The sequence below is a fragment of the Chryseobacterium sp. MYb264 genome, from assembly GCF_035974275.1.
Classification (GTDB): domain Bacteria; phylum Bacteroidota; class Bacteroidia; order Flavobacteriales; family Weeksellaceae; genus Chryseobacterium.
Genome location: NZ_CP142422.1, coordinates 4,610,327 through 4,725,669 on the forward strand (window position 1 = coordinate 4,610,327; position 115,343 = coordinate 4,725,669).

General features: G+C 35.7%; 105 protein-coding genes, 5 tRNA genes and 2 pseudogenes (2 of these 112 running past the window's edge). 54 read left to right on the forward strand and 58 right to left on the reverse strand.

All coding sequences use genetic code 11. From position 1 onward, the window contains the following. The 3 genes in view from VUJ46_RS20160 to tsaD are tightly spaced (at most 50 nt apart) and all read right to left on the reverse strand, a layout consistent with a single transcriptional unit that may run on beyond the window. Positions 1-48 carry the start of an RsmE family RNA methyltransferase gene (locus tag VUJ46_RS20160; protein ID WP_326982467.1) on the reverse strand. 648 nt of this gene lie to the left of the window's left edge, so 48 of the gene's 696 nt are visible here — the first part of the coding sequence; its start codon is at positions 46-48; the stop codon falls past the left edge of the window. Positions 49-98: 50 nt separating this feature from the next. Further along, complete coding sequence (locus VUJ46_RS20165; RefSeq protein WP_326982468.1) at positions 99-506, reverse strand: hypothetical protein; 408 nt, start codon at positions 504-506, stop codon at positions 99-101. Beyond that, complete coding sequence (tsaD, locus tag VUJ46_RS20170) at positions 503-1,519, reverse strand: tRNA (adenosine(37)-N6)-threonylcarbamoyltransferase complex transferase subunit TsaD (RefSeq protein WP_326982469.1); 1,017 nt, start codon at positions 1,517-1,519, stop codon at positions 503-505. Before tsaD ends, VUJ46_RS20165 begins: the two co-directional genes overlap by 4 nt. Before the next feature lie 4 nt (positions 1,520-1,523). Here tsaD and VUJ46_RS20175 point away from each other — a divergent pair, with 4 nt between their 5' ends. From VUJ46_RS20175 to VUJ46_RS20190, 4 genes are all read left to right on the forward strand, one after another. Then, positions 1,524-6,317: a translocation/assembly module TamB gene (locus VUJ46_RS20175; protein ID WP_326982470.1), complete on the forward strand. Its 4,794-nt coding sequence runs from the start codon at positions 1,524-1,526 to the stop codon at positions 6,315-6,317. 134 nt (positions 6,318-6,451) lie between these two features. Continuing rightward, the gene (locus tag VUJ46_RS20180; protein WP_042723244.1) at positions 6,452-6,922 is read left to right on the forward strand and encodes an Lrp/AsnC family transcriptional regulator; all 471 of its coding nucleotides are present in this window, start codon (positions 6,452-6,454) and stop codon (positions 6,920-6,922) included. 68 nt (positions 6,923-6,990) lie between these two features. Next, positions 6,991-7,368 (forward strand): hypothetical protein, encoded by a 378-nt coding sequence (locus tag VUJ46_RS20185; RefSeq protein WP_326982471.1) that lies wholly within the window; start codon positions 6,991-6,993, stop codon positions 7,366-7,368. A 378-nt stretch (positions 7,369-7,746) separates the two neighbouring features. After that, positions 7,747-9,474 (forward strand): CocE/NonD family hydrolase, encoded by a 1,728-nt coding sequence (locus VUJ46_RS20190; protein WP_326982472.1) that lies wholly within the window; start codon positions 7,747-7,749, stop codon positions 9,472-9,474. A gap of 89 nt (positions 9,475-9,563) precedes the next feature. Here the strand turns inward: VUJ46_RS20190 and VUJ46_RS20195 are convergent, their stop codons facing one another. The 11 genes from VUJ46_RS20195 to VUJ46_RS20245 form a co-directional block, all read right to left on the reverse strand. After that, positions 9,564-10,511, reverse strand: coding sequence for a transketolase family protein (locus VUJ46_RS20195; protein WP_326982473.1), 948 nt, complete (start codon positions 10,509-10,511; stop codon positions 9,564-9,566). Between the two features lie 61 nt (positions 10,512-10,572). After that, entirely contained in the window at positions 10,573-11,424 is an 852-nt protein-coding gene (locus VUJ46_RS20200) for a transketolase (RefSeq protein WP_326982474.1), read from the reverse strand. Positions 11,425-11,518: 94 nt separating this feature from the next. Continuing rightward, positions 11,519-12,043 (reverse strand): hypothetical protein, encoded by a 525-nt coding sequence (locus VUJ46_RS20205; RefSeq protein WP_326982475.1) that lies wholly within the window; start codon positions 12,041-12,043, stop codon positions 11,519-11,521. Positions 12,044-12,081: 38 nt separating this feature from the next. After that, the gene (locus VUJ46_RS20210; RefSeq protein WP_326982476.1) at positions 12,082-13,521 is read right to left on the reverse strand and encodes a sodium:solute symporter; all 1,440 of its coding nucleotides are present in this window, start codon (positions 13,519-13,521) and stop codon (positions 12,082-12,084) included. Positions 13,522-13,807: 286 nt separating this feature from the next. Continuing rightward, entirely contained in the window at positions 13,808-14,110 is a 303-nt protein-coding gene (locus VUJ46_RS20215) for a GNAT family N-acetyltransferase (RefSeq protein WP_326982477.1), read from the reverse strand. A 1-nt stretch (position 14,111) separates the two neighbouring features. Continuing rightward, entirely contained in the window at positions 14,112-14,510 is a 399-nt protein-coding gene (locus tag VUJ46_RS20220) for an OsmC family protein (protein WP_326982478.1), read from the reverse strand. A gap of 48 nt (positions 14,511-14,558) precedes the next feature. Then, the gene (locus VUJ46_RS20225; RefSeq protein WP_326982479.1) at positions 14,559-15,092 is read right to left on the reverse strand and encodes an NADPH-dependent FMN reductase; all 534 of its coding nucleotides are present in this window, start codon (positions 15,090-15,092) and stop codon (positions 14,559-14,561) included. A gap of 19 nt (positions 15,093-15,111) precedes the next feature. Next, the gene (locus VUJ46_RS20230; protein WP_326982480.1) at positions 15,112-16,014 is read right to left on the reverse strand and encodes a pirin family protein; all 903 of its coding nucleotides are present in this window, start codon (positions 16,012-16,014) and stop codon (positions 15,112-15,114) included. A 78-nt stretch (positions 16,015-16,092) separates the two neighbouring features. Continuing rightward, positions 16,093-16,404: a GNAT family N-acetyltransferase gene (locus VUJ46_RS20235; RefSeq protein ID WP_326982481.1), complete on the reverse strand. Its 312-nt coding sequence runs from the start codon at positions 16,402-16,404 to the stop codon at positions 16,093-16,095. A gap of 246 nt (positions 16,405-16,650) precedes the next feature. Next, positions 16,651-17,526 (reverse strand): pirin family protein, encoded by an 876-nt coding sequence (locus tag VUJ46_RS20240; RefSeq protein WP_326982482.1) that lies wholly within the window; start codon positions 17,524-17,526, stop codon positions 16,651-16,653. A 365-nt stretch (positions 17,527-17,891) separates the two neighbouring features. Further along, a complete protein-coding gene (locus tag VUJ46_RS20245; RefSeq protein WP_326982483.1) occupies positions 17,892-18,236 on the reverse strand; it encodes a zinc ribbon domain-containing protein YjdM in 345 nt (114 codons plus the stop codon). A 169-nt stretch (positions 18,237-18,405) separates the two neighbouring features. Between VUJ46_RS20245 and VUJ46_RS20250 the strand changes: the two genes are divergently transcribed. The 5 genes from VUJ46_RS20250 (at position 18,406) to VUJ46_RS20270 (ending at position 26,263) form a co-directional block, all read left to right on the forward strand. After that, complete coding sequence (locus tag VUJ46_RS20250) at positions 18,406-19,611, forward strand: RsmB/NOP family class I SAM-dependent RNA methyltransferase (RefSeq protein ID WP_326982484.1); 1,206 nt, start codon at positions 18,406-18,408, stop codon at positions 19,609-19,611. A gap of 375 nt (positions 19,612-19,986) precedes the next feature. Continuing rightward, positions 19,987-21,651: a GLPGLI family protein gene (locus VUJ46_RS20255; RefSeq protein WP_326982485.1), complete on the forward strand. Its 1,665-nt coding sequence runs from the start codon at positions 19,987-19,989 to the stop codon at positions 21,649-21,651. Between the two features lie 320 nt (positions 21,652-21,971). Next, complete coding sequence (gene asnB / locus VUJ46_RS20260) at positions 21,972-23,645, forward strand: asparagine synthase B (protein ID WP_326982486.1); 1,674 nt, start codon at positions 21,972-21,974, stop codon at positions 23,643-23,645. A gap of 224 nt (positions 23,646-23,869) precedes the next feature. Continuing rightward, the gene (locus VUJ46_RS20265) at positions 23,870-24,712 is read left to right on the forward strand and encodes a hypothetical protein (protein WP_326982487.1); all 843 of its coding nucleotides are present in this window, start codon (positions 23,870-23,872) and stop codon (positions 24,710-24,712) included. A gap of 141 nt (positions 24,713-24,853) precedes the next feature. Beyond that, the gene (locus tag VUJ46_RS20270; protein ID WP_326982488.1) at positions 24,854-26,263 is read left to right on the forward strand and encodes an MFS transporter; all 1,410 of its coding nucleotides are present in this window, start codon (positions 24,854-24,856) and stop codon (positions 26,261-26,263) included. 76 nt (positions 26,264-26,339) lie between these two features. Here VUJ46_RS20270 and VUJ46_RS20275 read toward each other — a convergent pair whose 3' ends face one another. Then, the gene (locus VUJ46_RS20275; RefSeq protein WP_326982489.1) at positions 26,340-27,278 is read right to left on the reverse strand and encodes a sulfate/molybdate ABC transporter ATP-binding protein; all 939 of its coding nucleotides are present in this window, start codon (positions 27,276-27,278) and stop codon (positions 26,340-26,342) included. Between the two features lie 85 nt (positions 27,279-27,363). Between VUJ46_RS20275 and VUJ46_RS20280 the strand changes: the two genes are divergently transcribed. The 5 genes from VUJ46_RS20280 to VUJ46_RS20300 all read left to right on the forward strand — a co-directional run bounded on the left by VUJ46_RS20280 (position 27,364) and on the right by VUJ46_RS20300 (position 32,155). Next, positions 27,364-28,023, forward strand: coding sequence for a YceI family protein (locus VUJ46_RS20280; RefSeq protein WP_326982490.1), 660 nt, complete (start codon positions 27,364-27,366; stop codon positions 28,021-28,023). A 128-nt stretch (positions 28,024-28,151) separates the two neighbouring features. Next, on the forward strand, positions 28,152-29,162 hold the full coding sequence (gene pheS / locus VUJ46_RS20285) for a phenylalanine--tRNA ligase subunit alpha (protein ID WP_326982491.1): 1,011 nt from the start codon (positions 28,152-28,154) through the stop codon (positions 29,160-29,162). Between the two features lie 91 nt (positions 29,163-29,253). Further along, positions 29,254-30,969 (forward strand): sensor histidine kinase, encoded by a 1,716-nt coding sequence (locus VUJ46_RS20290; RefSeq protein ID WP_326982492.1) that lies wholly within the window; start codon positions 29,254-29,256, stop codon positions 30,967-30,969. Next, positions 30,966-31,610 (forward strand): response regulator transcription factor, encoded by a 645-nt coding sequence (locus tag VUJ46_RS20295; protein WP_326982493.1) that lies wholly within the window; start codon positions 30,966-30,968, stop codon positions 31,608-31,610. The genes VUJ46_RS20290 and VUJ46_RS20295 overlap by 4 nt, the downstream gene beginning before the upstream one ends. Positions 31,611-31,999: 389 nt before the next feature. After that, entirely contained in the window at positions 32,000-32,155 is a 156-nt protein-coding gene (locus tag VUJ46_RS20300; protein ID WP_326982494.1) for a hypothetical protein, read from the forward strand. Positions 32,156-33,402: 1,247 nt separating this feature from the next. Here the strand turns inward: VUJ46_RS20300 and VUJ46_RS20305 are convergent. Continuing rightward, positions 33,403-34,173 carry a DUF3108 domain-containing protein gene (locus VUJ46_RS20305; RefSeq protein ID WP_326982495.1) on the reverse strand — a complete coding sequence of 257 codons (771 nt, stop codon included), beginning with the start codon at positions 34,171-34,173 and terminating at the stop codon, positions 33,403-33,405. 147 nt (positions 34,174-34,320) lie between these two features. Between VUJ46_RS20305 and VUJ46_RS20310 the strand changes: the two genes are divergently transcribed. Further along, positions 34,321-35,376, forward strand: coding sequence for an NAD(P)/FAD-dependent oxidoreductase (locus tag VUJ46_RS20310; protein WP_326982496.1), 1,056 nt, complete (start codon positions 34,321-34,323; stop codon positions 35,374-35,376). A 76-nt stretch (positions 35,377-35,452) separates the two neighbouring features. Then, positions 35,453-35,782, forward strand: a complete 330-nt coding sequence (locus tag VUJ46_RS20315; RefSeq protein ID WP_326982497.1) for a ferredoxin — start codon at positions 35,453-35,455, stop codon at positions 35,780-35,782. 74 nt (positions 35,783-35,856) lie between these two features. Here VUJ46_RS20315 and VUJ46_RS20320 read toward each other — a convergent pair whose 3' ends face one another. The 7 genes from VUJ46_RS20320 to VUJ46_RS20350 all read right to left on the reverse strand — a co-directional run bounded on the left by VUJ46_RS20320 (position 35,857) and on the right by VUJ46_RS20350 (position 40,519). Beyond that, the gene (locus VUJ46_RS20320) at positions 35,857-36,579 is read right to left on the reverse strand and encodes a hypothetical protein (RefSeq protein ID WP_326982498.1); all 723 of its coding nucleotides are present in this window, start codon (positions 36,577-36,579) and stop codon (positions 35,857-35,859) included. A 65-nt stretch (positions 36,580-36,644) separates the two neighbouring features. Further along, positions 36,645-37,226: a TIGR00730 family Rossman fold protein gene (locus tag VUJ46_RS20325; RefSeq protein WP_326982499.1), complete on the reverse strand. Its 582-nt coding sequence runs from the start codon at positions 37,224-37,226 to the stop codon at positions 36,645-36,647. Between the two features lie 13 nt (positions 37,227-37,239). Further along, positions 37,240-37,539: a type II toxin-antitoxin system RelE/ParE family toxin gene (locus tag VUJ46_RS20330; protein WP_326982500.1), complete on the reverse strand. Its 300-nt coding sequence runs from the start codon at positions 37,537-37,539 to the stop codon at positions 37,240-37,242. Then, entirely contained in the window at positions 37,523-37,756 is a 234-nt protein-coding gene (locus tag VUJ46_RS20335; RefSeq protein ID WP_326982501.1) for a hypothetical protein, read from the reverse strand. Before VUJ46_RS20335 ends, VUJ46_RS20330 begins: the two co-directional genes overlap by 17 nt. A gap of 116 nt (positions 37,757-37,872) precedes the next feature. After that, on the reverse strand, positions 37,873-39,318 hold the full coding sequence (locus VUJ46_RS20340) for an aminoacyl-histidine dipeptidase (protein ID WP_326982502.1): 1,446 nt from the start codon (positions 39,316-39,318) through the stop codon (positions 37,873-37,875). 85 nt (positions 39,319-39,403) lie between these two features. Beyond that, on the reverse strand, positions 39,404-39,895 hold the full coding sequence (locus VUJ46_RS20345; RefSeq protein ID WP_326982503.1) for a hypothetical protein: 492 nt from the start codon (positions 39,893-39,895) through the stop codon (positions 39,404-39,406). Between the two features lie 18 nt (positions 39,896-39,913). Further along, positions 39,914-40,519, reverse strand: a complete 606-nt coding sequence (locus tag VUJ46_RS20350) for a hypothetical protein (RefSeq protein WP_312389840.1) — start codon at positions 40,517-40,519, stop codon at positions 39,914-39,916. Positions 40,520-40,695: 176 nt separating this feature from the next. Here VUJ46_RS20350 and recR point away from each other — a divergent pair, with 176 nt between their 5' ends. Genes recR through VUJ46_RS20370 form a run of 4 tightly spaced genes read left to right on the forward strand, consistent with a single transcriptional unit; the run spans position 40,696 to position 44,158 of the window. After that, positions 40,696-41,310 (forward strand): recombination mediator RecR, encoded by a 615-nt coding sequence (gene recR / locus VUJ46_RS20355; RefSeq protein ID WP_326982504.1) that lies wholly within the window; start codon positions 40,696-40,698, stop codon positions 41,308-41,310. Positions 41,311-41,343: 33 nt separating this feature from the next. Next, complete coding sequence (locus VUJ46_RS20360; protein WP_326982505.1) at positions 41,344-42,501, forward strand: hypothetical protein; 1,158 nt, start codon at positions 41,344-41,346, stop codon at positions 42,499-42,501. Continuing rightward, on the forward strand, positions 42,501-43,310 hold the full coding sequence (locus VUJ46_RS20365; RefSeq protein ID WP_326982506.1) for a glycosyltransferase family 2 protein: 810 nt from the start codon (positions 42,501-42,503) through the stop codon (positions 43,308-43,310). Before VUJ46_RS20360 ends, VUJ46_RS20365 begins: the two co-directional genes overlap by 1 nt. A gap of 14 nt (positions 43,311-43,324) precedes the next feature. Continuing rightward, complete coding sequence (locus tag VUJ46_RS20370) at positions 43,325-44,158, forward strand: glycosyltransferase family 2 protein (protein WP_326982507.1); 834 nt, start codon at positions 43,325-43,327, stop codon at positions 44,156-44,158. A 50-nt stretch (positions 44,159-44,208) separates the two neighbouring features. On the opposite strand, the gene secG is transcribed toward VUJ46_RS20370, so the two are convergent. From secG to VUJ46_RS20385, 3 genes are all read right to left on the reverse strand, one after another. Continuing rightward, positions 44,209-44,559, reverse strand: a complete 351-nt coding sequence (gene secG, locus VUJ46_RS20375) for a preprotein translocase subunit SecG (protein WP_326982508.1) — start codon at positions 44,557-44,559, stop codon at positions 44,209-44,211. Positions 44,560-44,682: 123 nt separating this feature from the next. Beyond that, positions 44,683-46,716 (reverse strand): M16 family metallopeptidase, encoded by a 2,034-nt coding sequence (locus tag VUJ46_RS20380; protein ID WP_326982509.1) that lies wholly within the window; start codon positions 46,714-46,716, stop codon positions 44,683-44,685. A 53-nt stretch (positions 46,717-46,769) separates the two neighbouring features. Continuing rightward, entirely contained in the window at positions 46,770-48,083 is a 1,314-nt protein-coding gene (locus VUJ46_RS20385) for a M16 family metallopeptidase (protein WP_326982510.1), read from the reverse strand. Positions 48,084-48,262: 179 nt separating this feature from the next. Here VUJ46_RS20385 and VUJ46_RS20390 point away from each other — a divergent pair, with 179 nt between their 5' ends. From VUJ46_RS20390 to VUJ46_RS20410, 5 genes are all read left to right on the forward strand, one after another. After that, positions 48,263-50,116: a PAS domain-containing protein gene (locus tag VUJ46_RS20390; RefSeq protein WP_326982511.1), complete on the forward strand. Its 1,854-nt coding sequence runs from the start codon at positions 48,263-48,265 to the stop codon at positions 50,114-50,116. Between the two features lie 2 nt (positions 50,117-50,118). Beyond that, a complete protein-coding gene (locus VUJ46_RS20395) occupies positions 50,119-50,487 on the forward strand; it encodes a response regulator transcription factor (protein ID WP_326982512.1) in 369 nt (122 codons plus the stop codon). 108 nt (positions 50,488-50,595) lie between these two features. Beyond that, entirely contained in the window at positions 50,596-52,929 is a 2,334-nt protein-coding gene (locus tag VUJ46_RS20400; RefSeq protein WP_326982513.1) for an ATP-dependent helicase, read from the forward strand. Positions 52,930-53,014: 85 nt separating this feature from the next. Then, positions 53,015-53,845, forward strand: a complete 831-nt coding sequence (locus VUJ46_RS20405; RefSeq protein ID WP_326985081.1) for an IS5 family transposase — start codon at positions 53,015-53,017, stop codon at positions 53,843-53,845. A gap of 141 nt (positions 53,846-53,986) precedes the next feature. Beyond that, a complete protein-coding gene (locus VUJ46_RS20410) occupies positions 53,987-56,722 on the forward strand; it encodes a TonB-dependent receptor plug domain-containing protein (protein ID WP_326982514.1) in 2,736 nt (911 codons plus the stop codon). Positions 56,723-56,844: 122 nt separating this feature from the next. Here VUJ46_RS20410 and nagB read toward each other — a convergent pair whose 3' ends face one another. Then, positions 56,845-58,764 (reverse strand): glucosamine-6-phosphate deaminase, encoded by a 1,920-nt coding sequence (gene nagB, locus VUJ46_RS20415; RefSeq protein ID WP_326982515.1) that lies wholly within the window; start codon positions 58,762-58,764, stop codon positions 56,845-56,847. A gap of 213 nt (positions 58,765-58,977) precedes the next feature. Between nagB and VUJ46_RS20420 the strand changes: the two genes are divergently transcribed. Further along, entirely contained in the window at positions 58,978-59,796 is an 819-nt protein-coding gene (locus VUJ46_RS20420) for an alpha/beta hydrolase (RefSeq protein ID WP_326982516.1), read from the forward strand. Positions 59,797-59,960: 164 nt separating this feature from the next. Then, positions 59,961-60,728, forward strand: coding sequence for a phospholipase D family protein (locus VUJ46_RS20425; protein ID WP_326982517.1), 768 nt, complete (start codon positions 59,961-59,963; stop codon positions 60,726-60,728). A 260-nt stretch (positions 60,729-60,988) separates the two neighbouring features. Here VUJ46_RS20425 and VUJ46_RS23015 read toward each other — a convergent pair. The 4 genes and pseudogenes from VUJ46_RS23015 to VUJ46_RS20450 form a co-directional block, all read right to left on the reverse strand. After that, positions 60,989-62,830 (reverse strand): annotated as a pseudogene (locus tag VUJ46_RS23015) (carbon starvation CstA family protein). A gap of 173 nt (positions 62,831-63,003) precedes the next feature. Then, entirely contained in the window at positions 63,004-64,023 is a 1,020-nt protein-coding gene (locus tag VUJ46_RS20440; protein ID WP_326982518.1) for an alpha/beta hydrolase, read from the reverse strand. A 21-nt stretch (positions 64,024-64,044) separates the two neighbouring features. Beyond that, positions 64,045-64,428 carry a DUF3037 domain-containing protein gene (locus tag VUJ46_RS20445; protein ID WP_267404929.1) on the reverse strand — a complete coding sequence of 128 codons (384 nt, stop codon included), beginning with the start codon at positions 64,426-64,428 and terminating at the stop codon, positions 64,045-64,047. Continuing rightward, positions 64,415-65,188 (reverse strand): HipA family kinase, encoded by a 774-nt coding sequence (locus tag VUJ46_RS20450; protein WP_326982519.1) that lies wholly within the window; start codon positions 65,186-65,188, stop codon positions 64,415-64,417. The genes VUJ46_RS20445 and VUJ46_RS20450 overlap by 14 nt, the downstream gene beginning before the upstream one ends. Positions 65,189-65,379: 191 nt before the next feature. Between VUJ46_RS20450 and VUJ46_RS20455 the strand changes: the two genes are divergently transcribed. Continuing rightward, a complete protein-coding gene (locus tag VUJ46_RS20455) occupies positions 65,380-66,228 on the forward strand; it encodes an alpha/beta hydrolase family protein (protein ID WP_326982520.1) in 849 nt (282 codons plus the stop codon). Positions 66,229-66,330: 102 nt separating this feature from the next. On the opposite strand, the gene VUJ46_RS20460 is transcribed toward VUJ46_RS20455, so the two are convergent. The 8 genes from VUJ46_RS20460 to VUJ46_RS20495 form a co-directional block, all read right to left on the reverse strand. After that, positions 66,331-67,152, reverse strand: coding sequence for a flavin reductase family protein (locus VUJ46_RS20460; protein ID WP_326982521.1), 822 nt, complete (start codon positions 67,150-67,152; stop codon positions 66,331-66,333). 165 nt (positions 67,153-67,317) lie between these two features. Beyond that, entirely contained in the window at positions 67,318-68,565 is a 1,248-nt protein-coding gene (gene fahA, locus VUJ46_RS20465) for a fumarylacetoacetase (RefSeq protein WP_326982522.1), read from the reverse strand. A 60-nt stretch (positions 68,566-68,625) separates the two neighbouring features. Next, positions 68,626-69,093, reverse strand: a complete 468-nt coding sequence (locus VUJ46_RS20470) for a hypothetical protein (protein ID WP_326982523.1) — start codon at positions 69,091-69,093, stop codon at positions 68,626-68,628. A 70-nt stretch (positions 69,094-69,163) separates the two neighbouring features. Then, complete coding sequence (gene hppD, locus VUJ46_RS20475; protein ID WP_326982524.1) at positions 69,164-70,294, reverse strand: 4-hydroxyphenylpyruvate dioxygenase; 1,131 nt, start codon at positions 70,292-70,294, stop codon at positions 69,164-69,166. Positions 70,295-70,538: 244 nt separating this feature from the next. Further along, positions 70,539-71,315 (reverse strand): hypothetical protein, encoded by a 777-nt coding sequence (locus VUJ46_RS20480; RefSeq protein ID WP_326982525.1) that lies wholly within the window; start codon positions 71,313-71,315, stop codon positions 70,539-70,541. Between the two features lie 87 nt (positions 71,316-71,402). After that, complete coding sequence (locus VUJ46_RS20485; protein ID WP_326982526.1) at positions 71,403-72,677, reverse strand: acetyl-CoA hydrolase/transferase family protein; 1,275 nt, start codon at positions 72,675-72,677, stop codon at positions 71,403-71,405. 346 nt (positions 72,678-73,023) lie between these two features. Then, positions 73,024-74,532: a succinate CoA transferase gene (locus VUJ46_RS20490; RefSeq protein WP_326982527.1), complete on the reverse strand. Its 1,509-nt coding sequence runs from the start codon at positions 74,530-74,532 to the stop codon at positions 73,024-73,026. 179 nt (positions 74,533-74,711) lie between these two features. Beyond that, on the reverse strand, positions 74,712-75,866 hold the full coding sequence (locus tag VUJ46_RS20495) for a homogentisate 1,2-dioxygenase (protein WP_326982528.1): 1,155 nt from the start codon (positions 75,864-75,866) through the stop codon (positions 74,712-74,714). Positions 75,867-75,989: 123 nt separating this feature from the next. Between VUJ46_RS20495 and VUJ46_RS20500 the strand changes: the two genes are divergently transcribed. Further along, positions 75,990-78,062, forward strand: coding sequence for a TonB-dependent receptor plug domain-containing protein (locus tag VUJ46_RS20500; RefSeq protein WP_326982529.1), 2,073 nt, complete (start codon positions 75,990-75,992; stop codon positions 78,060-78,062). An 89-nt stretch (positions 78,063-78,151) separates the two neighbouring features. Beyond that, a complete protein-coding gene (locus VUJ46_RS20505; protein ID WP_326982530.1) occupies positions 78,152-78,619 on the forward strand; it encodes a thioredoxin family protein in 468 nt (155 codons plus the stop codon). A gap of 74 nt (positions 78,620-78,693) precedes the next feature. Here the strand turns inward: VUJ46_RS20505 and VUJ46_RS20510 are convergent, their stop codons facing one another. Beyond that, positions 78,694-79,164: a cupin domain-containing protein gene (locus VUJ46_RS20510; RefSeq protein WP_326982531.1), complete on the reverse strand. Its 471-nt coding sequence runs from the start codon at positions 79,162-79,164 to the stop codon at positions 78,694-78,696. Between the two features lie 92 nt (positions 79,165-79,256). On the opposite strand from VUJ46_RS20510, the gene VUJ46_RS20515 reads away from it, so the two are divergent. Beyond that, complete coding sequence (locus VUJ46_RS20515) at positions 79,257-79,637, forward strand: winged helix-turn-helix transcriptional regulator (protein WP_326982532.1); 381 nt, start codon at positions 79,257-79,259, stop codon at positions 79,635-79,637. A gap of 128 nt (positions 79,638-79,765) precedes the next feature. Here the strand turns inward: VUJ46_RS20515 and VUJ46_RS20520 are convergent, their stop codons facing one another. The 4 genes from VUJ46_RS20520 to VUJ46_RS20535 all read right to left on the reverse strand — a co-directional run bounded on the left by VUJ46_RS20520 (position 79,766) and on the right by VUJ46_RS20535 (position 83,571). After that, on the reverse strand, positions 79,766-80,620 hold the full coding sequence (locus VUJ46_RS20520; protein WP_326982533.1) for a glycine betaine ABC transporter substrate-binding protein: 855 nt from the start codon (positions 80,618-80,620) through the stop codon (positions 79,766-79,768). 1 nt (position 80,621) lies between these two features. After that, on the reverse strand, positions 80,622-81,449 hold the full coding sequence (locus tag VUJ46_RS20525) for an ABC transporter permease (protein WP_326982534.1): 828 nt from the start codon (positions 81,447-81,449) through the stop codon (positions 80,622-80,624). A 1-nt stretch (position 81,450) separates the two neighbouring features. After that, positions 81,451-82,701, reverse strand: a complete 1,251-nt coding sequence (locus VUJ46_RS20530; protein WP_267404956.1) for a quaternary amine ABC transporter ATP-binding protein — start codon at positions 82,699-82,701, stop codon at positions 81,451-81,453. Positions 82,702-83,205: 504 nt separating this feature from the next. Further along, on the reverse strand, positions 83,206-83,571 hold the full coding sequence (locus VUJ46_RS20535; RefSeq protein WP_326982535.1) for a DUF1304 domain-containing protein: 366 nt from the start codon (positions 83,569-83,571) through the stop codon (positions 83,206-83,208). A 69-nt stretch (positions 83,572-83,640) separates the two neighbouring features. On the opposite strand from VUJ46_RS20535, the gene VUJ46_RS20540 reads away from it, so the two are divergent. From VUJ46_RS20540 to VUJ46_RS20550, 3 genes are all read left to right on the forward strand, one after another. Then, on the forward strand, positions 83,641-84,213 hold the full coding sequence (locus VUJ46_RS20540) for a Crp/Fnr family transcriptional regulator (protein WP_326982536.1): 573 nt from the start codon (positions 83,641-83,643) through the stop codon (positions 84,211-84,213). A gap of 63 nt (positions 84,214-84,276) precedes the next feature. Continuing rightward, complete coding sequence (locus VUJ46_RS20545; RefSeq protein ID WP_326982537.1) at positions 84,277-84,699, forward strand: DoxX family protein; 423 nt, start codon at positions 84,277-84,279, stop codon at positions 84,697-84,699. 48 nt (positions 84,700-84,747) lie between these two features. Beyond that, entirely contained in the window at positions 84,748-85,191 is a 444-nt protein-coding gene (locus VUJ46_RS20550) for a carboxymuconolactone decarboxylase family protein (protein ID WP_326982538.1), read from the forward strand. Positions 85,192-85,294: 103 nt separating this feature from the next. Here the strand turns inward: VUJ46_RS20550 and VUJ46_RS20555 are convergent, their stop codons facing one another. From VUJ46_RS20555 to VUJ46_RS20570, 4 genes are all read right to left on the reverse strand, one after another. Next, positions 85,295-86,278 carry an aldo/keto reductase gene (locus VUJ46_RS20555; RefSeq protein ID WP_326982539.1) on the reverse strand — a complete coding sequence of 328 codons (984 nt, stop codon included), beginning with the start codon at positions 86,276-86,278 and terminating at the stop codon, positions 85,295-85,297. A gap of 95 nt (positions 86,279-86,373) precedes the next feature. After that, positions 86,374-87,126, reverse strand: coding sequence for a type 1 glutamine amidotransferase domain-containing protein (locus tag VUJ46_RS20560; RefSeq protein ID WP_326982540.1), 753 nt, complete (start codon positions 87,124-87,126; stop codon positions 86,374-86,376). Positions 87,127-87,275: 149 nt separating this feature from the next. After that, positions 87,276-87,563 carry a putative quinol monooxygenase gene (locus tag VUJ46_RS20565; protein ID WP_326982541.1) on the reverse strand — a complete coding sequence of 96 codons (288 nt, stop codon included), beginning with the start codon at positions 87,561-87,563 and terminating at the stop codon, positions 87,276-87,278. After that, complete coding sequence (locus VUJ46_RS20570; RefSeq protein WP_326982542.1) at positions 87,563-88,177, reverse strand: NAD(P)H-dependent oxidoreductase; 615 nt, start codon at positions 88,175-88,177, stop codon at positions 87,563-87,565. The genes VUJ46_RS20565 and VUJ46_RS20570 overlap by 1 nt, the downstream gene beginning before the upstream one ends. Before the next feature lie 154 nt (positions 88,178-88,331). On the opposite strand from VUJ46_RS20570, the gene VUJ46_RS20575 reads away from it, so the two are divergent. The 5 genes and pseudogenes from VUJ46_RS20575 to VUJ46_RS23020 form a co-directional block, all read left to right on the forward strand. After that, on the forward strand, positions 88,332-89,261 hold the full coding sequence (locus VUJ46_RS20575) for a bifunctional helix-turn-helix transcriptional regulator/GNAT family N-acetyltransferase (protein ID WP_326982543.1): 930 nt from the start codon (positions 88,332-88,334) through the stop codon (positions 89,259-89,261). 97 nt (positions 89,262-89,358) lie between these two features. Then, positions 89,359-90,102, forward strand: a complete 744-nt coding sequence (locus tag VUJ46_RS20580; protein ID WP_326982544.1) for a metallophosphoesterase family protein — start codon at positions 89,359-89,361, stop codon at positions 90,100-90,102. 131 nt (positions 90,103-90,233) lie between these two features. Continuing rightward, entirely contained in the window at positions 90,234-91,157 is a 924-nt protein-coding gene (locus tag VUJ46_RS20585) for a LysR family transcriptional regulator (protein ID WP_326982545.1), read from the forward strand. 23 nt (positions 91,158-91,180) lie between these two features. Next, positions 91,181-91,360, forward strand: coding sequence for a hypothetical protein (locus VUJ46_RS20590; protein WP_326982546.1), 180 nt, complete (start codon positions 91,181-91,183; stop codon positions 91,358-91,360). A 24-nt stretch (positions 91,361-91,384) separates the two neighbouring features. Then, positions 91,385-91,549, forward strand: a pseudogene (locus VUJ46_RS23020) (GNAT family N-acetyltransferase); the annotation flags it as partial. Here VUJ46_RS23020 and VUJ46_RS20595 read toward each other — a convergent pair. Next, a complete protein-coding gene (locus tag VUJ46_RS20595) occupies positions 91,534-91,965 on the reverse strand; it encodes a GNAT family N-acetyltransferase (RefSeq protein WP_326982547.1) in 432 nt (143 codons plus the stop codon). The pseudogene VUJ46_RS23020 and the gene VUJ46_RS20595 overlap by 16 nt on opposite strands. A gap of 286 nt (positions 91,966-92,251) precedes the next feature. Here VUJ46_RS20595 and VUJ46_RS20600 point away from each other — a divergent pair, with 286 nt between their 5' ends. From VUJ46_RS20600 to VUJ46_RS20625, 6 genes are all read left to right on the forward strand, one after another. Continuing rightward, positions 92,252-93,160, forward strand: a complete 909-nt coding sequence (locus VUJ46_RS20600; protein ID WP_326982548.1) for a 1-aminocyclopropane-1-carboxylate deaminase/D-cysteine desulfhydrase — start codon at positions 92,252-92,254, stop codon at positions 93,158-93,160. Between the two features lie 67 nt (positions 93,161-93,227). Continuing rightward, on the forward strand, positions 93,228-94,286 hold the full coding sequence (locus VUJ46_RS20605; RefSeq protein WP_326982549.1) for a glucosaminidase domain-containing protein: 1,059 nt from the start codon (positions 93,228-93,230) through the stop codon (positions 94,284-94,286). Positions 94,287-94,357: 71 nt separating this feature from the next. Continuing rightward, positions 94,358-95,641: a glutamate-1-semialdehyde 2,1-aminomutase gene (gene hemL, locus VUJ46_RS20610; RefSeq protein ID WP_326982550.1), complete on the forward strand. Its 1,284-nt coding sequence runs from the start codon at positions 94,358-94,360 to the stop codon at positions 95,639-95,641. Between the two features lie 386 nt (positions 95,642-96,027). Further along, on the forward strand, positions 96,028-97,275 hold the full coding sequence (locus tag VUJ46_RS20615) for an amidohydrolase (RefSeq protein WP_442784960.1): 1,248 nt from the start codon (positions 96,028-96,030) through the stop codon (positions 97,273-97,275). Between the two features lie 250 nt (positions 97,276-97,525). Then, positions 97,526-98,371 carry a helix-turn-helix domain-containing protein gene (locus VUJ46_RS20620; protein ID WP_326982552.1) on the forward strand — a complete coding sequence of 282 codons (846 nt, stop codon included), beginning with the start codon at positions 97,526-97,528 and terminating at the stop codon, positions 98,369-98,371. Between the two features lie 78 nt (positions 98,372-98,449). Next, on the forward strand, positions 98,450-99,688 hold the full coding sequence (locus VUJ46_RS20625) for an amidohydrolase (RefSeq protein ID WP_326982553.1): 1,239 nt from the start codon (positions 98,450-98,452) through the stop codon (positions 99,686-99,688). 100 nt (positions 99,689-99,788) lie between these two features. On the opposite strand, the gene VUJ46_RS20630 is transcribed toward VUJ46_RS20625, so the two are convergent. Then, a complete protein-coding gene (locus VUJ46_RS20630) occupies positions 99,789-101,012 on the reverse strand; it encodes a hypothetical protein (RefSeq protein WP_326982554.1) in 1,224 nt (407 codons plus the stop codon). A 31-nt stretch (positions 101,013-101,043) separates the two neighbouring features. After that, positions 101,044-103,683: a TonB-dependent receptor plug domain-containing protein gene (locus tag VUJ46_RS20635; RefSeq protein ID WP_326982555.1), complete on the reverse strand. Its 2,640-nt coding sequence runs from the start codon at positions 103,681-103,683 to the stop codon at positions 101,044-101,046. A 195-nt stretch (positions 103,684-103,878) separates the two neighbouring features. Here VUJ46_RS20635 and VUJ46_RS20640 point away from each other — a divergent pair, with 195 nt between their 5' ends. From VUJ46_RS20640 to VUJ46_RS20660, 5 genes are all read left to right on the forward strand, one after another. After that, positions 103,879-104,556, forward strand: coding sequence for a response regulator transcription factor (locus VUJ46_RS20640; RefSeq protein ID WP_047397759.1), 678 nt, complete (start codon positions 103,879-103,881; stop codon positions 104,554-104,556). Between the two features lie 48 nt (positions 104,557-104,604). Beyond that, a complete protein-coding gene (locus VUJ46_RS20645) occupies positions 104,605-105,636 on the forward strand; it encodes a sensor histidine kinase (RefSeq protein ID WP_326982556.1) in 1,032 nt (343 codons plus the stop codon). Positions 105,637-105,769: 133 nt separating this feature from the next. Beyond that, positions 105,770-106,363, forward strand: a complete 594-nt coding sequence (locus VUJ46_RS20650; RefSeq protein WP_326982557.1) for an IS1096 element passenger TnpR family protein — start codon at positions 105,770-105,772, stop codon at positions 106,361-106,363. Between the two features lie 322 nt (positions 106,364-106,685). Then, on the forward strand, positions 106,686-107,513 hold the full coding sequence (gene prmA, locus VUJ46_RS20655; RefSeq protein WP_326982558.1) for a 50S ribosomal protein L11 methyltransferase: 828 nt from the start codon (positions 106,686-106,688) through the stop codon (positions 107,511-107,513). A 20-nt stretch (positions 107,514-107,533) separates the two neighbouring features. Further along, a complete protein-coding gene (locus VUJ46_RS20660) occupies positions 107,534-108,379 on the forward strand; it encodes an SH3 domain-containing protein (RefSeq protein ID WP_326982559.1) in 846 nt (281 codons plus the stop codon). Between the two features lie 923 nt (positions 108,380-109,302). On the opposite strand, the gene VUJ46_RS20665 is transcribed toward VUJ46_RS20660, so the two are convergent. Both VUJ46_RS20665 and VUJ46_RS20670 read right to left on the reverse strand, forming a co-directional pair. Then, positions 109,303-109,376 (reverse strand) — tRNA-Arg (locus VUJ46_RS20665). 6 nt (positions 109,377-109,382) lie between these two features. Further along, positions 109,383-109,460: transfer RNA gene (locus tag VUJ46_RS20670), tRNA-Pro, on the reverse strand. Positions 109,461-110,176: 716 nt separating this feature from the next. On the opposite strand from VUJ46_RS20670, the gene VUJ46_RS20675 reads away from it, so the two are divergent. Continuing rightward, entirely contained in the window at positions 110,177-110,686 is a 510-nt protein-coding gene (locus VUJ46_RS20675; protein WP_326982560.1) for a thermonuclease family protein, read from the forward strand. A 385-nt stretch (positions 110,687-111,071) separates the two neighbouring features. Here VUJ46_RS20675 and VUJ46_RS20680 read toward each other — a convergent pair whose 3' ends face one another. From VUJ46_RS20680 to VUJ46_RS20700, 5 genes are all read right to left on the reverse strand, one after another. Continuing rightward, positions 111,072-111,764 carry a hypothetical protein gene (locus VUJ46_RS20680; RefSeq protein WP_326982561.1) on the reverse strand — a complete coding sequence of 231 codons (693 nt, stop codon included), beginning with the start codon at positions 111,762-111,764 and terminating at the stop codon, positions 111,072-111,074. A 268-nt stretch (positions 111,765-112,032) separates the two neighbouring features. Then, positions 112,033-112,167 (reverse strand): hypothetical protein, encoded by a 135-nt coding sequence (locus tag VUJ46_RS20685; RefSeq protein WP_326981114.1) that lies wholly within the window; start codon positions 112,165-112,167, stop codon positions 112,033-112,035. A 127-nt stretch (positions 112,168-112,294) separates the two neighbouring features. Further along, a tRNA-Arg gene (locus tag VUJ46_RS20690) sits at positions 112,295-112,368 on the reverse strand. A 51-nt stretch (positions 112,369-112,419) separates the two neighbouring features. After that, positions 112,420-112,494: transfer RNA gene (locus tag VUJ46_RS20695), tRNA-Pro, on the reverse strand. A gap of 25 nt (positions 112,495-112,519) precedes the next feature. After that, a tRNA-Ser gene (locus VUJ46_RS20700) sits at positions 112,520-112,604 on the reverse strand. A gap of 136 nt (positions 112,605-112,740) precedes the next feature. Here VUJ46_RS20700 and VUJ46_RS20705 point away from each other — a divergent pair. The 3 genes from VUJ46_RS20705 to VUJ46_RS20715 all read left to right on the forward strand — a co-directional run. After that, positions 112,741-113,769, forward strand: coding sequence for an N-acetylmuramoyl-L-alanine amidase (locus tag VUJ46_RS20705; RefSeq protein WP_326982562.1), 1,029 nt, complete (start codon positions 112,741-112,743; stop codon positions 113,767-113,769). Between the two features lie 72 nt (positions 113,770-113,841). Beyond that, the gene (aspA, locus tag VUJ46_RS20710; RefSeq protein WP_326982563.1) at positions 113,842-115,242 is read left to right on the forward strand and encodes an aspartate ammonia-lyase; all 1,401 of its coding nucleotides are present in this window, start codon (positions 113,842-113,844) and stop codon (positions 115,240-115,242) included. Between the two features lie 6 nt (positions 115,243-115,248). Further along, a protein-coding gene (locus VUJ46_RS20715) for a class I SAM-dependent methyltransferase (RefSeq protein ID WP_326982564.1) crosses the window boundary here: on the forward strand, positions 115,249-115,343 show its 5' end (the start). It continues 700 nt past the right edge of the window; 95 of the gene's 795 nt are visible here — the first part of the coding sequence; it begins with the start codon at positions 115,249-115,251; its stop codon lies off the right edge, out of view.

Genomic DNA, 115,343 nt, shown 5'->3' on the forward strand with positions numbered 1-115,343 from the left:
GTTAATGATTGCTTTTCCGTTATTTATTTCTCCAAAAAAAAGTTTCATAGGTAAAATATTTAGAATCTGCCTGGATTTTATTGATAAGTGATTGATTCTTAAAAATAAATTTCATTCTCGCTTAAAAATGCGACTCCGGTTTTTATTGTGGTGTAAATATCACCCTCGCAATCACGGTAGGTACACGCATAAATTTCTTCAACCCAAAGATTATTCAGGAAAATAAGATTCAGATATTCTTTTTTTCTTAAATTATTTTTAATTGACAGATAATCGCCTTCTTTTGGTTCATATTCAAAACTAAAAACGTTCTCTGAGTTTATTTTCTCAATAATTTCTTCCTTGATATTCTGAATAAATCCTGTTTCTGAGCCGATCATTTCAAAACTTTCGTCAAACTCGTCAGTAACTTCATTTTTCCCGGTTATCGTTTCTAAAACCCAGTAATATTTTGAATTTTTTTTAGAATGCTTTTCGAGTATTTTTTCTTCTAACAGTATTCTCATAAATCATATTTTGAAGTGGCAGAGGTTCTCAAATCGGTAAATTCTCCTCTTTCAAATTTCAATTGCGCCACCATGGCAATCATTGCAGCATTATCGGTTGTATATTCAAACTTAGGAATATAGATGTTCCAGCCTAGTTTTTCATGATTGTTCTGCATTACTTTTCGCAATTCAGAATTAGCAGAAACGCCGCCGGCAATGGCAACTTCTTTTACATTTAAATCTTTTGCCGCTTTTTCCAGTTTAGCCATTAAAATTTCAATAATGGTTTTTTGTACAGAAGCACAAAGATCAATTAAATTATTTTTAATAAAATCAGGGTCTTTTTTAACTTCTTTTTGTATAAAATATAATACAGAAGTCTTGATTCCACTGAAAGAATAATCGTAATTCTCTAATTTTGGTTTATTAAATTTAAAAGCATCCGGGTTTCCCTCTTTGGCCAGTCTGTCAATAATGGACCCTGCCGGATAATCTAAATCGAAGATTTTTCCGATTTTATCGAATGCTTCTCCTGCTGCATCATCAATGGTTTTACCAATGATTTCCATGTCGAAATAATCTTTCACCAAAACAATCATCGTATGCCCTCCGCTTACCGTAAGACATAAAAAAGGAAATTTGGGCGGCATAGGATTTGCATCCTCAATGAAATGCGCTAAAATATGCGCCTGGAGGTGGTTTACTTCAATTAACGGGACATCTAAACTCATAGCCAATGACTTAGCAAATGAGGTGCCCACAAGAAGTGAACCTAAAAGTCCGGGACCACGTGTAAATCCTATAGCAGAAATTGCATTTTGTTGTATATTTGCTTTGGTTAAAGATTTTTCAACAACGGGGATGATATTCTGCTGATGCGCGCGCGATGCCAGTTCAGGAACTACACCGCCATATTCTTTATGGATGGCCTGAGTCGCAGCGATATTCGAAAGAATAGAATTTCCCTTGATGATAGCTGCTGATGTATCGTCGCAGGACGATTCAATACCTAAAATTATAGAGTCGCTCATAATAATGGCAAAGTTAGAGAATAATAACGAGAATGAGAACAAAAAATCAGTAGCTGGTAACTTAGGGGATCAGGTACATAAGGCTGTGGAAAATGCTGAAGGGGTTGTAAAAGAGACTGTTAAAGGTGCGTCTGAGCTGGCATCAGATGCCATTCATCATCCCGTGGAAACAGCTGAAGAGTTTGGTAAACAGGCGATAAAAGATGTTACCAGCTATTCCTGGTGGGCTAAATTATTACTCATTCTTTTTTGGCTGGGATTTGGTCTTATCACAGCAATTATCATTATTATCAATCTTCCGATCACCAAACAATGGGCTGCCGATCAGGCTTTGCAATTGGTTAATCGAGATTTTAAGGCACAAATGTCTACCGAAAGTGTTGAGGTTAATTTTTTCGGGAATGTAAAGATCAAAGGGTTGAAAATAAAAGATAATAAAGGGCTTGATTTTATTACGGCTAAAGAATTTATTGCCAATTCAGATTGGTTTTCATTAGCAAAGAATGTTGGCAAAAACAACTCTTTAAGTTTTAATTCTTTAACCTTAAAAAATGCAGACGTAAAAGTAATCACTTATAAAGGTGACAGTATTTCCAACTTTATCCGTTTTACCCAGTTATTCGACAGTGGGAAAAAGCATGATCCGAATAAGCCTCCTTTTCAGTTAAATTCACGATTACAGATTCTTGATTCTAAGGTTTCTATTGTTAATTTAAACTCTCCCGGAGATAAAGGAGAATGGCTGACGGCAACAAATTTTAACCTGAAAGCGCCTAACGTAAAAGTAAACGGCGCCAATATCTCTGCCATCATCAATAATATGTCTTTCACCACAAAAAGGTGGGGTAAATCTCATTTGGTGGATACTTTTTCCACGGAATTATCCATGACGCCGGATTTTCTTTTTCTTAAAGATTTAACATTAAATACCGATCACTCGCTGTTGCAGGGAGATATTAAATTTAATCTTCATAAAGGTTCTTGGGCGGACTTTGCAGACCGTGTCCGTTGGGATATGAATCTTGAACAGGGAAGCCAATTGAGCGGGTATGACATCAGTTATTTTGTGACGAATTGGGATAATTTTATTCCTTTCAATGTGTCCGGAAAAATGACAGGCCCATTAAATAAATTTTCTCTCGAAAACTTCCATATCAGTAATCCAACGGTGAATATTGCCACCAAAACCATGAAGGTGAATAATTTACTGAAAGGTAATTTTTTGATTGAAACCAATAACCTGTCTGCGGATTTTACCTACAAAGATCTAAAAGCAATGATGCCGGCATTTATTTCTATCAAAATGAAAAATTTTGCGGATGATTTCGGTAAATTAAAATATAACGGTACGGCAAAAGTGAACCCTGAACAGGTGTATGTGGAAAACGGAAATTTGATGACGGGAATTGGTCAGGCGAAAATTACAAAATTCTCCCTGACAGATTACAGCACCGCTATTCCTAAATTTACGGGTCTCGCAGAAGTAAAAGATTTGAATACTTCGGTTATTACTAAAAATAAAACGGTAGGTCTTATTTCAGGAAGGTTTGACATCAACGGACAAAGTTTTGATGTCAACACCATGAAACTAACCACAAAATCTCAGATCACAAGCATCGAAATCATGGATAAAGAAATTAATAATCTTTATCTGGATGGTGTACTCGATCATAAAAAATACAACGGACTCATTACGATTAATGATGAACAGGCAAAAGCTGCGATTAAAGGTTTAATTGATTTCAGTACCTCACGAGTGGCAATGAATGTTGATGCGGATGTGAGTTATTTAAATATGAATTATTTTACCAATAAGCCGGGAAACCAAATCGTGAGCGGAAAAGTGGTTGGTAAAATGTCGATGTCTTCTATTAATGATTTAACGCTTGATGTGGAAGCCAATAGTTTAAATTTTGTAACGGCTACTCAAAAATATAATATTCCGAGTGCAAAGCTGAAGACTTTTGTGGAAGGAGGAAACCGAGTGATTGATGTGGATGCGCCGGGAGCTGCTAACGGGAAAATTTCAGGACGTTATAATCTTGCTGATTTAGCAGGAATGGTGGAAAATGGTTTAGGAAAAATTTTGGTAGGTCCACCGCCGAGAAAGCTCTACAGAGGGCAAAACTTTACGATGGGCTTTGATGTGGAGCAAGGTTTGGTTAATTATTTCTTACCAGATCTTCGAATTCCTAAAGGTGCAAAAGTAGAAGGTGAATACGACGGTAATTCAAATAATCTGATTCTTAATCTTGATGCTGCTGCGTTGAAATATATGATGACCAAAACTGAGGAAATCACCGAAGCAGATAAAGCGCTGGCTGCTGCCAATCCTGATTATAAGTTAAATGACAGGGAGAACATCAGCAAAGACAGTGCAATGGTAGACAGTGTTGTGGTTAGAATTAATACAGCAAATCTCAGTGAGCAGTTGTATGCTCGTGTAAGTAGGCTTCAGTACAATAAAAATATTATCAAAGATCTTGTGTTAAGCGGTAAGAATGAAGATAATTCCACGTTGCATTTATCGACAACATTTAAACACGGAAGTCCTGAAGATGAGCTTGAAGATAATCTTAAAGTGTATGCCATAAATGTAGATCAGTCCACCAATGAAATTGGAGATTACGTTTTCAGGTTTGAACCTACCGAGGTGAAATTGAATAATGTAACCTGGGCAATAGATACCAGTCCCACGCTTAATCATTCTATTACGTATCGTAAAAAAACTTCGGATTTTGATATTCACAATCTCCGGATCTATTCTGATAACAGTGCTCTGCTTATTAAAGATGCTCAGTTTAAATCGATCAAGGATTTCTATGTAGAGGCTGATATCGACAATTTTGCAATCGAGAAACTCATGGAAATGCAGTCTGGAGGAAATTCGATGAATATTAAAGGATTAGCCAACGGAACTGTGAAGATCCGAATGGATAAAAGTACGTTGCAGCCTTTGGTGGATATGACAATTGATGATATCATGATGAACGGAAATGATATGGGTGATATTACGATTTCTGCAACCAACGGTTTCTCTCTGAATGTATATGATATTGATGTAAAAGTAAGTTCTGCGGGTGTTTTAGGCAATAACAGCTTAAACTTAACAGGAACTGTAAATAACAATACAGCGACACCAACCATTGATCTTACGGCTGAAATGCGTGATTTCGATCTGGCGTTCACGCAGCAATTTGTACAGTCTATTTTCGGAAATTTACGAGGTAAGGCAACAGGAGATCTTAAAATTGCCGGAAAATTCAATGATCTTGATTATAGTGGAGATATTGGATTGAAAGGTTTTGGATTGAAACTGTTGTTTACTGGTGTGGATTATTCATTTGATGATACTGTCGTTCCTTTATCAAAAGGCCTGGCGATTCTTAATAATATTGAAGTTCACGACGGAAGATCCAATTCAAAAGGAAATATTTCTGGAGCTATTCAGTTTGAAACCCTTTCGTCGATGGGGGTCAATCTCGTGATGAGAGCAGATAATTTATTAATGTTGAATACCACGCAGAAAGATTCTGATCTGTTTTGGGGAAGAGTATATGGGCAGGGAGATCTTTACGTAGACGGCCCGGTTTCCGGATTGAATATTTCAACACCGAATATGAAGGCCCTGAACGGAAGTACATTTACCTTTAATTCAGGTTCAACGTCGAATGTTGAAGAATTTAAAATGCTGAGATTCCTTAAGGAAGGAAAAGACGGTTTGGTCACATTGGAAGAAAAGAAAAAGACAGGAGCTAATATGAATATCGATTTTAATCTGGATGTTGATAAAGGTACTACTGTAAATGTTTTAATCGGTGATGATGTAGGAAATATTACGGTGAAAGGGGTTGCTGATGATTTACGTTTCGTAATGAGCCGTCAGGGAAATATAGGAATGGGAGGAACGTATAAAGTGGAAAACGGAACTTTCGTTTCTAAAGCAATTCTTAATAAAACCTTCCAGATTGATAAAGGAAGCAGCATCCGTTGGGATGGCGATGCCATGAAACCCGCGCTTGACATCAAAGCTAATTATATAAGAATGGTTTCCAATGCAGGCCAGTATCTGAATATGGGAAGCCTGCAGCCTATTAGTATTCTTTTACAGGCTAATATCACCCAGTCTTTAATTGATCCTAAAGTTGACCTCAACGTCACTGCAATGGATGTGTCCAGTCAGATAAAAGAAACTTTGGCCGCCAAAATGAGTCAGGAAGGTGAAAAAGTACTTCAGTTTGGTTCTATTTTATTGTTAAACAGTTTTAATGTGTCTAATACAGGGGGCGTAGATATCGATGTGGCGGGTGTAGCAGAATCTTCGGGATATAATATCCTTTTAAAACAATTGGGATCTGTATTGAATACCATGAGTAACGAATTCCAAATCGATCTTAACTATGTAAAGGGGGATCAGTATTCCAATACAGGGGACAGAGCCAATGCAGGGATCAGCGTTGCGGTATCTCCGAGGATTAATGTGAAAACAGGTCTTGGAATCCCTTTAACGAAGACAGAAGCCACCGAAACCAATTATTTATCTGGAGAAGGGTCTATCGAATATGATGTTTCAAAAAAGAATGACGGAAGTTTAGTATTGCGGGGCTACTCAAAGCCAAGTAATATTGGAATGGGTATCACAGGAGCGGGAACAAACGGTTCTGCTAATCAAGCGTATGGCGGGGGTATTGTGTGGACGAAGAGCTTTAATTCTTTATTTAAGAAGAAGAAAGACAAAAAAAAGCCGGAATCTAAAAGTGAAATAAAAACAGATTCTACAAAATCAGGGGGTAAATAATCAGAATATTTTAATGATTTTTATCATCTGTGTTAATTATTGTTAATATTTGAGATATCTTTTTTAGTTAAATATTTTTTTATAAATTTGCAAAAAATACTTATATTTTTTAAGAAAATTGTAATTTAACTAATATGAACTATCAACTGGACGAAATAGACAAGAAGATTCTTGATTTCTTAGTAGAAAACACAAGAATGCCTTTTACTGAGATTGCTAAACAGATGGACGTATCTGCCGGAACAATCCACGTAAGAGTGAAGAAAATGGAGGATGCAGGTATTATTTTGGGATCATCTCTTAATATCGATTATGGTAAATTAGATTACCATTTTACAGCTTTCATAGGAATTCTTTTAACAAAATCAAACCGTACACAGGAGGTTTTAAAAGAGCTTACAAGTATTCCTAACGTAATTGAGGCGAGCGTAATTTCAGGGAAATACAATATTTTCTGTAAAGTAAGAGCTAAAAATACGGAAGATGCTAAAAGAATTATCTATCAGATAGATGATATTCAGGATGTCATGAGAACGGAAAGTATGATTTCTATGGAAGAATACTTAAGCGACAAAAACAGACTGATTAACGCTATTTCTATTTAATTCAAATTTTAAACGAATTATATAAAAGAACTTATGAAATCTCTCATAAGTTCTTTATTTTTGTAGTTATGGAAGAGTACAGTTATTTTGATGAAAATCCTAAGAAAGGATGGGGATTTATAGGCGCTTTTGCTGCGCTGATGCTGTTTACAATCATGGGATTGGGGATTGATGTGGATGAATATCTTCAGCACGACTTTTTAAACATCCCAAGAGGGTATTTTTACATTATTTTCTCTATTGATGCATTGATGATGCTTAGCCTGGTATTAATGCTTTTTTACAGAAAGATCGGGATCTTCACTTTCCCTGCTCTTTTGATATTGCATTTCTTTATGCACAGTTATTACTTATCTACATTCTTGTATACAGATGTTACCAACCTTTTCCTTTTTACAGGATTCGGAATGTTGGCGATTATCCCGAAGTGGAAGTTTTTTAAGTAGAAAATCGCTTTCACAAAGAGAGCGGTTAATCTATGGAAGAATATTTTTAAATACGGGTCATTTTCATATGAACCGGACACAGAAATCGGCGGGTAGACTGGAAATAGGGACAGATGCCGGAAGTTTAATGTACAATGTATAATGTAGTCGTGGTGAGCTTGTAGAAGTGTTATCCGTTATTTTTTAAGTTTAACTTTCTCCACCGGCCTATTTTTACATTTGCCTTTTTCTCTATTAAAAGCACTATCTTTAAATCTTGATGATCACAATTGATTTAAAATGAAAAAAAAGAGTGCCGTTTATTGCATTTTTTGTATGCTAATCCTGTTTTGCTCCCAATTCAGCGCGAAAAAGATGGATGGGGGGAAGATGGTCTTGATGAAGAGAAAGGCATATTTTTCAAGCAGAAAAACGGATACCATAAATCCCCGAAGTGATGAATACCGTTACCGGATTGATCATGAATTTAAAATTTACGACAGTATAACCATAGAGACAAAAGATCATGGAATATTGACGCTCAGCGTGATCCTCGACAAAAAAATACCTGCTCCTCAAAGTACGATTTTAATGAATACCATTTATGCTGATGTTAATAATATCAACGTCGGAAAGGAATGGGCGAAAAGAGGCTACGCTTCCGTAATTCTCAATACACGGGGCAAATACCTAAGCCCCGATACGGTACAGCCTTTTGAACATGAAGAAGAAGATATTAATGAGGCTATTGAGTGGATCATTCGCCAGCAATGGAGTGATGGAAAAGTAGGTATGATGGGGGGAAGTTATTCAGCTTTCAGCCAATGGGCAGCTGCAAAAAAGCTTCATGCCTCCCTGAAAACAATAGTCCCCCAGGCTGCGGTAGGTATCGGGACTATGGATTTTCCTATGCGAAATCATATCTTTTTTGCATATACCCTGCAATGGCTGAATCAGGTAATGAATAACAAAATGACGGATTACCGTGATTTTAATGATACCCGAAAATGGAATTCCGTTTACAAAAACTGGTATATAAGCGGCACATCGTTCCGGAAATTAGACTCCGTCAGCGGAAAACCGAATCCTGTTTTTCAAAAATGGCTCAATCATCCCGAGGAAGATGAATATTGGCAAAAAATGATTCCTTCCAGGACCGATTTTCGTACTGTAGATATTCCCATACTATCGATTACGGGATATTTCGACGCCAATAAATTAGGAGCCTTATATTATTTTAACCAACATTATCAATATCATGAAGATGCGGAACATTATTTAGTGATAGGTCCTTATGATCATCTTGGAGCACAAGGCATTATCAAAAAAGAGGTGAGGGGGTATAGGATAGATCCGGTGGCTCACGTAGATATTAACAAGCTCACGGTAGAATGGTTTGATTATATTTTAAAAGGAAAACCAAAACCCTCTTTTCTAAAAGATAAGGTGAATTATCAGGTAATGGGAACCAATGTTTGGAAACATATACATACCCTTGATGAGTTGGGAAAAAATAAACTCAAGCTTTACTTGGATCCTGAGCATGGTAGCCTTACAGCGTCTGCTTCAAAAAATGAACATGAAGAATTTTCCCCTTTTTCGGTGGATTACGGCAACAGATCAGATGTTGATGAGTTAATGGGGTTTAAGTATTTAATTGTTGATGACTCCCTGTATCGCCGCGATAATCTTATTTTTTCAACATCACCTTTTGAAAAAGCATTTGATTTTTCTGGGAATGCATCACTAACATTGGCTTTGAGCATGAATAAAAAAGATGCAGACCTGTACATCAATATCAACGAACTGATGCCTGACGGGAAATATTTTCAACTCTCAACCAATGTATGGCGAGCAAGCTATAAAAGCGGAAGTGAAAAAAGAGATTTTTTTACTCCTGATAAGAAAGAGATGATTACCGTAGAACTTAATGACTTCATCAGCAAAAAAATAGAAAAGGGAAGTCAGCTGCTTGTATCTATTGGCGCGGTAAAAAGTCCTTTCTGGCAAATCAATTATGGTTCGGGTAAGCCAGTGAATGATGAGTCTATCGAGGATGCGGGGGAACCTTTAAAAATAAAAGTATATACGGGAAGTTACCTTGAAATTCCCTATCATTTAGATTGAAAAATTTTTACGGATATCTTACGTCATTGCTATCTTTCAATAAAAAAAGCATCCAATTCGGATGCTTTCAATGTATATTTCAAAAGAAATTATTTATCTAAAATTCTTTTTACCGCTTCTTTTACCGCTTCAGAATCAATTTTATATTTCTTCATCAATTCAGCCGGAGTAGCAGATTCTCCGAAAGTATCGTTTACCGCAACGAATTCCTGTCTTGTTGGTCTTTTTCTTGCCAACATTCCAGCGATAGATTCACCTAAACCTCCAAGGTAGTTATGCTCTTCCGCAGAAACAATCTTACCAGTTTTTTCAACTGATTTTAAGATGATTTCTTCGTCCAAAGGTTTAATTGTGTGGATATTGATCACTTCACAAGAAATACCTTCTTTTTCAAGCTCATCAGCTGCTACAAGAGATTCCCAGACAAGGTGACCTGTTGCAACGATGGTTACGTCAGTACCTTCCTGAAGTAGAATTCCTTTTCCGATCTCGAAAGGCATATCTTCCGGAATGAAAACGGGAACAACCGGTCTTCCGAATCTTAAATATACCGGACCTTCGTGCTCAGCAATAGCTAAAGTTGCCGCTTTTGTTTGGTTATAATCACAAGTATTGATTACCGTCATTCCTGGAAGCATTTTCATCATTCCGATGTCTTCCAAAACCTGGTGAGTTGCCCCATCTTCACCCAAAGTAAGACCTGCGTGAGAAGCACATATTTTTACATTTTTATTAGAATACGCTACCGACTGACGAATCTGGTCGTACACTCTTGAAGTAGAGAAGTTAGCAAAAGTTCCTGTAAAAGGAATTTTTCCCGTAATGCTAAGACCTGCAGCCAAACCAATCATATTGGCTTCTGCAATACCCACCTGGAAGAATCTTTCCGGTGCTTTTTCAATGAATTTTTCCATTTTTAAAGAACCGATAAGGTCTGCGCAAAGTGCTACAACATTAGGATTTTTGTCAGCAAGTTCAGCTAATCCCGCTCCGAATCCTGAACGTGTATCCTTTTTTTCTGTATATGTATATTTCATTATTTTAATTATTAATTAAAGATTAAAAGATTACTTATTACCAATTATTGATTGCTTATAATTAATAATCCGCAGGAGCTTCTAAGTATAATTGTTTGAATGCGGTCTCCAGTTGCTCGTCATTCGGAGCTTTTCCGTGCCAGGCGTGAGATCCCATCATATAGTCTACACCATAACCCATTTCGGTATGAAGAAGAATAACGACAGGTTTTCCTTTTCCTGTTTCTGTTTTTGCTTTTTCTAAAATAGCAATTACGGCTTCTAGATCGTTTCCGTTTTTCTCTTCTAAAACAGTCCATCCGAACGCTTCAAGCTTAGCATGAAGATTTCCTAATGAAAGTACGTGTTCTGTGCTTCCGTCAATCTGCTGTCCGTTATAGTCGATCGTGGAAATGATGTTGTCTACCTTTTTTGCAGAAGCATACATAAATGCCTCCCAGTTTTGTCCTTCCTGCAATTCTCCGTCTCCATGTAAAGTATATACTAAAGAGTTGTCTCCGTCTAATTTTTTACCTTCAGCAGCACCTAATGCTACAGAAAGCCCTTGTCCTAAAGATCCTGAAGCGACTCTGATACCTGGTAAACCTTCGTGCGTTGTCGGGTGACCTTGTAATCTTGAATCTAATTTTCTGAAAGTGCTCAATTCCTCAACAGGGAAAAAGCCAAATCTAGCCAAAGTAGAATAAAAAACCGGAGAAATATGCCCGTTTGAAAGATAGAAATGGTCTTGGTTTTTACCTTCCATTGTGAAAGGAAGATCATACTTCAACACCTTTCCATAAAGGGCTGTGAAGAATTCTGTACAACCTAAACTTCCTCCCGGGTGTCCTGAATTTACAGCGTGAACCATTCTCAAAATGTCTCTTCTGATTTGCGTAGTAAGAGATTTTAACTCTTCGATACTTTTACTCATTGTATAGGATTTATATATACACAAATCTACAATTTTTTAGTGGCTTACGGAAATAGAAAAGGGGCAGGATAGCTTGAAAAAAACTTTAATTTAATTAAAAATGATTGAGTTTGTAGGAGATCCAAATGCTTAATAAGACATAAGATATTATGTTGGCTATGATAACTCCTTTTAAAATTTTAGGCTTTTTGAGGTTATTGAAGATTTTATTTCTTTTTATTGAATGATATTCCATAAAAATTGAAATAGTTAATGCAATTACAAGACTTATAATTAAATCAAAAATAATTTCGCTTGTAATTTTTGAATTTACTGGATATGAAACATTTCCGCAAATAATATTAAGAAGAGGATATTTGGAATAATTTTTAAAATGAGTAAATAATGATATTCCTACAATTACCCTTATTAAACCTTGAAGAAAGAAACCGCCAAGAGTTGAAACGATATTCATTATCAAAACTTCGTGCAAAATCGATTTAAATTTAATCTGAAAAAATTTTGAAAAAATGAATGTTTCAACAATTACAACAAATACAAGTGCAAGTAAAATATACCACCATTCGAAAAAGAATAAAGGTAATGCAGCATTGAAAAGCCTATTGTTAAATTTTTTCATTTGCTGGGTAAACAATGTTATTTTAAATCGATCGAAATTTATTTCTTTCTAATCAACCAAAGCCCAATAAAAGTAAGCAATCCATTAATAATCAATAATTCCAACCCGATTTTAAATTCTCCGAACAAAGTTTCCTGATATTTATCGATAAAATAAGAGGTCACTGGCGCAGCAATACAAACGAATGGAACCAGATTGTCTTTCACTTTAAATTTAGTAAAAATTCCAAAGGCGAAAAGTCCTAAAAGCGGCCCATACGTGAAGCCTGCCAATTTAAGAATTAAACCAATCATCGAATTATCATTGATGACTTTAAAGATAATCACCATAATTAAGAAAGATAATGCCACGATCAGGTGAACATTTTTTCTGAATCTTTCCTTCTTTTTATCATCCCATTCCTTTTTCTCCTTCATTCCGAAAATATCGATGCATAAAGAGGAGGTTAAAGCCGTCATCGCCCCGTCTGCACTTGGAAATAAGGCTGAAATCAACGCAATAATAAAGATGATGGAGATAAATGGAGGCATGTGATTCAAAGCAATATCGGGGAATAACTGATCTCCCGCACTTGCCACATTTTCCTGAGCGCCATAAAGATGTAAAAGCCCGCCCATATAAAGGAATAATGAAATAACACCCAATAAAATAAAGCCTAATGTCACCATATTTTTCTGAGAATCTTTCAGTTTGGTAACCGATAAACTTTTCTGCATCATTTCCTGATCAATTCCGGTCATGGTGATGGTGATAAATGCGCCGGCTAAGACTTGTTTAATGAAGAAACTTTTCTGGTTAGGATCAAAATCAAAGATTTTTGTATAGCCTTTTTCGTTCATCGCGGTAAAACTTTCACCTAAGCTTAATCCTAAATGGTTCAGCATATAAACAGTACAGATAATTAATCCTAAAAGCATACATGAAGTCTGTAAAGTATCGGTCCAGACAATGGTTTTCACTCCGCCTTCATAGGTGTAAAGAATGATCATTGCGAGAATAATCAATGTTGTAACAATAAAAGGAACGCCCAAACTGTTCAGAATGGCAACCTGTAAAATATTCACCACAAGATATAATCTCGCAGTGGCACCCACCAATCTCGAAACAATAAAGATCCATGCTCCCGATTTATAGGAAAGATGACCCATTCTTTGCTGAAGATAGCCGTAAATAGAGGTTAATTTTAATCGATAATATAAAGGGAGAAGAACGTAGGCGATGATCACATAACCTATCAAATATCCCACAGTAATCTGTAAATAAGCAAATTTGTCATTTCCAACAGCTCCCGGAACGCTCACAAAAGTAACTCCCGAAAGTGAAGTTCCGATCATTCCAAACGCCACAAGCATCCAATTACTTTTACGGTTTCCGATGAAGAAACTCTCATTATCACTTCCTTTTCCGGTGCGGTAGGCTACCCAAAGCAGCAATGCAAAATACACGATAATGATGGCAAGTAATATAAATGGAGACATAATTTTATTCGATTAAAATTTTACAAATATAGTTTTTTTATGGTCTGCCGGAAAAGAAAAAACCTTCCGGATGTTACTCTGGAAGGTTTCTCTATTTTAGCATGAACTCGGCAGTATTGGATGAATGCTTGATGATTTTTACATTATCTCACCTTTTCAGGCTTTATCAATCATCTGCCTTGTTTTGTAATTCCTGACTCTTAAAGATAAAATCAAAGGTTAAATGGGAATCTCTTAAAATAATGACTTCACCCACCTGTTTCTTTTTACCTTTACCCTTTTACTTCTATTGAACCGGAGTCTGATTAACTAAAATATCCTGAAGCTCTTCATGTTTCTGGAAAGTAGCTTTTGCAAAAGGGCAAAGCGGAATAATGGTTTTTCCGTTTTTTCTTGCAAAATCTACCGCAGCCACAAGCATTTCTTTGCCAACACCTTGTCCGTTGTATGCTTCTTCCACTTCAGTATGGTCGATGATAAATCTCTCTTCACCAGCCCAGGTGTATGTCATCAAACCTGCGCGGTTTCCTTCTATGAATGCCTCAAAATTTCCGTGCTTTTCGTCGTTGTTTTGTTTTACTTCAATCATATTATGAGAATTTGGTTAATATTTCTATTTCGTTTGTTAATATTTTATGTATCGGGCACGCGTCCGCAATCGTGTGAAGTCTCTTCAATTGTTCTTCATCAAGATTTGTGCCTTCAAAGCTGATATCTCTTTTAAAGATCGCTCTTTTGGTCAATGGAAAGTTTTCAAGTTCTACTTCTACGTTAATGTTTTCAACGTCCCATTCTTTTCGATCGATATACATTCTCAGGGTTGCTGCCGTACAGCTTGCCAAAGAAGTTGCCAGGATTTCAAAAGGGTTAAAACCTTTATTCTGTCCGCCTTTATCTACAGGTTCATCGGTGATCAAAGTATTTTCACCAGCGACAACCTGTGTGTAATATTTTTCTTTTCCTAAACTTGCTTTTACCGTTACCGCCATTGTTTTTTATGTTGGGTTCTAATTTAAATATAAAAATCAATTAAATTTTTAGTTTTTAATCTGATTTTTAAAATTTTCAATTTTGTCTTTGAGCTCTTTCAGCATTTCAGGGTTGATAACGCCACTTTCCAAATCAAAATTTTCATAAAACTTCGGAAGTGAAAAAGTATCTTTAATATCTGCTGCAAATTGCGGAAAAAATGTTTTTGCTGTATTCATCACATTTCCACCGCCGTAACCTCCGGGAGAAGTCGACATCAGAAACATGGGTTTATCCTGAAAAACTTTTACATTAATTCTCGAAGCCCAGTCGAAAACGTTTTTAAAAGCCGAGCTGTACGATCTGTTGTGTTCGGCAAGCGAACAGATAATGACATCAGATTCTTCAATAGCTTTCAAAAAGTGATGCGCTTCTTCGGGGAAACCTTTTTTCTCGCGGTCAACAGAGAAAACGGGCATGTCAAAATCATTTAAATCAATTAAATTGATGTCTTCATTCTGAAAATCTTTCAAAACAAATTTCACCAGTTCTCTGTTGATTGATGTGGAAGATGTACTTCCTGCAAATGCTAATATTTTCATCGTTGATATTTAAAATTCTTTACGGTTTTCTGTTTAAAATCGCTTTTGGAAGCGGAACATATTCTTCCTCATCTCCCGGAACTAAAGGAAAAGCTTCATGATTTTGGTCGTTCCAGTTTACTTTTGCTGTTTCAATTAATTCTTTGTCTGAATTTACGAAATTCCAGAAAATAAAACGTTCTTCATCAAATGGTTCGCCCCCGAAAAGATAAACGGTTCCGTTTTCACTCATGTCAAATTCACACAATTTAGTGTCTTTGGCAATCATTAGTTGCTTTGAACCATAAGAATTTCCGTCTGTAGTAACAGTTCCGTCTAAAACATACATCGCGGCTTCACCGTAAAGATCTTTTCCGATGCTGATTTTTTTTGCATCTGTAGTTTTAATTTCAATAAAAAATAATTTGCTGTGAACCGGAACCGGAGATTTTCTGCCGAACGCTTCTCCCGCAATTAATTTATATTGAATTCCATCTTCATCCCAAACCGGAATTTCTTCAGCTTCGATATGATGGAAAGTAGGCTCAGACTGCTCCAAATGTTTCGGAAGCCCTACCCAAATTTGGAAACCGTGAAGTCTCTTATCAGAATGTCTCAAATATTCCGGTGTTCTTTCTGAATGTACCACTCCTTTTCCGGCAGTCATCCAGTTCACAGCTCCAGGTTTGATCTCCAAAGCACTTCCGATACTGTCTCTGTGGAAGATTGATCCTTCCAGAAGATAAGTTAATGTTGAAAGACCAATGTGTGGATGTGGCGGAACATCAAGATTCTGGTAATCTTTCAACTCAGAAGGTCCCATATGATCGATAAAAACGAATGGTCCGACTGCTCTTTTTTCACGGAAAGGCAATAGTCTGCCGACTAAAAAGTTTCCTATATCCGCGGATTTTTCTTCTATAATAAGTCCGATATTTGACATGATACTAAGGTGGTTTTTTAAATTTTATATAAGCTAATGTAATTAATTTTTCTTCTGTTTACGGTACTTTAAGGAAAATTAAAGTTGATCATAACCGTGAAAGCGCTCATCGACAATACGTTTCCACTCAGGATTTTTTTTAATGAATGCGGCAACGTAAGGGCAGAAGGGGAGTGCTTTTTTATGATGGTCTTCGATATATTGTAATGTTTTTTCGACAACGGCTTCTGCAGCGCCGGTTCCTGAAATCAACAGATCTGCTTCGGTATGGTTTAAGGCAATCTGGCTTCCCATTTCGCGATAATCAATAAAAGCGGAATGACCGTTGAATTCTATTTCGAATCGGTTTCCGGTGTTTACTAATGCTATATTTTCAAATTCTGATTTCATGATTTTGGATTTTTAAATGATGTTGGATTTTCCAAAGACACAAAGAATTTTTAATTTTAAAACTGTTGTAAGGCGCAAGAAAATCAAAGATTTTCATTTTTTTTCATAATCAATTTTATCGAAGATAAAATCTTTGCGTCTTAGAACATAAAGTTTGCAAATGATCTTTGCGTCTTTGTGAAAACCAACGAAAACACAATCACATAAAATTAAGAAAAAGAACTCAATATATAAGTTTGAATTAAATTAATCCGCCAGATAACCAAATCGTCCCAAATTATAATCCTCAAATGCCTGCATAATTTCTTCTCGGGTATTCATCACAAAAGGACCGTGTGGATAAATCGGTTCATTCAATGGCATGCCGCTGATAATTAAAACAATAGCATCTTTTGAAGCTTCAATAGTAAATGTTTCGCCTTCATTTCGGAATAAAACAAAATGATCGGTTGCTGCTTTCTGTTCCCCGTTAACGATGATAGTTCCTTCGATAACCAAAGCTCCGGTATTGAAGGTATCCGGAAAACTGAATTCTGCATTTCCGCCCTTTTTCAGTTTGGCATTCATCATATTCACGGGACTGAAAGTGAAAGCGGGACCCTTCTGATCTTTATATGTTCCGGCAATAACTTCGATAAAACCGTTTTCGCCGAGATCAACTTTCGTCATCTCTGAATTTTTGATGGACTGGTATTTCGGGCAGCTCATTTTGTAGACTGAAGGAAGGTTGACCCAGAGTTGAACCATCTGGAAAAATCCACCTTTTTGTGCCCATTCTTTTTCGTGATATTCTTTGTGAAGAACGCCTTTTGCAGCGGTCATCCATTGTACATCGCCTTCACCGATAATTCCGCCACCGCCTGCGCTGTCGTGATGCTGAACTTTTCCTTTATAAGCTATGGTTACGGTTTCAAAACCTCGGTGAGGATGTACTCCGACACCTCGCGGCTGATCTGTTCCGTTGAAATGAAATTTTGAATTGTAATCCAGCACAAGAAACGGATCCATTCTTTTCATGTCCATTCCCTGTACGCCCGGAATAAAATTATGAACCCTAAAACCATCACCCACAAAATGAGCAGGTCTGGGAGATACTATTTTTTCTACTTTTTTAGTTGCCATAATATTGTTGATATTAGTAAAACAAAGTTACAACAGCTGAAAATCAGATGCATTGATCTGTGGTAAGTATGTGGTTGTTGGTTGCTGGTGGGGGATATCTGAAGCTATAAAAAAAATATCAATACTATTTTTGCAAAATGTAACCTTTTTTAATGTAACTGTCAGATTTAAATGCACTTATATTGTTAAATTTTTAATAAAAAAATACAAACGTAAGAATTGAATATAAACTTTTCTTACATTTGTATTTCTACAGCATAAGGAAATTTTTGGTTAATTCTCTTTCTGCCTCTGAAGATGAACATTAGTCTTAACAGGACAATCGACTCTTTTGAAAGATTACACTGTCCAATTCTTTCCTTTTTTTATGCCTTCTTTACAAATTCTGATTTCAGAGCCATAGCTCCAAATCCATCAATTTTACAGTCAATATTATGATCACTGTCAGGTCTTAAACGAATGTTTTTAACTTTTGTTCCTGCTTTTACTGGCTTCGGGGCGCCTTTTACCGGAAGATCCTTGACAACAACTACAGAATCCCCATCTTTTAATTCATTCCCGTTAGCATCTAAAATTGCGCCTGAATTTGATGCGTCAGCAGTCACTTCTTCCGGATTCCATTCATAAAAACATTGGGAACAAACCATCAAATTATCGCTAGGATAAGTAAATTCAGAGCTGCATTTCGGACAAAGTACAGTATCACTCATATTTTAAATTTTTGCAAAGGTAGGATTTTAAATTTGGGAATGGAAGTCGGAGGAGGGAGGACGGAAGTCGGATGCTATTAACCTTAAAGACAGAACTAAAAATTTTGAACCCAAAATTCTCAACTTAAATTCGTATTTTTGCAGATTCAAAATAGCAGAACCCAATTTTATGGAACTTATTCACAGAAATTTAGCCATCGGAATTCACGATGCTTTACAAGAAACATTTTTCGAAAAAAATAAATATGCCGATAAAGTAATCGAAAGACTTTTGAAAGCACACAAAAAATGGGGAAGCCAAGACAGAGCGGTTGTTTCTGAAATTTTCTACAACATTATCCGTTGGAAAAAACGTCTTGAATACTATATGGGTGAAGGGGTAAAACCAAATAATATCTATAAATTAATCATTGCATATCTTCTTTGGAGTAAAACCAATTATAAAAAGTTTGAAGAGTTCGACGGAATTAAAATCGCTGATATTCTTACGAAACTTAAAAAAAATACCGTTCCTACAAAAGCTATTGAACATTCGATCCCTGATTGGTTGGCTGAAACTTTGGAAAAAGAATTGGGGGAAAAATGGGAGAAAGAAATGTTGGCTTTGAACGAGCAGGCTCCGACGGTTTTAAGAGCAAATTCTCTAAGAACAACTCCGAAAGAGCTGATTTCTGACCTTGCTGATGAAAATATTGTTTCATATCCTATCAAAAATTATCCTGATGCAGTTCAGTTAGAAGAAAAAAAGAACGTTTTTCTTACGACAGCGTTTAAAGAAGGATTATTTGAAGTTCAGGATGCCTCTTCTCAGAAAATAGGCTATTTCCTTGATGTAAAAGAAGGGCAAAGGGTGGTTGATGCCTGTGCCGGAGCGGGAGGGAAAACACTTCACTTAGCCGCTTTGATGCAGAATAAGGGACAGATTATTGCTCTTGATATTTTTGAATGGAAATTGGCTGAGTTAAAACGTCGTGCAAAAAGAGCTGGTGCCCACAATATTGAAACACGTATGATTTCCGACAATAAAGTAATCAAGAGACTTCATGAAAAAGCTGACAGATTATTGATTGACGCACCATGTTCAGGTCTTGGAGTTTTGAAAAGAAATCCGGATAGCAAGTGGAAAATCGACCAGGATTTTATCGACAGAATCAAGAAAGAGCAGCAACAGATTCTTCAGGACTATTCTAAAATGGTAAAAAAGGGTGGGCAAATGGTGTACGCTACCTGTTCTATTCTGCCTTCTGAAAACAATCTTCAGGTAGACGAATTCATCAAAAATAACCCGAATTTTAGAATGATTAAAGATGAGAAAGTAATGCCAAGTACAGGTTACGACGGTTTTTATATGGCTTTGATCGAAAGAGTTTCCTAATTTAGAAATACTTAAAAATATACAGACTACTCTAATTTTTAGAGTAGTTTTTTTTATTTAATGGTTTACTACAAACTGATAAATGAATAGCCTCCATGAGATTCTTATACTGTTTTTTTTTTTTTTTTTTTTTTTTTTTTGAATTTGCCTTTGCCTTAATAAACCCGAAGGGGTTAAATATCAGTAGCGTCGGGTGAAACCCGATGGATAAGTATTTAAGGATGGTATAACCTCGTAGGGGTTGAGTAATTTAAAGGTAATTTCAAAGATAAAATGGTCGTACCTCCTGTTTCCTTTATCCGGTTGATTTCTTACCGGTGACTTGAATCAATTTATATCAATTAAAATTTATCTTTGTGAAAAACCAGTATCATTATGAACAAAAGAGTTTTATTCACTTTTTTTATTTTCTTTTTTTGTCTGTCGTTTGCTCAGACTTATGAAATTCAATACATCAGTTCTTATAACGGGAAAGTTTTGACCGATCAGTCGCCGACGCTTGTCTGGGTAAATGAGAAGGAGAATTTTATCCTAAACAACAAAATCAGAGAGCAAAAATCAGAATATCCATTTGAAATTACGAAAGTGGAAAAACCTTCTAATACCATCATTTCCTATGCTTTTCTGAAATCAAACGAGATTGTTTCCAATGCAGATGTTGAATCTGTAGGAAAACAAAGTTTTGAATTGACTAATGAAACAAAAAAAATCTTGGGCTACCAATGTAAGAAAGCGGTTACAAAAATTAATTCAAATACGATAGAAGTTTGGTATACCAATGATCTTAAAATAAAGGGAGGACCTTCTGTAACGGGACAAAATTTAGGTTTAGTGCTGGAGATCGAGAGAAATAAAAATTCTGTCATTACGGCAAATTCAATTAAAAAAGTAAAGAAAATAGATATTGAAAATATTTTAAAAGGCTCCATCCAACCAACCGATCAGTTGACTTATAAAGATCTTTTATGGAAAAGTAGATTCACTACGTTGAAAGTTTTTGATAATGAGGTGGTTAATTTTTCTGAAGATTCTAAATCTGATCAAAACATAAAAAGATTCGCCAACGGAACAGTTATACTTAAAAAAATAAAGTTTCCCTCTATCTCTGAGGGCGAACTTGTTTTTGCGGAATTAAAGCAACAGTCTAATGGAGATGCGTATGATAGAACGGGGACTGTCTTTTTTATTCCTGAAGATAAATCTCAGTCATTTTTCGATGGACTGGAAAAAGGAGTAAAAACACTTCCTGTTTTCGATAATGGAAACGGAAAGCAGTATTATGGGGTTGCGGCAACCTCCAGTTACGATCCGGCAGTGGAGATGATGAGGTTTTTTACCCCTTTTGGAATTAATAAATTTAATCATATTCAACTGAAAGATAAAAGCTGGCAAACGATAAATCCATATAGGGAAGATATTACTGAACTAAAGCCTTCTTTATCCGGAAAGGAAGTGTGGATCGGTACATTTATCGGAAATTATGATAAAGGAGGTCACAAAGTAAGTCTTGAAATCACCATTCACAAAAGCGATCAGACGGTGAATAAAAATAATACGGTAATTCCTCTTTTCAACTCTTTAAATATTATGGAAATGGCTGGGCAGGACTATTCTACAATGTTTAACAATGACAAAGGTTTGCTCGTAGAGTTTACATTGGAAAAAGACCTTAAAAATGCTCAGTTAAGATATACCACAACGGGACATGGGGGCTGGGAAAACGGAGATGAATTTGTTCCAAAAGCTAATTCTATTTTCCTGGATGGAAAATCTACATTTTCATTCGTGCCCTGGAGAACAGATTGTGGATCTTATAGGTTATTCAATCCAGCTTCAGGAAATTTCTCAGACGGACTTTCTTCATCGGATTTAAGCAGGTCAAACTGGTGTCCTGGAACGGTGACGAATCCTAACTTTATTCCTTTGGGAAATTTGAAGGCAGGGAAGCATAGTATTCAGGTTAAAATTCCTCAGGGACCAACGGAAGGAACGAGCTTCAGTGCTTGGAATGTTTCAGGTGTTCTGTTGGGATCGGACTAAAAAAACAAAACCTTCTTACAATTAGATTGCAAGAAGGTAAAAACACAAATGATGAAAAAAAATTATTTCGAGCCACAAAGTAATGATAAAAATTTGTATAATAAATTATCATAGATTAAGAAATATGTCATAATTATTTCGTATGAATCAATTGATTTCGATTGCACAGTGAAAAATTTCAATTTATTCCAATGTTTTTAGAGTGTTTTATTTATTTTTTTAATTAAAAATTGAATTTTGATTAAAAATTTACCGTTTTGAATATTTTTTATTGTTATTTTTAAACCTTAATAATAATTTTGCTTCTAAATAATAATAAAATGTGTGGAATTGTATGCTTGTTTGATGCCAAACAAAAAACGGAAATACTCAGACCTCAGGTGTTAGAAATGTCGAAGAAAATTCGTCACAGAGGTCCGGACTGGAGCGGAGTTTTCCAAAACGAAAAGGTGATTTTTTCTCATGAGAGGCTAGCGATTGTAGATCCTACTTCGGGAAAACAGCCTCTATTTACAAAAGACGGAAAAGTAGTTCTTGCCGTCAATGGCGAAATTTATAATCACCGAGAATTAAAAGCTGAATTTCCTGAATATGAATTTCAAACAGAATCTGACTGTGAAGTTATTTTAGCATTATACAGAAAATATGGAAAAGATTTTATTGAAAAATTAAACGGGATCTTTGCCTTCTCTCTTTATGATACTGAAAATGATGTTTATCTGATTGCCCGTGACCATATGGGAATCTGTCCGCTTTATCACGGGTGGGATACAAGTGGTCACTATTATGTGGCTTCAGAACTGAAGGCGTTGGAAGGGGTGTGTAAAACTGTTGAGACCTTTTTACCCGGACATTTTCTTTACAGTAAAGACGGGAAAGAATTGCAACAATGGTATGCCAGAGATTGGGAGAGCTTTGAGAATGTAAAAAATAATGAAACAGATATTGCCAAAATTAAAAAAGGACTTGAAGAGGCTGTCCACAGGCAACTGATGAGTGATGTTCCTTACGGAGTTTTGCTCTCTGGCGGATTAGATTCTTCTGTGATCTCGGCAATTACTGCAAAATTTGCGAGACAGAGAATTGAAAGCGGAGACACACAGGAAGCTTGGTATCCGAGATTACATAGCTTTGCAGTGGGGTTAGTAGGATCTCCGGATTTGGCGGCCGCGCAGAAAGCTGCGGAACATATCGGTTCGGTTCACCATGAGGTTAACTTCACGGTTCAGGAAGGTCTGGATGCGATCCGTGATGTGATTTATCATTTGGAAACATATGATGTAACCACCATTCGTGCTTCTACGCCGATGTATCTTTTGGCAAGAGTCATTAAATCGATGGGAATAAAAATGGTACTTTCGGGGGAGGGTTCCGATGAATTATTTGGCGGGTATCTTTATTTCCATAAAGCACCGAACGCGAAAGAATTCCATGATGAAACGGTGAGAAAATTAGGCAAACTTCACCTGTATGACTGTTTAAGAGCCAACAAAGCACTGATGAGCTGGGGAATTGAAGGGCGCGTGCCTTTCCTTGATAAAGAATTTATGGATATTGCCATGACGATCAATCCTCAGGATAAAATGATCAACGTTGCAGAAGGCAGAATTGAAAAATGGGTGTTAAGAAAAGCATTTGAAGATCTTTTACCTGAATCTATTGCCTGGAGACAAAAAGAACAGTTTTCTGACGGTGTGGGATATTCATGGATCGATACGCTAAAAGCGGTTGCAGAAAATGAAGTAACTGACGAAATGATGGTGAATGCGAAATTCAGATTCCCGTTAAACACTCCACAAAATAAAGAAGAATACCGATACAGAACCATTTTTGAGGAACATTTCCCAAGTGAAACGGCTGCTGCAACAGTACCTTCTGTTCCATCGGTAGCCTGTTCTACGCCTATTGCTTTAGAATGGGATGAAGCCTTTAAAAAAATGAATGATCCAAGCGGAAGGGCGGTGAAGGTACATGAAACGTCTTATGATAAATAGGGGTTGGTGTTTTAGCGATAACCTTATCTTTTTTAAATATAGTATGTCTGAAAAAATCTAAAAATATTAACGCTAAAAAACTCAATACTAAGCCCTAAAATGAGCCACCTAAAAAATAAATTTATTAATCCTGTAGCAATACAGGATTTTCTTTTGAATTAACGGTAATAATATTGATATATTTTAACTAAGAATCAAAATTATTATCTAATAAATAATTATATTTGGAAAACGAAAATATCAATTATAAAGAAATGAGAAGAAACATTACGATCTTATTTGCCTTATTATCTATGACTTTTGCTTTCGGACAGGGAAAATATGGCAAGTATCTTAACTCAAAAAAGCTGGCAATGGCTTATAAAACAGTGAAAGATGCCGATAAGGATGATTACTATCAACAGTTTTACTGGCTTGTTAAAGCAGAACAGCTTAAAACCTATCCTCACCTTAAAGATGTAAAGCCTGTCGTTTTATATGAGTTCGTAAAGAAAGTGAATCCTCAGAACCCTACCAAAAAACTGGATGAAAGAGGTAAGGAATTAAGAGCTAATGCAGAATTGTCATTAAATCAATATTTTAAAAATAAAAACTTTGAGAACAATTCTGTTTTAATGTACAATCTTGAAACCTATGTAGATCCTTCAAAAGGTTTGTATTATACAAAGGTAGATCCTGAGAAGATCAAGGAACTGGTTCCTAAAGAATTATTTGCCTTCAACTCAACCAACAGAAATACAGGAGAAGATAAAACGTACTATTTGTGGATCGAGAAGAAAAAAGATGATTTCCATATTGTAGATATTATTCCAAGTGAAAAAGACGATAAAGATTTCTACGTAAGACTGAAACAATATCTTCCGAGCTATAAATTCTCAAAATATGTTCCTTCCGTTAAAAAAGGAACAAAAACAGATAAGACAGATGTAGATTATTATTACATTATGCCGTTTGAGCAGAATACCGATAACATCGAATACAAAACAAAGGATTTTAAAACTTTCACATTAAGCCAATACAGAAAAGCAGGTGATGAATGGAAAGGGGTAGAAAAACCTAGAAGATAAAACCTAAAAGTCTTGTGAAATTTCACAGGACTTTTTAATTTTATAGAGATTTCTTTATCTAAAGAATGGACTGTTTTTTGAACAGTCATCTGTAAACCCCAAAATAAAGTCTGGAAATTTCAAATTTTCAGCCACTAAAAAATGTCAGAACTCGCTCCAACACAAACAACCGTAAAAAAAATATTACCACTGATTCTCGCAACCGCCATCTTTATGCAGATGCTGGATTCAACTATTCTAAACACATCTTTACCATCCATCGCTAAGGATCTTAATGAATCTCCGCTGAATATGCAAAATGCCATTATCAGCTATGTTCTGACACTGGCTGTTTTCATGCCGGCGAGCGGATTTCTGGCGGATCGATTCGGTACAAAGAGGGTTTTTATTGTTTCGCTGGTGCTGTTTAGTATGGGTTCATTATTTTGTGCGATGTCTCAGAATCTTACTCATCTTGTTATTTCACGGGTAATTCAGGGTGTTGGAGGAAGCTTGATGACGCCGGTAGGGAAATTGGCTTTAATTAAAACTTTTGACAAAAATGAACTGTTAAAAGCCATGAATTTTGCTATTATTCCGGCACTTATTGGCCCTGTTTTAGGTCCGTTGGTGGGTGGGTATATGGTAGATTATCTTTCATGGCACTGGATTTTCCTGATCAACATTCCGATTGGTATGCTGGGAATTGCGTTAGGATTGAAATATATGCCTAATTACAAATCTAAAGACGTGGATTTTGATTTAAAAGGATTTCTCATTTTCGCCGCGGCTTCTCTTTTACTCTCTATTTCTTTGGAGCTTTTCGGGGATATGCAGAATATTACTCCGGTTTTAATTGTCTTTATTTTAGGCTTCCTGTTTCTGTATTATTATTACAAACATGCCAAAAGAGATGAACATCCTATTTTTCCACTAAATTTATTTCAGGTAAGAACTTTCAGAGTGGGTATTGTGGGAAATCTGGCCACGCGATTAGGGATTAGTTCAGTTCCTTTATTATTACCATTAATGATTCAGATTGCTTATAAGCAATCCGCAGTAACATCCGGCTGGATCATCGCTCCGATGGCTATTACCGCGATGTTTGGAAAATCGTATGTGATTAAAATTTTAGATAAATTCGGCTATAGAAAAACTTTAATGGTGAATACCTTCATCATCGGGACTTTGATTTGTCTTCTTGCTATTCCCGATGTTCACACGTCATTATATTGGTTTATTCCGATTATTGCAATTTTAGGATTTTTCAACTCCATCCAGTTTACTTCGATGAATACGATTTCCATTGCAGATTTAAGAAACTTCCAGACCAGCAGCGGAAACTCTTTATTATCAGTTAATCAGCAACTGGCCATTGGTTTTGGAATTGCATTCGGATTAATTGTCTTAAAGATCTTTGAAAATACCCCTGGGCTTATTCATCATGAAATTCATAATGCCTTTCGGTGGACATTTTTAAGCATTGGTATGCTGACCATTGTTTCAGGATTGGTTTTCAGAAGACTTCATATTTCAGATGGTAAAAATATGCAGTCGAAAGAGGATGAGTAATAAGCAACTTTTTTATCAGATCCACTGAGCTTTTTCACTGTTAGTTTTAGGATTTCAACGGTTATGAATAGGTTGATCAGATAAAAGAAACTGAGACGGTTTCCTGCGTGAGCTTATTATCTGTATATATCACGAGTTCTCTGTCTTGAATTTTAAGTTTATTCCAATAATAATTTCCTGCAAACCTGCTTTCCTTAACAGTAGCTTTAATTCCATTTTCTGTAACTTTTACTTCTTTGGGATAATAAGAAAATTTAGACAGGTTCAGATCTGACATTTCAGCGGAGCTGAAGATATTCACTTCCCCGAAAAGTTTGGCCACGTAAGCATTGTATGGATTTCTGAAGGTTTCTTCCGGACGGTCATTCTGAATAAGTCTGCCTTCCTGAAGTACCACAATCTGATCCAGCCAGGGAATAATATCCTGAAGTTCGTGCGTGGAAATAATAAGTGAAATCTGATTTTGCTTTACATATCGGAAAAGCTTTTCACGAAGTTCTATTTTTCGGGGAAAGTCCAGATTACTGAAAGGCTCATCGAGAATTAACAGCTTGGGAAGAACGGAAAGAGCTCTTGCAATGGCAACTCTTTGTTGTTGTCCGCCACTTAGATATTTAGGTAATACAGAGGCATATTCCTCCATTCCTACGACTTCGAGAAGTTCCGTAACTTTCTCTTTTTTTTGGGCGAGATTAATATTGGAAATAAATTTCCCCACATTTTCTGCCACTGTTGCATAGGGCATCAAATCGAAATTCTGGGCTACAAATTTCATTTCTGCTTCGCCGGGAACAATATTTCCTTTAGGTCCCCAAAGTTTTTTACCGTTAAAAATAATATCGCCGCTTTCCCAATCCAAGAGTCCGTATATCAAACTCAGTAAGGTAGATTTTCCGCATCCGCTTTCTCCCGCCAGAGCAATGATTTTTCCTGCTTCAAATGTCAGATTAAGATTATTAAACAAAGGTTTTTCCTTTGAATATGAAAAGTGTAGATTTTTTATTTCCAATAGCATGATACAAATGTAGGGAAATGAAATGTTTCTAGGAAAAAATGATTTTTTTTATTACATTAGCGGGAGTGTTAAAAATTTATAAATCATGAAGAAAAAACTGTTTCTATTAGTCATTCCCACAATTTTTACTGCTGTCCTGCTATTTTCCTGTAATAAAGAAAAACCTGTCACAGGCAATGGTAATGAAGTGACAACAACGAAGGAAGGCAAGGAGTTTGTGCTCGATACCCTGAACAGTAAAGTAGAGTGGAAGGGGTATAAAGTTTTTAAATCTGAAAGTACAAGTCATTTTGGAAATATAAAATTTGAAAGCGGTGATGTTACCGTTAAAGAAGGGCATCTGGAAAGCGGAAAATTTGTTGCGGATATGACTTCCCTGACCTCTGTGGATTTGAAAGACGATGCTGAGCAGCTGGGAAAATTAAATGGACATTTAAAAAGTAATGATTTCTTTGATGTGGAAAAATTTCCGACGGCATCCTATGAAATTACAAAGGTGACTCCTTCCGCTGAAGGCGACTATAATACTCTTCTCGATGGGAACCTTACCATTAAAGGCATCACAAAACCAGTTCAGTTCAAAGCGAATATTTCGGTGAAAGAAGGTACTGTAAGCATTGCTACAGAACCCAAAGATATTAAAAGAGAGGAATTTGGAGTTAAGTTTCAGACGCCTGCTGCCAATGGGGTTATCAGTGATGAGGTTACTCTCCAGATCAACGTTAAAGCAATGGAAAAAAAATAATTTTTTTATTTAAGTGAAATAAGTGATTGAAGTCTGCCTCCGGATAAGGGGTAGATTTTTTTAATTATAGGAAAATTATTCCGTCGAAAAACCGTATTTTTGCAAAACATTTTTGAAAGGGTAAAACAATGATAGAAAAGATAGAAGAATTACTCGTTGAGGTAAATGGCTTTAATGCTACATCTAAAGAGGATATTGAAAACTTCCGAATCAAGTACAATGGTAAAAAAGGTGTTTTAAATGATTTTTATGAAACCCTAAAATCGGTACCTAATGACCAGAAGAAAGATTTTGGGCAAAAAATCAACACTCTTAAGACTGCTGTTAACGTAAAATTGGAGGATTTAAAAAATGCCTCTGTATCTTCTGTTATCCTTGAAAAAGAAGATCTTACAAGACCTGCTTTTCCTTTGGATTTGGGTTCGAGACATCCAATTAATCTGGTGAAAAACAGAATTATTGAAATCTTCAAATCGATTGGATTTGCTGTGGCAGACGGACCGGAAATAGAGGACGACTGGCATAACTTTACGGCACTGAATCTTCCGGAATATCACCCGGCAAGAGATATGCAGGATACTTTCTTTATTGAACAGAATCCTGATATTTTGCTGAGAACACATACTTCTTCGGTACAGATTCGTTATATGGAAGAGAACCAACCGCCTATAAGGATTTTATCGCCGGGGAGAGTATTCAGAAATGAAGCTGTTTCTTCACGTTCACATTGTATCTTCCACCAGATTGAAGGTTTATACATTGATGAAAATGTAAGCTTCGCAGATCTTAAACAAACGATTCAGTTCTTTACTACTGAGCTTTTCGGAAAGTCCAAAATCAGATTACGACCGTCCTACTTTCCTTTTACAGAACCAAGTGCAGAGATCGATGTGTACTGGGGACTGAATTCTGAAACAGATTACAGAATTACAAAAGGAACTGGCTGGCTTGAAATTATGGGATGCGGAATGGTAGATCCTGCAGTTCTGAAAAATGTAAATATTGATTCTGAGAAATATTCAGGATATGCTTTTGGGATGGGCATTGAGAGAATTGTAATGCTTCTTTACCAAATGAGTGATATCAGAATGTTTTTTGAAAATGATATGAGAACGTTAGAACAGTTTAAAACTTTATAAACTAATTTTTTAACTTAAAATAAATAAGAATCCCGTAAAAAAATAATTTTACGGGATTTTTTATTAATTTTATACAATAACTCGGGTGGAAATGTTAAAATTATTAAATTTTAAATTTAGAAAAATTGTTCATTATTCTCTTATTGTATGTATTTTATTGATACAGCTGATTATTGCAGGCTTTTTTTACAATGAATTTGTTAATAAAAAACAATTATCTTTTATTGAAAAACAATTAAAGGAGCTGAACTTATTGGAGAACCTGACGAATAATTCGAGAACAGATCTTCTTAATGCACAGGACAATCTTCAGAAATATGTTATTAGTGAAGACCAGAAATATTTGGACGCTTATTTTGCTTCATTAAACAGACTGGGGAAAAATTTGGACCGCATCAGCCAGTACGAAAATAAATTTCCTGAGCTAAAAAATGCAGCGACCCCGAAGACGGATTCATTAGATTTAAAACATTTAAAATCAATGATCGACTCTACATACGGGTATTCTACCCAATCTAATTTTAAGATTAATAAAGAACTTCCGCAGTTAAAAAAATATAATTTTGATTATAATCCTGATAAATTTGATATAGAAACCAAAACTTTTACGGATACTATAAAGAAAAAAGGGCTTTTCGGACGTCTGGGAGATGCGATATCAGGAAAGGAAAATGTAAGGAAAGAAAGTACGGTAATTACGGTAAAACAGGGGAAAAAACTGGATGCAGCTGTGCTTAAAAAAGAGGTTGACAGTATTATTAAAGTAGTTGATCACTATTATTCAGGGGAAATCAAAAAAATACGAGTCAATGTAAAAGAAAAACAGGAAGGAAATGACAGGTTCTATAAGATGTTCTCTAAACTTTTGATGTACAGTAACGGATTAATGGGAATTTACGAGAATTCTATTCAGGTTTCAAAGCAGGATCTTGTAAAAGAATACGAGAAGCAGAATTCCAAAAACAACAGGATAAGAACCTACCTCGTTTTTGGATCGATGATCCTGATGTTTATTGTTTCCATATTAATTATGTTCCTTACCCGCATTGCATTTGTCTATGAAAAACAGCTGAATATGGCGAATAGACAGATTAAGGAAAATCTTAATTTTAAAAACCGAATTCTGGGAATGCTGAGCCATGAGCTGCGGTCACCATTAAAAATAATAGGACTTTTCATTAACCGTATCAATAAAAAAACAGATGATGTAAAAATTAAAGAATACCTGAAGTCGATCAGTTTTACGAATGATACCTTATTAATGCAGGCAAACCAGATTCTTGAATATACCAAAAATCAGGCAGTGGAAAATAAACTGCTCCCTGTGGAGTTTCAATTAAAAAAAGAAATAACATCTATTTTAAATGCCATAGAGCCCTATATTGAAACACGGAACAATCAATTTATTATTCATGAAGATATAGATCAGGATCTTACCGTGTACTCAGATAATAAAAAGATCAATCAGGTGTTTATGAATATTCTGGGCAATGCCAATAAATTTACGGAAAATGGAAAGATCATGGTGAACAGCAGTGCGGAGGTGGTGAATGAAAACCTTGTAAAGCTTACCACAAGGGTCAGTGATACGGGAGCCGGTATTTCCCAGACTGATCTTAAAAGCATATTTGAACCTTATTACCAGGGAGTACTGTCCGAGGATGTTGAAAATCTCGGAGCCGGCCTTGGGTTAAGTCTCTGTAAAGAAATTGTGGAAATGTACTCTGGTGATATTTCAGTGGAAAGTGAGCCGGGTAAGGGGACTGTGGTAACTTTTACTTTTAATTTAAAGATGAACAGATCATGAGTGAACAAAATAATAAATCATTTAATTTTCTTCTTGCCGATGACCATAGCCTGATACGGCAGGGGTTGGTTTTTCTGCTGGAAGATATGGAAGAAAATCATACGATTTTCCAGGCGTCCACTCAACAGAGTGCCCTTGAAGCGGTGAGAGATAACAGGATTGATATCGCCATTATAGATGCTCATTTTCCTGATGGCAACAGCCTGGCTATCCTGCCTGAAATCAAACAGATAAATCCTGGAATTAAAATTCTGATATTTACTGGAATCGATGAAAATATTCACTCGTTACGGTATCTGAATGCAGGAGCGGACGGCTTTTTAAGTAAAATGAGCGATGAGGTAATTATTGAAGAAGCTATAAAAAAGATGATGAGCAACGGTGAATATATTTCCCCGGTTACACAGATGCTGCTTCTGAACTCAATGAAAAATCCTGGTATGATAAACCCTCTTTCCTCACTAACAGAAAGGGAATTGCAGATTGCTGAAATGTACGCTGAAGGTTTAGGGAATCTTGAGATCGCAGGGCAGCTGGATGTTAAACAAAATACAGTGAGTACTATTAAAAGAAGAATATTTGATAAGCTGCGAATTGATAATCTTGTGGAATTAATAGAACTAATTAGAAACAGCCAGTAATCTGAATAGATAAATATCTACAAGGGTAACGAAATACATCGACATCATTTGTAATGTCATAATCGATTTCTGTTCGTATCTTTGTCTCAATAAAAGAAAACGTAAAACGTATTGAAAAAATAAACAGGAACTTTTATTTCTTTTTAATGCAGGTCATAAGAAAGTCAGCAATATTTAAAAACACATAGAGTAAAAATTATGAAAACCTTCGGAAAAGACCGAAGGTTTTTTGTTTGCTTATCCTTACCCCCAAAAGGATTGAATCAGTATTAAATTGGATCAATTCGAAAACCAGGGAATCTAGACAAAGCGCTTAGATTGTTTGAAAATTAAAAGTAGGGTTTTTATTTGCCCCAGATTTCACAAACCCTACTAATGATTGGTAATTTATGGTTTTAAGAAACCGTTTCATCCGTGAAAATCCTTCATCTGTGGGGCAAGATATTCCAATCCTGAAATTTCTTCCCGACTTTTGTAACGGGCTTAAAGAACTTTCGGAGGTTAAAGAAATCAATAGTAGCATTCGTAGCCATAAAAAATATTAATGTTTTTTCTTAATTTTTATAATTAATCATGGGGATTCTGTAGAAAAATATCTACATCTCCCACGAATTAAATCGATGGATTAATGGTGTAAGTGGCTTAGGTATTGATAGATATTTAGTGACAATATGGTTAGACAAGAATCATTGGTTTTGACAATGCGATCAGTGATATACAATAAAAAAGTGATTTGGTGTATTAAGAACACAAGTGATGAAAAAAAATTATTTACCCGTTTCCAACAGATAAAACCTTCGGCATCTTCGAAGGTTTTTTCGTTTGTTGCCTCGTCCTGAAAAAAGTTGAACAGGCTTATTTGCGATAAGTATCAAAATTTGGGGACTAAGCAAAAAGGTAAGCGAATCCTAACTGAAATTTTTTGCCCCCGCAGATTTTGCAAGTGGTTCAGATTTTTTTCTTTACACTTTCCATATTGAACATGAAGGCTCACCAAGTTTTTTTACAGCTTAGTGTTTTAGGTCTCACAAAGCCGTTCTACCTACGGGAGACCACTAAGATTGAGTAAAAAAAAGCCGGCAGCAATATCAGTGGAAAATCTGTGCATCTGTGGGAAATAAAAATATAAACAATTTTTTTCCAAGTTTTAGGTCTGATCCCTTATTTTGTTATTTAAAGTTTTATAAAACAAAATCGGATCATCTTCTGAAATTATAAGATTCAGGCAAAGCTGTTGTATCGATAAAGGTACCTCCCGTAAATAAGCATCCTTTATAGATTTAATCCTTATTTTCCTGTCGAATAATATCTACACTGTCAACGACGAAAATCGACTCTATTTTGGCACGGCTGGCTCGGGAATTGATCATTCTATTATAACAATATGATGAAAAACAAATCATTGGTTTTGACAGAACATGGATGATTTAAAATATTTTTAAAAGTGATTTGGTGTATAAAAACACAAATGATGAAAAAAGATTATTTCGAATAACGCAACATTTAACAAAAGATGAAAAAACAAACCTCCGATATCCTCGGAGGTTTTAGTTTTTAATTACTGACCTTAGAAACAAAACGTAATTAAAAACAAATATTGAAATCAACAATATACCACTGGGAAAATAATGTATCTGTTTATCTTATGTTTCACTTTGTAATGAACCATATGTCTGTTTATTTGATTTATACTAATTAAGTCTTATAATAAAGACAGTCAGAAATTGCTTTTTATTACATCAAAAAAAATGCCTGTAAAAAATTACAGACATCAAAATAATATACTCTATTTTCAGTTGGTGAATTTTAATGGGTATTTCACATTTTTTATTCCGTCGATACTCGCTTTCAGAGATCCAACAGCAAGTTCAGCCTTTAACAATAACGGGACATGATTGGCATCGTTAGATACCCACATCATCACCCCTTCTTTTTCCTTAAACACTCTTCCGCTCTGTACCGAAGGAACTATTTTCAGACAATTAATGGTTCCGAATTTGGTTTTTAGATTTTCTGTGCCCACCACTTTCAGTTGAAAAGGAAACAGCTCATCATCAATCCAGACATTCATTTTGATTACCGTTCCTATTTTTAGCTCAACAGGGCTCTTGCTTCTTAAATAATAGAAACAGGAAAGCATATCCTGAACATCTTTTACCGATTTTAATGTTTTGGAGCCATTAGCCGGATTTTTTTTATCGGTAAGAAGAAGCGTATGATTGTCGTGATTAAATGTTGTTTCATAATGCTGGGTATATCCGCCTTCACGTACGTTTCTCACATAAAAGCTCGGAAGCTCTGTCTGCATGTTAATATAGCTTTCATAAAGATCCTCCACCTTGAAAAAAGCTTTTACAGCGCCTGTAGTCACACCGGTTCCCTTTACATAGAGATGAGGAATGCCTTTATATATTGTTTTTTTGGCCGTGAGATTGGCGCTTCCGGCATTCAGGATTCCGTAATGAATTCTGAAGGTCAGCGATTCTCCGTCAGCAATATTAGTAATCTGGCTAAAACTCAGACAAAATGTGAATATTGCTAAAAAAAATGAAATTTTTTTCATGATTACTCAGTTACAAAAAGGTTGCCAAATAAAATTATTAAACATATTTGATAAATCTCAGGTTTTTATTTAGAATGAATTAAATATGCTTCGCATTAAAATTAGTAAATTTGCAAACATACATATTATTAAATTATCTTTTATACTATGATCACTACAGATATATTGATTATTGGAGCCGGGCCAACTGGATTGTTTGCTGTTTTTGAGGCAGGTTTGCTAAAAATGAAATGCCATATTATTGATGCACTTCCTCAGCCTGGTGGACAGTTGGCAGAATTATATCCTAAAAAACCGATTTTTGATATCCCTGGTTATCCATCGGTAAATGCGGGAGAACTAGTTGATAATTTAATGGAGCAGATCAAGCAATTCCAACCTGGATTTACTTTAGGAGAAACAGCCGTTTCCTACACTAAAGTGGATGATGAATGGTTTGAAGTTGTAACTAATAAAGGAACTGTTCACAGATGTAAAGCTATTGCTATTGCAGGTGGTTTAGGTACTTTTGAACCAAGAAAACCCGCTTTCGAAAATCTTGCAGATTATGAAGAAAAAGGTCTTGAATATTTCGTAAAAGAGCCTGAGCACTTCAGAGATAAAAAAGTGGTTATCGCCGGAGGTGGAGATTCTGCGCTAGACTGGAGTATTTTCCTTTCAAACGTAGCAAGCGAAGTAACGTTGATTCACAGAAGAAATGAATTCCGTGGGGCTTTGGATTCTGTAGAAAAAGTTCAGGAGCTTAAAAATCAGGGGAAAATCAAATTGATTACACCTGCTGAGGTTACCGGAGTAAAAGGTGACGGTAAAGTCGAAGCGATTACGGTTGCGGTTGACGGACAGGAAGCTTATGACATGGAAACTGATTATTTTATTCCTTTATTCGGATTAACACCTAAATTGGGAGAAATCGGAAACTGGGGATTAAATATCGAGAAAAATGCGATCGTTGTCAATAATGCTTTAGATTACCAAACCAATATCGAAGGGATTTATGCTATTGGAGATATCAACACCTACCCTGGGAAGTTAAAATTGATTCTGTGTGGTTTTCACGAAGCGACTTTAATGTGTCAGAGTGTTTACAACAGACTCAATCCGGGTAAAAAATTCGTTCTTAAATATACAACCGTGAGTGGTGTAGACGGATTCGACGGAAGTAGAAAAGAAGCTGAGAAGGCAGTTGTGAAAAAAATTGACTAAATTTGTTGCCGGTTGAAGGTTAGTAGTTAAGAATGACAAATGCCATCAGCTACAAACAAATCAACAATCAACAAAAATGAGCGATATAAATATAAAGATCACCGATAGGGAAGGGGTGACTCATGATGTGGTAGCACCTACGGATATGTCCATGAATTTAATGGAAATCATCCGTTCGTATGAATTAGCAGAAGAAGGAACTATCGGAGTTTGTGGAGGAATGGCGATGTGCGCTTCTTGTCAGGTTTACGTGGTAAACGATCCGGGTCTTGAGCCTATGGGCGATGAAGAAGATGCAATGCTTGCCGAAGCTTTCCATGTAAAAGATAACAGCAGATTGGGTTGCCAACTGCACATGGTAATGGAAATGGAAGGTCTTGAAGTAGAAATTGCTCCTTATCCTTAGAAAGTTTTTAACTTAAAATATAAAAACTCCTGAAGATTTTTCTTCGGGAGTTTTTTTGTTATAGATTGATTAGCTTATAATTCCTCTCGTAACCAATCAAAATATACTTTATCAAAAAATTTAGGCTCAATATCTAAATTTTCTATTTCATCTTCATTACATGGATATGCATGTGCTATTTGTCCTGATTTATTGATTTCAAATAACATTAAATTTGTTTCGATACCTGTATTTGAAATTCCTATACTTTTGTCTACTTTAACACCAAATCTTAAATTTTCACTGTGTAAAATTAAATCAAAATATTCTGTAAAAGAATCTAAAAGTATAGGTTCTAAATGAGATTCGTTTATTTCAGAGAAAAAGTAGGAAATATTTTTTTTGAGGGCTAATTTTATAATATCGGCTTTGTTAATTTTGCTTGTTAAATAATGTTTTGGATAATCTTTTGAACTTGCCATTTTTGAATGAAATACTCTGGTAGCATTCATAAAGTCAATTTTTGCGGTATTAATCCATCTAATTAAATTAAAGCCAACACGTTTAAATTCGTCTAAATCTTCAGTATAAAAAAGACTAGAATCTTCTTCATATACTTCTCTTATGAAATCTTCCTCATTTGCTGTAGAGTACTTCGAACAAGTATGTCTCCATAATGCAATTAATTCTTGATCAATTATATTTAAACGATTTCCTTGTGTACAATTTATTGGACATTCTAAATTTTCACGGATAAAATCTATAAATTCTCTTTCAGTAGATAGACCATCATATTTATCAAATAGTTGCTGATTCATGTGTTTTAGTTTTATGTAAATATATGGTTATAGGTAATATTAATGAGATATTTTTTTATATAAATTTAAACTTCCTCTTTCGTAATCCATTTCCCAACCTTTGGAGCAACATAATTTTTCATCATCTCCAGCAATTCATCAATATTATTGCTGATCAATAACATCTCCCGATTAATTTGCTTTAAAAATCCTTTATCAACCATTGTTTGAACAAGCTTAATTAAATCATCATAAAATCCATCAATATTCAAAACAGCGATCGGTTTTTTGTGAAGTCCGAGTTGTGCCCATGTGATCATTTCGAAAAACTCTTCCAAAGTTCCGTAGCCACCGGGAAGAACAATTACACCATCGCAAAGTTCATTCATTTTGGTTTTTCTTTCGTGCATGGTTTCAACCAAAATTAATTCAGTCAATTGTTTGTGAGCAATCTCTTTTGATTGTAAGAAATGAGGAAGAACTCCGATTGCTTTTCCGCCTGCATTCAAAGCTCCGTCTGCAACAGCGCCCATTAAACCGACATCTGCGCCGCCGTAAATTAATTGAATATTTTGTTTGGCTAAAGTCTGCCCGAGCAAAGTTGCCTGTTCTTTATATATTTCGTCCGAACCAAAACTTGATCCGCAGAATACTGTGATGCTTTTCATTGTTAAAATAGAATTAAAATTTTTTCTTTTGAGGAGATTGTCTGTTAGAGAAGAAAGATAAGATTTCAATATTTTCTTTTCTTACACGATAATACATGGTATTGAATTCGAGAATGACTGCTTTATGAATATTTTTATCCTCGGATTTTGGAAATATGTTAGGGTTTTTAGAAATAATTTCTGTGATACTTTCAAGTTTATGAACGAGCTTCTTGATTTCTTTATCGGTGAAATTATTTTGAAGATATTCTATTGTTTGCTCTAATTCACTTAAAGCATTGGGAGTCCAGAAAATGTTATAACCATTTTCCATATAATTTTCTTGCTTCGGAATGAGATTTTAGTTCATCATTATCAGCTTCAGATATTCCTTTTTCGATGGATTTTTTTTCTTCTTCGGAAACAGAATCCCACCAGTCTTTTGTTTCTTCTTTTCTGAACTGAATTAATTTTTTAATAATAGAAGTATCCTCCAATGTTGATAACCATTGAATTAATTCAAGCTTTTCATTAAGAGTCTGTGCGTTCATACCTTGTATTATTTATTCAAATGTATCACTTTTATATTAAAAATAAGATTGATTTAAAACTAAAAATCTCCAAAATCAAAATGACTTTGGAGATTCAATATAGCAATTTTACAATTTTATTTTTGAGGAATATTTGCTAAAATATCTTTCGTAAATGCCCAGAATTTCTGAGTTGAAGAAATATTCGCTTTTTCATCTGGAGAGTGTGCCCCACGGATTGTCGGTCCGAAACTTACCATTTCCATTTCAGGATAATTGGCTCCGATGATTCCGCATTCTAAACCTGCGTGACAAGCTACAACGTGAGGTTTTTCATTAAACTTTTCAGTATAGATTTTCTCCATCAACTGAACGATCTCAGAACCCGGTTTTGGTTTCCAACCTGGATAAGAACCACTGAAAACAGTATTCATTCCAGCCAATTCTGCAACAGATTTCAATTGTTCAGCCACTGAATCTTTTGAGGAATCTACCGATGATCTTGAAAGATTTAAAATTTTCAAACCACCTTCTTTTAATTCAACTCTTGCAACGTTGTTTGATGATTCTACCAAATCTTTTACATCCGGACTCATTCTGTAAACTCCGTTGTGAAGAGATTTTAACGTCAAAATAATCTTCTTTGAATCTGCTTCAGAAATCGCTTTATCAGAAGAAGTTGCATTTTCAATATTGATTTGAAGATTGGGTTCTACGCTTGCAAATTCTTCTAAAACTTCCTTTTTAAGACCGTTTGTAAGCTCTTCGATAAATTCCTGAGCATTTCTCACAGAAGCAATCGCAACACCTTCTCTCGGAATCGCGTTTCTCAATCCACCTCCGTCAATAGAAATTAGTTGGATATTTTCTTTTTCCAATGCTTTATAAAGAAGTCTTCCTAAGATTACATTCGCATTTCCGAAACCTTTGTGGATGTCCATTCCGGAGTGACCACCCTGAAGACCTTTCACTTCAAATCTTACAATTTGTCCGTTAGCAGCTTCTGTGGAGTAGTTTTGAGAAATCGTAACATCAATTCCACCTGCACAACCGATATCGATTTCGTCATCTTCTTCGGTGTCAAGATTTAACAAAATTTGCCCGGTTAATTGTCCGGGTTTTAAACCTAAAGCACCCGTCATTCCCGTTTCTTCATCAATAGTAAAAAGCGCTTCCAAATCAGGGTGAGGAATGTCTGAACTTTCTAAAATCGACATGATCGTAGCAACGCCCAAACCGTTATCAGCACCTAAAGTTGTACCTTTTGCCTTTACCCAGTCGCCATCAACTTCCATTTTGATTCCTTCTGTTTCAAAATCAAAATTTACATCATTGTTTTTCTGGCAAACCATGTCTAAATGCGATTGCATCACAATCGATTTACGGTTTTCCATTCCCGCTGTGGCAGGTTTTTTAATAATTACGTTTCCTACATCATCTACCGTAGTTTCCAGTCCTAGATTTTCACCGAATTCTTTTATGAAAGCAATTACTTTTTCTTCTTTTTTTGATGGTCTTGGAACAGCATTTAGCTTGGAAAAATTTTTCCAGATTATTTGCGGTTCTATATGAGATAGCTCCATGAAATTTTTATTTTTTTCAAAATTACGAAATAAAAAATGCTTCCGTAAATCAGAAGCAATATTTTTGCAAGAAGCAAGAAGTCAATTAACAACCACATTCACCATAAATAGGTGTGGTTTCCACTGTACCATCAGGTTTTTCAATGGTCAGCGTACCTTCAAATAATAAAGCCTCTTCGCCTTTTATTTTCTTGCCTTTTACAGAGATTTTATAGTCTTCATTTTCAATTTCTTTTGTTAAGACTTCATCAGCTTCCATGTCGCTGGAGGAGATCAGATTCATAGCCAATCTTTTGCCGTCCAGTTTCATATACGCAGTTTTTCCTGCATCGTCCGCATAAATGTATTTTTCGTTCTCGAAATCAGCTTTATTTCTGGCGAAATAACAAGAGCATTCTTTAATTTCAGCCGGAAAAGCAAAAGTTTCCACTAAAATTTTTTCTGAAGAATTTTTTACATTCGCAGAATCGTGAGCAATTTGTACCGAATCTGAAACTGCAGATCCCGAAGTGGCTTCTTTGTCTTTTTTACAGGCGACCAATAAGAGCGCCGAAACGAAAATGATTATATATTTCATTTTTTGTGGTTTATTTTATTATCCTCTTGCTCTTTCCAGGAGAGTCATCATCAATAATGAAAGAATCACTAAGCTTTCCTCTTCGTCATCAATATCAATTAATCGGTCAAGCTGAAATCTTCTTCCAAAGAAAGACGGCATTTTTTTCAATTTAAAATACGCTTTTCCATCCATTCCTGTAATGGTGTAAGAAGGGTTTAGGAAATATCCTGTAAACATCCCGATAATTGGGATTTCACCTACCATGCCGTCAAAAAATCTTACCCAGGCATTATCTTCCTGAATTTTGAATTTTGGCTGATCGGTGGCATCCAGAATATCGTAGCTTGCTTTCCATATAGAACGCATTCCTTTTCTTGCCAGTCTTCCGTAGCTTTTTCCTGTCTGTACTTCGTTTAAAGAATAAGAAGCATTGAAATCGATCCATTTATTGGCTCTGATTCTGAAAAGTTCCTTCGACTTGCTTTCGTCATTGAAAACGATAACGTCTTCTTTCAGTTTAAACATTTTCTGACGAACGTAAGCCACGTAGTTTCCGTTTTTATCCGTGATATTGAAATCACTCGCCAATGTGGAAATTTTGAATTTGAAATCTAACGGGTAATTTAGATTGTTAAGTACCATTGTTTATTTTTTCAAGTTAATATTTAGTCCGCCAAAGATAATATTTTTAATTGAAGATAAGAAGCCTGAAAAAGGGTGAATCATGTCTTTTTTGAGGTGAAATTCTTTTTAATTTGTTAATTTAAACTGAAAACTATCACGCTTCAATTATCAACAATAATCACTATTTTTGTCTGATGGATTACCCAAGTAAAGTTTTGGCAAAAGCAGTGGATGAAATTTCAGGATTACCCGGAATTGGCAGAAAAACGGCTTTACGTTTAGCATTGCATTTATTAAAGCAACCCAATTCCCGTGCGACGAGTTTGGGGAATTCACTGATCAATCTTGTGAATGAGATCAAGTATTGTAAAGAATGTCATAATTTTTCTGATTTTGAAATTTGTGAAATCTGCAGCAATGATAAAAGAAATGGCGAGGTAATCTGCATTGTGGAGGATGTTCGTGACGTGATTGCCATCGAAAATACAGGAAAGTATACCGGTAAATATCTTATTCTTGGTGGAAAAATTTCGCCTATGGAAGGAGTAGGACCTCACCAGTTAAATATCCCGAGTATTGAAAAAAAGGTAAACAGCGGAAGTGTAAAAGAACTCATTTTTGCGCTTAGTGCCACCATGGAAGGAGATACTACGGCTTATTATATTTATAAGAAGTTCAAGGATTTTAACGTAAATTTTTCAAGTATCGCAAGGGGAATTTCTGTAGGAGATGAGTTGGAATATGCGGATGAGGTTTCTTTGGGAAGATCAATTGTGAACCGATTACCTTATAATGAGGGGATGGGCTAAAAAATCATTTAACACTTTAAAAACTATGAATGTATGATTAAAATTTTGTATGAATTTATTTTCAATAATTTTGTTAAATATTGGCCTATTATCATCTACTTTTTTATCAATGCTCTTTTTATTTTAAAGTATGGGGAAAGCTATAATATTCCATTATTGATAGCTTATTTTACGGGTATTTTAGTTATTGTCAAATTTTATAATAAAACTGATTTTAAAGAATCTGCTTATAAAATTTTATTCTGGAGTTTAGGGATTCTCTTTTTTTGTGGGAGTGTGGGCGTAAATTATGTGATAGATGGTAAATCTCTGAATGTAGACAGATGGGATGCCATGGAAATTGGAATAAAAGCTATTCTAAATAATGAATATCCTTACTCTATTAAGGATTATATGGGTAGAGAATCTTCCAATTTGCCTTTTTTGATCATTCTGGGGATGCCTTTTTATCTTCTTTTTGGAAGCGTTGGGTATCTACAGTGTTTTTGCTTTTTATTATTTTTATATATAATTTTTAAAATTTTTAAGGATTATAAACAGAGGTTAATCATTTTGATTTTCCTTGCTTTTTCTCCAAGTTATTTGTGGGAAATTTATACGAAAAGTGATCTATTTTCAAATTTTATTATTCTTGTAGCTTTAATATACCTAATTCAGAAAAACTTTGTTGAAAAGAAAAATTTAAACATAATTACTGTTTCCATATTAATATCATTAATGGTGCTTACTCGGTTTTCAGTCATCATTCCATTGATATTGCTCTTCTTTAGACCTTTCTTTAAACTTTCAATAAAGGATAAGTTACTATTTGTTTTAAGTTCTGTAATAACTATCTCTTCTGTTTTATATCTGTTTTTTCATCAAGCAGAAAGTCTGGATTTATTCGTTAAACATAATCCATTGATTATACAAGCAGGAAAACAGCCCGTTATAGTAACTGCATTATATATTATTACTGCCCTTATTCTATCTTTTAAAGTAAAACTTCTTCAACATATTATTCTTTGGGGAGGCGGGATTTTGTTCATCTGTATTTTATTAACCTTTTCATACTATATGGTGGTATTAGGATATGAGAATATGATCACTAATTCGAATTTTGATATCAGTTTTTTCAATATGTCGATGCCATTTATAGTAATTGCCATGGGCATGAAGGTTTTTATCAATCTTAAATCTCAAAGGCAGTAGTGGTTTCTGTTATTATCCCAATATATAACGCAGAAAAAACTGTAGTCAATGCTTTAAATTCTATTAAAGCACAGACGATTGGAATCGAAAATTTTGAAATTATCATCATTAATGACGGTTCTACGGATACAAGTAAAATAATCGTTGAAAATTATCAGAAAGAAAATCCTAAAATGAATATTAAGCTTGTAGAACAGGTTAATGGAGGGGTTTCAAAAGCAAGAAATACAGGATTAAAAATAGCCAAAGGTGACTATATGGCACTTCTTGATGCGGATGATGAATGGTTGCCTGAAAAAATAGAAAAACAGCTAAAATATCTTCTGGATGATAATTTAAAAATTGATTTTCTTGCCACCAGAAGAAATAATAATGAAATTTTATTTCCCTATAAAATCATCAATCACCTTGCTGAAATTACCTTTGAAAAATTACTGATCAGAAATGAGGCGCAGCCTTCAACGGTTTTGTTCAAAAGAAAAATACTGGAGAATACCGGTTTTTTTAATGACGATCAGAGGTATGCTGAAGATTTGAATTACTGGATGAAGATCTCAGAAAATAATACCATGTATATTCTTGATGAAAGTCTTTTGATTGCTGATGGCGGAAAAAGAACATTTGGTGTCTCCGGGCTTTCTGCCAATCTTTCAGCAATGGAGAAGGGGTTTCAGCGAAATATTAAAGAAATGTATGCTGCTAAACGTATCCATTTGACGAAATATATTTTTCTTAAACTTTTTTATAAAGCGAAATATGTACTGTTGCTCAGCAGAACATTTTATTATAAACAAAAAACAACAAATTAAAAAGAAGATTAACCATGAAGCTGTCTGTCGTTATTGTCAATTATAATGTGACTCAATTATTAAGAAATTGTCTTTTATCTCTTGAAAAATATATAAAAGATATTGATTACGAAGTGGTCATTATTGATAATGCCTCTCCGGATTCTTCATGGAAAGAGCTTATTACTGAATTTCCAAGTTACACATTCATTGATTCACCGGAAAATGAAGGTTTTTCTAAAGCAAATAATAAGGCGATAAAAATAGTCAATGGAGAATATCTTTTAATTTTAAATCCTGATACTGAATTGGAAGGTTTTTATATGAAGCAAGTGTTGGATTTTGCAGACTCTAAACCTGATTTTGGTTGTTTAGGCTTGAGAATGCACGATGCAAAGGGGCAGTTTCTTCCTGAAAGCAAAAGATCAGTTCCTGATATGTTCAATTCTTTCGAGAAGTTATTTACCAATTTTAAGAAAAACAATTCCAAATCCTATTATCGAAATGATATAGGGGAATTTGATATTGCTGAAGTGGAAGTGGTTACCGGAGCTTTTCTTCTGGTGAAAAGAGATGTTTATAATAGGATAGGAGGGCTTGATGATGCGTATTTTATGTATGGGGAAGATATTGATCTTTGTTATACACTACTCAGAAACGGTTACCGAAATTACTATTATGGTAAAGAATCTATTTTACATCATAAAGGTGAAAGTACCATCAAAGATGAGGTTTACTTAGAAAGGTTTTATGGAGCAATGCAGATTTTTATCAGCAAATATTACAGGGAATCGAAGTCTTTGCAATATTCATTTTTAAATGCAGGATTAAAACTTAGACATAAGATTGAAAAAATCAAGCTAAAATAAAAAAGCAACTCCATGGAGTTGCTTTCGTTGTATATAATATTACTATCGTATTATTTAGCTGGAGCTGCCGGAGTTTGAGCCGGAGCTGTTGTAGAAGCCGGAGTATTAGATTGTGCCGGAGCTTCAGTTTTTACAGGTTGAGCTGCTGATGGAGCTGCCACTGATGGTTTTCCGGTGATAACAACACTTAGAAGAATAAGAACAATAATTGTTCCTCCCAAAGTCCATGTTGCTTTTTCCATGAAATCATTGGTTCTCTGTACTCCGAACTGTGCAGAAGATGCACCTCCAAAAGTACTTGAAAGACCTCCACCTTTAGGGTTTTGAGCCATAACAACGATTACCAGTAAAATGCTGGCGATCATAATAAGAACCATCAATAGTGTAAATATAGTATCCATTAATTTTGATATCTTTTTGAATGGGCAAATTTAATCTTTTTTTACCGAATGACAAAAAAAGATCGTGGTAAAAATAAAAAACGGCAACAAGTGTTGCCGTTTTTTATATTAAATAAGGCTGTTTTATTTAAAATCAGAATCTTTAGCCTGGTTCAGAACATAAGATTGTACCGCTAAATTGATATCCATTCCGCCCATATTCTGAATAATGGTAAACGGAAGCTTTACACCGGACACATCTTTATAATCTGCATAACTCGTAGGGATAGATCCTCCTTCCCCTGCTTTTACTTCTCCTGTTTTTAAGCCTGTAGCAACACTGTAGTAATACGTTACCTTGTCTCCTTTTACAACATAAGAATCTTCATTGTTGTATTTCTCGATACCGGCAAGTTTCAGGGTGGCATTTTTAGCAAAATTTAATTCAGGGAAAAGCTCTTTTTCTTTAGCCATTTCTGCTTTTTGTTTATCATCAAAAGGTTTTTTCTGTCCCTGAGCTTCCATATATCCGTCTTTACCGTCAAAAACGATTTTCTGGATCGTGTTGCCCATCATGCTGATGTTCATCGCCATTTTTCCTCCTTTTGCCTGAACCATTTTCATGGCCATATCCATCCCCTGAACTTTAGTGGTTGCGTCTGTAGAAATAGACGTGATTTTCTGAACAGCTGCTGTTCCTCCGATAGCGTTGATGTATTTATCAGCAACTGAACCCAACGTTACGCTGGCATCTACTTTTTGAGCTGCCGGTTTTGCAACAGGATTAGCCTCTTTGTCATAATATTTTACAGGATAACCCAATTTTTCCAATCCTTCAGAAATATCAGACGCTTTACCTGCGATGAAGATTCTGCTTTGGTTTGGTAAAATCGTTGCTTTTACAGCGTTGGTTACATCTGCAGAAGTTACTTTATCAATAGATTTCAGATAGTTGGCGTAGAAATCAGAAGGTAAATCCTGAACTTTTTCGTTTAAAGCAAATCTTGCGATAGTTTCAGGTTTTTCCAAAGCTAAGATGAAAGCTCCTTTCAATTTTGCCTTAGCATTTGCCAGTTCGTCAGGTTTTACGGTAGAAATTGCATTAAGCTCATTCATAAACTCCTTAACCGCTTTATCGGTAACTTCGTTTCTTACACTTGCTTCCGCCGTAAATTCCGGAGAATATTTGCTAGCTGTCATGCTTGAATAAGCTCCATAAGTGAAACCATTTTTCTCACGAAGATTCATGAAAAGTCTTGCTTCACCACCGCCTCCAAGGATGTAGTTTGCAATGGTTGCAGGGAAATAATTAGGATCTTTCATTTTCAGCGTGTTCAGGTTGTTTAATGAAACAACAGACTGTACAGCAGAAGGAACATCCACTACATTAATTTCAGTTTTAGCAACATTAGAAGCCGGTTCAAGCTGAGTAGCCGGTGTGTTTGCCTTTTTCCATCCGTTAAATGCTTTTTCAACCAAAGGTTTAACCTGATCAAATTTCACATCTCCAACGATTACTAAATAAGCATTGTCTGGAGCGTAATATTTTTTATAAATATTTTGAACGTCTGCCAGCTGAATTTTGTTGATCGATTCAACCGTTTCAAACTCACCTCTGGCCGTATTTTTTCCGTACATCAAAGCATTAGAAACTCTTCCTGCAATGGCATCTGCACTTTTTTCAGAAGATTTTAAACCTTCAACTGCCCTTTCTTTAGAATTTTGAATTTCCTCAGCAGAAAATTTAGGATTTACGATCGCATCTGCCATCAAACTTAAAACTTCCGGGAAATATTTTGAAAGTGTATTTGCAGAAGCTCCATTTGATGAGAAACCAAGATTAGCTCCAAGATAATCAACTTTTTTGTTGAAATCATCTTTGCTCATATTAGTCGTTCCGTTTTCGAACTGTTCTGCCAAGATCTGGCTTACACCCGTTACACTTCCTTCGTTGTATGGAGGTCTGTCCATAGAAAGGCTAGCGCTTACTCTTGGCAATTTGTTGTTTTCTACAACCATTACTGTAAGGCCGTTGCTTAGCTGGAAAGTTTTTGGTTTTGTAATGTTGATTGCAGGTGTTGGTCCCGCTTTCGGCATTACATTAATATCTATTTTTTGTGCTGAAACCATTCCGGTGAAGAAAAACGTTGCAGCTATATATGTTAATTGCTTTTTCATTTGTAAAAATTTAATTTTTAATAATCATATTTTAACCTAAAAAGTTTAAATGATTACTTTTTTTCAGGTACGTAATTAATGATTATTCTTTGGTTTGAATTAAGATATTTTTTAGCCGCATTTTGAAGATCCTGTCTTGTGATTCCTCTGTAAATGTCGATTTCTTTGTTGATCAAATTGGTATTGCCCATCAATACGTGGTTTGTTGCCAATGAAGCCGCAATCCCCTGAATGCTGGAGTTGGCATTTACAAACTGGTTTTCATACTGGTTCTGTAGTTTTTGGTAATCTTCTTCAGAAATTAAAGTGGTCTGAAGTTTTTTAATTTCAGCATCAATGTCAGTCTGCAAAGCTTGTTTTGTAGTTTGCCCCATTGGGATAGCAAAGAATGCGAAAATACCGTAATCTTCAAGACCTTGGTTGAAAGCCGCTACCTGAAGTGCTTTTTTATCTTGGTCAACTAATTTTTTATATAAAACTGAAGATTTACCATTACTTAAATAAGAAGAAAGCATATCTAAAATATAAGCATCTTTCTCTTTATTAGCCGGAGTTCTGTATGCAAAAACATAAGCAGGAAGTTGGATGTTCGGGTCAGTAGCCGTTACTTCTTTTTCCTGAGTAATAGGCGCATCTTTCGGATAATCTTTTGGATAAAGCGTTCCTTTTGGAATAGCCCCGTAATAATCCTGAATCCATTTTTTTGTTTGCTCAGGTTTAATGTCTCCCGCTACAACTAGAGTTGCGTTATTTGGAACATAGAATTTCTTATAAAACGCTTGGAATTCCTCTAATTTTGCAGAATTCAAATCTTCCATAGATCCGATGGTTGGCCAGTTGTATGGGTGATTCGTGAATAAATTTTTCTGAATTGTTGAGAATAAATTACCATAAGGCTGGTTATCCATTCTCAATCTTTTTTCTTCTTTTACAACCTCTCTCTGCGTGTCTACTCCAACTTGGTTGATTACCGCGTGACGCATTCTTTCAGATTCCATCCAAAGTCCCAATTGTTCGTTGTTAGACGGGAATGTTTCGTAATAATATGTTCTGTCGTTGGTGGTATTGGCGTTGTTTTGTCCTCCGTTTGATGAAACGATTTTAAACCATTCACCTCTTTTGATGTTTGGAGTTCCTTCAAATAAAAGGTGTTCGAAAAAGTGAGCAAAACCCGTTCTTCCTTTTACTTCATCTTTCGCTCCCACATGGTACATTACTCCTGTAGTAACCACCGGTGCAGAATTGTCCTGATGAAGAATTACGTGTAAACCGTTTGGAAGATCATACTCCTCGAATTTGATTTGCTGAGCATTCAAAGCCATTCCGAAGAAAGCGACTGCAACAGCAGAAATAAGTCGTTTTTTCATAAAATAGAAATTGTTTACCAATTAGTGTGAATAATGTATTATTTGTTACATTTTAGTTACAAAATATTTAGACTTATCTTTAAAATAAATTGTATGATAATTGATTACTAAAAAGTGGTATTTAAATTTTTATTAAAACCTGAAATATAAATTAATTTTGTAAACGGTAAATCTCAATAATGGAAAACTTTTTCAATCAAAATATTTCGTATGATTCTTTGGTCACGTTGTTTAGTAAAGCACCCGTTGCCATGGCTTTGGTAATGGGCGATGATCTTATTATTAACAGTGCCAATCCTCAGATTTTGGAATTGTGGGGAAGAGACGCTTCTGTGATTGGGAAACCTTTGTTTGAAGCTTTGCCGGAAGTCACTTCGCAAGGTTTTATCGAACTTTTTGATAATGTTTACAGAAAAGGTGAAATATTCAACGGAAATAAATGGCCAGTTTTCCTGAATAAATACGGAAATTATGAGGAACATTTTTTCAATTTCATCTATGCACCAATTTATAACGATGATAAGAAAATTGTCGGAGTCAGTATTGTGGCAACGGAAGTTACAGAGCAGGTAATTTCTGAACAGAAACTTAAAGAAAGCGAATACCGTTTTGAAGATTTAATAAAACAATCCGGATATTCTATCGCTATTTACCGTTCCGAGGATCTTTATATTGAATTGGCAAATGAACCCATGCTGAAAACCTGGGGAAAAGATGCTTCCGTCATTGGAATGAAGCTTGAAGACGCGATTCCTGAATTGGAAGGTCAGCCTTTTATCGGTATTTTAAAAGATATTTTTAAAACGGGAAAAACCTACACAGCCACTGAAGATGAGGTAAATTTGATCGTTGATGGAAAACTCCAGACCTTTTATTATAACTTTTCGTACAAACCTCTGAAAAATTCGGCTGGGGAAGTGTATGCCATTCATAATATGGCGGTAAATGTTACAGAACATGTTGCTGCAAGAAAAGAAATTCAGGAAAGTGAAAAAAAATATCGTGATTTGGCAGATTCTATGCCTCAATTTGTCTGGACCTGCGACAGAGAAGGGAAAATCACGTATATGAATGATAGTTGGTATAGATACATGGGATTCAGTAAAGATGAAGATGCCAATGAAGCCATTCGGAAAATCATCAGGCCAGAAGTTTATCCCAATATCATCGAGATCTGGAAACAAAGTGTAGAAACCGGAAAACCTTTTGAGGTTGAATATGAATTTAAAGATCCTAAAAATCCAAATACCTATCGCTGGTTTTTAGGGAGAGCGATTGCCAATCTTGACGAAAATGGTGAAATAAAGCAATGGATAGGCACTTTCACCGATATTGATGATTTTAAACAATTGCAGACTCAAAAAGATAATTTTCTAGGGATTGCAAGTCATGAACTGAAAACACCACTTACAAGTTTAAAATTGTATACTCAATATATCGAACAAAATTTACATAAACAAAACGATCTCAAAAACGCTGAGGTTGCCAAAAGAATGAATTCTCAGATCGATAAACTTACAGATTTAATTAATGATCTTTTGGACGTTACTAAAATTCAGAATGGTAAAATTCAGTTAAATGAATCAGATTTTGATTTTGATCTGTTGGTGGAAGAAGTCGTTACCGAACAGCAAATGACGGCGAGGCAGCAAATTATTTTCACTAAAAACAGCATCGGAAATGCCGTTGCAGATCGCCACAGGATTTCTCAGGTAATGAGTAATTTAATCAGTAATGCCATTAAATATTCTCCGGATGCCAATGAAATTCATGTCTCTGCAGAATTGGTAAATAGCAATATTAAATTTAGCGTTAAAGATTTCGGAATCGGAATTCCATCTGATAAACAAATAAAAGTTTTTGAACAATATTACCGTGTAAGCGGTACCAAAGAACATACTTTTCCGGGCTTAGGCTTAGGACTTTATATTTCATCAGAAATCATAAAACGAACAGGCGGAAAAATCTATGTACACTCGGTAGAAGGAAAGGGGTCTGATTTTTGTTTCGAAATACCTAAAATAAAAAATTAAATATGTCTAGCGCTACACAAATTTTAGTCTTGGATGACAGTCCGGCTATTGTAGATTCTATCGAAATGATGATGGAGTTTGAAGGATTATCTGTTTCCAAGTTCTATAAAGGCTCAGATATGCTCAATGCGTTGAATCCACAGGCAAAACCCAATGTTATTTTGATGGATATGTGGCTGTCTGGTGAAGACGGTAGAGATATTTGCAGAACCATTCGTGCAGATGAAAATTTAAGAGATATTCCCGTGGTTATTATGTCTGCCAGCCGAGGATTGGAGCAATCTGCACTAGATGCAGGTGCTAATGATTTTATTGCTAAACCTTTTGATATGGATGATATGATCTCGCGCATGAGATCTTATATTAAATAATAGCTATTCATTGTTTTGAAATTGAGTGTGTTATAAATGCTTGTATTTCAAAAATTTGAATTCTCCACAGAATACACTAATTTTGTGTTCCTAAATTTTTTTTGCAGCATGGAGGATTACTTGAAAGGACTGAATGAATCACAATTTGAAGCCGTTACCACATTACAGGGACCATTGATGGTGCTTGCGGGAGCCGGTTCCGGGAAAACACGTGTTTTAACGATGCGTATTGCTCATTTAATTACAAACGGCATCGATCCTTTCAATATTCTGGCACTTACCTTTACCAATAAGGCGGCAAAAGAAATGAAAGAACGTATTGCCAAAGTCGTAGGACAAAGCAATGCGAGAAGCCTTTGGATGGGTACTTTTCACTCCGTTTTTGCAAGAATCCTGAGAAGTGAGGCGCATTATTTAGGCTATCCTTCCAATTTTACCATTTACGATCAGCAGGACGCTTTAAATGTTATCAAAAAAGTGTTGAAAGACATGAATATTGATGCTGATTTGTATAAACCTAAAAAAGTTCAGGCAAGAATTTCGACCTATAAAAATAACCTGATCACGGTAAAAGCGTATTACAACAATCCCGAATTAATGGAAGCTGATGAAAAAGCAAACATGAAATTTATCGGACAGATTTATCAAAAATATGTTGAACAATGTTTCAAAAACGGTTCCATGGATTTTGATGATCTTTTGTTGAAAACCAATGAATTATTGACGCGTTTTCCTGAAGTTTTAGCTAAATATCAAGACAGATTCAGATATATTTTGGTGGATGAGTACCAGGATACGAACCACTCGCAGTATTTAATTGTAAAAGCTTTAGCTTCAAAATTCGAAAATATTTGTGTGGTAGGAGATGATGCACAATCCATCTATTCTTTCCGTGGGGCGAATATTTACAATATCTTAAACTTTAAAAAAGATTATCCTGATGCTGTTACGGTTTCTTTGGAGCAAAATTACCGTTCTACGCAGAATATCGTAAACGCAGCCAATGTGGTGATTGCCAAAAACCTTCAGCAGTTCAAGAAAAATGTTTTCAGTGAAAATGAAGAAGGTGAAAAAATAAAAGTTTACCGTTCAATGTCTGATGCCGACGAAGCCAATTTCGTTGCCGGAAATATCTGGGAAATCAGAAACCGTGAGCAGAGAAAATACAGCGATTTTGCAATTTTGTACCGAACCAACTCTCAAACGCGTGCTTTTGAAGATGCGTTGAGACGTAAAAATATTCCATATAAAGTGTATGGAGGTTTGTCATTTTACCAAAGAAAAGAGGTTAAAGATTTGATCGGATACCTGCGTCTTTTGGTAAATGAAAATGATTCTGAAGCCTTAATGAGGATCATTAATTATCCGACAAGAGGAATTGGAGATACAACACAGAATAAACTTATTGTTTTTGCAGATTCTCAAAATCTTCCAGTTTCTAAAGTATTGGATAGCCTTCCGATTTATGCTCCGCAATTAGGCTTTAATAATGGAGTTTTAAATAAATTGAATGATTTCTGGTCGATGATCAAAGCATTTCAGGTATTATTAAAAACTGAAACGGCTTATAATGTGGCGATGGAAGTGGCAAAGCGAAGTGGTTTGATCAAATTTTTAAAAGACGATCAGACGCCGGAAGGTATTTCCCGTGTGGAAAACGTTCAGGAATTGATGAACTCTATGCAGGGTTTCATCGAAGAACAAATGCAGCTGGAAGACGGAGATCCGAGTTTACCGAATTTCCTTGAAAACATCGCTCTTTCTGCAGATACTCAGAAGAAAGATGATGAAGATGATATGGTTTCTTTAATGACGATTCACCTTTCAAAAGGACTGGAGTTTCCGGTTGTGAATCTGGTTGGTTTGGAAGAAAATCTTTTCCCGAGCTTCATGAGCTCTACAACCAGAGAAGATTTGGAAGAAGAAAGGCGTTTGTTTTACGTGGCTTTAACGAGAGCGGAAAAACAGGTTTTCTTTTCGTATGCCGTTTCCCGTTTTCAGTGGGGAAAAATTACCGATGCCGAGCCTTCACGATTTTTAAGTGAAATTGATGAACAATATATAGAATTTGTAAATCCGGCAATTGAGAAGCGTTTTATTAACAATTCTGGGGTAAAATCCAATATTTTCGACGAGCATCCTTCTGAAATGAGAAGCTTCAAAAAAGTAGAAAAGAAGACTATTGAGAGAAGTGATAGTTCTAAACCTATTGCTGAACCTCGCAAACTGAAACCGGTAAGCACTGCAAAAATCATTAACCCAAGCGGAGCTTCTTCGCAGGATATTATTGTGGGAGACAGAGTACGTCATGACAGATTCGGGATTGGGGAAGTCACTTTCCTGGATGGAACAGATCCACAAAATATCAAGGCTAAAGTGGTGTTCCAACATGAAGGAGAAAAAAATCTGATCTTAAAATTCGCGAAACTTACCAAGATTTAAGCTTAGAAGTCATTTAAACTTTTAATATAAAAAACGGCTTGTTTATTTTTGTGTTGCGAAACATAAAAAACAAATCAAGCCGATGATGTACCAAGTACTAGACAAAGATATAATAGAAAATGAAATAGTACCTAATCTTCCTAAGCCAAAACGAGGATTTTTTCCCAAAGCCCCTCTTGCTGAAATAGTAAATTGCATATTATACAAACTGAAAACAGGGGTTCAATGGGCTTATTTACCTGTAAAAAGTCTTTTTGCAGAGAATGTTTTGACCTATCAAAGTGTTTTCTATCATTTTCGTAAATGGTGTGTAAAAAATATTTGGCAAGATTGCTGGATAAAGCTATTATCAAAAAATAAATCGAAATTAGATTTATCCAGTGCAGATTTAGACGGGAGTCATACATCAGCATTACGGGGAGGAGAAGAGGTCGCTTATCAAGGGCGTAAAAAGAGAAAGACCACTACTTCGCTTTATTTTACAGATAGACAGGGACTTCCTTTAGCAATGTCAGACCCTATTGCAGGAAATCATAATGATCTGTATCATATTGAAATCTATTTTGATCAGATCACTCAAACATTAGAAAAGGCAGATATTGCTGTAAAGGGATTATTTATGAATGCTGATGCAGGGTTTGATGCTCAAAACTTCAGAAAGCATTGTGAAAATAAAGATATCATAGCAAATATTGCTTTCAATAAGCGTAATGGCTCAGATACAGACGAGATTTATTTTGATGAGCTTTTATACCATCAAAGATATACTATAGAAAGAACAAATGCTTGGTTAGACAGCTTTAGATCATTGCTCAATAGGTTTGATACTACTGTATCTAGTTGGAAATCTTTTAATTATCTAGCATTTATGGTCATTGCACTAAGAAAGTTTTATAACACAAAAAAGTTTAAATGACTTCTTAATTTTCTTAAAAATAGAATTAAACTATTAACACTTTTTATAATTTATTAGTCTATTGTTTTTGTGGACTAATAAATTAGACTTACATTTGTCCACTTAAAAAAACATAAATCAAATAATTTAACTGGAAAGTGTATGCTAAATAGAAAGACAGTTTTTTCGGCTTCAGTCTTATTTTTCTTAGGAACTTACGCCTATGCTCAGGAAAAAGAACCTGTGCAAAAAGATACGGTGAAGACGGCAAATGTAGAAGAAGTGGTAATTTTAGGTTCACGAGGCGGGGCAAGGTCTAAAACAGACAGTCCGGTTCCTGTGGATGTTTTCAATCTTAAAGAATCTTCGGTAGTTTTACCTCAAACCAATATTTCTCAAATTTTAAATGCGGTAGCGCCTTCGTTTACTTCAACCATTCAGACTAATGCGGATGGGACGGATCATTTGGATCCTGCACAGCTAAGAGGTTTGGGACCGGATCAGGTTTTGGTTTTGGTGAATGGTAAAAGACGTCATACCTCGGCATTAGTGAATGTAAACGGTTCTCCGGGAAGAGGAACGGTAGGAACAGATTTGAATGCCATTCCTTCTTTTGCACTGAACAGAATTGAAGTTTTAAGAGATGGAGCTTCCGCTCAGTATGGATCTGACGCAATTGCCGGAGTTATCAATTTAGAATTGAAAAGAGACACCGGAAAATTGGCAGGCCAGGTTTCTTATGGTGGAAATCTTACGCCGACAGCGAATGATCACACGGGAGATTTTGACGGTCAGAATATTCAGATTGATTTGAACTACGGAAATAAAATTGGGAAAAAAGGTGGTTTTTATAATATTACCTGGACGTCTCAATTCAGAAATCCTACCTATAGAGCAGGTACTGAAAGCGGAACTATTTTTAATGCTTATAATGCCATTGAAAAACGTGCTTTAAATGATGGCGTGAATCTTTCTTCATTATTTACGAATATAAATACAACACCCAACTCCTCGCAATTGGTAGATTATATTCACCAGTATGCTCAGGGAGTAGATTATTTCTCATCCGCTTTTCAAAGCCAAATTCAGGGTGCAAATACCATTTCTGCTTTACAGGGGCTTTTAACCCAAGATGTGACGAATCAGGAATTGGATGCAAGAGGATTGACGAGAAAAGATTTCAATATGCAGGTGGGGCAGTCTAAGCTGAATAACCATCAGCTTTTTGCCAATATTGAAATTCCAATTAATGATAACTGGAAAGTGTATACTTTTGGAGGTTATAGTTTCAGAAGTGGAACTTCGGGTGGTTTCTACAGACGACCAAACCAAAGCAGAACGTTCACGGGGCAGTATATCAACGGATATTTGCCACAAATCGGGACCGATATTCAGGATTTATCACTTTCTACTGGAATTAAAGGAGATTGGAATGGTTGGAATGTAGACTTCAGTAATACATTCGGACAAAACTCTTTTGATTATAATATACAAAATACAGGAAATACCTCGCTGAGATTTAATTCTCCGAATGAGTTTAATGCAGGTGGTTTACGTTTCTCTCAGAATACCATCAATTTAGATTTTTCTAAAAAATATGATGTGTGGAGTGGAATCAATGTAGCATTCGGAGCAGAGCACCGTTATGAAAATTTCAAAATTACGGCGGGTGAAGAGGCTTCTTATTCAACCTATGATGCCAACGGAAATATTTGGGATGGCTCATCTACAAGACCAACAGATTTCTTCGGAAATGTTTTGGCAGGAAGTTCGCAGGTTTTTGCTGGATTCAGACCAGAAAATGCAGTGAACAAAAACAGGCAATCCGTTGCAGGATATGCCGATGTTGAATTAAACTTCACCGATTGGTTGTTGGTAGATGCTGCAGCTAGGTATGAAAATTATTCAGATTTTGGATCTACATTTAATTATAAATTAGCTTCGAGAATTAAACTGGCAGATAATTTAAACTTCAGATTTGCAGGTTCTACAGGCTTCAGAGCGCCTTCTATTCACCAGATTTATTATAATGTAACTTCTACACTGTTTACAAACAATCAATTGTTGGAAGTAGGAACTTTTAGTAATGATTCAAAAATTGCAGGATTACTGGGAATTCCTAAATTAAAACAGGAAACTTCAAAATCGGTAAGCGCAGGATTTACCTATAGAATTCCAGCTGCAAGTATTACGTTAACGGCAGATGGGTATTTTACAAGAATTAATGACAGAGTAATTCTTACTGATCAATTTACCAGAGCGAATGTTCCTACAGCGGCTCAAGATGCTTTTGATGCAGCTGGCGTAAATGCAGGACAATTTTTTGCAAATGCCATTGATACAGAAACAAAAGGTTTAGATATTGTCATTGCTCATAATACACGATTTTCAGGAGTTAAATTGGATAACAGTTTTGCGATTAATTTAAACCAGACCAGAAGAGTAGGAGGTATTCATTCTTCGGGATTATTGCAGTCTTCAAATTTAGAAAGCACATTCTTTTCTGAAAAATCAAGAGTGTATCTGGAAGAAGCGGTTCCGCGGGTAAAAGCAAGTTTATCTCATAATTTATCTTGGAGAGGAGCAACTTTCTATCTTAGAAATACCTATTTCGGAAAAGTGACCGGAGCGGATATCATCGATGCCAACGGAGACGGGATAATAGGAGTTAATGAGCATCAGCAGATCACTGCAAAAATCATTACCGATGTTTCTGTAGCCTATCAGTTTACAAAAAATGTTGGTCTAACGCTTGGGGTTAATAATCTTTTTGATATTTATCCAACGAAAAACTTACCGGCTTCTACAAATAATGATCAGTTTATCTATTCGCGTTCTACATCGCAGTTTGGACAAAACGGAAGATATGTCTTTTCAAGACTGAACTTTAATTTTTAAATATGTTTTAAAAATTTCTTCGGAACGGATTCAGATTTATTTGAATCCGTTTTGTTTTATAAAAAAGCCTGTTCCAAAAATGGAACAGACTAAAAAAAATAAAAATTGTTATACAGTCATCATTAAAATTTCCAACGTACAAAGGCCTCCATCGCTTCGTATTCAGCTAAACCGAGTTTATCATAAGCTTTTGCCGTCTCACGATTTCTGTCTTCAGCGCGCTGCCAAAATTCTCTGGAATCATCTCCCGGAAAAACCGCTTTGTCTTTTTGACTTTGATGTTTAAAAATCGCCTGTTTTTTACGTTCCAATTCTTGCGGACTTATAGGGACTGCCATTTCAATCTCATGAGTTTCAAATTCATGCCAAGCGCCGCGATACATCCACAGCCAGCAATCTTTTGCCCAATCTTCGGTTTTTCTCAATTCTTTTAAAGCTTCTACAATGATATTAAAACAAACCAGATGAGTTCCGTGTGGATCTTCAAAATCACCAGCTGCAAAAATCTGATGAGGTTTAATTTTTTGCATTAAATCAATCGTCAACAGAATATCTTTTTTAGTATCTGAATCTTTTTGATATTTTCGAACTTCATAAAACGGTAAAGATTGAAAATGAATATGCTCATCATCCAAACCGCAATATCTCGCTCCTGCAATCGCTTCTCCTTTTCGAATTAATCCTTTTATCATTTGAATTTCAGGAGTATCTGTTTCATTGGGCTGTTTTTTACTGAAAAAAGTTCGCATATCCTGATAAAGTGTTTTCAATTTAGCATTATCAACTCCCATTTTTTCTGTAAAATCTAAATTAAATTCTACAAAACGAAGAACATCATCATCCCAAACTGCCGTATTTCCAGAGGTTTGATATGCTACATGCACATCATGTTTTTGATCGACCAATCTAATGAATGTTCCACCCATTGAAATCACATCATCATCGGGGTGAGGTGAAAATATAATCACTCTTTTCTTCGCGGGTTCGGCTCTTTCAGGTCGTTGAGAATCATCAGCATTCGGTTTTCCTCCCGGCCAACCGGTAATGGTATGTTGAAGTTTATTAAAAATTTGAATATTAATATTATAAACGGGACCTTTTTCTGTCGCCAACTGCGCCATTCCATTGTTATTGTAATCGTCTTCAGTCAGTTTTAAAACAGGTTTATCTAATGTATTGGCAAGCCAGATAACCGCCTTATGAATCAAATCATCCGTCCAGACACAATCTTTTACAAGCCACGGTTTATCAAATCTTGTCAGCTCCGAAGCGGCATCCTGATCCAGAATAAATTCCACATTATTAGAAAGTTGGAGATAAGTCGCAGGAACTTCTCCTGAAATATTGCCTTCCACCGCTTTTTTTATGATGGAAGCTTTTTTACGACTCCAAGCTAATAAAATAATTTCTTTAGCTTTGAAAATCGTACCAATTCCCATGGTAATTGCTTTTGTCGGAACAAAGCTTTTTCCGCCAAAATCTTTTGCGGCATCTCTTCTCGTCAGGTCGTCCAACGTTACTAATCGCGTTCCCGAATTAGGCGCAGATCCGGGTTCATTAAAACCAATGTGTCCCGTCCTTCCGATTCCCAAAATTTGAATATCTAAACCGCCTAAACGTTCAATTTTCTTTTCATATCCGAGACAAAAAGATGGGATTTCTTCTAATGTCAAAGTACCATCCGGAATATGAATATTTTCTTTTTCAATATCAATATGATTAAAAAGATTTTCATTCATAAAAGTAACATAACTTTGAACGGCATTGGGCTGCATCGGATAATATTCATCCAGATTAAAAGTTATTACATTTTTAAAACTTAAGCCTTCCTCGTTGTGAAGTCTCACCAATTCGGCATAAACTGAAACAGGTGTTGCTCCGGTTGCCAATCCTAGTATGGCGAAAGTATTTTCCGAGTGCTTTTTTCTGATAATGTCAGCAATTCTGTGCGCAATAGTAATGGATGCGATTTTATCATTTTCGAAAACACTTACCGGAAGTTTTTCGAAGCGGGTTTCTTCCAATAAATTAAGTTTTATCATTGTATTTTTGTTTTATTGTGTAAATATAAATAGATATCATTGAATATTAAATAATTAATTAATGTAATTTGATTTGAATTAATAATAATGAGTGATGTGTTTAAATCAATTGAAAAAATTAAATCATTTACATTTGGATTTAGATAAAATTTAATTATTTCTCAAATTGAGACAATGTGAAATTCGTATATTTAGACTTTAAAAGTTTTTATTATGCGTAAAATTTTGATCATTTTCGTTTTAACTATATTTTCTATTCCTGTTTTTTCTCAGGAATATCGCACAGAAAACAATATTCATTATTATGATGAACAAACCAATAAATCGGATGCTTATATTAATGAACGATGTGTTTTAGATATTTATATTCCGAAAAATGTGAAAAATTTTCCGACAATCATTTGGTTTCATGGCGGAGGTATAACAGGCGGACAAAAAGAAATTCCTGAGCAGTTAAAGAATAAAGGAGTTGCGGTGATTGGTATAAATTACAGACTTTCCCCAAAAGTAAATGCTCCGAAATATATTGAAGATGCGGCCGCTGCTTCGGCTTGGGTTTTTAAGAACATCAAAAATTATGGAGGTGACGAAAATAAGATCTTTATTTCCGGACATTCGGCGGGAGGATATTTGGCAATAATGGTTGGTTTAAACAAAATATATTTAAACAAATACGGAATTGATGCAAATAAATTGGCGGGAATTATCCCTTTTAGCGGACAAATGATTTCTCATTTTACGATAAGAAAAGAAAAAGGAATTGATGAATTAGATGCTAGAATTGATGATTTTGCACCGCTTCATTTTATCAGAGCCGATGCGCCGCCTTTGTTGTTGATTACAGGTGATCGTGAAAAAGAATTGTTAGGAAGATATGAGGAAAACGCTTACATGGCGCGAATGATGAAACTAAAAGGTCACAAAGAAACGACTTTATATGAACTTCAGGGCTTCGATCACGGCGGAATGGCCCAACCTGCATTTCCTTTATTAATCAACGAAATCAAAAGAATAGAGAAGCTTAAAAAATAGTTTTGCGCAATGGCAGAAAGCTAGAAAAGGGAAGTTTGAAGTCAAAAAATGTGCATATCATTTTTAAACCTCTAGCTTCCCTCTTCCAACTTCCTGACACAAATATTTTGCAAAGTTTTCTTATTTTCATTTCTTTGGTGTGAAAATAAAATTGATTTCGAAGAATGAGTATATTTTACAACAATGCGGTTTGCGATATTTTTATAGGAAAAGGCGCTGGCGGGAAAATGATGCAGGACATCAGAAATGCACAGCGAAATGTGAAAATTGTTTCACCCTACCTTTCTCCTTTTTTGATTAAAGAATTGATTTATCTTCATTCAAGAGGAATTAATATCAGATTGATAACCAGCGATGAAATCGAAGATTTTTACGGCTACGACAAGAATATTCACAAGTTAATTATTCAACACAGAAATACCGATGAGAAAGCAAAAGAAACAAGAGATAATCTTAAAAGTTTATCCGGAACATTGCTTTTTGTCATGATTGGTTTAGGCGTCGTTTTGCTTCCTTTGATGTATCTTTTAAACAATTTTAAGTTCGCGTATGGCTTTGCAGTTGTTATTTTAATGTTCCTGATCAGAGATTCTGTCGTTAAAAAAATTAAGAGAACAAAAGTGTATCATTATACGTATAAACAGCTTTTTCCTTTCAAGGTTTTTGTTTCACCGAACAGCAGTAACTCTTCCAATAAAACTTTCATTCACAGTAAAATTTATATTATTGATGATGAAATCGCCTATTTGGGTTCTTTGAATTTTACCGGAAGCGGCGTTAAAGATAATCACGAAACAAGAATCCGGACTACCGATCCAAATGCCGTCGCCAAAATTATTGAGGAAATGAAAGAAATTTATTTCCATTCCAATTTACCGGAAAGGGATATACAGTTTTGGGGAAGCCAGCTGTATGAGGAACCGATGAATTAGCTTTGGTTGATGGTTTCTAGTTTCTAGTTGATGGTGAGTTAGATAGATATTTCTAAATTTTTATTAGGAGCTTTATCCTGCTTTCCACTGTATCTTTTTTGTTACGGGCTCCGCTTCGCTGCACCCGCAACAAAAAAGGATGCCGTTACAATCAGGGCTAGGGGAGTCGTCGACTATTCAAATTTTATAAAAAAACATGTAGACAAGCTCCATATTCAAGAAGATCAATCAACCATCAACCAGTAACTATCAACCAAAAACTATCTTTCCACAAGCTCTTTCACAGATTCTCCGTAGAAATCAATTTCAGTTTTATCAATTTTTAAAAGCTGATACCATTTTCTAAAGGCTCCGATGAAAACGATGAGCATTAAAACCATCGCTACGACGGCTAATGTTGCCAGTAAATATTGTTTTTTCGGAATGTAAATCGTCATTACCTGAATATAACCAGCCCAGAAAGTGATAAATGCCATGAAAATGCCGGGAATCGCAGAGCAAAGCGCGTATTTTCCCCGGTTTAATCTAATGAGCATAGTCGTACAGACAATCAGTCCACACGCAGCCAACAGCTGATTGCTAATTCCGAATAATGGCCAGATGCTGCTCACATTTCCTGTGAAAACCAAATATCCCCACGCAAAAGTGAAAAGGAGACTGCTGATGATAATTCCCGGCATCCAGTTTTTATCATTAAACTTAGGAATGACAGAACCTAACATTTCCTGAAGGAAAAATCTTCCGACCCTTGTTCCGGCATCAATCGCAGTCAGAATAAACACCGCTTCAAACATAATAGCGAAGTTATACCAATACGCCATCAACTGATCCATATAGGGAATTTTATTGAAAATATGAGCCATCCCCACAGCGAGAGAAACGGCTCCTCCCGTTCTTCCGTGAAGGTCAATTCCAATCTTTTGAGAAAAATAATCGATATCAACGCCATGCAAGGACGGATGTGCGGCAAGAAAAGCATCATACGAATCTTTTGGTGTATTAATGGCAAAATAATCGCCCGGCATTAAGGTACAAGCCGCAATCAGAGCCATTAAAGCGACAAAACCTTCCACCAGCATCGCTCCTTAGCCCACAAAAAGAATTTCTCTTTCGCGGTTCAGCATTTTTGGAGTGGTACCTGTTGCAATAACCGCGTGAAATCCGGAAATCGCTCCACAGGCAATTACAATAAAGATAAAAGGTAAAACGGGACCGCCAATTACCGGACCGCCACCGTTTACAAATTGTGTCAAAGCTGGCATTTGAACGGTTGGATGAATTACGATAACTCCAATCGCTAACATAATAATAGTCCCGATTTTTAAATACGTTGAAAGATAATCTCTCGGAACCAAAAGCAACCAAACCGGTAAAACCGAAGCCAAAAATCCATACAGAGGAATGGCAATGGAAATCGTTGTAATATCCCACGAAAAGAGATTGTTCATGGTTTCATTCTGCATCAGATTATGTCCGCCAATAATTCCTGCGATTAATAGAATTCCGCCCAAAATACTCGCAAAAGTCACTGAATTTTTTCGGTAACGCATAATCAGTCCCATAATAATAGCAATTGGCATGGTAATCACAACGGTAAATAACGACCACGAAGCTTCGTACATCGCATTAATACAGGCAAGAGACAATCCGGCAAGGGTAAGAATGAGGATGAATAAAATAGCAAAACCTGCTACGGTTCCTGTTGTTTTCCCGATTTCTTTGGAAGCGATCGTTGCTAAACTTTGCCCTTTATGGCGAACAGAAGCAAACAAAACCACCATATCATGCACACCACCTCCCAAAACGCAGCCTATTAAAATCCATAAAGCTCCCGGGAGATAACCAAATTGGGCTGCTAAAACCGGCCCGACCAAAGGACCTGCCGCGGCAATGGCTGCAAAATGATGCCCGAAAAGTACATTTTTATTAGTCGCTACATAGTCTTTTCCATCAGCAAATTCTACCGCGGGTGTGGTATGGCTGTCATTTAGTTTTAATACTTTATTTGCCATGAAAATTCCGTAGAAACGATAAGCAATGGCGAAGATAAGCACTGAAACAAATACCAGAGTAAGTGCATTGATGTTATTTAGGAAATCCATATCAGTTAAGTTTTTTATAAGTAAATAATTAAATTTTTTATTTGTTTTGATTTAAATAATTTAAACAAAAGCCAAGTTAATTAATTTAGATATAAAAAATAATGATATGTATATTAATTTAGCAAATTTATATTGATGGTTTTAATGTAATGCTTAATAAGTTGCCAAATATTCTATTTAGTATGAGAAACAATGAAATTAACCATTTGATCATTTAGCTGATCCATGTATATTTTATCTGTAGTTCCAAATCCGTGAGTTCCGTCTTTTACGACGACTAAAGAATTTTCAATATTATACTTTTTGAGCTTTCGGACTAATCTTTTCGACTGTTTCAGCGGTGCAACTCGGTCTTTATTTCCATGGAGAATAAACGTTGGAATACCGTTTTCAGCATCATATATCGGGGAAACGGTTTTAAAATAATCAATCACTTTTCGTTTATCAGTATTGATATCATATCCCGAAATTCCATGTACCAATTTTGCTCGAATCTCTACAATTGGCTTAATGAACCACCCCACAATAGCAACAGGAACTTTACCCATTCTTGTATGTAATAATTGATTCAAATCTGTTGGACCAAAATTACTCACTACATAATTCACCTTTCCCGAATACTGAGAAAGTTCGGGACTTCCCATATATTCATTATCGTTGGTATAAGCTGCCAGCATAGACAGATGAGCACCTGAAGAAGCCCCAAAGTACCCAATGTTATCAGGATCGAAATGATAACGTTCTGCATTTTTTCTTACCCATCTTACGATGTCTTTTGTATCTTCAACTGGTTGAGGAAAATGAACGGTTTCACTTACCAAAGTATAATCAATACTGATCACGGCATAATTTTTTTCAATGAGTTTTAAGATGAAACTTTCAATATAACTGTCGGCTCTTACCGATTTATCACCTTTTGCCCATGCTCCGCCATGAACATAAATGACCACGGGAAGCTTCCCTGAAACCGGAGTTTTAGGTTCATAAAGATCAAGTTGAATGGGATTTCCTACCTGATCTGTTCTGTAAGTGATATTTTCAGAAAAATTGGTTTTTTCAGGAAGTAATGTGCTTTTCGGGGTCTGTTTTTCAAGAGGAGGCTGCGCGTATGCAAAATTGAAAAGGCTTATACATAAAACAAAAAACAGGTTTAAAGAAAACCTGTATATTATATTGTAATTGAATGATTTCATAGAATATTATTTTGAAGAGTATTATTTTACTAACTCCTCAAAAAGTTTACCAAACGTCTTTTCGAGATCTTTGGATTTTCCCGGATGAGGTCTGGAAGTCTGTACCACAGCACTTCGAACTGCCGTCAGCCAACGGAAACGTTCAGGAATTTCAAGCTGTGCGATCGGACCGCCATCTTTTTTTCCTTCTGCAATTTTTTTGAAACTTTCCAGATTTTGGATCACATCATCGTAATCCAGTTTGCTGTGCATCAACTTAAATTTATCAGGACATAAATAAAATTCCACCTTAATAAATTTTTCTCTTTTAGAAAACATCACCAATCCGATGTTGAAAAACTCTTCTCTCTCAACCTTCGGAACCAAGCGGATTACCGCATATTCGTAAATTTTATCCTCTTGCATTTTTGGCTTCGTTTAAAAAGATTTCAGAATGTTCTAATCGGGTCTTCAAAAAGTTGAAATAGATGTCACGGATTTCCTCTGGCGATTCTTCCGCGTCGTTCCAATGCAACCAGTCTTCAGGAATCATATCAACAATTTCCCTGAAAACTTTTTCATTCAGCACTTCTTTCGCAAATTGATCTGCTTCATCCAGCTTTGATGCTTTTGGAAGTAAAACGTGATCTTTTACATATTTGAAAGGCGTTTTTGCCGCCGTATCAAAATTCTGCCATGAATGATGAAAATAGAAAGATGCTCCGTTGTCGATAATCCATAATTCTTTGTGCCACATCAGCATGTTGGTATTCCTGAAAGTACGGTCGATATTGGTGATAAAAGCATCCAGCCAAACGATTTTTGAAGCCAGAAGAGGATCAACCTGAACGCTCGGATCGTATGTAATGGCTTCTGAAAGATAATGTAATCCCAGATTCAAACCTTCAGAATTTTTCAACAGATCCTGAATTTCCTCATCTGCTTCCGTTCTTCCAAAATCAACATCAAGATTGATGAAAACCAGTTCAGGAATTTTTAGTCCTAATAATTCGGTGATTTTTCCACCTAATAATTCGGAAATCAACATTTTAACTCCATGACCTGCACCACGGAATTTCAAAACATATTTAAAATCATCATCAGCCTCTGCCAAAGCGGGAAGCGAACCTCCCTCGCGAAGCGGCAGAATGTAACGCATGACGGTTACCGTTCTTAAATCCAACATGAAGCAAAAATAAGGTTTTCCTTTGTGTTTATTTCTATTTATACTATTTTTAAGTGAAAATTAGATTTTGATTAAATTTTTATAAAAATTGCTCTCGCAGATTTAGGAGATAACGCAGATATTTTTATGCTTAAGTATCAGTGTAATTTGTTAAATCTGCTAGAGATAAAAAATCAACAAAACAAAAAAATATGCAAATCACAAAACGACAAAATATTATCATCTCCAATCCTGAAACAAGAGATTTCCTCGCAGATGCTTATTATCCGGAAACCAATGAAAAACTACCGTTAGTTATTTTCGTTCACGGTTACAAAGGTTACAAAGATTGGGGCGCATGGGATTTAATGGCGGAAAAATTTGCAGAAACCGGATTTTTCTTTGTTAAATTTAATTTTTCCCTCAACGGAACGACGGTTGAAGATCCTCACAATTTTGCTGATCTGGAAGCTTTCGGAAATAATAATTATTCTAAAGAATTGTCTGATTTGGGCGCCGTGATCGACTATTTTGTTAAAGATGAAAAAGTGGATGAACAGAAAATAATTCTGATCGGGCATAGCAGAGGAGGAGGGATTTCTATTATTAAAACCTATGAGGATGAAAGAATCAACGGACTCATTACCTTAGCCAGTGTGGATACTTTAGAACGTTTCCCGAAAAATGAAGCTTTTGAAAAATGGAAAGAAGTAGGTGTTTATTATGTTGTAAATGGAAGAACGAAGCAGGAAATGCCTCATTATTATCAGTTTTATCAGGATTTTGCAAAAGATGAACACCGTTTCGATGTGGAAAGAGCGACAGAAATGGCAAAAGCTCATGTCTTAATTATTCACGGGACAAATGATGAATCGGTAAGCGTAAAAAGTGCGGAACATCTTCATATTTTAAACCCGAATTCGGAATTGTATTTAATTGAAAATGCCAATCATACTTTTGGTGCTAAAGAGCCTTGGGAAGAGAATGAAATGCCGAAAGATCTGAATGAAGTGGTTGAGAAAAGTGTGGAATTTATCAATGAGAAGATTGTGAATGAATAATTTTTGGAGAGGAAAGCTGGACGATGGAGGTTAAAAATTATACTGTCTATTTTACAGTTTTAAAACTTCCAACTTCCGGCTTCCCTCATCCAATCAAAAAAATTATTTAATTAAGACTTTCCAGGCTTCTTCAATCTTACTTTCAAGCAATAATTTCTGAGCATCTCGGTGAATATTTTCGTCTGAATGATATTCTCCGGCAGGTAAAACTTCAACATTGGCTAACATTCCCAAGTCGTTTCCGGTAAAGATTTTACTTAGTTTAATTTCATCAGGAAGAAGATCGAAGCCAATGCCTTTTGTTACCAGAGGTTTAGGTACTTCAAAAAGATTTTCCGCATTATTTCTGGAATACCAGTTGGCTCCAAGACGGGCAACCATATCCAGTTTGGTCTGATCCAGATTTCCCTGCTCATTAAGATATTCTTCTCTGATGTGGATTTTCTGAACTTCACAAATGACTAAATTTCCTGCACCTCCCTGATCTCCCAATGATTTTATTTCTAAAACTTTACATTCGAAGTTGACGGGACATTCCTCAATTAATTTTGGTTGAACCAATTCAGCGTCTTTCATGGTTAAACCGGATTTTACAAACTCATTTACGCCGTCTCCATATTCGGTAGAGGCTAAAGAAATTTGTTGTACAATCGGAAAATTCACCGTTCCGATGACCACTTCCGGAACTTCCAGAACGTTTTCTAAGGTATGTTTTGTCGTATTATCACGAACTCTTCTCGACGGTGAGAAAATCAAAATCGGAGGAATCGTACTGAACATATTGAAAAAACTGAACGGCGATAAATTGATCGCTCCATTTTTATCAACGGTTGAAGCCAATGCAATCGGACGCGGGGAAACCGCAGTCTGCATGATGAGTTGAAGTTGTACGGGTGTTATTTCGGATGGGATTACTGTTTTCATGTTTTAATACTAAAAAAGTATATATATTTAAAAAAGATGCTTCGACAGGCTCAGCATGACATTTCTAATACTAACTGTGATAAACAATAATGTTTTAACAGCTTTTTGTAGCGATGTTATGCTGAGCGAAGTCGAAGCATCTCTATGATTTATTTACAATTATAATTAATTCGCAGGAATAATTTTACCTGAAACTTCACCGAAACCTACTCTCACACCGTCTTTTTCAGCCCAAGCTTTCATAGTTACAGTATCATTGTCGTCGATGAATTTTCTTTCCTGTCCATTGCTTAGTTGTAATGGATTTTGACCTCTCCAAGTTAATTCAAGCATAGAACCGAAAGATTTTGGATCGCTTCCTGAAATGGTTCCGCTGGCATATAAATCTCCAACTTCTACATTACAACCATTCACGGTATGATGCGCCAATTGCTGCGTCATATTCCAGTACATATGTTTGTAATTACTTTCAGAGATCAGGTTTTGCTCGCCATTTTCCGGTTGTAAATAAACTTCAAGATTGATATCGTAGTTTTTATCACCTTCAAATTTTAAATAGTCTAATACTTCAGGATCTTGCGTTGGAGAAGTGGTTTTGAATGGTTCTAAAGCTTCTAAAGTAACCACCCATGGAGAAATAGAAGAACCGAAATTCTTAGCAAGGAACGGTCCTAACGGAACATATTCCCAAGACTGAATATCTCTGGCTGACCAGTCGTTGAAAACAACCATTCCGAAAATTGCGTCTTCGGCATCTTTTGTAGAAATACTTTCGCCCATTTCTGTGTTTTTATTGATAACAAAAGCCATTTCCAATTCAAAATCCAATTGCTTGCATGGTCCGAAAACAGGTTTGTCGGCATCAGCAGGTTTCATCTGACCTTTAGGACGGTTGATTTCTGTTCCTGAAACCACAATAGATGAGGCTCTTCCGTGATAACCTACCGGAAGATGTTTCCAGTTTGGCAATAGGGCATTGGCTGGATCTCTGAACATTTTTCCGACATTCGTTGCATGCTCAATGCTGCTGTAAAAATCAGTATAATTCGGGATGTGCAGAGGCATCATCATTTTTACCTGATCAAGATCGTAGAATGCTTCTTCAATCGTTTTTTCGTCTTTTGATAACGTTGAACCTTCCTGTAGAAGCTCCTGGATTTTTAAACGAACGGCATTTGTCACCGGTTTTCCCAATTCGATAAATTCATTTAAAGTGTAGGCTTCGAAGATATTGTCGTCAAGACCTTCTATTTCTTCAAAATATCCAAGATCGAACAAGGTCGCAAGATCAATGATCTGATCTCCGATTCTTGTGCAGCATCCGATATATTCTTTGTTGAAAACGGCCACTCCAAACGGAATATTATGTATTGAAAAGTCTGAATTTGATGAATATTCTACAAATGATTTCATAAGTTTAGAATTTAATTGATGATATCAGGAATTTTCAGGTTCCCGAATTTTTAGATTTAATTATTTTTTCACCTTCGAGTAAGAAGCTTCGTCTATCCATCTGGCTTTGGTATTAACGTCAATCAGATAAAGAATATCATCCTGTTGTGTCAGCAATAAGGTTTTGGTAACCGGAATAGGAACTTTTTTATTCTCAAGCATATCCGCGCGCAGAGAGATGATGTTCTTTCTGCTGCGAACAATATCTCCTGAGAATACATTGGAGCTGCTTTCTCCTGTCGCTTTATCATCAAAAACTTCAACGTAAGTTGCCTTATTTCCTTTAATGATAATAAAATCCCTTTCCGTATGATCCGCCTCATCCTTAATGTAAACAAACTTTTTATCGTCAATATTTACATTTTCCAAATGTTGATTTACGCCTTTTCTTTCTTCAAGTCTGGTAAGGATTTGATCTAGGGTTCCATATTGTGCCTTTACACCTAAAGTAGCTCCTATAAAAACAATTCCAACGAAAAATTTTCTCATAATACTGTGTTTTACAAAAAAGTTTTGTCAGGATTTTTTGTCCTGACAAAACATATTATTTTATTTTTAATTAAAGATTTCCTCTTTTTTCCTGTTCTCTTTCCAATGCTTCGAATAATGCTTTGAAATTACCGGCTCCGAAACTTTGTGCTCCGTGTCTTTCAATGATTTCAAAGAATAGAGTAGGGCGGTCTTCTACAGGTTTAGTAAAGATCTGTAGTAAATAACCTTCCTCATCATGATCAATAAGTATACCTAAATCCTGAAGTTTTTTAAGATCCTCATCAATATGTCCAACTCTTTCAGGAACCATGTCATAATATGCTTCCGGCGGAGCAGAAAGGAATTCTACACCACGCTTTTTCAATTCTGTAACAGTGTGGATGATATCTTTTGTTGCTACGGCAATGTGCTGCACCCCTTCACCTTCGTAGAAATCAAGATATTCTTCAACCTGAGATTTCTTTTTACCTTCTGCAGGCTCATTGATCGGGAATTTTGCATATCCGTTTCCGTTTGACATCACTTTAGACATCAAAGCAGAATATTCTGTGTTGATTTGTTTGTCGTCAAAAGAAAGGATGTTTACAAATCCCATTACTTTTTCATACCACTCCACCGTAGGGATCATTCTATCCCAATCTACGTTCCCTACACAGTGGTCAACGTATAATAAACCTGCTTCTTCAGGCTGGTATGCACTTTCCCACTTTTCATAGCCAGGCATGAATGCGCCGTTATAATTTTTTCTTTCGATAAACATGTGTACTGTTTCTCCGTAGGTATAAATTCCGGACATTCTTACTTCACCGTGCTCATCAGTAAGTGTTACAGGCTCTAAATAAGGCTTTCCGCCTCTTTTAGTCGTTTCTTCGAAAGCTGCATACGCATCATCTACCCAAAGTGCCAAAACTTTCACTCCGTCACCATGTTTTTTCACATGCTCATTGATCGGTGAATCAGATTTAAGACCAGTGGTAAGGATCAATCTTATTTTTCCCTGTTGAAGAACATAAGAAGCACGATCTCTGACCCCTGTTTCCGGCCCTGCATACGCTACAGACTGGAAACCAAAAGCAGTTTTATAATAATGGGCAGCCTGTTTTGCATTTCCTACGTAAAACTCAATATAATCTGTACCGTTGATCGGTAAAAAATTCTCTGCCTGAGCGATCTTTTCGGCAAATGTAAGTGTTGACATATTTTCTATTTTTACTTTTATTCTAGGTATGCAAATTACAAATTTCCTGCAAATACGAAAAATATAAACAAACAATCGTTCGTAAAGGTAAATCTTAGGATTAAGAAAAGTTCATTTAAGTATTCTTAAGTTTATCCTGGTATGCTTGGGATGTCTATTTTTGTAATCCAGAAAAACAAGTGATAAGAAATTAATTTTAAATCAGAATCCCCGGTATGACCGGGGATCTCTTCTGTTTATTGTATTATTTTTTGTTTAGTCTTCCGGCATCAGGATTGTAATTATCCCAAATTTTCCATTCACTGTCGATTTTACGAATGAAATAGATCTGGGTGTTGAGCTGATGGACAAAATGCTCCTCTTCACTATTTTTCACCGTGAATAAAAGATTCCAGAATTCCTGAGATTCCAGTATTTTTTTTTCCGGTTCATCACTAAGGACATGAAGGTCAAAAATTTCATAATTGGAGCGGTTATTTTGGGTTACCAATTGAAAATCTCTCTCACAAAGTTCTTTGCTGAATTGTGAAATTCTTTCGATTAATGGGGAAGAGCTGAATACTGTATTCTCAAAAATTTCAGGATGATGGCCAGGAAATGCTTTGTAAAATTCAAAAAGCCCGGCGGCGTAATCATCTACCAGATGAAAAAAGAAATCTGAATTCTCATGTTCCGGTTCATGCTTCTTCTCTTTGGTGAGGAAAATATAGGAATTCAGATCTTCATAGCCTAAAAAGATACAGATTTTGTCCAGTGTCTTCAGAAAACGGAGATCATTATGCGTTTTGTGCTGATATTCATTTTCAAAAAAGCGTTGTAAAGTAACGTGGGAAATGGTACTTCCTATCTCAAATTTTTTCTCATAGGTAAGGGCATCGGACGCTGAGAGCTGCTCTTTTATAATTTCGGACAAGATAATAAAATGGCTTCTTTTCCATTCTTTCACCTTTCCGAGGATTGAATTCTTTACTCCCGGATGCTGTATTACTTCATCTCTTATAGAGTTGTATATTGTCTTCAAATTTTAGTGTTTCCACGTGACTGATCAAAAATACTGCCAAAATGATGGAGTTTGATGATGTTAAATCACAAACAGGAAAGTGAAAAATCAATGTTTAAACCTTTCATAAACTGCTTTTTCCAACATTTCTCTGTCGTCGGGATGAGCAATACTGATGAGTTCCTGAGCCCTCTGACGAAGATTTTTTCCGTACAGATAAGCCGTTCCGTATTCGGTAACTACCCAATGAATATGCCCTCGCGTTGTTACCACTCCGGCGCCTTGTTTTAAATAAGGAACAATTCTGGAAATTCCTTTTTTTGTTCTGGATGTGATGGCGATAATTGGTTTTCCGTCTTCACTCAAAGCTGCGCCTCTCATGAAATCCATCTGACCACCAATTCCGCTGTATTGCATGGTTCCGATAGAATCTGCGCACACCTGTCCTGTCAGATCAATTTCTATGGCTGAGTTAATGGCGACCATTTTTTTGTTTCTCATGATGTTGATCGGGAAATTCACGGTGCTGACATCATCGAATGAGAAAACGGTGTTATCATCCACATAATCATACAGTTTTTTTGTTCCGAAACAGAAACTGGTAATCGTTTTATTGTCGTTGTAGCCTTTGTGTTTATTGTTGATGACATCATTCTGAATTAAATCAATCACACCATCACTCAACATTTCGGTATGAACTCCCAAGTCTTTATGGTTGTGAAGACATTTTAAAACCGCATCAGGAATCGTTCCGATTCCCATTTGTAAGGTGGACTTATCATCAATTAATTCTGCTACATTTTTACCCACTTCCATTTCTTCAGGTCCTACTTTTGAGCCATAATCAATGGTAGGAAGTTCTTCTTCATGCCAGACCAGCTTATGAATTCTACTGATGTGGATCATTCCGTCTCCGTGCGTTCTCGGCATCAGGGGATTCACAATCGCTACAATGATTTTTGCGGTGTCTACTGCCGCTCTGGCAATATCAACAGAGGTTCCCAATGTGCAAAATCCGTGTTTGTCGGGTGGAGAAACGGTGATTAATGCAACATCAAGCGCCAGAATATTCTTTCTAAATAAAATAGGGATCTCGCTTAAAAAAACGGGTACAAAATCTCCACGGTCAGAATTTACGGCATCACGAACGGGAGTAGATACAAACAGCGAATTCACGAAAAATTTGTCTTTATATTCGGATTTTGCAATTTCAATATTTCCCTGTTGGGTAATGGAAACCATTTCCACATGATCCAAACGATGGGCTTGTCTTGCCAGTTCATCAATCAGATAGTTGGGAGTACAGGCACTTCCGTGAAAAAATACCCTGTTTCCGCTTTTTATGGTGTAGATGGCTTCTTCAGCACTGATGTAATTATGCATAATCATTGAGTTTTTTTTGAGTGTTTATATAATTTATTCGGCATTTTGTCCTAAAACAATAGCTTTATCTCAAAGATAATTCATATAATCTTTACTCATTCTAAATATTTAACGAGTGTTAGGTAACTTTTATCATGTCTTAATTTAATGAGTTTGTTTATTTTTTTTCGACTTAAAATTTATAATATGAAGTATTGCAACCTTAGATGATATCGGCAAATCTAAACCTCACAGATTTTTAAAACCTGTGAGGTTTGAGTATGAATAGACAAGTTCAGTGCTAAGAAAAGGACCAAGTGCATTACACTCAGTCCTTTTATATCGTCAACGTACAATTGATTTTTAATTATAAAGATTCTGCAGCAACCTGTTTTTTCATACTGCCCGTTTCTGAAAATCTTAAATGCCAGCTGAAAGATTCTTCCAGCAAATGCGGTGTATGTCCACCTCTTTCACAAGCTCTGTCAAAATAGGATTGTAATTCTTCTCTATAATCTGGGTGAACACAATTATCAATGATCTTTTGCGCTCTTTCTCTTGGTGCTAAACCTCTCAGATCAGCCAAACCAACATCAGTTACTAAAATATCAACATCGTGTTCCGTATGATCGGTGTGTGAAACCATGGGAAGAACGTGAGAAATATTATTTCCTTTCGAAGCGGCCTGCGTTACGAAAATACTTAGGTACGCATTTCTCGCAAAATCTCCCGAACCTCCGATTCCGTTCATGATCTTTGTTCCTCCGATATGCGTGGAATTTACGTTTCCGTAAATATCAAATTCGATCGCCGTATTAATGGCAATGACTCCCAGTCTTCTGATCAATCCCGGAGTATTGGATATGTTCTGAGGTCTCAAAACAAACTTTTCTTTATATTTTGAAAGGTTTCCTAAAACTCTTTCATAGCATTCCTGAGAAACCGTGATGGATGATGCAGAGGCAAAGCTCAGTTTCCCTGAATCAATTAGATCAAATGTACTGTCCTGCAGCACTTCAGAGAACATTGTTAAATCATAAAAATTACTGTCTTTGAAACCCATAAGAACAGCATTAGCCACTTTTCCTATACCTGCTTGAAGAGGAAGTAATCTGTCGGTAAGACGACCTAACTGCACTTCATTTTCAAAGAATGCAAGAAGATGTTTGGCAATGGCAGTGGTTTTTTGATCGGGTTCTGCAATGTCGGCAGGGCTGTCTTTACGGTTGGTGAAAACAATAGCCTCAATCTTATTAGGATCTACAGGAATACTTTTTCTTCCGATTTTATTCCACGGAGCAACAATAGGAATGACATTTCTGAAAGGATAATCTTCAGCCTGATAAATATCGTGAATACCATAAACCTCCTCAGGAACTTCCGTATTGATCTCGATAATCACTTTCTTAGCCATTGCCGCAAAAGTCACCGAATTTCCTACCGAAGTCGTCGGAACAATGCTTCCGTCTCTTTCGATATAAGCCGCTTCAATCACGGCAACATCTATGCTTTGTAAGTTTTTGGTGTGAAGAAGCTCTGCACTTTCGCTCAAATGCTGATCGATAAACAGAATTTCACCATTATTGATCTTGTTCCTTAAAATAGGATCTACCTGAAAAGGCATTCTCTTTTTTAAAACATTGGCTTCTGCTAACTTTCCATCGGTTCCGTGCCCAAGAGAAGCGCCTGTCATCAATGTAATCTTGATATCTTCGGTTTTACCTCTTTCTGCCAATGCGGGTAAAATTGCCTTGCTGTCGCCTGCTTTTGTAAATCCGCTGGAGCCAACTGTCATACCGTCTTTAATAATCTTAACAGCGTCTTCCACAGTCGTAACTTTCTGGCGGAGACTTTCTAATCTGATTCTTTCTAACATGTAATTTTGATTTAATTTTAACCATCATTAACTACATATTTTTTTCATTTAAATAATGATGATTAAATGTTAACCGTATGTTACAAAAATACGGAAAAAGATGCTCTAAATAAAGCATTTAAAGCATCTTTTCTATTATTTTTAATGATAAATTTTAGTTGTTGATTAAACTGATATTTCTATTCTTCCAACCAAGAAGTTTTATATGAAGGATCTTCTACTTTCAGAGCTTCTTCCGTTAATTTCAACGGACGGAAAGGATCGACCATTACGGCATATTCTTCCGTGAATTTTTTTCCTATGCTTCTTTCCATGGCTCCGGGATGAGGTCCGTGAACGATTCCTCCAGGGTGAAGCGTAAAATCCATTAAATCAATGTGGTTACGGCTCATGAAATCACCTTCTGTGTAGAATAAAACTTCATCAGAATCAATATTGGAGTGATTGTAAGGCGCCGGAATCGCTTGTGGATGATAATCGTACATTCTTGCACAGAACGAACAAACCACAAAATTATGTGCTTCAAAAGTTTGATGGACCGGTGGCGGTTGGTGAATTCTTCCAGTAATCGGTTCGAAGTTTTTGATATTGAATTTATAAGGATAAAAATAACCGTCCCAGCCTACAACATCAAATGGATGCGTTGCATAAATGAAATCTGTGATCTGGTTTTCTTTTTTTACTTTAATTAAAAATTCGCCTTTTTCATCTTTTGGTTCCACAAAAGTAGGGGCAATGATATCTCTTTCGCAGAACGGTGAATGCTCCAATAATTGTCCGAATTCGTTTCTGTATCTTTTCGGTGTGTAAATAGGTGAATGACTTTCTACCACGAAGAAAACAGTATCATCAGAATGTAATTCCACCTGATAAATTGTTCCTCTCGGAATAATTAAATAATCACCAACCGAAAATTCTAAATTCCCGACAAAAGTTTTTAAAATTCCGCTTCCGCTGTGCGCGTATAAAAGTTCGTCACATTCAGCATTTTTGTAGAAATAATCCATCGATTTTCTTGGCTTCGACAATCCCATTTTCAGGTCGTTGTTTACCATCAAAAACTTTCGGCTGTCCATAAAATCGTCTTCGGGAGTTACATTCATTCCCTTAAACATTCTAGGCGTTACATTCTTTTCAACAGCGATTTTCGGAGTCACATCTTTTGGTTCGCCAATAGATTTTATCTGTGTCGGGCGGTGAATGTGATATAATAAAGAAGAAATTCCATGAAAACCTTCAGTTCCGAAAAGTTGTTCATAGTAAAATTTGTCTTCCGGAGATTTGAAAATCGTATGTCTTTTTGGTGGGATATTTCCCGACTGATGATATCTCATTTTACTTTTATATGTTGACTCTCAAATTTAATATTTTTTGATGAATTCAAATAAAAAACATTTTTTCATTGAGTTTTGTCGTTCTAAAAATAATTGTTAGCTTTGTCTAACAATTTTAATTTCATGAAGCGAATATTATTTTCTGTTATCTTTTTATCCACTTACTGTTTTTCTCAGGAAACGGATAGTTTAAGTTTAAATCAATCCATAAAACAGGATTCGGTGAAAACTGTAAACAAGAAGGAAGTCAAAACCAAATTGATTGATGATGTGGTAATCACGGGAACGATAAAACCTGTCAGTAAGTCGAAAAGCCCTGTGGCTGTGGAGATTTACAGTCAGAAATTCTTTCAGAAAAATCCGACTCCGAGTATTTTTGAAGCGATTTCAATGGTGAATGGGGTAAAACCTCAGCTGAATTGTTCGGTTTGTAACACGGGAGATATTCACATCAACGGATTGGAAGGACCTTATACGATGATTTTAATTGACGGGATGCCTATTGTAAGTTCGCTTTCTACGGTCTACGGTTTAAGCGGAATTCCGAACAGTCTGGTAGACCGAATTGAAGTGGTGAAAGGTCCGGCTTCTTCAATTTACGGTTCTGAAGCGATGGGCGGAGTCATTAATATTATCACTAAAAATGCATTGACGGCTCCCAAATTAAGTGTTGATGTGATGACAAGCACCTGGAGCGAAAATAATATTGATCTTTCTACGAAATTTAATTTAGGTAAAAATGTAGCGTCTTTATTGAGCTTAAATTATTTTAGTTTTGAAAAGAGGTTTGATGAAAATAAAGATAATTTTACTGATGCCACTTTACAAAACAGGATCTCAGTTTTTAATAAATGGAATTTTAAACGAAAGGAAAACCGACAGGCAAGTTTTGCTTTGAGGTATCTCTATGAAGACCGTTTCGGAGGTGAAATGCAGTGGAATAAATCCTACCGAGGAAGTGATGAAGTATATGGCGAAAGTATTTATACGAATAGGGTAGAGGCTTTCGGGGTTTATCAGTGGCCGATGAAAGAAAATATTGTAACCCAGTTTTCGTACAATTTCCATGATCAGAACTCATTTTATGGAACGAATCCTTTTACGGCGACTCAAAAAGTGGCTTTTGCACAGACTTATTGGGATAAAAAATTGGGAAATCATGACTTGATCGTAGGTTTAACTCTTAAAAGAACTTTTTATGATGACAACACACCGGGAACTTTATCGTCTGACGGATTGACCAATGAGCCTATGAAATCCCCGATTTGGGGTGCTTTTGTTCAGGATCAATGGGAGATTAACGAGAAAAATACGTTGTTGATCGGTTACAGATTTGATTATGACAGAATTCATCATGCCGTTCATTCACCTCGTTTTGCATGGAAATTTTCCCCAAATCCTTATCATACACTGAGGTTTAATTTCGGAACCGGTTTCCGTGTGGTAAATCTGTTTACGGAAGATCATGCGGCTTTGACAGGCTCGCGTGATGTAGTGATTAAAGATAATTTAAAACCCGAAAGATCGATCAACGGAAATTTGAATTATGTCTGGAAAATCCCAGCTGGCGACCGATTGATTAATCTTGATGCTTCAGCTTTTTATACGTATTTCAGTAATAAAATTGTCGGTGATTTTGATACAGATCCTCAAAAAATTATTTATGATAATCTTCATGGCTACGGGATTTCAAGAGGTGCTTCTCTGAATCTTGATTACAGTTTCAGTTTTCCTTTAAATATTAATTTAGGTGTTACTTATCTGGATGTTTACCAGAAATTCGATGGGGAAGAAGGGAAAGTTCAGCAGCTTCACGCACCGAAATGGAGTGGAACATACAATCTGACGTACAAATTCAAGAATAATCTAACGATAGATTTCACGGGACAATTTTATGGACCCATGCGTTTACCGGTTTTAGAGAATGATTTCCGACCTGAATATTCGCCTTTTTATACTTTGGCTAATATTCAGGTTTCAAAGAGTTTTAAATCAGGATTTGAAGTGTATTGCGGAATAAAAAATCTGTTCAACTTTACCCCGAAAAATCCTTTGATGCGACCGTTTGATCCGTTTGATAAACATGTGGATGACCCGATCAATAATCCGAATCATTATACTTTTGATACGGCTTACGGGTATGCTCCGATGCAGAGAATCCGAGGATTTATGGGAGTTAGATATACTTTGAAATAATATTTAACCACAAAAGATACAAAAGAAATGATTAGAAAAAGGTTTCGAAAATATTTTGTCTCTTCTGTGGTAGAAAAAAATTATACAAAATGAAAATTGTAACGATATTTTTATTTTTAATGTTAGTGCCATGTTTTTGTCTTTCACAGATAAAAACAGGCACTTTTTCGGATTTGGAGATTCAGCAAAAAGAAAATCCTAAACCGATCATTATTCATTTATATACAAGCTGGTGTTCGGTTTGTAAGATTGAATTTTTCCAATTAAATAAGAATAAAGATTTGGTTAAGCTCATCAACGAAAATTTTTACTTTATCAATTTTGAAGTGGAAAAAACAAAAGATAAAATCTATTTTCAAGGAAAAGAATTCAATTATCTTTCTAACGGAAACTCCGGAATTCACGAGTTGGCTTTAGCTTTATCAAAAAATAAAAATCAGCCTGTTTATCCGTTGTGGATTATTTTAGATGAAAATCAAAACCTGATTGATTATCATGAAGGACAATTTAAAGCAAAAGATCTGAATGAAAAACTTAGTGATATTTTAAATCATTAGCGCTCGCAGATTTTGCAGATCACGCAGATTTTTAGGAAGAATCATCTGCACAATCGGCCCAATCTGCGAGAATATTATTTTTCAGCATCAATTAAAACAGCTAATTGAATGCAAGGTTCATCTGAACGGTTGCTCCATGCATGATTCGTTCCTCTTTGAATCACAATATCTCCTGGTTTCAAAAGCGTTTCGCCTTCTTCCATGATCAGATATAATTCTCCGGAAAGGATAATGATATAATCTAACGTCTGCGTTTTGTGCATCATCGGATGAGGTTCTCCGGTTTTCATTTCTACTCCTAAATCTTTATCGGGCGGAATAGAGACATATCTGAAATACGTTCCATTTTTGGGTGTTTGGGGAAATCCTGTATTTGGAATTGGTTTTTCAAAATCTAAACTTGCAGGCATTTGCTGTGTGTTCCAAACATCAGAAATGATAAGATTGGGGAAATGTTCTACCGCATTTTTTACGATTTCATCTTCAACGATAACAGATTTTCCGTCTTTTATTCCGGTGACAATTCTTCTGGGGATTGTATTCATGTATTGAAATTTAGGAAACAAAAATAATCAGTGAATAGTTTATATTTGCTACTAGTTAACTATTGGTAACTAGTAACTTTAAAGTAACTATCATGGCAAATATTATTGAAAATGGTGTGGAAAGACCGGCAACCTGTACCGAAGAATTGTTTGCGATGCGCGACAGTCTGGATGTTTTAGGCGGAAAGTGGAAACTGATGATCTTAAGATATTTAACCAACAGAACCGATCAACAGATTCACTTTAAAAAATTGCAGCGAGGTTTTGAAAGTATTTCCGCAAAAATGTTGAGTAAGGAACTGAAAGAATTAGAAATAAATCTTTTAATTACAAGAACGATTCAGGATACAAAACCAATTACGGTAACATATGCTGTGACGGAATACGGAAAATCTGTTTTTCCTGTCACCGAAACCTTGGTGAATTGGGGATTGATTCACAGAGAAAAAATTAAAAATTCGATGGGTTCTTAATAATTAGTTTTTTGATTTAAATATAAAATCTCTCGCAGATTAGGCTGATAACGCAGATCTTTTAGAAAGAATAATCTGCATAATTAGCTTAATTAGCGAGAGAAATTTTATAAATAATTTTCGTGAAATTATTTTTTATTCAACCAGCTTTTTATAAGTTCAGGATGATCTTCTACCCATTTTTTAGCGGTGGCTTCTTTATCTTTACTGTCTTCCATTTTGGTTAAAAGATCAGTCATATTGGCATCATCAAAATGCACTTTAGAAAAGAAAGCCGCTAATTCGGGATGATCTTTGCCAAAACTTTTTCGGCTGTAGGTTTTAATCTGTTCGGCTTCACCGTATGTTTTTTTCGGATCTTCCAAAAATTTAAGTTTCATTTTTCCAAACATCCAATGCGGCTGCCATCCTGCAACTACAATCCATTCTTTACGTTTAATGGCATTCTGAAGCTCGGTAATCATTGCGATGGTAGAAGAGTTGATCTGTTGATAATCCAGTTTATAATCGATAATGACTTTATCGGTTGCGGATGTCATTCCTGCACCTTTTTCAATTCCGATAATTCGGTGTCGGAACTGATCTTTATGCGCATTCAGTTCTTCAATAGAATGTATCGGAACATAATCAGGAACTACCAAACCTATTTTTCCACCGTCATAATTGGTTCCCAAAGGTTTTAGTTCAGGAAACTTCGCCACTTTTGCAGCATGCGTAAACGGAAGCCAGACACCCATAAAAAGATCGGTATCTTCATTATTCATCGAAGCTAAGATCATATCTGTTGATGCTTTCTGAATGATCACATGATAACCCTGTTCATCCAAAATAGCTTTGGCAACGTGAGTCATGGCGACATCTTCTGCCCAGCCATCTACCATTCCGATGGTGATGTATTTAGAATTTTTTAATTTTTCACATGAATTAAATAATCCTAAAACAGCGATCAATACAGCAAATATCAGGTATTTTATTTTCTTCATATTATTGTTTTTTCTTTACAAATCCTTGGGTAATACGGTCGAGAATAATAGCTAAGATCACGACAGATAAACCACTTTCAAATCCTAATCCGATATCCAGATTATTAATTCCTTCCAATACTTTTTCACCCAAACCTCCTGCAGCGATCATTCCGGCGATTACCACCATGGATAATGATAATAATATGGTTTGATTGACTCCGGCTAAAATGGTTTTCGTCGCTAAAGGAAGTTCTACTTTAAACAAAATTTGTCGGTTGGTAGCTCCAAATGCTCTTGCGGCTTCCACAATATCTTTCGGAACGGCATCTATTCCTAATGTTGTTAAACGTACGGCGGGCGGCATAGCAAAAATAATCGTGGCAAACGCTCCCGGAACTTTACCGATACTGAAAAATAATACTGCAGGAATCAGATAAACGAACGCGGGCATGGTTTGCATTAAATCCAGCATCGGACGAATAATTTTCGCGGCAAATTTATTTTTCGCAGCCCAGATTCCCAATGGAACCGACAATATCAGTGCGGTGAGCGTTGATACAAAAATAAGCGCTAGGGTTTCCATGGTTTCTTTCCAGAATCCCATTAAAAAGATTAGGGTAAGTCCGGCGGCCGTCATTATAGCAGTTCCTTTTCCGGCTTTCCATAAGGCTAGTAAGGTGAAAAGTAGAATTATAACATAAAAAGGAGTGTTTACCAAAACCCACTCAAGTCCCATGATTGAGGAGTTTCCTACGTTTTTTATAACATCAAATACTGGTTTTCCATGGTCTGTGAGCCAATTGATTGCGGTTGCTACATATTGGCCTATATCTATAATTTTATTCATCTTATTGGTTGTTTGCGATTTCTTTTAATTCAATAATTTCTTCTTCGTTAAATTTTGTGGCTTCTATCACCAATGATAATTGCGTTACCAAGCCCAGGAATTTATTGTTTTCGTCTACAACGGCAATCGCAGATTTACTTCCTGAAATCAGGGGCAGCATTTCTTCAACAGTGGCATCTTTAAGTACGGAAGGAACGTTACTGTTAATCACAGATTCTACGGTAGGCTCTTTCCTTCGGGCAATCATCATAATATCTCCGAGTGTTACAAAGCCAAGAAATTTATTCTGAAAATCAACAACGGGTAAAGTTTCCAGACCTGTTGCTCTCATTTTTCTTAAAGCGCCCTCAGGACCATCTTTTCTGAAACGTACCACCGTTGGTTTATCAAACATTAAAGATTTGGCAGTAATGATTGTTTTACGGTCTACTTTTTCAACGAAAGCTTTCACATAATCACTTGCCGGATTGGTTAAAATATCTTCTGCAGTACCAATTTGCTCAATGACTCCGTCTTTCATAATAACGATTCTGTCGCCGATTTTTATGGCTTCATCCAAATCATGGGTAATGAAAACAATGGTTTTCTGAAGCGTATCCTGCAGTTCAAGCATCTGATCCTGCATTTCAGATTTTATCAATGGGTCGAGTGCTGAAAAAGCTTCATCCATTAATAAAACTTCAGGATCATTAGCCAAAGCTCTTGCCAGGCCAACTCTCTGCTGCATCCCACCGGACAGTTGAGAAGGATACTGATTTTCAAAACCGTTTAATCCCACAATATCTAATGCTTTCTGTGCTTTTTCTTCACGAGAAGCTTTATCTTCACCACGAATTTCCAGTCCGAAAGCAGCATTGCTTAAAACGGTGTGATGGGGAAGAAGACCAAATTTCTGGAAAACCATGCTCATTTCCGTTCTTCTTACCTCCAGCAGGTCTTTGTTGTTTTTATCGGTAATATTATCGTCGTTAATGTAAACTTTTCCCGAAGTAGGTTCGTTTAATCGGTTCAGGCAACGTAACAAAGTAGATTTTCCACTGCCGGAAAGTCCCATGATCACGAAGAATTCGCCTTCATAGATTTCAAAATTTGCTTTGTTTATTCCGACGGTACAACCTGTTTTTTCAAGGATTTCTTTTTTAGAAAAGCCTTTATCGAGAAGTTCCATCGCTTTCTCTTTTTGTTTTCCGAAAATGATCGTGAGATCTTCGACTTTCAGTTTTACTTTTCTGTTATTTTCAATTTTATCCATATCAGAGTTTTTTTGCATGTGATTGACTTAAATTTACAAATAATTTAAAATATAGATTAAACGTATAATCCATATTCTCATACAATGTCGAAAAGTACCGTCCTGTATTGAGTTTTAATTAAAAATCATATATGAAAAATAAAAATCTGCAAAAGACCAGAAGTCTGATGCGACATTTATATTTCATACAGATTTTACTCTTGAAGAAGAGCGTATCATGAAAAAAGAAATTCTTTTAAATAGATTTTCAAAAATAAATTATCAATAAAGATAATTAAACAGGTATTTGTACTGAACAACTTGAATTTCTACATTTTATCAAAATGCAGGCCAATAATAAAAAGCAACGCTTTCATTTTTTATTAGCGATGCAAATTTACGAATTTAATATTAAATGGATTTTTAAGACTGTAAAATATTGATTATCAACGGTGAATGGTGAATCGATTTTTGATGTTAATTTTAATCAAAAATCAAGAAAATTTAATAAAATAAATTGGAAAATTATTTCAGTAAAACGGCAATAATTGCTAAAATAGCAGGAAGCGCCTGAACGAAAAATATCTTTTTAGTGGCAGAAATAGCACCATAAATTCCGGCAACGGCAACGCAACCTAAGAAGAATAGGGCAATATTGGTTTGCCATTTCGGATCTTCAATGAAGAGAGACCAGATCAATCCAGCGGACAAAAAGCCATTATAAAGCCCCTGATTGGCTGCCAAACCTTTCGTAGGTTTGAACATTTCTGCGGGTAAAGCCGCTTTAAAAACTTCTTTTCCTTTGGTTTCCCACGCAAACATTTCCATCCAGAGAATATAAAGATGTTCGATGGCTACAACGGCGATAAGAATTTTGGCTACAATTTCCATGATATACTGTTTTGTCATTGTAAAACTAAAAAAATAAAGTTAAGTTTGGTTATACAATTTTCAAAAATAATGGAATCTTTCAAAGCGCATCTGGATAAGTTTATCAGTATTAATGATGAAGAATTTGCATCTGTTATGTCCTTTTTTGAGGTCTTAACGGTGAAAAAAAAACAAAACCTGATGCTTGAAGATGAAGTTTGTCAATTCAAATATTTTGTAATACAAGGCTGTCTGCGAAAATTTTTCATCAATGAAAAGGGGATTGAGCAAACCACTGAATTTGCCATTGAAAACTGGTGGATCTCGGATACTTTTGCATTTGAGAAACAGATAAAATCTACTTTTAATATTCAGGCTGTTGAAAATTCTCAGATTTTAGCAATTGATTATGATGCTCAGGAAAAATTACTGGAAAAGCATCCGTTGATGGAAAAATATTTCAGAATGGTGTATCAAACAGCGTATGCTGCTGCTGAAAAAAGAATCCGTTATCTGTATGAGATGACAAAGGAAGAATATTATATTCATTTCAGCACGTTGTATCCTTGGTTTATTCAAAGAATTCCTCAATATTTGATTGCTTCTTTTTTAGGATTTACTCCGGAATATTTAAGTGAGATCCGAGCGAAATTACGTTCTTAAACCAGTTTAAGATTTTTACGATTTATAATTCAGAACTTTGTCATGTAATTAAAAGCCAGTATCATGACAGACAAAAAGGTTCTATTTCCGCAATTATTTTTAAGACTCGCCATCTCTGTAACGATGCTTTCTGCAGTTGCTGACCGATTCGGGTTTTGGGGCAAAAATTCTGCTTGGGGAAACTGGGAGAATTTTGAAAAATATACAAAACAGTTAACGTTTTTTCTTCCTGAAAGTTTAGGATCCTTTTCAGCGTATGTCGCCACTTTTCTGGAAATTCTAATTCCGTTGATGTTGATTTTAGGTCTTAAAACTAAAATTGCTGCTTACGGCGCCGGATTTTTATTACTGATTTTCGCTTTATCGATGACGATGGCATTAGGAGTGAAAGCGCCCTTGGACTATTCGGTTTGGGTGGGAAGTGCAGGAGCTTTTTTATTGGCAAGTCAGGAGAAATATTCGTTTTCTTTAGATGATAGAAAATAGACTGATAGAAAATAGATCTTAACAAATTAACTAAAAATATAAAATATTATGAGCGCAAGATTCAACATGGCAACAACTCACGCTGCCGCTTACAAAGCAGGAATAGGAATGGAAGCTGCCCTTCAGAACAGTTTTTTAAGCCCTATCCAGAAAGAATTAATTAAAATCAGAGCTTCTCAGATCAATGCATGTGCATTCTGTCTGGATATGCATACAAAAGATGCCATAAAATATGGTGAAACGCCACAAAGAATTTTCCTTCTGAATGCATGGAGAGATGCAAAAGAATTGTTTACAGAAGAAGAGCAGGTGATTTTAATGATTGCTGAGGAAATTACCTTGATCAGCCAAAAAGGATTAACAGAAGAAACGTATCAAAAAGCGAAAGAATTATTCAATGAAAGCCAAATTGCCGATATTATTATGGCTGCTGTTTCCATTAATATGTGGAATAGAATTGCAATTTCTACGCATTTGCCGATTGCAAAATAATTCCTTCTATTTATTTTAAAGTTATTAACTAAAAACGCTTCTCGATTTTGAGAAGCGTTTTTACCTTATTATGATGTCATGGTGATGACCAATTTTAAATCTATTAAAGTTGCTTTAATTCTGTAGTAATAAAATTTAGCTCTTCCTGTGATAAGTCGAAAGACATTGCTTTTGCATTTTCAATTGCTTGCTGAGCGTTTCTTGCCCCTGCTAAAACCACTGTGATGGCTGGTTGCAAGGTGGTCCAACGTAAAACCAATTGAGAAAGAGTAGCACCTTTTTCCTGAGCAATCGGTTCTATTTTTTCTAAGAAATTTTTTACTTTATTTAAATCAAACTGCGAAAAATATTCGTTTCTGTGATCGTCTTCTTTTAGTTTATTGTCTTTAAAATATTTTCCGGTCAACAATCCTCTTTCCATCGGGCTGTACACGATAATTCCGGAATTGTTTTCCAAAGAGTAAGGAACTAAATCATTCTCAATCGCACGGTTCAGCATACTATAAGAAACTTGGTTACTCGCCAATTTCAATGTTTTATTCGCTTCTTCCATTTGTTCAACAGAATAATTGCTCACACCCGCGGTTTTGATTTTTCCTTGTTGAATTAGCAATTCCAAAGCTTCCATCGTTTCACTGATGGACGTTGTAGCATCCGGCCAGTGCAATTGTAAAAGATCGATATAATCTGTTCCCAATCTTTTTAAACTTTCCTCAACTTCCTTAATAATATTCTCTTTGGAAGCGAATTTATAAACAGGAATTTTTTTACCATTTTCCTCTGCATCAAAGAAAAATTCTCCTTTTCCGTTATTGCTTCCGTCCCAAACCAATCCGAATTTAGTCAACAACTGAATTTTTGAACGGTCTTTTCCTTTAATGGCTTCCCCGATCATCTCTTCGCTTAATCCGAAACCGTAAAAAGGTGCAGTATCAATTGAAGTTACGCCATGATCTAAAGAAGCATGGATTGAGTTGATGGAATCTTGTTTTTCATTTCCGCCCCACATATTTCCACCGATGGCAAACGCTCCGTGTGTAATCACTGAAAGTTCAAGATCAGTGTTTCCTAATTTTCTATATTCCATTTTTTTTGTATTAATTTTTGATTTTGCTGAAAAATTTTCATTTTAAAATATTTGAAAAATTTTCAAATAATAATGGGTTAAAAATTTTAACTCTGTTATTTATTCAATTCTTTTAAAATAGCTTCCCCAACACTTTTTGCAGATTGAGGATTTTGACCTGTAATCACTCGCTGATCAACCACTACATGATTCTGCCAAAGTCCTGATTTTTCAAATTTTGCACCTCTTTCTTTTAATTTATCTTCCAAAAGAAAAGGAACAACATTCGTTAATTTTACTTCAGATTCTTCTTCATTCGTAAATGCGTTGATTTTTTTGTCATCAATTAAATATTTACCGTTGTTCAATTTAATATTCACCAAACCGGCGGGACCGTGACAAACTCCGGCAACAATTCCTCCGTTTTCGTAAATTTTTGAAGCAATCGCTGACAATTCTTTGTTATCTGCAAAATCCCACATTGCACCGTGACCTCCTGCATAAAATATGGTAGAGTAGTTGCTGGGATTGACTTCTGAAGGTTTTAAAGAATGATCTATTTTGTTTTTGTATTCTTTATTTTCCCAGAATTCTTTATTGACAGGATCTTTCAGATCAAAGCCGTCAACTGGCGGAGTACCTCCTTTCGGACTTACAAAATCGATTTCATAACCGGCGTTGTGAAGAACTTCCCAAGGATGCGAAACCTCGCCAAGATAATATCCGGTTTCTTCGCCTGTATCACCTTTCTTATCATGGCTTGTCACAACGAATAAGATTTTCTTTTTTACATTTTTAGATTTTTTGGCTTGTGCCTGAACAAATCCGATGGTGAAGATCGCTAATAATAGGAGTGCTAATTTTTTCATGATTTTAGTATGTTTATGTTTAACCGCAAAAGAGTCAAAAGATGTTAATTTGTTTTAAGTATTTCAAAAGCAAACAAAGCATGAACTTAAGTTTTGTAAACTTTTGTAATCTTTTTCAATCAGTTCTTTTGTGTCTTTTGCGGTAAAGATTAAATAATTTCCGTTAAATAAATCTGTGGTTTTTCCTGCAGTTTTTCATCAACCAAAGCTCCGAAAGCCTGAATATAAGATTGCTGATTATGTTGATCCAAACCTTCTTTACTTTTCCATATTTCATAAAAAACAAATTGGTTTTTGTCTTCAATTCCCTGATGAAGCGTGTACAATTCGTTCGCTTCTTCTTTCACGGTTTCTTTTACCATGTTTTGAAGAGTTTCTAAAACTTCAGCTCTATGTTCTTCTTTTGCTTTGATAATAGCAGTCAAATAAATTTTCATTAGACTAATTGTGGTTTTAATTCTTTTTCAAAAATGTTAGTAAGATGTTCTCTATAAAGCTTCATGTCACGTTCAATATTCGCATTTTTCTCTACATCATGAAAGTGAAAACTTTCCATTTTTTCTAAAGAAACAAAGGCATTCATTCTGTGGAAACCAAATAGAGGTCCGTTATCTACACTTGTTTCGTTAAAGAATTCTCCGGGAAGCGTGAAAGCGGTTTCTGGTGCATTCCAGCTTGTGGTTACCATATATTTTCTTCCCCCAAGCATTCCGCCGGTTCCGTAATTAATGGTTGGATTATCAGCTTTTCTGCCGTCACTCATATAAATTCCTTTTGCATGACCGGCTGTGAAAACTTCATCGATATATTTTTTAAAACCATTTGGCAATTGAAACCACCAGATTGGCGTGTGGTAAATGATATAATCTGCCCAAACAAATTTTTGGACTTCTTCATGTTTGTCGTAGTTTTCGCTTACGTTTGTGATTTTCACTTCTACATTTTCGAAGCTTTTCAAAACTTCCAATGTATTTTCTGCAATTGTCTGATTATATTTTCCTCCGGAATGTCCGAAATTTTGTCCACCGTTGATGATTAATACTTTTTTCATTGTTGTATGATTGTTTAAATTTTATGATGCAAAGTTAGAACGATGTGTTGTATAATAAAAATAATATGAATTATACTTAAGTATTATAAAAATGATAGTTTAAGTCGAAAATTTAATTAGTTGATAAAGTCAACTAAATTACTATATTTGCTATATGAAAAATACAATCTCACAAATTAGAAATTTTAACAGATTCTATACTTCACATATAGGAATGTTGAAGAGTAACTTCTTAGATAGCCCTTATTCATTGGCAGAAGTAAGACTTTTATATGAAATTGGTGAACAGGGGAGTACAACATCTCAGCATCTTACAGAGCTTTTAAGTTTGGATAAAGGTTATGTGAGTCGTGTTTTAAAAACGTTTTTAAGGGATGAAATTATCGAAAAGATACAGTCAGAAGAAGATAAAAGAGCTTTTATTATTAAATTAACGGAGAACGGAAATAATGTATTAAAAATCCTACAATCAAAATCTGATCAGCAGATTGAAAAGATTATCGAAAATCTACATTCTGACGAAAAAGAATTGCTGGTAAATTCTATGCAAAGTATCAAAACTTTATTGGTAACTGATTATAACAAAGCTGATCTCGCTAAAAATGTTGAATTTCGGGAAGGTCTGAAACCTGGTGATATCGGTTATCTTATTCATGTACATGGAAAACTCTACACTCAGGAATCCGGATACGACATGAGTTTTGAAAAATATGTCATCAAAACATTTTCAGAATTTCTGGAGAATTATTCGGCTGAAAACGATAAGATTTGGCTTGCAGAATACAATCAGCAGATCGTAGGCTGTGTTGCAATTTTAGAACGTTCGGATGAAGAAGCGCAGTTGAGATGGTTTCTTACACTTCCCATGTTTAGAGGAACCGGAATTGGGAAAAAACTATTAAACACAGCGCTGGAATATTGTAAAGACAAAAAATATAAAAATCTTTATTTGTTAACAACAAGTGTTCAGGAAAAAGCCATCAGTATGTATGAAAAAGTAGGTTTTGTAAAAACAGAATCTGTGGAATCTCTACAATGGGGGCAGGTTTTGATTGAAGAACGATATGATTTGAAATTATCATAAGAACGATATTATTTAATTTAAATGCTAAAAATCATACTTAATTTCTGAATGAATAATTTTCCGTCTCGTACATTTGTTTGACAAAATTGAAGGATAAATGATACAGATTGCGGTTTTTAGCGATGTACACGGAAATCTTCCCGCTTTAGAAGTCGTGTTGAATGATATTGAAAAAAGAGGAATACAACAGAAATATTGTTTGGGCGATTTGGTGGATTTTGCGCCTTGGGGAAATGAAGCGATTGAAAAAATAAAGAGTTTAAATATAGCTTGTATCATGGGAAATCATGACGAAAGAATAGCGTTTGATATTCCTGTTATCCCTTTAAGTAAGCATTCTCCGGAAGAAACCGAGGCTCGATTTCTGGCCATTGATCATTCTAAAAAATACATTACTAAAGAAAACAAAGTATTTTTATCCCAATTACCTTTTCATTTAAAATTAAACTATAAAGTTGGTAAAAAGCATTGGAATATCCAGTTGGTACATTCCAGTCTGGAAAGCAATGATACCTATTTATATGAAAATGAATCGGATGAGGTTTTTCAAAATATGTTGAACGAATCTCAATCGGATGTGATTGTGATGGGGCATACACACATGTCTTTTACAAAATATTTTGATGAAAAATGGGCAATTAACGGAGGTTCTGTCGGACGGTCGAGAGAAGAAAACCGTTTGGCTTCTTATGTAGTTCTGACTTTGGATGAAGAAAAAATCACTCCTGAAGTTATTCAGTTAAATTATCCACTCGAAGAAGTTGCCCTTGAAATCGAGAAAAGTGAAATCCCGAATTATTATGCTGCATTTTTAAGAAACGAAAGTGTATCAGTAATCTGATTATTTCGTAACTTTATATCAGAAATATAATGATTGAGTTTTGAGTTTGTTTCGCAGTGAAAAGTCAATTTTCTGACACAAAATTCACCAGTAAAACGAATTGACAATTCACCATTGACAAATTTAGCATCATGGTAAATCTTGAATGGTACAGAACTTTTAAAGCAATTTATAAAACCGGAACGTTAACCGGAGCGGCAGATTCTCTATTTATTTCGCAGCCGGGAGTGAGCTTGCATTTAAGCTCTCTGGAAGCGTATGTCGGGTATAAATTATTCGACAGAACCGGAAGAAAAATGATTCCGACGGAAAGAGGAAAAGTGTTGTTTAACGCAATTTCAGAGCCGTTGACTAAATTGGAAGATGTTGAAAAAAACTTCCAGAAATCAACGGAAAAACATACGCCTACCATCAGTGTGGGAATGTGTTTTGAAACTTTTCAGACGACTTTAGAGCAATATGTTTCGACCTTACCTTTTAATTTGATTATCAGCTTTGGAGAATATCCCGAAATGTTGGATCAACTGGATAAAGGGATTTTAGATTTAATTATTACACCCAAAAAAGGGACTTCTCCTAACATTTTACACGAACCATTTTCCTCAGAGCAAATTATTTTAGTCGGCGGGAAAAATGTCGATATCGAAAGTTTTAATGAAGTGGTTGCAACAAAAGGTATAGAGCACGTTGAAGAATGGCTGAAACAGGAAAAATGGTACGGAACAACAGGAGATATGGAACATCTTTTCCAGTTCTGGATCCTTAATTTTGGACATAAACCAAACTTCCGTCCGAACTATATTGTTCCGAATTTAAATTCAATCATTCGTTGTCTGAAAGGAGGAACAGGATTAGCTGTTGTTCCAGACTTTTTATGCAAAAATGAAATTGAAAGCGGTGATGTGAAATTAATTTGGGAAGGTGAGAAAAAGTTAGAAAATACCTTGTATTTCGGATGCAGAAAAAAAACAAATTATGCCGCAGAAATTGATCATATCAAAGGTTTATTCCGAAAAATGATGAGTAAGGAAAATTTAGAAATTATTCAATCATGAGAAATATTCTTTAAACTGAAAGATTGATTTTTTGTGAATTTAATTTGGGTGATGTACAGAATTTTTATGATCTTAATTCCAATCGGAATGTTATTAGATTTACGGGAAATTCGGCGTTTGAAAATGTTGAAGAAGCGCGTGATTTTTTATTGAATTATAAAGATTATGATGAAAATGGTTTTGGAAGATGGGCAGTGATCTAAAAACTTGGCGGACAATTTTTAGGGTGGTGTGGTTTAAAGTATAACAAAGATACAGATGAAGCAGACATTAGTTTTCGATTTTTTGAAGAATATTGGAAGAAAGGATTTGCCAATGAAAGTGCACAAGCTTGTCTTGATTATGGTTTTCAGGACGGAAAGCCCCTGAATAGCATTTACAAACTCATATGAATAATCGGGTAATCTTTTCCGGAACCATCTTTTTCTGATCTTGAGGTTGGTTTAAAGCCCATCTTTTCATAAAATCGGATGGCCTGCGGGTTTTGTTCATTTACATCGACTTTTGTGAAATTGATTTTTTCTTTCATAAATTGATATAATTCTGTACCCAATCCTTTTCCATGCCAATTATGATGAATGAAAAGCATTTCCAGATTTCCTTCTGCAACGGAGGCAAAACCTTTGGCTATCCCGTTTTCCGTAATAATATATACGTCAAGATTCGGAAGGTAATCCTTCGGAATCACCTCTTTGTAGTAGTGAAAGTCGTCTTCCGCGAGAAAATGATGGGTTGCTTTCACTGCAGATTCCCAGATTTCCATTATTTTTGAATAATCTTCTGCGGCAGCAAGTCGTATCGTATTCATTACAGTGGTATTTCTGCAAAAATAAGCTATAAAAAACGACAGTACAATGAAAGGATGGCAAAATTTGATGCTCAGTGCACCCTCTCCATTCTGATCTTTAATCAACGCAGGGCGCACATCAATATGAATCTGAGAGATTTTAGTGAAGTTGTCGATGGAAATGGCATAATATCAAATGAATACGTTAAAAAAAACATTACCTTGACATTCATCAGATTAAAATAATAACATGAATTCTTGTGTATTATAAAAATGGTATTTTTGTCTATTATGATTTACGCTGAATATGCTGTTACAAAAACCCGTTGAAAAAATTCCTGTTCAGGAAATTTACGTTCGTGAGAAAATAAAGCTTTTCATTAAAAGAGAGGATTTAATCCATCCTCAGATTTCAGGAAATAAATATTGGAAACTTTTTTTTAATATCAATAATTATTTAGCTGAAAAACCTGAAAAACCTTATGTTATAACCTTTGGTGGGGCATTTTCAAATCATATCTCTGCGGTTTCCGCCTTAGGAAGTTTAGCCAAAATTCCAACACTCGGAATCATAAGAGGCGAAGAGCTGAGAAGTAAATGGCGGGATAACCCGACTTTGCTTTTTGCCAAGAGAAACGGAATGAATCTGCAGTTTGTTACCCGTGAAGAATATCGTCACAAGGAAAAATTAACTGAATTTTTACGGAATGAATTTCCTGAAGCATTGATTGTTCCTGAGGGGGGAACGAATGAAGAGGCAGTGTGTGGAGTTAAAATGATGCTGAATGAAGAAACAAAAGATTTTGATTATCTTTGTACCGCCGTCGGAACGGGAGGTACCATTGCCGGAATCTCAAGGTTTTGTGAAGAAAATCAGAAGGTTATAGGATTTAAGGCTGTTGACGACCATTCTCTCGAACATACCATAGCAAGGTTAACTTCAAAGGAGAATTATAGTCTGGTAGACTCAGCGTATGGCGGTTATGGTAAAATAAAAGATGAAAATATATTTTTTATCAATGATTTTAAAGAGCGATACGGAATTCCACTGGAGCCGGTTTATACAGGAAAGATGATGCAGAAGGTTTTTGAACTTATCGACGAGGGATACTTTCCTGAGAACAGCAAGATATTATGCTTTCATACAGGAGGTCTGCAGGGTATTGAAGGTGCAAATTTGCTTTTGGACAAACAAAATAGAAATTTAATTATATAAGTGAAAATGGAGAAGCATGAAACACACGGTGTTCCATTTTTCATTTTAAAAAAATAAAAATTATAAGATGAAAAGACTTTTCATATTCGTAAGCCTTTTAGTTTTATCAAAATTCTCGGCTCAAACCTGGGCAACTGAAGATCAATATATTCAGAAGTTTGCAAAATATGCGGTAGAAGAGATGGAAAAATATAAAATTCCTGCCTCTATCACTCTTGCACAGGGACTTTTGGAAACAGGTGGCGGGCAGAGCCGTCTGGCTCAGGTAGGTAAAAATCATTTCGGAATTAAATGTAAGGAAGATTGGACCGGAAAGACCATGAAACATACTGACGATGCTCCTAACGAGTGCTTCCGTGTGTATGAAGATCCAAGACAGTCGTACGAAGACCATTCCATATTTCTGGCCACAAGAAAATACTATACTGGACTTTTTAATCTTGATATGAAAGATTACAGAGCTTGGGCACATGGTCTCAAAAAAGCAGGTTATGCTACCAACCCTCGCTATGCTTCTATTTTGATTGGAAAAATTGAACGATATAAATTATACGAATTCGATAATACCAATTCTAAAGAAGTTCTGTATGCGGTTTTGAAAATGTATCCGAATTTGAAAGATGACCGAAGTTTCATGGCTCAGCTGGAACCTGAAAAATATACTAAAAAAGCAAAAGATCCTGTGACAGTGGAGGTTCCTTATAAACAGACGTCTTATGCTCAGCAACAGAAAAGAGTGGAAAGAATTAAAACGAAAGCAGAAATTCTTAATTCTATCTTAATTAAAAGCCATCCCAATGATGGTTTAAAATATATTGTGGTACCTGAAGATACCGATATCCAGTTTATTGCCCGTAAATTTAAAGTAAGCGAAAGCAGACTGATGAAATGGAATGAATTGGAAAGTGATGTCGTAAAGAAAAATGATATTTTATTCCTAGAATCTAAAAATTCTACGGGAAATACGGCGACTTATAAAGCAGAATATGGTGAAGATATGCACGATATTGCTCAGAAGTTCGGTGTTAAACTCAATAAACTATACGCCAAAAACAGGATGAACGAAGGTGAAAAACCTTCGGCAGGACAACTGATCTATTTAATTGACAAAAAACCTAGAAATTAATTTTTGTTAAAGGTTGATAGTTGTTGGCTGATTGTGACTGACAACTATCAGCTGTTAATCAACAACTACATATGAAGTATCAAAGAAGTTCGGCTTTATTCGATGAAGCTTATCAATACATTCCCGGCGGAGTAAATTCACCGGTTCGTGCATTCAAGTCAGTAGGAGGAGTGCCGGTTTTTATGAAATCTGCAAAGGGGGCTTATCTTACCGATGCTGATGATAATACCTATATTGATTATATTAATTCCTGGGGACCGGCCATTTTGGGTCATACGCATCCCGAAGTGCTGGAAGAGTTAAAAATTCAGGCAGAGAAGGGGTTTTCTTTTGGAGCTCCGACAGAGCTGGAGACAGAAATCGCGAAATTTATTGTTGAGAATGTTCCGAATATAGACCAGATAAGAATGGTTTCTTCAGGGACGGAAGCTTGTATGAGCGCAATAAGACTTGCCAGAGGTTTTACAGGAAGAGACAAGTTTATTAAATTCGAAGGTTGTTATCATGGCCATTCAGATTCTTTTTTAATTAAAGCGGGAAGTGGCGCGGCAACGTTTGGAAATCCAAATTCTCCGGGAGTAACGGCTGGAACAGCGAAAGATACTTTATTGGCAAGATACAATGATTTTGAACAGGTTGAAGATTTGTTCAGACATAATCAGGGTGAAATTGCGGCGGTTATTATTGAGCCGGTTGCGGGAAATATGGGTTGTGTACTTCCTGAAAATGAATTCCTTCAGAAATTAAGAAAAATCTGTGATGAAAACGGAACCTTGCTGATCTTTGATGAGGTAATGACCGGTTTCAGATTAGCTTTCGGTGGAGCTCAGGAACTGTATAATGTAAAAGCAGATTTAGTGACTTACGGTAAAGTAATCGGAGGCGGGCTGCCTGTAGGAGCTTTTGCAGGAAGAAACGAAATTATGGATCACTTAGCGCCAAAAGGAGGTGTTTATCAAGCGGGAACATTGAGTGGAAATCCTTTAGCCATGAGAGCGGGATTAAAAACCTTACAACTGATTAAAAATGATCCTGAATTTTTCAATCGATTGGCAAAAACAACAGAAACGTTGGATTTTGAAATAGGTAAAATTTTAAATCAAAAGGGAATTGCCCATAAAATCAACAGAAAGGGATCAATGATGTCGGTATTTTTCCACATCAACAGGGTTTCTAATTTTGATGAAGCTCAGGAAGCAAATCATTCACTATTCAATAATTTCTTCCATCAGATGCTTACCAATGGGATCTATCTTCCACCAAGCGGATATGAAACGTATTTCATCAGTGATGCCATTAAAGATAAAGAAATTGACATGACCTTAGAAGCGGTAAGAAAATTTGATTTTTCTTAAAATGCTTAAAAATATTAATTTAAAAGGATGGGGTTTTTACTTCATTCTTTTTTTTATACATAAATTGCACAACTTTTTTCAGAAATATCTACTAATGATCTATAAAAATTTGTGAATTCGAGGCAGAAATTTTAAATTTAATAATAGCGTTGCCAGGCTGAGCCTGGCAAAACCGTAAAAAAATGTCATTAGTGAAAGGTATTCATGAAATTAGTGTTTAGATAAAATATACAGACAATATAATAATCCATACACCTAGCCTAAGCCCTAATCTTTCTACATTTGCTTTAAATAATTTGGAAATGAAGACTTCAGGCAATATATCACGAAAAGATTTTATTAAAAATTCGGCATTAGCGATGGCTGGTCTTACGTTGAGTTCAAGTATGATGGGGGCAACCTCGATTTTTAACAATACCAATTTTTTAGCGAAAGATAAATTAGCCTTGAAAAATGTTCGTTTGGAGACGGGGTTTGAGTATGAAGAAGACGAGGTGATTGCCACGAAAACCAATTTGTTTTATATTGAAATTGAAAACGGAAAGATCAGCAAAATTTCTCCCAATCAACCTAACGCAAAAGCGATTGATGCCAAAGGATTTTTGATGCTTCCGGCATTCAGGGATATGCATATTCATCTGGATAAAACCTTTTATGGCGACAAATGGCAGGCCGTAAGAAAAAGAACGGGCGGAGTGAAAGGAATGATTGCTCTGGAGCAGAAAATAATGCCTGATTTGCTTAAAAATTCTACTTTCAAGGCCGAGAAAATGATTGAATTGCTACAGTCTAAAGGAACCTCTTTTGCGAGGAGCCATGTTAATATAGAGCCGACTTCAAAATTACAGTCCTTAATAAATTTACAGAAGGCTTTAGATCATAAAAAGAAAACTTTCGGAGCTGAGTTAGTTGCTTTTCCGCAGCATGGCGTTTTTTATACGGACTCTGTTCCCTATCTGAAAGAGGCAGCGAAAATGGATATAGATTTTATAGGTGGAGTAGATCCTTTTACCATTGACGGAGCCATAGAAAAAACTATTGATTTTACTGTTCAGCTGGCGCTGGATCATCAAAAGGGAATCGATATCCATTTGCATGAGTCCGGCGAATCAGGGTTAAAAACAGTAGAGTACTTAATTCAAAAGGTAAATGAAAATCCTCTTCTAAAAGGGAAAACCTATATAAGCCATTGTTTTGTTTTAGGAAAATTAGATAAAGAAAAACAGGAGGCAATGGCTGAAAAGTTAGGAAATGCAGAGATAGGTATCATTTCCACAATCCCTTTTGGGAGTCTGGTGATGCCTATTCCTACCTTATACAAGCATAATGTAAAGGTTTTCACAGGCAATGACAGTATTGTCGATCACTGGAATACTCTCGGAACCGGAAGTGTCCTTCAAAAGGCCAATCTCATGGCTCAGCTTTACGGGCAGACAACCGAATTTTTGCTTTCAAGAAGTCTGAGGCTGGCTACCGCCAATATTTTACCCTTAGATGATAAAGGAAATCAACATTGGCCTAAACCCGGAGACAGCGCTGATCTTGCCTTTTTAAATGCAGGTTGCTCTGCCGAGGCTGTCTCTAGAATTTCTAATGTAGAGTCTTTGATTCATAAAGGAAATGTTGTGTTTTAATTGATCCCGGCTCTTAAAGTTAAGGATTATACTACCCTTTGGAAGCCGGAATGCGTGTATTCGTAAATTCCGGAAAAAAATATACTGCCGGAAGAAATGTTCTATAGGATTCGGATAAAGGCTCTAAAATATAGAATACGTCGGATTTAAAGAATTTGCTGCATTTGGGAGTCCTTCTTATACTCAAAATAGGCTGGGGAAATAATTTAATTGTAAATAATTTTACTTATTTTGGGGGAAATTCAACACAATGAGTCATCAGCCTGATTATTTTCCCATCTTAGGAATCCATGAATTTGCGGAGCAACAAGCGCAAGGATGTGATCTTTTATTTAATGAGCTCAGTGGTGCAAGATCCATTGATGAGCCCCATAAACACGATTTTTTTATTATTAATCTTTTTGAAAGAGGAATAGGAAATCATAGCATTGACTTTATTGAATATCCCATCACTGATCACCAGGTTCATCTTGTTTTTCCGGATCAGGTCCATCAGTGGATTATTGAAAAGGAGACCGTGGCTTACCAGCTGATGATCAGCAGGGACTGGTTCGAAAGTTTTCTTCCTGCCCTGAGGTTTTCCTCATCATATTATGTTCATCATCCGGCTTTTACAGTTTCAGAGGAAATTTTTAGGTTGCTGCGTCATGAATTTCAGGCTATCAAAAAAGAACTGAATGCTGAGAATATTTTTTGGGAGCTGATAAAAAAAAGGAGTGAACTGATTGGTTTATTGGTCAGTAAATCGGTGGAGTTTGCTTTTAAGGATTTCGAAGTCTATCAATCCAATCCTATTATTTCTAAATTCCTGAACTTAATCGATGAGCAGTTCAAAACGCAGCGCTCTGTTTCCTTTTATGCGGGTCAGTTAAATATTTCTGCAAATTATCTGAATATCGTTTGTAAGAAAAACCTTAATGCATCGGCCTCTTCTTTAATTCAGAACCGGATATTGCTGGAAGCTAAACGGTTGCTGAAAGTCTCTGAAATGTCTGTAAAAGACATTGTGTATGATCTCGGATTTTATGATCATGCCAGTTTTTCGAAGTTTTTTAAAATGCAGACCGGGATGACACCTTCTAAATTCAAAGAATAATCTATACAGAACAAGACATAAATTATACCCTTTGGTGAGAAGCAGGTGATTGTAATTTTGTATTCCTAAACTATCGAAATGAAATTACCATCTCAAGCTATTGCAAAAAGCCCAATTTTGCTTAAAAATGTTCGTTTGGAAACGGGTTTTGAATATGATGATCAGGATGTTATTTATACGGATACAGCTCTTTTCTGTGTTGAAATACAAGCCGGAAAGATAAAATCTGTAAGCTCCAACAATCCTGATGCAAAGGCAGTGGATGCCAGGGGGCTTTTAATGCTTCCCGCATTTAAAGATATGCATATTCATTTGGATAAAACATTGTACGGTCTTCCCTGGCAGGCACTTTCCCCGAAAAGAAAAACGGTTAAGGATATGATTGCTTATGAACAGAAAATTATTCCGGAATTGCTGAAAACTTCGGTGAAAAGGGCAGAAGAGTTAATTGATCTTATTCAAAGTTACGGAACAAATTATGTAAGAACGCATTTTAATATTGATCCGACTTCAGGGCTGAAATCTCTTGAAAATTTAGAAAAAGCTTTAGAAAATAAAAAAGATTCTTTTAAAGCTGAATTAGTGGCTTTTCCGCAACACGGAGTTTATTATACAGATTCTGCACCTTTAATGAAAGAAGCAGCACAGTTAAAAAGTGTTGGTTTTATCGGAGGTTTAGATCCTTTGAGTATTGACGGAAGCATTGAAAAGGTAATGGATTTTACCGTTCAGCTGGCGTTGGATCATCATAAAGGAATTGATATTCATTTGCATGAAGCAGGAGAATCGGGAATTAAAACGATTCAGTATCTGATTGATAAAGCGAATGAAAATCCTCAGCTTCAAGGGAAAACTTTTGTAAGCCATGCGTTTGCCTTGGCTCATATAAGCAAGAAAGAAGCGGAGGGAATTTCAGAAAAATTGGCTGCGGCAAAAGTGGGAATTGCTTCATCTGTTCCGTTCCGAGGAAAAGTAATGCCGATTCCTACCATGAAAAAGTATGGTGTAAATGTGTTGATTGGAAATGATAATGTTCAGGATTACTGGAGCACATTTGGCTCCGGAAATATGTTACAGAAGGCGAATTTAATAGCTGAATTATACGGATATATCACAGAATTTGATCTGTCGAGAGCATTGCAGTTTGCTACTCAGGATATTCTCCCGCTAAGTAATAAAGGAGAACAGGAATGGCCAAAGCCGGGTGATTGGGCAAATGCTGTTTTGGTAAATGCAAGTTGTTCCGCCGAAGCGGTTTCCAGAATATCCCATGTTGAAGCATTGATGAATGAAGGAAATCTTTTCTGGAAAAATTAATATGTAGTTATTTTTTAATACTTGTTTTTATAGATGAAAATCCCTCGAAATATACTTTCGAGGGATTTTCTTAATTTGATATGAAGAAACTAATTACTAATTATTGTAATCCAGCTAAAAGATTTACTCCATCTACAGTAGCCCATGCTCCCGGTGTAAGAGAAACTTTTGTAACTGTATTTGTGTTTACGAATGGTTTAGGATTTACCTGTGTATATGCATATCCCCAAAAATTAGGGTTATCAGAATTTAAATAAGTTGCAGGAGAAACTACAATTTTCCCAGTAGCAACCTGGCTTGTTTCTGTAGCTGTATCCTGGATAAGTACTGAATATGCCTTCTGAGTGCCGATGTTTTTATAGCCACTCATGTAAACATTTGAGAAAATACCTGTTCCGTGTTTTTTGAACTGAATAGCAGAAATTTCTGGAGAGTTTGCAGACTCCGGATTTGTATTCGCATCTCTGATTAAAGTGATATTCGAAATCTTTGGGGCAACATTGTCTGCATTTCCAGATGCTTCGATTTCCATTCCGAAGTTTCCGATACCTGTTTGGAAAGCGTACCAGTTGGTATTGTTTTGTCCGCTCCAAGCATCCTGCCAGTCAAAAGAATCATCATAATTACCATAAGAAACAATATTTTTAGCACTTACAGTTCCCCCGAAGAATTCAAATCCGTCATCAGTACCTTTATAAGTTACTAAGTTTTCCAAAGTTGTTCCGGCACCTACAGCATAAAAAGTCATAGAGTTTGTTTCAGAAGTTCCGTCACCGATTTTTCTACCTGCATATTCTACACGTACAAACTTCATTGTTCCAGAGTTATCGTTTGCATCAGTTCCTCCGTAATAAACGTTGTTACCGTCTTCAGAAAGAGCCTGAGCATTTCCGTTTACAGCTTTAATAGGAGCGTTTCCGTACAATGTAATTCCTCCCCAGTCACCCGGTGTTTTAGTAGATGTTGTAAATACAATTGGTTCAGATGCTGTACCAACCGCATTAATATTTCCATCCTGAAGAATTACCAATCCACTTGTTTTTGTAGTAACAACGTTGAATGTTGCACCAGCCTCTATAGTGATCGTTGCATTATTACTTACTTTTACAACTCCATCTAGTGTATAATTTCCTTTTTTAATTAAAAGGTCTTTTGTAATTGTTCCTGATAATGTACCGCTTCCACTCAATACGCTTTCCGTAGTTCCTGGAGTAGTAACTGTTGTACCTTCTCCTAATCCATCATTTACTTCAATAGTACATGAGTTTAAGACTAATGTTAACACAGCAGTTAACGATAATAATGATAATACTCTTCTTTTCATTTTATACTTATTTTATTCTTTATTAAATTTTTTAGAAAGTATAACCTACCGTAAGGTTAAAGTTTACTCCTCTGTAATAATCTGTAAGGGTGTTAATTCCATTTGTGTTTAATGGTGAGTAGCTTTTGTCTCCAACTTGTACTCTGTATTTATTATCCAAAATATTCTGAACGGCAAACTTGAAATTCCAGTTTTTTGTTAACTGATTTTGGTAAACAAGGTCTAGCTGGTGGAAAGGCTTTTCATAATAATTATCTGTACCATTTCCTCCGGTTGCATAGATTTTACTTCCTGAAACGTTATATACTAGAGAGATTGTTTGAGAAAGATTGTTTTTATTCTTATACTCATACTTCAAATCTCCGTTGATTGTGTAAGGAGCCGCACCCTGAAGCCCTCTCTTATGCAGATCATCTCTATTGGTAATCCAGTAAGGCTGTTCTGTTTTATATTGTTGCTCGCTTCTCTCTACATTTGAGTGCATGAAAGTTGCATTAGCTCCAAAAGTGAAATTTCTAAGAGATTCTGTTATTCTTTCAAGATTTAAAATACCTTCAAGCTCTACTCCTAAGATTTCTGCTCTTTCCGCATTATAGAAAGTAATAGTTGTTCCGGTAGCATTGGCAGAAGGTGCCAAAGAACGCTCGATAGGATTATTAATTCTTTTTGCAAATACGTTTACTGCAAACATTTCTTTGTTTGTAGGGAAGTATTCCCATTTCAAATCTAAGTTGTAGTTATCACTTGATTTGATGAATTGGTTACCAATGATGGATACGTTATCCGGGCTGATGTACTCAATTGGCATCGTTTCAATCAAGATCGGTCTTGTTACAGTTTTGCTAAAAGAGAATCTTAAGTTATTCTTTGAATTAAGTGATTTTTTAACCGATAATGAAGGAAGAAACAGGTCTCTAGTTTTATCAAGGTTTGTTTTTTCCGGCGCACTTGGAGTAGCGTAATAGCGAATTAACGTCATATCTTTTTCGTAACGCGCTCCCAATAAAACATCCCAAGTTTCATCCGGTTTATAATTAATATTTACATATCCACCGTTAATGATTTGATAAATGCTTGAATAGAACTGAGAGACATCCGAACCTTCTCTATAGTGTAGGTAACCATTCGAAATAGATTTATTAAATACCGGATCAGGATTGTCGATATCAATTACTACATCAGTATTTGCAATACTGTTAGGATATCCGAAAACGTATCTGTAGGAGTTTTTTCTAAAATCTGTAAATCCGTTATATCCAAGTGAAATTTGTAAAGGATATTCTTTTTTATCTCCTTTTTCGCCTAAAGAAAGCTGGTATTCTGCAAATGCAGATCCGTAGAATCTTGAATCAACATCTAAATATTGACGAATCAGGTTGTTAGATCCGTATCTTAAAGACAATTGCCCGTCAGGAAGACGTTCTCCTGTATTAAGGTTGATTTGGTTACCATCAAATATTTTTCTGTCTGGCTGGCTATAGTTATTAATTACATAGCTAATTCCTGCTTTTACATTGTTTCTCTCATTAATTTTTTGAGAAGCAGTAAGTTGTAGATCTAAAAATCTTGAAATATCTAATTGGTTTGTTCTAAAGAAACCATCATTTATATTCTGAACTCTTTGATCTTTATATCCGTAATTATCTTCAATGATGTTTGATGCACTCTGAAGATAAAAGGCATTAAAATTAATATTGGTACCTCTGTTTTTATATCCTAAACCTAGCAATGTAGAAGATTCAGTTTCGTAGATATATTGTTTTCTTGTTAAGAAGTTATTGAAGATAATATCAGTTTCTCCCTGAGATCTGAATTGGTTATTAGCTCCTTCTTTATAAGAAAATTTTGATCCTTGATTTAATGAGAATAATACACTGAAAATACCAGATTCACCTGCTTTTAATTTTTGAGCAGTAGTAAAACCAATACTTGTATTAGGCATAGATTTAATACTGTTGACTTTCCAAGAATCTTTAAATGAGTTTAAAGACTCCTCTCTTGTAAAATTATAAGTACTTGGTCTTGAGTTTCTGATTTCACTAGGCAATCTTCTGTCTCCAGAATTTAATCCTAAATATCCGTCAAAACCACTTGCACTTTCAGATCTTTTAAAATTATCTCTGAATGTGCTTAAAGTATTTACTCCAACACTGAATTCTACCTTAGTAAAAGGTTTATCTATCGTCAGCGTTTCAATATCGAAAGTAGCACCTGCAAAATCTCCGTAAAGATTAGAGTTAAATGTTTTGTAAATATTTAATTTACCTACAACATCTGTTGGGAATTGCTTTAAAGCAATAATTTTTTGGAAAGGGTTATTAGATGGAGAACCAAGGCCGTTGATTAATAAATAATTATATCTTTCTTCCAAACCTCTCACGAAAAGCCCTCTTCCCTCTACGGTAGTGATTCCCGTTACTTTAGTAAGACCTTGCTCAACGTTTGAGATTCCTTTTCTGGAAATTTCCTCTGCACTTACAGCCTGTTTCTGAATAATGGCTTTCTTTTGTTCTCCTAGTACAGCAGTCTCTGTTTTCTTGCTTGTACTTCCTTGAATAACTACGCCTTCAATTCTTTTTTCTTTTTTTATCGTATCCTGTTTAGTGTCTTGAGCATAAAACACAGATCCTGATAAAAATAAAACTGCAATGCTCAGTCTATTTATTTTCATTATTTACTTACTTTATTACTAGATTCTTTCGGTGCAAAGGAATAAAAGTTATACGGGGAAAATGGTTTAGTAAATTTTAATTTTTTTTTAACTAAACATTAAGAAAAGAGTATTTTTGTTAACTTTATGTGAACGATAATCCTTTTGTTAAACTGTCATTAAAATATTATTAACTTTGAATCGTAAAAATTAGAAATGAACCAAAAGAAAATCCTCTTAATAGACGATGAACTGGATATTTTAGAGATTCTGTCTTACAACTTAGAAAAAGAAGGCTACGATATTTATACGGCCACCAACGGTAACGAAGGTATCGATAAAGCCAAAGAAATTGTCCCGGATCTTATTTTATTGGACGTCATGATGCCTGAAAAAGATGGTATCGAAACATGCCAGGAACTTCGCAAGATCAAAGAACTTCAGAAAACTCTGATTGTTTTCCTTTCTGCAAGAAGTGAAGAATTCTCACAATTGGCAGGTTTCCAGGCAGGAGCCAATGACTATATTGTAAAGCTGATCAAACCGAAAATCCTTATTTCTAAAGTTAATGCTTTATTACAATTAACTTCTCAGGTTTCTGATAATGCTAAATTAATAGAAATCGGTGATTTAGTGATCGATAAGGATAACTTCAGAGTATCGAAAGCGGGACAGCAGTTTTTACTTCCTAAAAAAGAATTCGATCTGCTGTATCTTTTAGCTTCCAACACCGAAAAAGTTTTTAAAAGAGAAGAAATTCTTGAAAAAGTCTGGGGGAACGATGTTATTGTGGGCGAAAGAACCATAGACGTTCATATCAGAAGATTAAGAGAAAAGCTTGGTATCAATACCATTCAGACATTAAAGGGAATTGGGTATAAACTTATTGTTTAATACTCAGTTTCTTAATTTTATAACAAACCATTAAAAAACTTTGTAAAATTGAAATTTTACAGACTCACCCTCGTCGCCTCTTGTCTTCTGACATTGGTGATGTTTCTTTTAGTTATCATTTTTGATTCACTAAAAGATATCTATTACAGTACCCCGTTCTTCAAAATAGGCTTGTTTATATGCCTTCTTGTGATTTTCGTCATCAATTACGTTGTTCTGGAATTATTGTTTAATTATTACGGTAAAAAACAGGTTCGCGGTCTTTCGCAGCTTTTACCACAGGAAATCGTAAACGATAATCACGAAAATATTACTATTAAAGAATTGGGAGAACGATTTTCCGATCTTAATCAGCAAAAAGTCACAGAAATTGACATGATGAAGGAAATGGAAAGCTACCGTAAAGAGTATATCGGAAACGTTTCTCACGAGCTTAAAACTCCTCTTTTTTCTATTCAGGGATATGTTGAAACACTGCGTGATGGCGGAGTCGATAACCTCACCATTCGAGACAAATATCTGGAAAGAATTGATAAATCTGTGGAAAGACTGATTGCCATTGTTACCGATTTAGATATGATCAACAGACTGGAAGCAGGTGAAATTAATCTTACGGTCTCCAGATTTGACGTTAATCTTTTAATTAAAGAAATTTTTGATCTTCTTGATCTGGAAGCGGAGAAGCATAATGCAACGCTGCAGATTCAGACCCTGCAGCCGCAAATTTTTGTTGATGCTGATAAGCAAAAGGTTTCCCAGGTATTTATCAATTTAATTTCAAATGCCATTCATTATGCCAACCGTCAGGAAGCTAAAGTAGTGGTAAAAACGAGCGTTCTGAAAAATAAAGTGTTAATAGAAGTCATAGACAACGGAATGGGAATAAAATCAGAAAGTTTACCCAGAATCTTCGAAAGATTTTATCGGGTTGAAACCAGCCGAAGTCGAAGAGAAGGTGGTTCAGGACTGGGGCTAGCAATCGTAAAACATATCCTGGAAGCCCATAACGAAAACATTAACGTGGAGAGCGTTTATCTCGAAGGTACCAAGTTTAGTTTTATGCTTGAAAAAAGTAAATAATTTTTGCAAAATGTAAGAAAAAAAAATATTTTAAAAAATCCATAAATATTTTTTTGTCACCTATCATTTATTTTATATTTGCAAGAGAGATTTATCATAATAACAAAGGCAAAAAAGTAATTTAAAAACTGATATGGTTTACAAAATCCGCGTAATATTAGATGCGAAAGAAGATATTTTCCGTGATATCGAAGTTAAAGGAAAACAGACGCTGTGGAACTTACATTTAGGTGTTAAAAGTGCATTCAGCTTGCAGGGAGACGAGCTTTCTACTTTTAACTTACTGGAAGAGGATGGAACAATAGTTAAAAGTGTTCCGTTAGAAGATATGAGTGATGACGGTGATGGAGAGATTATGTCTGATGTTTATATTGATGAGGCTTTTGAGAAAGCAGGAGATAAAGCTCAGTTCCAGTACGGACTGCTTGACCTTTGGGAATTTTTCTGTGAACTGGTGGAGGTTATTGATGAAACAAAAGGCGTTAATTATCCTATTACCGTATACAGATTCGGAAATGTGCCTTTAAAAGCGCCAAGCAAAAGCGGTAATGCGGGAGGATCTAAAAAGAAATCGACTCCTTTAATGGATGATGATTTTGGATTTGATGACTTTGCAGGAGGTAACAATTTTGCAGATGAAGATGATGACAACTTCGATGACGACGATGACGATGACTACAACGATGATGCTTTCGATGATGACGATGACAACGATGATGAAAGATAATTGCAAAAGCATTTAAAATATTCCGGCCCTGAATTTCAATTCGGGGCTTTTTTGTGCTTTAAAACAAATGGGTTGAAACATCTTTTTTTGGAGCTGTTTCCAGCTTTCGCTACTCGCTTTTTTTCTTTCAGTTTCGGCAGCTTGCAGAGACAGCTGCCGAAACTGAAAGAAAAAAGAGCTCAAACATGCCGCTCAATCTGGGCTAGGGAAGTGGTCGGTTTATTTAAGGACAGCCCGTTTTTTAAAATGATCCAACGATCAATCATCTGAAATTAGATAAGATTCTGAGGTTATTTCTTTATTTTTGCAGCAAATTAGTCACATGCAAAATTATTTAGAATTCAATTTTAAGATTTCTCCCCTTCAGCCATGGAACGAAATATTAATGGCAGAACTTATTGAAATAGGTTTCGACAGTTTTACAGAAGAAATTGATGGGATTTTAGGATATATTCAGACCGAATTATTTAATGAAGAAGCGCTGAATGCATTACCTCTTTTTCAGAATGAAGAAGTGAAGATCGAATATACTTTCGAAGAAATGCCCAATATCAACTGGAACGAAGAATGGGAAAAGAATTTCGAACCTATTAATATTGATGATAAAGTTCTGATCCGTGCAGAATTCCATGAATCTGTTCCCGGAATGCATGAAATTATCATTCAGCCAAAAATGTCTTTTGGAACCGGACATCACCCGACAACACATTTGATGATTCAGCAGATGATGGATATCGATTGTAAAGATAAAAAAGTACTGGATATGGGTTGCGGAACTTCGGTATTGGCAATTTATGCAAAACAGATCGGAGCCGGAGATACAAAAGCCATTGATATCGACGAGTGGTCGGTCGAAAACTCAAAAGAAAACGCAGCCAGAAATAATGTGGAATTAGACATTGAACAGGGAACTGCAGACCATTTAGGCAAAGAAAATTACGATATTATTTTAGCCAATATCAACAGAAATATTCTTATTTCTGATATTCCGACCTATGTTTCCGTACTGAATAACGGTGGAAAATTATTGCTTTCAGGATTGTGTTTCTTCGATGTTGATGATATTTTGGAGGTTTGTAATGAAAATAACTTAACGCTTACCAAAAAACTTCAACGTGAAGAATGGGTAAGTTTATTGCTTGAAAAATAAAAAACACTGAAAATAGTGATATGAAAACTTTATTTACGGTTTTATTTTTATTCATTGTCCAGATTTTTTCTGCTCAGGAAGAAGAAATAGAATATGCAAACGGGATTTTTAACTTTCAAGAAAATAAAACGCAAAAAATATTCACAGACGGGACGAGAATTCGACAATCTCCTAACGTAAATGCTCAGATTTTAGATTCGCTGCAAACCAATCAGCTGGTTTTAATTCTTAAACAAGATGAAACGATTCTGAAATTAGGGGAAAGAAGAGCCAATTGGTATAAAATCTCTTATCAGAAAGATGATAAAACCTCTGAAGGATATGTGTGGGGAGGAAATCTTTGTGTAGGATACCGAAATAAAAATGGTTATGATTTTCTTTTTGGGTTAACGAAAACGATCAATAAAAAAGATAAACAATATCCTGAAATCAATATTCAGCAAAATATTGCTTCTGTAAAAGTAGTGGAAGGAAATACCTTACTCGATGAAGTTTCTTTTGAGACCGGTTCTGCAGAAAGCTTGAGTTATGGAACGTTTACTATAGAAAGCAATCATAAACTGCAAAACGTAGAACTCACTTTAAAAGCGATGGTATCCGGTGAAGCATGTGGAATCGCAAGCTATGATCAATATGTTTTATTCAAGGATAAAAAACTGATTACTCTGCCGCAACTGATGAACGTTGGAGATGCCGATATTTACTATCACTCCGAAGAATTTGTTTTTCCGAATGATAAAGGCGGAATTCCGAATGCATTTATCTTTAAAATGGAGGAAATGGAAAAAGATGATCATGATCGGGAAAAAAAGAAAAAAGCGTCGAAAATCTATCTTTGGGACGGAAATTCTTACAAGCTGAAATAATATATACTATACATCTTAAAACCACTGTATGCTTACGGTGGTTTTTGCTTGGGTATTTTGTTTGCCACGAATGCACGGATTTTTTATTTCCCGCAGATCGCGCAGATTTTCACAGATGTTGATGTTAATTTTTTATTGGTTAATCTTCGTGATCTCTAATCAATAGAGCGGCTTGGTGAGAATTGAAACGGTTAGGTGTCAAAAAAATCGGTGGGGCTTCGTGTTCAATATTTAAAGTGTAAGGAAAAGAAGGATCAGTATCAAAACTTTGGGAGAAATTGTTTAGATGTATTTTTTGCCACGAATGCACGAATATTTTTATTTCCCACAGATCGCAGATTTTCAGATGCTGCTGTTTCTGTTGGTTTTTCGCAGAGACGCAAAGATTTTTTTTAATACTTGATGTTTTTAAGGCGCAAGGATTTTATCACAGATAAAATTGAGGGCAGTATATTATGGCCACGAATGCACGAATATTTTTATTTCCCACAAATCGCAGATTTTCAGATGCTGCTGTTTCTGTTGGTTTTTCGCAGAGACGCAAAGATTTTTTTTAATACTTGATGTTTTTAAGGCGCAAGGATTTTATCAAAGATAAAATTGAGGGCAGTATATTATGGCCACGAATGCACGAATTTTTTTATATCCCACAGATCGCGCAGATGATATCGTTGTTTTTCTTTGTTTAAGCTTTGCGGTCTTTTATCAGTAGAACGGTTTGGTGAGACTTAAAACAGGAGTTGTCAAAAAAAATGGGTTGGCTTAAAGTACAAGGAAAAGAATCTGCGAGAGCAAAAAAATTCATCTTACATTCTCTAAACTTTTTGCCTAGTCCCCAACTTTTGTACTTGATCCATCAAATGTAGTAATACATGGGGCTAATATAAAAACAAAAAACTCACAACAGAAGTTGTGAGTTTAAGTGAGCGCGAAAGGATTCGAACCTTTGACCGTCTGCTTAGAAGGCAGATGCTCTATCCAGCTGAGCTACGCACCCTAAAATTGGTCGGGGCGGCAGGATTCGAACCTGCGACCTCCTGGTCCCAAACCAGGCGCGATGACCGGACTACGCTACGCCCCGATTGAGGTCATCTTTTTAACAAGAATTACCTTGTTTTTTGTGGTGGCAAATATATAATGTTTTTTTGAATTGTGAAAGGAAAATAGAAAATAAATTTAATTAATTTTAAGATTCTACTTCTGCGGTTAATTCACATCATTAATAACCATTAAGTTAGCTTTAGAAAAAAAATAAAAAAAAAGAGTTATGAATTTTTTTATTACGCATTGTGAACGTATTGTCAACCCAATGCTTGTCACAATGGGCTTTTGCAACAGACTACGAAGTTCCTGATTGATTTATTTCATATGCAATATAAAAATCGAGGACAAGAAAACCACGAATACCGAGGATTTGGAAAATTTCTTTATTTTTTTGAAAGTTTGTAGTGTTAACAACAATATTTCTTTCGAACTGAACCAAGTGCTCTATTTTGGCGTCCCGGAATATCATTTCTTCCCTTCTTTAGTGCCAATGGGAATAAGTGGTTATCTTTATTTAATGCGAAAATTAATGTAACGGAGAGGGCGTGATGATCAGAGTATTTTTTAATTAATTAAAGTTTCAATAGCGAATATGCAAAATTCTCATCTGTAAGGGGATAGGTTTTTGAGTGATCGTGAAATAGAGTTCAGTGCAGTGTAGGGCGGAGAACGATTTGTATTTTTTAGCTTTAAGAATACTATATTTGCGAAATGAAACGATTAATGCTTGTGTGCTTACTTTATCCAGTCTTTGTGTTTTCTCAAACCAGTGGAAAAGTAATAAAAATTTCAGATGGCGATACGATTACTGTATTATTAAAAGGGAATCAACAAAAAAAACTAAGACTTGCTGAGGTAGATTGTCCTGAAAAAGGGCAGCCATTTGGGAAAAATGCTAAAGAGTTTACTTCAAAACAGGTTTTTGGAAAAACAATTAGTTTTATTGAAACCAGTACAGATCGTTATGGACGTTCTATCGCTAAAGTTTATTATGATAACAATAAATACCTTTCCAAAGAGCTGATCAAAGCGGGGATGGGATGGTGGTATTTTTCCTATTCGAAAGATGCTTCGTTAGGAAAATTACAGGCGAAAGCCCAGCATAACAAAAAAGGACTATGGCAGGATATTCATGCGGTGGCTCCCTGGGAATATAGAAAAATGAAGCGGGAGGAATCCAGAAACAAAAAGTATAATGCTCTCTCCACTCAAATAAGCATAACAGGGTTGTCTGCAGATTCTCTGACTGCTTATCTTAATTGAATAGATCAATGGAATAGATCCAGCGGATTTCATCAAAAGACGATTACATGATATAAACCTGAATCTTACCATTGAAGCTGGTTCCCAATAATTCTTCTGCGGTATAAAACGGGAGAAGTAGTGAAATACGTATGGTTGGATCATTTAGAGCCTGTTTAAAATTTTACCGTTTTATTTATTGTCCTTAATGAAGTTGATCTTTGCTCCATTTTGATGCTCTTTTGAGCGTATTTTTCACATCCTATTTTTGATTTAGCCCGCTAAATCTGCAAACACGAAGCAAAAAATCCATCTCAAAATAGCTATAAAAATTTTTGGCAATAAAATTTAAACAGCCTCTTAAATAATTTTTATTTTTGCATTCTTTTTCTAGAATTGAAGTTCGTTATTTTTGAAAATTTATCTGTAAATCTCTGATTAGTAGGATTGCGACAATTTTTGAAATAATGTTGAAATCATTTTGCCGTGAAGTCTTAAGGTAATATATTGCAAACCCAAATTCATTTCTAAATCCTAATGCTCCCAACAAAACACCTATTTTTCTGGTGATTACCACTGATATTTTATTACCAAACTTAAATTTCTTATGTTGTTTGCCTTTATAGATACAGACCACATCCGGCTCGTGAAGAGAATAAACTTTAGATTTTGAATCTCTTTTCTGCGCCAATACACGCACAAATAAATCAAAAAATATCTGGTAAACAGAGGTTTCACCGAGATGCCTTTGGAGTTTCCGAACCAATCTACCAGCAATGGTTTTTACTTTTCTGTCTGCTCTTAGGGCTTTACCTTTATTTTTTGGATGATTCCCAAACCGCTGATCCACGCTCAATTTTTTAAGAGTTCGGGTGTAAGTCTGGCGTAAAGTAATACTTTCTTTTTTAGAAATATCTAGGCATTTTTTTATGATCTTTTTATGCGACTTACTGTCCGTTGGAAATGTAATATTTTTTCCCTGAACGGTTGTGTCCACACTTACATACGGATCATCACTATCTTTTCCGTTAATCCGAATACTCTCTTTAAAGATCAACTCTATTCTTGGTTCCCCAATTCTCTTACGAAAATGAGTCAAATCCCTCGAAGCACATGTACTTGATCCTGATAAACTTGAAGATTTTATGGTGCAAAATGAAGAAGTCCATTTCCTTCTTGCTATTCCGATATCAAAGTCTGAGTTTGAATTATTGAATCAAAAGGGTGGATTAGTATTAAAATTTGGGGAGAAATTGTTTAGATGTATTTTTTTTGCCACGAATGCACCAATATTTTTATTTCCCAAAGATAGCATAGATTTTCACAGATGATATCGTTGATTTTCTTTGCTTAACCTTCCGGGTCTTTTATGTGTAGAACGGCTTGGTGATACTTAAAACGGGAGTTGTCAAGAAACTTGGGCTGGCTTCGTGTTCAATATGTAAAGTGTAAGGAAAAGAATCTGCATCATTCGCAAAATCTGCGAGAGCAAAAAATTTCATCTTACATGATCTAAACTTTTTTGCTTAGTCCCCAACTTTTGCGCTTGATCCCAAAAAGGTTCCGATGCTTTAGTTTATTTAAGGAATATAAACAAAAAAACTCACAACTTCTGTTGTGAGTTTTAAGTGAGCGCGAAAGGATTCGAACCTTTGACCGTCTGCTTAGAAGGCAGATGCTCTATCCAGCTGAGCTACGCACCCATTGTGTGTTTTGATTCTCGCTTGTTATTATAATAAATAAAAGCTATTGTGTCGGGGCGGCAGGATTCGAACCTGCGACCTCCTGGTCCCAAACCAGGCGCGATGACCGGACTACGCTACGCCCCGAATATATTGTTTAGTAAAGAAAAAGCGGAGGGTAAGGGATTCGAACCCTTGCGACACTTTCGCGTCGACAGTTTAGCAAACTGCTCCATTAACCACTCTGGCAACCCTCCTGTTTATCTTATTTTTTAATGATCGTTGTTCCGTTATTGCGAGTGCAAATATAGAACAGATTTCTTTATTTACCAAATATTTTTCAAGAAAATTTTGCGTATTTTTGAGCTAATAAATGATTAAAAAAATACACCCATGCGTAAGACATTATATATCATCGGATTAAGTACTTTTGTTTTTTCATGTACTTCTCAACAAAATGTAAAAAAAAGTTCATACAAGCCGAAGACCCTGGTATCACAGGCTAAAACTCCGGTGAAACCTCAGGCAACGGAAAAACCAAAAGCACAAATTACATCTGATCACGGAGTGGAATTTTTTACTACCAATATTGCAGATCCAACGAAAAATGATAATACTGTAAGTTATGGCTCTATCGTTTCAGCAAAACCTGCAGGATATAAAGTGGTAAAAACCTATTTTCCGGCAATCGCACAGAATTTTAGACAAAAATATCTGATTCTTCATTATACTGCTCTACCGGACGATAAGTCGGTCACGGTTCTTACCCAGCAGAATGTAAGTGCTCATTATCTTGTAAATAATATGGGAGACAATGAAATTTATCAGTTGGTAGACGAAAACAAACGATCTTACCATGCAGGCGTGAGCTCTTGGAGAAATGATAAAAATCTTAATGACACTTCAATTGGGATTGAAATCGTTAATGCAGGATACACTTCGGATGCAACGGGTAAAAAAGTGTTTGCAACTTTTGATGATGCTCAGGTGAAAAAAGTGGCGGCTTTGGCTAAAGATATTATTACGAGATATCAGATTCCGGCAACCAACGTGTTGGCGCATTCAGATATTGCACCAACCAGAAAACAGGATCCGGGACCCATGTTCCCTTGGAAAAAACTGTATGATGAATATCAAATCGGGATGTGGTACGATCAGGCGGCTAAGCAGAATTACTACGATCTGGCAACGTCAACAGATTTTCAGACAAAATATATCGATCCTACATTTATCTACAGTGTGCAGACTCAATTGCAAAAATTCGGATACGGACTCGATTTAAGCGGGAAATGGGACGATGCAACAAAGAAAACCATTGAGGCTTTTCAGTATCATTTCCGACCTCAGAATTATGATGGAATTATGGATGCCGAAACATGGTCCATATTACAAGCCTTGAATCTAAAATATTCTACAAAATAAATAGTTTTAAAGCGCATCGTAAGATGCGTTTTTGCTATCTTTAGGCCACAAAAAAAATTAACATTATCTGTAATGGAAAATTTCAGAAAAGAGAGTGATTTATTAGGTGAACTGGATGTTCCTGTAAATGCATATTATGGAGTTCAGACACAAAGAGCGATCAATAATTTCAAGATCTCGGGGCAGCTTTTGTCTTCGTATCCTGACTTTATCAAAGGATTGGCTTTTGTGAAAAAAGCGGCAGCGAAAACCAATTATGAATTAGGTTTGCTTGATGAAAATTTGTATTTCAAAATCGCTGAAGCTTGTGAAGAAATTATCGAAGGTAAATTTCATGAGGAATTTCCTGTTGATATGATTCAGGGAGGAGCGGGAACTTCAATCAACATGAATGCCAATGAAGTTATCGCCAATATTGTATTAGAAAAATTAGGTAAAAATAAAGGAGAGTATGAATTTTGTTCTCCTAACGATCATATCAACCTTTCACAGTCCACCAACGATGCGTATCCTACTGCTATTAAAATGGGATTGCTGCACATGAATGTTGGACTGGTTCAGAGATTGGAAAGTATTGTGCAGGCATTTCGAGCAAAAGGAAACGAATTTCAGGATGTTATCAAAATGGGAAGAACGCAGCTTCAGGATGCGGTTCCCATGACTTTAGGCCAGGAATTTGAAGCATTTGCGGCTACGCTGGAGGAAGATATTTCTAAATTAAACAGTAATGCCGATCTTTTTGTAGAAGTGAATATGGGGGCTACCGCAATCGGGACAGGACTGAATGCTCCGGTAGGATATGCCGCGCTTTGTGCTAAAAACCTGGCTCAGCTTACCGGTTTTCCGGTTATTTCCGCACCCAATTTAGTAGAAGCAACACCTGATACGGGTTCTTACGTCATCTATTCTTCTGCGATGAAGCGTCTTGCCGTGAAATTATCGAAGATTTGTAATGACCTAAGATTACTTTCTTCAGGGCCAAGAGCGGGACTTTTTGAAATCAATTTACCTCCAATGCAGCCGGGATCTTCCATTATGCCGGGAAAAGTAAACCCTGTGATTCCGGAAGTGGTGAATCAGGTGTGTTTTAAAGTGATCGGAAATGATTTAACGGTTACTTTTGCTGCCGAAGCCGGGCAATTACAGCTGAATGTAATGGAACCTGTTCTTTCACACGCGATCATGGAAAATATAAACTTCCTTTGTAATGCCCTCGACACCCTTCGCGATAAATGTGTGGTTGGAATTACGGCTAACAAAGAGGTTTGTTTACATATGGTGAAACACAGCATCGGGATTGTTACGGCGCTTAATCCGTACATCGGTTATAAACAATCTACGGCGATTGCTAAAGAGGCTTTGGCAACGGGAACAAGTGTTTATAATTTAGTGTTGGAAAAAGGAATTCTTTCTCAGGAAAAACTTGATGAGATTCTGGATCCGAAAAATATGTTGAAACCACATAGTAAATAATATTCTGTGAGTAAAATCAAAAAAACAGTTCAGGCACTTCAAAATATTGCACAGGAACCCAGTTTGCTGAATTTGGTACTGAACGACAAAGAAGTCAGAAA

What these genes read in the sequence shown, in the direction of transcription:
- VUJ46_RS20165 (WP_326982468.1), bottom strand. Translation starts at nt 506, where the DNA reads ATGAGAATACTGTTAGAAGAAAAAATACTCGAAAAGCATTCTAAAAAA.
- tsaD (WP_326982469.1), bottom strand. Translation starts at nt 1,519, where the DNA reads ATGAGCGACTCTATAATTTTAGGTATTGAATCGTCCTGCGACGATACA.
- VUJ46_RS20175 (WP_326982470.1), top strand. Translation starts at nt 1,524, where the DNA reads ATGGCAAAGTTAGAGAATAATAACGAGAATGAGAACAAAAAATCAGTA.
- VUJ46_RS20180 (WP_042723244.1), top strand. Translation starts at nt 6,452, where the DNA reads ATGAACTATCAACTGGACGAAATAGACAAGAAGATTCTTGATTTCTTA.
- VUJ46_RS20185 (WP_326982471.1), top strand. Translation starts at nt 6,991, where the DNA reads ATGGAAGAGTACAGTTATTTTGATGAAAATCCTAAGAAAGGATGGGGA.
- VUJ46_RS20190 (WP_326982472.1), top strand. Translation starts at nt 7,747, where the DNA reads ATGAAGAGAAAGGCATATTTTTCAAGCAGAAAAACGGATACCATAAAT.
- VUJ46_RS20195 (WP_326982473.1), bottom strand. Translation starts at nt 10,511, where the DNA reads ATGAAATATACATATACAGAAAAAAAGGATACACGTTCAGGATTCGGA.
- VUJ46_RS20200 (WP_326982474.1), bottom strand. Translation starts at nt 11,424, where the DNA reads ATGAGTAAAAGTATCGAAGAGTTAAAATCTCTTACTACGCAAATCAGA.
- VUJ46_RS20205 (WP_326982475.1), bottom strand. Translation starts at nt 12,043, where the DNA reads ATGAAAAAATTTAACAATAGGCTTTTCAATGCTGCATTACCTTTATTC.
- VUJ46_RS20210 (WP_326982476.1), bottom strand. Translation starts at nt 13,521, where the DNA reads ATGTCTCCATTTATATTACTTGCCATCATTATCGTGTATTTTGCATTG.
- VUJ46_RS20215 (WP_326982477.1), bottom strand. Translation starts at nt 14,110, where the DNA reads ATGATTGAAGTAAAACAAAACAACGACGAAAAGCACGGAAATTTTGAG.
- VUJ46_RS20220 (WP_326982478.1), bottom strand. Translation starts at nt 14,510, where the DNA reads ATGGCGGTAACGGTAAAAGCAAGTTTAGGAAAAGAAAAATATTACACA.
- VUJ46_RS20225 (WP_326982479.1), bottom strand. Translation starts at nt 15,092, where the DNA reads ATGAAAATATTAGCATTTGCAGGAAGTACATCTTCCACATCAATCAAC.
- VUJ46_RS20230 (WP_326982480.1), bottom strand. Translation starts at nt 16,014, where the DNA reads ATGTCAAATATCGGACTTATTATAGAAGAAAAATCCGCGGATATAGGA.
- VUJ46_RS20235 (WP_326982481.1), bottom strand. Translation starts at nt 16,404, where the DNA reads ATGAAATCAGAATTTGAAAATATAGCATTAGTAAACACCGGAAACCGA.
- VUJ46_RS20240 (WP_326982482.1), bottom strand. Translation starts at nt 17,526, where the DNA reads ATGGCAACTAAAAAAGTAGAAAAAATAGTATCTCCCAGACCTGCTCAT.
- VUJ46_RS20245 (WP_326982483.1), bottom strand. Translation starts at nt 18,236, where the DNA reads ATGAGTGATACTGTACTTTGTCCGAAATGCAGCTCTGAATTTACTTAT.
- VUJ46_RS20250 (WP_326982484.1), top strand. Translation starts at nt 18,406, where the DNA reads ATGGAACTTATTCACAGAAATTTAGCCATCGGAATTCACGATGCTTTA.
- VUJ46_RS20255 (WP_326982485.1), top strand. Translation starts at nt 19,987, where the DNA reads ATGAACAAAAGAGTTTTATTCACTTTTTTTATTTTCTTTTTTTGTCTG.
- asnB (WP_326982486.1), top strand. Translation starts at nt 21,972, where the DNA reads ATGTGTGGAATTGTATGCTTGTTTGATGCCAAACAAAAAACGGAAATA.
- VUJ46_RS20270 (WP_326982488.1), top strand. Translation starts at nt 24,854, where the DNA reads ATGTCAGAACTCGCTCCAACACAAACAACCGTAAAAAAAATATTACCA.
- VUJ46_RS20275 (WP_326982489.1), bottom strand. Translation starts at nt 27,278, where the DNA reads ATGCTATTGGAAATAAAAAATCTACACTTTTCATATTCAAAGGAAAAA.
- VUJ46_RS20280 (WP_326982490.1), top strand. Translation starts at nt 27,364, where the DNA reads ATGAAGAAAAAACTGTTTCTATTAGTCATTCCCACAATTTTTACTGCT.
- pheS (WP_326982491.1), top strand. Translation starts at nt 28,152, where the DNA reads ATGATAGAAAAGATAGAAGAATTACTCGTTGAGGTAAATGGCTTTAAT.
- VUJ46_RS20290 (WP_326982492.1), top strand. Translation starts at nt 29,254, where the DNA reads ATGTTAAAATTATTAAATTTTAAATTTAGAAAAATTGTTCATTATTCT.
- VUJ46_RS20295 (WP_326982493.1), top strand. Translation starts at nt 30,966, where the DNA reads ATGAGTGAACAAAATAATAAATCATTTAATTTTCTTCTTGCCGATGAC.
- VUJ46_RS20300 (WP_326982494.1), top strand. Translation starts at nt 32,000, where the DNA reads ATGGTTTTAAGAAACCGTTTCATCCGTGAAAATCCTTCATCTGTGGGG.
- VUJ46_RS20305 (WP_326982495.1), bottom strand. Translation starts at nt 34,173, where the DNA reads ATGAAAAAAATTTCATTTTTTTTAGCAATATTCACATTTTGTCTGAGT.
- VUJ46_RS20310 (WP_326982496.1), top strand. Translation starts at nt 34,321, where the DNA reads ATGATCACTACAGATATATTGATTATTGGAGCCGGGCCAACTGGATTG.
- VUJ46_RS20315 (WP_326982497.1), top strand. Translation starts at nt 35,453, where the DNA reads ATGAGCGATATAAATATAAAGATCACCGATAGGGAAGGGGTGACTCAT.
- VUJ46_RS20320 (WP_326982498.1), bottom strand. Translation starts at nt 36,579, where the DNA reads ATGAATCAGCAACTATTTGATAAATATGATGGTCTATCTACTGAAAGA.
- VUJ46_RS20325 (WP_326982499.1), bottom strand. Translation starts at nt 37,226, where the DNA reads ATGAAAAGCATCACAGTATTCTGCGGATCAAGTTTTGGTTCGGACGAA.
- VUJ46_RS20330 (WP_326982500.1), bottom strand. Translation starts at nt 37,539, where the DNA reads ATGGAAAATGGTTATAACATTTTCTGGACTCCCAATGCTTTAAGTGAA.
- VUJ46_RS20335 (WP_326982501.1), bottom strand. Translation starts at nt 37,756, where the DNA reads ATGAACGCACAGACTCTTAATGAAAAGCTTGAATTAATTCAATGGTTA.
- VUJ46_RS20340 (WP_326982502.1), bottom strand. Translation starts at nt 39,318, where the DNA reads ATGGAGCTATCTCATATAGAACCGCAAATAATCTGGAAAAATTTTTCC.
- VUJ46_RS20345 (WP_326982503.1), bottom strand. Translation starts at nt 39,895, where the DNA reads ATGAAATATATAATCATTTTCGTTTCGGCGCTCTTATTGGTCGCCTGT.
- VUJ46_RS20350 (WP_312389840.1), bottom strand. Translation starts at nt 40,519, where the DNA reads ATGGTACTTAACAATCTAAATTACCCGTTAGATTTCAAATTCAAAATT.
- recR (WP_326982504.1), top strand. Translation starts at nt 40,696, where the DNA reads ATGGATTACCCAAGTAAAGTTTTGGCAAAAGCAGTGGATGAAATTTCA.
- VUJ46_RS20360 (WP_326982505.1), top strand. Translation starts at nt 41,344, where the DNA reads ATGATTAAAATTTTGTATGAATTTATTTTCAATAATTTTGTTAAATAT.
- VUJ46_RS20370 (WP_326982507.1), top strand. Translation starts at nt 43,325, where the DNA reads ATGAAGCTGTCTGTCGTTATTGTCAATTATAATGTGACTCAATTATTA.
- secG (WP_326982508.1), bottom strand. Translation starts at nt 44,559, where the DNA reads ATGGATACTATATTTACACTATTGATGGTTCTTATTATGATCGCCAGC.
- VUJ46_RS20380 (WP_326982509.1), bottom strand. Translation starts at nt 46,716, where the DNA reads ATGAAAAAGCAATTAACATATATAGCTGCAACGTTTTTCTTCACCGGA.
- VUJ46_RS20385 (WP_326982510.1), bottom strand. Translation starts at nt 48,083, where the DNA reads ATGAAAAAACGACTTATTTCTGCTGTTGCAGTCGCTTTCTTCGGAATG.
- VUJ46_RS20390 (WP_326982511.1), top strand. Translation starts at nt 48,263, where the DNA reads ATGGAAAACTTTTTCAATCAAAATATTTCGTATGATTCTTTGGTCACG.
- VUJ46_RS20395 (WP_326982512.1), top strand. Translation starts at nt 50,119, where the DNA reads ATGTCTAGCGCTACACAAATTTTAGTCTTGGATGACAGTCCGGCTATT.
- VUJ46_RS20400 (WP_326982513.1), top strand. Translation starts at nt 50,596, where the DNA reads ATGGAGGATTACTTGAAAGGACTGAATGAATCACAATTTGAAGCCGTT.
- VUJ46_RS20405 (WP_326985081.1), top strand. Translation starts at nt 53,015, where the DNA reads ATGTACCAAGTACTAGACAAAGATATAATAGAAAATGAAATAGTACCT.
- VUJ46_RS20410 (WP_326982514.1), top strand. Translation starts at nt 53,987, where the DNA reads ATGCTAAATAGAAAGACAGTTTTTTCGGCTTCAGTCTTATTTTTCTTA.
- nagB (WP_326982515.1), bottom strand. Translation starts at nt 58,764, where the DNA reads ATGATAAAACTTAATTTATTGGAAGAAACCCGCTTCGAAAAACTTCCG.
- VUJ46_RS20420 (WP_326982516.1), top strand. Translation starts at nt 58,978, where the DNA reads ATGCGTAAAATTTTGATCATTTTCGTTTTAACTATATTTTCTATTCCT.
- VUJ46_RS20425 (WP_326982517.1), top strand. Translation starts at nt 59,961, where the DNA reads ATGAGTATATTTTACAACAATGCGGTTTGCGATATTTTTATAGGAAAA.
- VUJ46_RS20440 (WP_326982518.1), bottom strand. Translation starts at nt 64,023, where the DNA reads ATGAAATCATTCAATTACAATATAATATACAGGTTTTCTTTAAACCTG.
- VUJ46_RS20445 (WP_267404929.1), bottom strand. Translation starts at nt 64,428, where the DNA reads ATGCAAGAGGATAAAATTTACGAATATGCGGTAATCCGCTTGGTTCCG.
- VUJ46_RS20450 (WP_326982519.1), bottom strand. Translation starts at nt 65,188, where the DNA reads ATGTTGGATTTAAGAACGGTAACCGTCATGCGTTACATTCTGCCGCTT.
- VUJ46_RS20455 (WP_326982520.1), top strand. Translation starts at nt 65,380, where the DNA reads ATGCAAATCACAAAACGACAAAATATTATCATCTCCAATCCTGAAACA.
- VUJ46_RS20460 (WP_326982521.1), bottom strand. Translation starts at nt 67,152, where the DNA reads ATGAAAACAGTAATCCCATCCGAAATAACACCCGTACAACTTCAACTC.
- fahA (WP_326982522.1), bottom strand. Translation starts at nt 68,565, where the DNA reads ATGAAATCATTTGTAGAATATTCATCAAATTCAGACTTTTCAATACAT.
- VUJ46_RS20470 (WP_326982523.1), bottom strand. Translation starts at nt 69,093, where the DNA reads ATGAGAAAATTTTTCGTTGGAATTGTTTTTATAGGAGCTACTTTAGGT.
- hppD (WP_326982524.1), bottom strand. Translation starts at nt 70,294, where the DNA reads ATGTCAACACTTACATTTGCCGAAAAGATCGCTCAGGCAGAGAATTTT.
- VUJ46_RS20485 (WP_326982526.1), bottom strand. Translation starts at nt 72,677, where the DNA reads ATGCATAATTACATCAGTGCTGAAGAAGCCATCTACACCATAAAAAGC.
- VUJ46_RS20490 (WP_326982527.1), bottom strand. Translation starts at nt 74,532, where the DNA reads ATGTTAGAAAGAATCAGATTAGAAAGTCTCCGCCAGAAAGTTACGACT.
- VUJ46_RS20495 (WP_326982528.1), bottom strand. Translation starts at nt 75,866, where the DNA reads ATGAGATATCATCAGTCGGGAAATATCCCACCAAAAAGACATACGATT.
- VUJ46_RS20500 (WP_326982529.1), top strand. Translation starts at nt 75,990, where the DNA reads ATGAAGCGAATATTATTTTCTGTTATCTTTTTATCCACTTACTGTTTT.
- VUJ46_RS20505 (WP_326982530.1), top strand. Translation starts at nt 78,152, where the DNA reads ATGAAAATTGTAACGATATTTTTATTTTTAATGTTAGTGCCATGTTTT.
- VUJ46_RS20510 (WP_326982531.1), bottom strand. Translation starts at nt 79,164, where the DNA reads ATGAATACAATCCCCAGAAGAATTGTCACCGGAATAAAAGACGGAAAA.
- VUJ46_RS20515 (WP_326982532.1), top strand. Translation starts at nt 79,257, where the DNA reads ATGGCAAATATTATTGAAAATGGTGTGGAAAGACCGGCAACCTGTACC.
- VUJ46_RS20520 (WP_326982533.1), bottom strand. Translation starts at nt 80,620, where the DNA reads ATGAAGAAAATAAAATACCTGATATTTGCTGTATTGATCGCTGTTTTA.
- VUJ46_RS20525 (WP_326982534.1), bottom strand. Translation starts at nt 81,449, where the DNA reads ATGAATAAAATTATAGATATAGGCCAATATGTAGCAACCGCAATCAAT.
- VUJ46_RS20530 (WP_267404956.1), bottom strand. Translation starts at nt 82,701, where the DNA reads ATGGATAAAATTGAAAATAACAGAAAAGTAAAACTGAAAGTCGAAGAT.
- VUJ46_RS20535 (WP_326982535.1), bottom strand. Translation starts at nt 83,571, where the DNA reads ATGGAAATTGTAGCCAAAATTCTTATCGCCGTTGTAGCCATCGAACAT.
- VUJ46_RS20540 (WP_326982536.1), top strand. Translation starts at nt 83,641, where the DNA reads ATGGAATCTTTCAAAGCGCATCTGGATAAGTTTATCAGTATTAATGAT.
- VUJ46_RS20545 (WP_326982537.1), top strand. Translation starts at nt 84,277, where the DNA reads ATGACAGACAAAAAGGTTCTATTTCCGCAATTATTTTTAAGACTCGCC.
- VUJ46_RS20550 (WP_326982538.1), top strand. Translation starts at nt 84,748, where the DNA reads ATGAGCGCAAGATTCAACATGGCAACAACTCACGCTGCCGCTTACAAA.
- VUJ46_RS20555 (WP_326982539.1), bottom strand. Translation starts at nt 86,278, where the DNA reads ATGGAATATAGAAAATTAGGAAACACTGATCTTGAACTTTCAGTGATT.
- VUJ46_RS20560 (WP_326982540.1), bottom strand. Translation starts at nt 87,126, where the DNA reads ATGAAAAAATTAGCACTCCTATTATTAGCGATCTTCACCATCGGATTT.
- VUJ46_RS20565 (WP_326982541.1), bottom strand. Translation starts at nt 87,563, where the DNA reads ATGAAAATTTATTTGACTGCTATTATCAAAGCAAAAGAAGAACATAGA.
- VUJ46_RS20570 (WP_326982542.1), bottom strand. Translation starts at nt 88,177, where the DNA reads ATGAAAAAAGTATTAATCATCAACGGTGGACAAAATTTCGGACATTCC.
- VUJ46_RS20575 (WP_326982543.1), top strand. Translation starts at nt 88,332, where the DNA reads ATGAAAAATACAATCTCACAAATTAGAAATTTTAACAGATTCTATACT.
- VUJ46_RS20580 (WP_326982544.1), top strand. Translation starts at nt 89,359, where the DNA reads ATGATACAGATTGCGGTTTTTAGCGATGTACACGGAAATCTTCCCGCT.
- VUJ46_RS20585 (WP_326982545.1), top strand. Translation starts at nt 90,234, where the DNA reads ATGGTAAATCTTGAATGGTACAGAACTTTTAAAGCAATTTATAAAACC.
- VUJ46_RS20595 (WP_326982547.1), bottom strand. Translation starts at nt 91,965, where the DNA reads ATGAATACGATACGACTTGCTGCCGCAGAAGATTATTCAAAAATAATG.
- VUJ46_RS20600 (WP_326982548.1), top strand. Translation starts at nt 92,252, where the DNA reads ATGCTGTTACAAAAACCCGTTGAAAAAATTCCTGTTCAGGAAATTTAC.
- VUJ46_RS20605 (WP_326982549.1), top strand. Translation starts at nt 93,228, where the DNA reads ATGAAAAGACTTTTCATATTCGTAAGCCTTTTAGTTTTATCAAAATTC.
- hemL (WP_326982550.1), top strand. Translation starts at nt 94,358, where the DNA reads ATGAAGTATCAAAGAAGTTCGGCTTTATTCGATGAAGCTTATCAATAC.
- VUJ46_RS20615 (WP_442784960.1), top strand. Translation starts at nt 96,028, where the DNA reads ATGATGGGGGCAACCTCGATTTTTAACAATACCAATTTTTTAGCGAAA.
- VUJ46_RS20620 (WP_326982552.1), top strand. Translation starts at nt 97,526, where the DNA reads ATGAGTCATCAGCCTGATTATTTTCCCATCTTAGGAATCCATGAATTT.
- VUJ46_RS20625 (WP_326982553.1), top strand. Translation starts at nt 98,450, where the DNA reads ATGAAATTACCATCTCAAGCTATTGCAAAAAGCCCAATTTTGCTTAAA.
- VUJ46_RS20630 (WP_326982554.1), bottom strand. Translation starts at nt 101,012, where the DNA reads ATGAAAAGAAGAGTATTATCATTATTATCGTTAACTGCTGTGTTAACA.
- VUJ46_RS20635 (WP_326982555.1), bottom strand. Translation starts at nt 103,683, where the DNA reads ATGAAAATAAATAGACTGAGCATTGCAGTTTTATTTTTATCAGGATCT.
- VUJ46_RS20640 (WP_047397759.1), top strand. Translation starts at nt 103,879, where the DNA reads ATGAACCAAAAGAAAATCCTCTTAATAGACGATGAACTGGATATTTTA.
- VUJ46_RS20650 (WP_326982557.1), top strand. Translation starts at nt 105,770, where the DNA reads ATGGTTTACAAAATCCGCGTAATATTAGATGCGAAAGAAGATATTTTC.
- prmA (WP_326982558.1), top strand. Translation starts at nt 106,686, where the DNA reads ATGCAAAATTATTTAGAATTCAATTTTAAGATTTCTCCCCTTCAGCCA.
- VUJ46_RS20660 (WP_326982559.1), top strand. Translation starts at nt 107,534, where the DNA reads ATGAAAACTTTATTTACGGTTTTATTTTTATTCATTGTCCAGATTTTT.
- VUJ46_RS20685 (WP_326981114.1), bottom strand. Translation starts at nt 112,167, where the DNA reads ATGAAATTTTTTGCTCTCGCAGATTTTGCGAATGATGCAGATTCTTTT.
- VUJ46_RS20705 (WP_326982562.1), top strand. Translation starts at nt 112,741, where the DNA reads ATGCGTAAGACATTATATATCATCGGATTAAGTACTTTTGTTTTTTCA.
- aspA (WP_326982563.1), top strand. Translation starts at nt 113,842, where the DNA reads ATGGAAAATTTCAGAAAAGAGAGTGATTTATTAGGTGAACTGGATGTT.